The sequence below is a fragment of the Paenibacillus algorifonticola genome, assembly GCF_050481745.1.
GTDB classification, from domain to species: domain Bacteria; phylum Bacillota; class Bacilli; order Paenibacillales; family Paenibacillaceae; genus Pristimantibacillus; species Pristimantibacillus algorifonticola_A.
Genome location: NZ_JBCNGR010000009.1, coordinates 1 through 99,129, shown reverse-complemented (window position 1 = coordinate 99,129; position 99,129 = coordinate 1). Strand labels below are relative to the sequence as shown.

Genomic DNA, 99,129 nt, shown 5'->3' with positions numbered 1-99,129 from the left:
TGGATATTCATAAGGATAACGGAAACAAATATCTGAAATCTGCTCTAGTTGAAGCAGCCCATTAGACTTAGGTGAAGATTACTTTGACAAACAGAAGCAACAATCTATTGTAAAGTATGCCGTTCGACGACTAGAAAACTTAGGTTATTCTGTGACTATTACAGGAGCTTCCTAAATTCTTCAAGATACCCATTTTTTTATTCCAGGCGCTGCACCCTTTTTTAAAAATGAATGAGCCGCGTCTTATTAACTATTGTCTTTTTAAGTTACTTCGGCTTTAATTTTCATGGGAGCTTAATGAAGCATTGTCAGTCTAATCCTTGATTTTCTTCTGACAATGGGCATTTTTTCAAGGCGGAAAGCCCCTTTCTTCTAAGGGTCAAAAAAAATTAATCAAAATGCTTGATAATAATAATCATTATTGGTAAAATACATAAAGAAAGAAGGGACCGCAACATCCCTTCCATCGGATCAGTTATTTAATTTCGAAAGTTCGGCAATCTGTTTCGCTCGCTTCGTGCGCCATATCTGCGCTATTGCTGACGATATAGATTGATGAAGCGCTGCACTTGTTGTCATCTACCCAATGACGGCAAGAGTCGACTTCGCACAATACGTCTTTAGCCATTACTATCACCTCCCATGGTTAGTAGTCGGTGCACAAATATAAAGCTGATTGACCTCTTATTGGCGTAAGAGGTTATTTGTGCTTTGTAGATAGTTACCCGTCCATCTTACCAAATGAAACCATCATTTACAACCTGTCCAATCAAGCAGCAGGCATGTTCTATCAGGTGCTGCATGGCTTGCCCTCTATATAATAAGCATTCTCGCTATAGGTCCGAAATGCGATCTCTGCTTCCCCCGACTCAAGCTTCTCCATATAACGGTGTACAATAGCGGCAAAGCGGTCCCGGACCTCCTGTCCGCGCTCAAACCAGCCAATTTCAATAAAAGGGAACGAACGATCTTGGGCAAGCCCTCCGTAAATAGAAGTGGTTGCAAGGCACTCAATTGTGAAATTGTCTACTCCGCAATCACAGAGGACGGCGAGCTCTTGAACGAGCTCAGGAGCGATGCTGCGCAAGCTTGGTGCAGGCACACCGCGAAATAATAAATGAGGCATATGATAAGTTCTCCTTTCAATAATAAAAGCACGTGCTTTTCATTCTGCTGCACCTTATTTACTAGCCTGCTAATCTGCTAGTTTAACAGTTAAAAGGGCATAACTTGCAGTCTACTACAAAGCAAGCTATCTTTATCTTAACAGAAATTTCTATTTAGCAGGGTTCATTGCACGGAAAGGATGTAAGAGGATGACAACAATAACGATGGCTGAAGTCGTTGCGGGGCAGCGAAAATGGTTTGAAAGCGGCAAGACACGCTCGGTTGATGCGCGTATTCAGAAGCTGGAAAAGCTGCGCGAGGTGATGCAAAAGCATGAGCAGAAGCTGCTGGCAGCTTTAAAGGCGGATTTAAATAAATCAGAGTTTGATGCGTATGCGATGGAGCTTGGTCTCATTTATACGGAATTTAGGCATACAATTAAGCATATAAGGGGCTGGGCGAAGCCGAAACGCATCAAAACAGCGATGACGCATATGGGCAGCACCAGCAAAGTTATTTCTGAGCCCTATGGGGTCGCGGCTGTTATTGCACCGTGGAACTATCCGGTCCAGCTTGCGCTTGTTCCACTAATTGGAGCGATTGCAGCCGGCAATACCGTCATTTTGAAGCCATCGGAGCTTGCACCGAATGTAGCCGCTACGTTGGCGGCGATCGTAGCGGAAGCCTTTGAGCCGGAGTGGGCAACGACGGTATTGGGTGATGCAGCGGTAAGCACGGAGCTGCTGGCTGAGAAGCTCGATTATATCTTTTTTACCGGGAGCGTTGGTGTAGGCAAAATCGTAATGACGGCAGCTGCTCGGCATTTGACGCCGGTTACGCTGGAGCTGGGGGGCAAGAGTCCCTGTATCGTGCATAAGGATGCGAATCTGGCACTCGCAGCGAAGCGAATCGCATTTGGCAAGTTTACAAACGCTGGACAAACCTGCGTTGCACCGGATTATTTATACGTTCACCGTGAAGTGAAGGAGCGATTCGTCAAGCTGCTGAAGGCTGCGATTGAAGAGCTGTATGGCAGCGAGCCGCTCCATAATGACAGCTACACGCATATTATAAGCGATCGGCACTTTGCAAGGCTTGCCGACTTTATGAAAGATGGACGCATTATTATTGGCGGGGAGAAGGATGCTGCGCGCCGGGTTATTGCGCCAACGGTAATGGAGGGCTTGGACTGGCAGGCGCCGGTTATGCAGGAGGAGATTTTTGGCCCGCTGCTTCCACTCCTTGCGTTTGATTCGATTGAGGAGGTCATGTCGGCTGTTGCCGCTCGTTCGCACCCGCTTGCACTGTATTTGTTTACGGAAAGCACAGCTGTTCAGCAACAGGTTACAAGGGGATTGTCCTTTGGAGGCGGCTGCATCAACGACACTTTGATGCATATGGCGTCGCCGCATTTGCCTATTGGCGGAGTAGGGGACAGCGGCATGGGCAGCTATCATGGGGAGAAGACCTTTTACACGTTCTCTCACCAGAAAAGCTTGCTTAAGCAAACAACGCGCTTTGACATGCCATTCCGCTATCCGACGTCCAAGTGGGGCAAGAAGCTGATTCGCAAGCTGCTCCGATAATTACAATCGTAAAACCTCCTGAATTTTAGGAGGTTTTTTTAATACAAAGAAGACTTTACTGCTTAGGCATCCGCTATATGAAATTAATGGAAAACGAGGTAGAATATATGGGCGAACGATAGGATGGAACAGATATTGCATCATGAAGCTAACGCCAGAGCCATTCTAGAGAATCAGCAAGGAGATACGGAAATAGCCGCTATATAACACGAAATAGAAAGGAATGTAGCTCTTGAAGAAGCTAGGGCAGTTGAATACGCTGCGCAATCAGATATTAATTGGATTTATGCTGGTTATGGTTATCGTGCTGGCATCGGCCGGCTACTTTACGTATGACCAGGTATCCGTGCTCTTGCGAAACAGCGCGGAGAAGCATATTCAACAGACGGCCGTTCAGGCTATGGGGAAGCTTGACGTGCTTCTGGGACAAATCGATACGCTTACCGCGCAGGTGGCTACGAATGCGTCTATCCAGCGATTATTGACGCGGGAAATCGCTGGCAAGCCGATCCGCTTTGAGGAGCGTCAGTCGCTGCAGCAGGAAGCCCGAAAATATGAGGCGTATGTCACGGGAATCCGAGCGCTTGAAATGTACAGCAGCGATTATAGAAGGCTGTTTCCGCTAGATGATATTAGTCTGGACAGCCGGGTGCCGAAGGAGTGGATTGAACAAGCAGATAGCGCCAAAGGACGCTTGGTTTGGCTTGGCTTTGATCCACAGGATGCAAACGTTGTCATTGCTATTCGCCATATTCGTTTAGTGGACCGTTCTTTTATTCATGCTGGCTATTTAGTCGTTCATATTGAAAAAAGCTATTTTGAGCTCACAGCTGCCGTTGGAGAAAATGAGAACGAAACGCGGGAGCATATGGCTCTATTTGATGGGGCGGGCCAAGAAATTTTTTCTGATTTAGCTATGGATGTGGGTGAGGGGAATTTTCTTAATCATGGCGGAGAAGCGATTACGGTGGGCAATGAATCGTATATAGCCATTGAGCAGCAATCGAAGGAAACGGGGTGGAAGCTGGCCATATTGACACCTGTCAATTATGCAACGGCAGGTATTTCAGTTCTACGGACTGCTATTCTTGTATCTGGTGCGGTCGGGGGTTTGTTGTTTCTGGTCTTGAGCTTTATTTTGTCAACGATGATTACCCGGCCGATATTAAACTTGATTAAAGCGATGCGCGGTGCCAGATTCGGCACATTGAAAGCGAACCCCAATACCTCCTCAACCATGGAGATCAATGAGCTCAACAATACCTATAACCAAATGGTTGATTCCTTGAATGAACTAATTGAGGTCGTCTACCAGAAGGAAATTATACAGAGTCGAACGGAATTGAAAGCGCTGCAAGCCCAAATTAATCCGCACTTTCTGTTTAACACATTGGAAGCTTTTTATTGGGAGCTTGATGATAAAGGGGAAGAGGACCTTGCCCAAATCGTAGTCGCCATGTCAGGCTTGTTCCGTTATGTGATCAACCGAACGGAGGATGATGAGTGGGTTACGATAGGTGACGAATTGAATCATGCAGAACGTTATTTAAAAATCATGGAGATGCGGATGGTGGACAGACTATCGTGGCGAATAGAGGCTGCAGAGGCGTGCAGGACTGTACCTGTGCCCAAATTATTAATTCAACCACTCGTAGAGAACGCTATACTGCATGGAATTGAACAGCGGCTCGGGCCGGGGACTGTTGTGCTTCGTGCCGAGCCTTCAAGCCGGGAAGGGTTTACGCGAGTGATAATAACGGACGATGGACCCGGCATGGATGCAGCCGCAGTGGAATCTCTCCAAGCATTCATGAAAGAAGGCTATGCGAGCAGCTTCAAAGGTACAGGAGTTGGCGTGTCAAATGTGGAGCGTAGATTGAGGCTTTATTATCATGCAGCTGGAAGCGGGCTGGACATTGAGAGCGAGCCTGGTCGCGGAACTTCCGTTACGTTTGAAATACCTGATAGATTGGAAGGGAATGGAGTAAATGAAGACCATCTTAATCGTCGATGATGAACCTAGAACGAGGCAGGGGATTCGCAAAACGCTGGAAGCGTGGTCCTGCGGCCGGCATCGAATCGAAATGGCATCCAGCGGAGTGGAGGCTTTAGCTTGGCTGCAGCAAAATGAAGCTCATCTGCTCGTGACTGATATTAGAATGCCGGAGGTGGGAGGACTGGAGCTGGTCGAACGATTAAGCGCTATGACACCTCCTCCTGTGGTTATTGTTATTTCCGGGCATCCTGAATTCGATTATGCTCAGAAAGCACTTCAGCTTGGGGTCGTCTCTTATTTGCTAAAGCCATTGGTTAAAGAAAAATTAGTGCAAGCAGTCGAGCTGGCTTTGAAAAGGGAAGAAGAGATAAGCCGGATGGTGAGGATGGAGAAACTTTTTGACCCCAAACTGCTGGGGACGGTGCAAGAGGAGAAGCAGTACAGCATTCAGGTACGTGAAGCGCTCCGCCATATCGATGATCATCTGAGCGAACAGGTTTCTATGCGTGCAGTTGCAGATCATTTGCATATGAATGCCAGCTACTTCAGCGTTCTGTTCAAAGAGCAGACAGGTCTCACCTTTAGCGACTATTTGAGTCGCAGACGAGTGCAGCGGGCCAAGGAGCTGCTGGTCAGCACGAGAGACTCGATAACGGAAATTTCAGAGCAGGTGGGCTACCAAACAGCAAAATATTTTGTCAAAGTGTTTCGTTCCATAGAGGGTACTAGTCCAAGGCAGTATCGTCAAAACGTCGCGCATTCTGAAAAAATGATCCAATAATTATGGTATTACTCCCAATGCTTATGTCCTTACGGCTTGCGAACGATGTTGCTACAATCTAATTAGAGCGGTTTCAATACGCTTACATTAGAATCAAAGGGGATGTAAACGTGTTCAAGAAAAAAGGATTGATGCTCTTATTGGCGTTTAGTCTGGTTCTTGTAGCAGCCGGCTGCGGCACAAACAGTAGTGAAAGCAGCAACAATGGCAGCAAGGAGCCAGCAGGCGAGAGCGGTGAGAAGGTTACGGTTAACTTTATGCATTTATGGCCTGAGGGTGTGTCAGCAGGCCAAAACAAAATCGTGAATCAAATTATAAAGGCTTATCAGGATGAGCATCCGAATGTGACGATCAAGCAAGAGGTGCTGGATAATGAGCAATATAAAAACAAGCTGAAGGTGCTTTCGGCATCCAATAAGCTGCCGGATGTCGGCGTAACGTGGGCGGCCGGGTTCTTGCAGCCGTACGTGGAAGGTAAGCTGTTTACACCTGTAGATGACTTGCTCAGCGGCGAGCTGAACGGCAAGTTCGTATCCGGTACGACAGAGGCCTATGCGATTGACGGTAAAACATATGCGCTTCCACTTGAATTCAACATTGCTCCGGTTTACTATAACAAAGCTCTATTTGAGAAATACAAGCTTGAAATCCCGCAAACCTACGAGCAATTAAAGGCTGTTGCAAAAACACTGTCCGAAAATGGAATCGCGCCGATTGCACTTGGTAACAAGGACCGTTGGACGGGTTCGCTCTGGTATATGTACCTGGCCGACCGAATCGCGGGGCAGCAGACCTTATCCGGTGCTATAAACGGCGAAGGCTCCTTTAAGGACGAAGGATTGCTGAAAGCAGCGACTGAAGTACAGACATTGGTAGACAGCGATGCATTCGTGAAGGGCTTCAACGGTTTGTCCAATGAGGAAGCAAAGTCGGAGTTTCTGAATGGCAAAGCTGCGATGTATATGATGGGCACATGGGAGCTGCCAAACTTTACGACAAATGAAGATATCCCGAAAGACTTCCGCGATAGTGTTGGTTTCTTTAAATTCCCGACCGTTGAGGGCGGAAAAGGCGACATTAACAGCTGGGTAGGCGGTCCGGGTGTCGGGCTATTCGTATCGGAAAATTCTGCGGTAAAAGAGGAAGCGAAAGCATTCGTCGAATATTTTGTAACCCAGTGGGGAGAGCAAGCCGTGACTGGGGCGGGCGTTATTCCTGCGACTAAAGTGGATACATCCAGCATGGAGCTGCCGCAGCTTTATATTGATTTGTTTAATGAAATGAATCAAGCAAGCAGCATTACCTTATTCGCAGATGTTCAAATGCAGGCCAGTGCAGCCGAAACTCACCTGAATATGATTCAAGCTCTGTTTGGAAAGGCAGTGGCACCTGAGAAATTCTCGGAAGAGCATGACAAAGCCATTTCCGAAGGGAAATAATCGCTCTCTGAGCTTGATCGGTGGAAGACATAGCCGCGGGCAAGTCCCGAATATGTCTTCCGCTCATTCATCATGAAGGAAAGGAGTCGGCCCAATTGGACAAAGTGCTTTCGAACAAAAAAATAATTGCCTTATACGTGCTGCCGTCTCTGTTATTAATATTAGCTATTGTATACATTCCGATTGTTCTAACCGCTTATTACGGTCTGAATGAATGGAATGGCATTGGTGCGATGACCTTCGTTGGGTTGGATAATTACCTCGCTTTGTTTAAGGATACAACTTTCTGGAACAGCGCGTGGCATTCTCTGCTGCTTGCTGTTTTCTCGGGAATAAGCCTGCTGCTCTATCTTATTGTAGCCATGGTGTTAGCCGCGCGAATTAAAGGAGCTAATCTGTTTCGCAAAATCTATCTCATTCCTATGCTTCTGTCATCGGTAGCGATTGCGCAGCTTTGGCTCAAAATCTATCATCCAACTAATGGCGTGCTGAACAGCGTGCTGGAATCACTTGGTTTTGCCAACCCTCCCGCATGGCTCGCTGAGTCATCGCTCGTATTGTATGCCTTATTTATTCCGATTTTGTGGCAGTATGCGGGTTTTTATATTTTGATTTATTATGCGGCTCTGAAAAACATCCCGGCGTCTCTTGAAGAAGCTGCCAGAATGGACGGAGCGAATGCCCTGCAAATTGCTTGGAAGATCAAGCTGCCGCTTGTGATGGAAGTGATTAAAGTAACGATTGTACTGGCTGTTGTGGGCTCTTTGAAATATTTTGATTTGATCTTTGTTATGACAGACGGCGGTCCCAACGGGGCAAGCGAAGTGATGGCCTCTTACATGTATCATGAAGCGTTTCGAGCCTACGACTTTGGATATGGCAGCGCAATCGGCTTTTTTCTGCTGGTCATTTGCCTGGCTGTCACTTGGGTCATTCGCAAATTAACGGCCTCAAAGGATACGATTCAATACTCGTAAGGAGGAGGAAAACTTCATGATTACTGGGAATGTGAAAGTTCGGAATGAACGGTTGGAATCAATGCCGGAGATCGGCACAAGGCTGGGGTATAGCATTTTATATGTCGTTTTGACAGTGGTCGCGGCGCTGCAGCTATTTCCTCTGGTATGGCTGCTGTTTTTCTCTCTTAAAAACAATCAGGAGGTATTCAATCTCCCGCCTTTGTCACTGCCGATGAACCCGCGATGGGAAAACTACGAGAAGGCGTGGAGCGCCGGGAACATCGATGTATATTTTTTTAACAGTGTCTGGATCACCGTCTTGGCTACGTTTATAACCGTGATGCTAGGCAGTTTAGTCACTTATGCCGTCACAAGAATGAAATGGAAGGGCAGCTCGCTTGTACTGGGCTTATTCATGGTGGCCATGATGATTCCGGTTCATTCCACGCTAATCCCGCTGTTCAGCCTGTTTAATAAAGTGGGGCTAACAGATCATCCCCTGTCTCTGATTTTATCTTATGTGGCTTTCAACATGCCGATAACGATTATGATTCTGCTCGGGTTCTACTATGCGCTGCCGCGCGAGGTGGAGGAAGCCGCTATCATTGACGGCTGCTCGGTCAACCGGATGTTCTTCCGGATTGTATTCCCGATGACAAGCTCCGTGCTTGCTACAACAGCGATCATCAACATGATTTACAACTGGAATGAATTTATTTTTGTTAACACGTTTATTAGCTCTGATTCTTATAAAACATTGACGGTCGGCGTGCAAAATTTTATCGGTCAATATACGACGGATTGGGGGGCAATCGGAGCCACTCTCATGATTAGCATTCTTCCGATTTTGATTACGTTTCTGTTCCTCAGCAACCGTATTGTTGAAGGGATTGCGGCGGGCTCGGTTAAAGGGTAAACGATTAAATCATTCTAAGACCTAATTTTGATGTAGGTCTTTTTTTGTTTTTAAATTTTGTAAAAGGGGATGTATTATTTTTGGGTTCATCTCCGTTTTGTCCATTGCTTTAAAAATAAGGCTGCGATAAACTGGAAAGGATGATAATTATAATCATTATCAGTATTGGGTGATTTTCCAATAAGGCTTACCATTATGACAGAAGAGGAATGATGACATGCTTCGCCGTTTTTTTGATTATTACCGACCTTATAAAGGGTTGTTCATATTGGACTTCTCCTGCGCGGTGTTTGCAGCTTTGCTGGAGCTGGTGTTCCCGCTTGCCTTGAACCGGGTCGTGGATGATTTGCTGCCTTCGGGCAATTGGAAATGGATTTTATGGTCCTGTGTGGGCCTGATTGGCATTTATGTAGTAAGTGCGTTCCTCCATTATGTGGTGACGTATTGGGGGCACAAGCTCGGCATTCAAATAGAGTCGGATATGCGCAGCAAGCTATTCAACCATATTCAGAAGCTATCGTTCCGTTTCTTCGACAACAATAAGACGGGGCATCTTGTATCGCGGATGACGAATGACCTGATGGATATTGGGGAAATTGCCCACCACGGGCCGGAAGACATGTTTATCGCCGTGATGACGCTGCTGGGTGCATTCGGACTCATGCTGACCATTAACTGGCAGCTGGCGGTGCTGACGTTTATTATTATTCCGCTGATGGTCTACCTGTCGCTGTATTTCAGCCGCAAGATGTCCAAGGCGTTTCGCCGGATGTTTTCCGATATTGCCGACTATAATGCCCGCGTAGAAAATACAGTCAGCGGCATTCGCGTCGTTCAAGCGTTTTCCAACGAGAAGCATGAGGTGGAACAATTTGAAGTGAACAATGGCCGTTTTCTGCAAACGAAGCTGGTCGCTTACCGCGTTATGGCTTGGAACTCATCGATCAGCTACATACTGATGAAATTTGTTTCCTTGTTTGTACTCGCTTGCGGCACTTGGTTTGTCATTCAAGGCCAAATGACGTTCGGCGAATTTATGGCGTTTGTCCTGCTTTCCAATGTGTTTCTCGGTCCAATCGAAAAAATCAACTCGGTTATTGAGACGTATCCGAAGGGAATTGCCGGCTTCAAGCGTTATTTGGAGTTGCTCGAAACCGAGCCGGATATTGAGGATGCACATGATGCGAAGGCGATTAGCCGCCTGGAAGGCGAAATCACGTTCCGTGATGTATCCTTCGGTTATGAGGAGGGCAAATCGATTTTGAATCATATTGATTTAACCGTGAAAACAGGAGAGACGGTAGCTCTTGTTGGACCATCGGGAGCCGGCAAAACCACGATATGCAGCCTGCTGCCGCGCTTCTATGAGGTGACAGGCGGGGCGATCGAGATTGATGGCCTCGACATTCGGAAAATTAAGCTGGATTCACTGCGCGGCCAAATCGGTATTGTGCAGCAGGATGTATTCCTATTTGATGGCACGATTCGTGAAAATATTGCTTATGGCAAGCTGAATGCTACCGAGGAAGAAATTTGGGAGGCAGCTCGCAGAGCACAGCTGGAAGAGCTGATTCTTTCGCAGGGTCAAGGAATGGACACGCTTATCGGCGAACGCGGCGTTAAATTGTCAGGCGGACAGAAGCAGCGCCTTTCCATTGCTCGCATGTTCCTGAAAAATCCGCCAATCCTTATTCTCGATGAAGCGACCTCGGCGCTTGATACGGCCACGGAAGCGGCGATCCAGCAGGCGCTAGCTGAGCTGTCCAAAGGACGCACGACGCTCGTCATTGCGCATCGCCTGGCGACGATCAAGAATGCTGACCGCATCGTGGTCGTTACGGAGGAAGGTATTAAAGAGCAGGGCAGCCATGATGAGCTGCTAGCCATTAAAGGCGTATATAACCGCCTGCATAAAGCGCAGTTCGGTGCCTAGAGAGGCTGCTAGACACTAATTAGGCACCGCTAACTAGACACTAACAGCGTAAGTGGATGGAAAAAAGGCTCAGTATGAGGAAATTAATCTCATGCTGAGCCTTTTGCAATTCATATCAAGGTTGTGAAACCGCAGCTAATGCTTGGGACAAAATCAAGCGCCGCATCCTGTGAATAGGGGATCATCGATTTTTTTAATGCCAAAATAGAAAAGCTCTATTGGCTTTTATTCGTCAAACGATGATAAACTCATTTCAATCAATATTAAATACGACAAAACCACTAGGAATAATAAATTTAACGGTAAGCAACCAACAGGAGGGAACAATCTTGACAACAACTAAAAAGAGACAATTGAAGCTAGGCGCTATTTTGCATGGAGTAGGCGGCAATATTGCTGGATGGAGGCATCCAGACGCACAGCCTGACGCAAGTGTGAATATTGAATTTTACAAGCAGCAGGCGCAGAAGGCGGAAGCGGGCAAGCTGGATTTTGTATTCATTGCCGATGGCTTATATATTAATGAAAAATCAATACCCCATTTTTTAAACCGCTTTGAGCCGTTGACGATTTTATCTGCGCTTGGCGCGGTTACATCGAAGATTGGCCTGGTCGGCACGCTCTCTACCTCCTATAGTGAGCCGTTCACGGTAGCGAGACAATTTGGCTCGCTTGATCATATTAGCGGCGGCCGTGCAGGCTGGAACATCGTAACCTCGCCGCTTGAAGGGTCAGCGAAAAACTTCGGCAAGACGGAGCATCCCGATCACCCGACACGTTACCGGATTGCTAATGAATATTTGGAAGTGACGCGGGGGCTATGGGATTCGTGGGAGGATGACGCTTTTGTGCGCGATAAAGAAAGCGGCCAGTTTTTTGATCCGGCAAAGCTGCACACCTTAAACCATAAAGGCGAGTTTTTCTCGGTGCAGGGACCGCTTAATATTTCCAGATCCAAGCAGGGGCATCCGGTTATTTTTCAAGCAGGCTCGTCGGAGGATGGCAAAAACTTTGCTTCCAAAGTAGCGGATGCGGTATTTGCCCATTTTGAATCCATTGAGCAGGGCAAACAATTTTATGATGATGTGAAAGGCCGTGCAGCTGCGCATGGACGCTCTTCGGAGGAAATCGCGATTTTGCCAGGCATTGCGCCAATCATTGGGGCGACGGATGAAGAAGCAGAACGCAAATATCAGGAGCTGGCGCAGCTTGTAAATATTGAGAAGGCGCTCGATTATTTGGGACGGTATTTCGACCACCATGACTTTTCACAATATCCGCTCGATGAGCCGTTCCCGGAGCTGGGCGAAATTGGACTAAACAGCTTCCGCAGCACGACGGACCGCATTAAACGGCAGGCGAAGGAAGGCGGCTTGACGCTTCGCCAGGTGGCGCTTCAAGAAACGACGCCAAGGCCGACGTTCATCGGCACGCCAGAAAAAGTAGCGGATCAAATTCAGCAATGGTTTGAGCAAGGAGCAGTAGACGGCTTTATTGTAGGATCCTCTATCCCCACGGGACTGACGGAATTTGTTGATCAGGTTGTGCCGATTTTGCAGGAGCGCGGATTGTTCCGTGAGGATTACGAGCATGATACGCTGCGCGGACATCTCGGCGTACCTGTGCCGGAAAACCGCTATGCCAAAACCAAGGTGACGACCGTATAGGAAGGGTGAGGGATATGAGCAAGGCATACAGCAAACCAGCCGTTTGGATGAAAGTGACCAGCCTCGCCCTAGCGGTTACCCTTGTACTTGCAGGATGCAGCGGAGGTGGAGGCAGGAGCAGCGCGAATACGGGCGGGAACAGCTCTGGTGCCGCCCCTGCGTCTTCGGCAGAGCAGAGCAGCGCACCTGCTCAAGGCGGCGAACTAAGCTATGCGCTCGCCACCTCTCCCGATCAGCTTGATCCGCATCGCAGCGGCCTTGCCGTTGCAGTCAGGGTCATCCGTACGCTCTACGACACACTGGTCGTCCAGCTTCCGGGCGGAGAAATTAAGCCTTGGCTGGCAACGGAATGGTCGATTTCGGAGGATGGAAAATCGTATACGTTCAAGCTTCGCCAGGACGTTAAGTTTCACGATGGCACACCTTTCAACGCTGAAGCGGTAAAATATAGCTTTGACCGGATCATCGACCCGGAGACCAAAGCTGCGAATGCTTTAGCGCTCGTTAGGCCTTATGAATCGTCTGAGGTCATTGATGAGTATACGGTCAAATTGAACCTATCTGAGCCGTCGCAGGCGTTCTTGGGGAATGTAAGCCAAGCGCTGCTCAGCATCGTGTCGCCGACGGCGGCGAAGAAGGATGGCGATCAATTCACCAAGCATCCCGTCGGAACAGGGCCATTCAAGTTTGTAAAATGGGATGAAAATGCGGAAATCGTCGTGGAGAAAAACCCCGATTATAACTGGGCGCCAGAAACGGTCAGCCAGCAGGGCGCGCCGAATTTGGATAAAATCATATTCAAAATTGTGCCTGAGGAAGCTACGCGGATCGGAAGCGTCCAAAGCGGGCAGGTGCTTGCCGCTGAGACAGTACCCCCGCAAAATATACTCTCCTTGAAAAACGATCCGAACAGCCAGCTATATCAAGCTAACACCGTTGGCCTGCCGTATACGCTATTCATCAATCATAGCAAAGCACCTTGGAATGAGCTTAAGGCTCGGCAGGCGCTGCAGCTCGGCATCAATGTCGAGGCGATCGTCAAAACGCTGTATCTCGGAACGTATGAGCAGGCATGGTCGCCGCTTTCACCAGGCATTTTCGGCTATGACGCTTCGCTTGAAGGCGGCGTAAAGCCGGATATCGAGAAAGCGAAGCAGCTGCTTGACGAGCTGGGCTGGAAAGCAGGGGCAGATGGCATCAGGGAAAAGGACGGGAAAAAGCTGACGCTCCATTATGTCGATGGCTCGCCGAACCGCGAGAAACGCAATGATATTGCGGCAATCGTGCAGCAGCAGCTTAAGTCGCTGGGCATTCAGGTAGACGTGGAAATTACGAAGGACGTCGCAACCGTCGTTTACGCGAACAATAACTATGATCTGTACGGCAATAGCCAGGTGAACTCTGATCCTAACGCGCTTTATTCTATCTATCACACAACAGCTCCGGGGGCACGCCAAAACCTGCCGAATTTATCCGATCCCGAGCTGGATAAGCTGCTTGAGGATGGGGCGATCCAGCAGGACCAGACGAAGCGTGAAGCGATCTATAAGGAAGCACAGCAGCTCATCATCAATAAGGCTGCCATTATTCCGATTTATGTATTCCCTTATACAGTAGCTGCCTCGAAAAAGGTGCAAGGATTAGCTTTTGACTCGCTGGGCTATCCGATTTTTAATGATGTGTATATAACCGAGTAAGCATATCGTAATTTAAGTATAAAAGCTGGAAAGGAGCGGAGATGCGGTATGTTAAAAGCGGTAAGCGTTCGGCTTTATACGTCCTTGCTGGTGCTTGTCGGCACGATGGTGCTCGTCTTTTGTATCGTCAATGTGCTGCCTGGCGACCCTGCGCTCCTTATTCTTGATCCGTCTTCCGCCACACCGGAGATGATTGCTAATTTGCGGGAGCAGCTGGGGCTGAACCAACCGTTCTATGAGCGGTTCGGAGAATATTTTCTGCATGTGCTGCAGGGCGACTTTGGCAAATCGATCGTTAATTCGGAGCCGGTATTGCCGAAGATCGTCGAGCATTTTCCCGCCACGCTCGCTTTGACGGCGTTAAGCTCGCTCATTGCCGTCGTTATCGGCGTCACGCTAGGCGTGCTGTCGGCGATTCATCGCAATCGCTGGGTTGACATCGTCGCGCGAATGGTTGGTTTGTTCGGCATTTCGATGCCGACATTTTGGTCGGGCATTTTGCTTATTCTTATTTTTTCAGTACAGCTGGGCTGGTTTCCGGCCATGGGCTCGGATGGCTTCAGCACGCTGGTGCTGCCCGCCATGACGCTGGGCTTCGTTGGCTCTGGCTTTATCGTGCGGATGGTTCGCAATAGCATGCTTGAAGTCATTAATGAGCCATTTATCGTCACGCTTCGGGCGAAGGGACTGCCGGGACGGCTCATCATGTATAAGCATGCGCTGCGAAATGCGCTGATTCCGGCATTGACGATGGTCGGCGTTATTATTGGCGATTTGATGGCGGGGACGGTGGTCATTGAGACGGTGTTCTCGCGCCAAGGCATTGGGCGAATTATTGCCGATGCAATTATGGCAAAGGATTTGCCGGTCGTGCAGGGCGTCATTTTTTTCTCGGCGATCGTGTATATTGTTGTGAATTTGCTTGTGGACATTTCCTATACGTTGATCGATCCGCGCGTAAGGCGTACCGGATAGCGAAGGTAGAAAGGGGCAAAAGATTCAAATGAAGCAAGCCGTCATTGGCAAACAGATATGGCAAGGGAGCAGGGCAGAAGGTGCTGCCAAATCTCGCAAAAATAGAAGGCTGGCACCTACGGATCTACTGATTTATACCGCAGCGGTGGTCGTGTTGTTTATTATCAGCTGTGCTTTATTTCCGAGCTTGATTGCTCCCTATTCGCCTACGTTGATGGATACGGAGCAAATTATGCAGCCACCAAGCCTTCAGCATGTGTTCGGAACTGATTATTTTGGACGTGACGTTTTCAGCGTTGTTGTGCATGGCAGCCGGGATTCCTTGCTGATCGGTTTCATATCGGTGCTTGTCGGCTGTGTGACGGGCGGAGCGATTGGAGCGATAGCGGGATACATTGGCGGCGTAGTAGATGCTGTATTTATGCGGCTGATCGACGTGCTGATGACGATTCCCGGCGTGCTGCTCGCGCTTGCGATTGCAGCGGCACTTGGGCCAAGCCTAATGAATGTTGTGCTTGCTGTAGCGGCGGCATCAATACCCGGATACGCGCGGGTAATGCGCGGGCAAATCATGAGCATTAAAGGAAGGCCCTTTATTACTGCATCCTGCTCTATTGGCACATCCAGCCTATCGATCTTTGTACGGCATGTGCTGCCGAATTCTTTATCGCCGATGTTTGTCATGGCGGCAATCGGCATTGGCACGGCGATTTTGACCGGAGCAGGCCTTAACTTTCTAGGACTTGGCACGATAAAAGAAATTCCAGACTGGGGAGCGCTGCTCTCTCAGGGCCGCGGCTATTTGACCGTAGCCTGGTGGATTTGCACCTTCCCAGGCCTTGCGATTACGCTGTTTGTTCTCTCCATCAACCTATTGGGTGACAAGGTTCGCGATCAATTAGATCCAAAGCAAAGCAGAGCATAAGACAATATAAGACAGCATAGACGCCGGGCTTGATAGAAGGAAGGCGGAAGGAGGCAGCGCAAATGAGCCAATTGCTCACGATGGAGCATCTGACGGTTGATTTTAAGACGAAACGGGGCTTGCTTAGAGCTATTACGGACGTTTCGCTCCATATTGCGCCTGGAGAAACGGTATGTCTCGTTGGCGAATCCGGCAGCGGCAAAACGATTACCTCCAAAGCCATTATGCGCCTGATCGACTATGAGAACGGCGTTATTGCCGGAGGCAGCATGCGGCTGGGAGATGCGGATCTCGTCGCGATGCCGGAGAAGGAGCTGCGCGCGCTGCGGGGCAAGCGGATGGCGATGGTTTTTCAAGAGCCGATGGCGGCGTTTGATCCGATTTTTACAATCGGGAGCCAAATTACCGAGGTCATCGAGCGCCATAAGCGCGGCAAAAAGAATGCGGCATGGGAGCGGGCTGTCCATTTGCTGCGCCGCGTCGGCATTCCTGAGCCGGAGGCGCGGATGAAGCAGTATCCTGGCGAGCTGTCGGGAGGCATGTTGCAGCGGGCTATGATCGCAATGGCGCTCGCTTGCGGTCCAGAGCTGCTTATAGCGGATGAGCCAACGACGGCTCTGGATGTGACGATTCAGGCGCAAATTCTCCATTTGCTGCAAGAGCTTAAGGAAGAATTTAATATGGGGATTTTGCTAGTGACCCATGATATGGGCATTGCCGCCGAGATGGCGGATCGCATTATCGTCATGTATGCCGGGCAGGTTGTTGAGCAAGCGACGGCGGCGGAGCTGTTCGGTCAGCCTTATCATCCTTATACGAGAGGACTGCTGCAATCGATTACGACGATGGACAGCGACCGCAGCACCAAGCTTCATTCTATCGAGGGCTCTATCCCGAGCTTATCAGAGCTGCCGTCCGGCTGCCGTTTTCACCCGCGCTGTTCTTATAGGGCGGATAGATGCCGCAGCGAAAGCCCGCCGCTGCTCGCGCTTGGCAAGCGACTGACCGCATGCTGGCATGCCGAGCAGCTCGTTCAATCCGCGGAGTGGGCTGCCGGAACAAGCACTAGCGCAAGCACTAGCACAAGCACAAGCACTAGCGCAGTAAAGCTGACAGATGCCCTTGGAATAGAGTCTCCGCTAGGGTCTCCCCATGAAGCTGGTCAGCAAGGCGGAAATCTGTTCGAGATTAGCGGACTAAGCAAATTTTATCCGATTCAGAGAGGTTTGCTGCATCGTTCGGGCCCGCAGATCAGAGCGGTGGATAATGTTACGTTTTCCATTAAAAAAGGGGAAACCTTTGGCCTCGTTGGGGAGTCTGGAAGCGGCAAATCGACGCTTGGTCGGGTGATTTTGCAATTGGAGCAGGCGACAGCTGGCAGCGTTAAGTTTCAGGGCAGGGAGCTGACCGGGCAAAGCAGCTCGGAGCTGCGACAGGCGCGGCGCAATATGCAAATTGTTTTTCAGGACCCGTATGGCTCGGTTAATCCGCGCTGGCGTATCGGCGACATTATCGGCGAGCCGCTGCGCGTCCATGACAAGTCTGGCAGCAAGGAAAGAAAAGCACGCGTAGAGGAGCTGATGGAGCTAGTCGGACTGAAGGCAGACTGGTACAGCCGTTATCCGCATGAATTTTCCGGCGGGCAGCGCCAGCGTATTGGCATTGCCCGCGCCATCGCGCTTAATCCAAGCTTTATTCTCGCAGATGAAGCGGTATCGGCGCTTGATGTGTCAGTTCAGGCGCAGATCGTCAATCTCATGCAGCATTTGCAGCAAAAAATGAATCTGACCTATTTGTTTATCGCCCATGGGCTGAATATCGTCAGACATATTTCCGACCGGATCGGTGTCATGTATTTGGGCAAGCTGGTCGAAATTGCGCCCAGCGAAGAGCTGTTTCTCCGTCCAGCGCATCCGTATACGCAAGGGTTAATTGCTTCCATTCCCCAGCCCGGCCCCGGGCGAACACGAACATTTCGCGCGATTGAAGGAGAAATCCCTTCTCCGGCCAATCCGCCGTCCGGCTGCCGTTTTCATACGCGCTGCCCGATGGCAACGGAGCGCTGCAGGGAGGCGGAGCCCGAACTGCAGCTCATTGGCAGCGAGCATTATGCCGCTTGCCACTATGTATTAGCTTGATAATAGGTTGATATTTATAAAGGAGGGTATAACCATGTCCGCAGCAAAAAAGGTCATTGTATGGAGTAAAACAGGCTGCCAGTATTGTGGCACAGTTAAACAATTTTTGGAGCAAAACAACCAGCCCTATGAAAATATTGATATTGAAGGCAAAGATTATTTGCGCGACATCCTTGAAGCCAAATACGGCATCCGCCACGTTCCAGTAGTGGAAATCGGCAGCGACGGCGTCTACACCGCCGTTACGGATTGGGATTTGGAAAAGATCAAAGCGCTAATCTCACCTGCTCCAGTAGCAGGCTAAGGGCTTCTAAATCTGTGAAGCCCACTGCTCGTCAACCCGGATGTACCTTGCTGCTCCGGAGTTGACGGTCTAGGGGCAGAGATGGGAAGAAGCGTTGCAAGAGCTGCAAGAGCTGCAAGAGCTGCAAGAGCTGCAAGCTCTGGGGTGTGTATGCAAGCCGGAGCACGCAAATGTCGCTAAGAGCATACCGTTCTTGGCGCTCTCTTTTTTGGAGGACTGAGTTTCCGTTATTTTGGATTTTGAATTGATTTTGGGGCGTAAGCGGACTGGAAAACCGTTATTGTCCTCCTTGAGCCCGTTAAAATGGCTAAAGGAAGCGCATTAGCGGCTTCTGAGTCCGCAGCCTGTGCCAAAACCATTGATTCTGTTGAAATAGCGGCAGCTGTGTCCGCCAAGTTTAACTTTGTGTGGGAGTAAACCACTGAAGTGAAAATCGTGAGACTTCCTTTCGGTACATATGCTCACATTCATGCGGGGGATAGTACCAGGAGGAGAGGGAAAGCATTTGACGCTAAATTCGATCAGGATTTGGCTTGCTTATGTTTGCATACACGCCCTAAAAATCTAAATTAGTAGATTAGTAGATTAGCAGATATGGTAGAGCATAAAGTGAAAAGTAGATAGAGTCTAACAGCGTAACCTTCTGAAGGTTTAAGAGGGAGAGACTGTCCGTCAGTAGGTTTATTTTACTGACGGATGGTTTTTTCTTTTTTCTATATTGTAGTTCAACGGAGAGAGAGGGAAGGTGCAGGGGAGCAGCGGAGAGAAAGGTTGGAGCTGGAGGAGCTAAGCTTTCCGAAGGAAAGCCGCCTCGTAAGCATATGCCCAGCGCCGGCTAAAGCGTTCCGGAGGATAGCATCATCTTAAGCATGGACTATTGTTGTCGGAGTTCCTCCTCAGCGAGGAATAATAGAGAAATCGGAAAACAACAGAGGCCGTAAGCGGGGTCTTTCTCGCAGCAGCGGCCATCGCGCCTGACCCTATCGATGTGCAATCTATCCTAATATCCCTCCGATTTTACCATGATATAAAGACCAATTTTAACCGTTAGTTGTCAGAATTCTCCCTCTTCTAAAGTGGGGGATGAATGGCAACGGTCTGATTTACATTGACCCTTAAAACTTAAAATACTATAATTGCAGTATTCAGTCGTATACCATAAAAGGTTGTGTTATCAATGAAGTTAGACTCCAATAACCATTCAGTGTTTTTGCTCCATTATTACCTGATTCTAGCCATCAAGTATCGTAGGGAAGTCATTAGCGATGAAATATCCGAACGTCTAAAGGAGATATTTGAAAACATTCAGCCTACTTACAAGGTGACTTTGCAGGAATGAAAGCCTGACAAAGATCATGTCCACGTTCTCATGAAGACGCATCCCAATACCGACATTTCCAAATTTCTCAACGCTTATAAGAGTGCATCCTCCAGGCTGATCAAGAAGGAATTTCCTATCCTCCGAGAATCGCTATGGAAAGAGCATTTTTGGTCACGTTCCTATTGCTTGCTTACAACAGGTGGAGCGCCAATAGATGTCATCAACACATACATTGAAAATCAAGGCATGAAGGGATGATCGGAATTGCTGAGAGCCTACAAATACCGTATCTACCCTAATCAAGATCAACAACAATATTTAGCTAAAGTATTCGGCTGTGTCCGCTTTATTTACAACAGAATGCTTGCAGATAAGATTGAACATTACAAGCAAACGGAAACGATACTCAAAAATACACCAGCGCAATACAAAAAGGAATTCGACTGGCTGAAGGAAGTGGACAGCCTAGCACTCGCGAATGCACAAATGAATCTTGAAAAAGCGTATAAGCATTTCTTTCGTGATAAGAAAGTGGGATAATTCAAGAGCAAGAAGGCGAATCACCATAGCTTTACAACCAATAATCAAAAGGGAACCATTTCCATTGAAGAGGGAACCATCAAGCTTCCAAAGCTAAAAACGAAAATCAAAATCAAGCTGCATCGTCCATTCGAGGGGCTTATCAAATCATGCACGATTTCCAAAACACCGACGGGAAAATTTTATGCTTCCGTATTGGTTGAAACGGAGATAGCCCAGTTGCCCAAATTGGAAACGAAGATTGGCATTGATCTTGGACTGAAAGACTTTGCGATTACGTCACAAGGCGAAATCATAGCCAATCCTACATACTTGCGTAAGTCTGAAAAGCGATTAGCTAAGCTGCAAAAGGACTTATCCCGCAAGAAGAAGGGGAGCCACAACCGTCAAAAGGCTAGGCTGAAAGTGGCCAAGATACATGAAAAGATTAGCCATCAGCGTAAAGACTTCTTGCACAAAACGTCTGCCAAAATGATAAACGATAACCAAGTCATCGTGATGGAAGACTTACGTTTGAAGAACATGATGCAGAATCACAAGCTTGCAAAAGCGATAAGTGAAGTATCTTGGAGCCTGTTCCGTTCAATGCTTGCATACAAGTCTACATGGTATGGCAGAGAATTGATCATTGCACCGAAGAACTATGCAAGCAGTCAGTTGTGTTCATGTTGCGGTCACAAACATGCAGAGGTGAAAAATCTTGCCTTGCGTGAATGGACCTGCCCAAACTGTCAAACGCATCATGATAGAGACGTAAACGCTGCTCAAAACCTCTTGAAACTAGCCATGTAAATGGCATCTATTGGGTTAGGAATCTAGCCTGTAAGCTTGGGTAAACTTGGAGCAGTAGCTTCATTGACCAAGAAGCCGCCACCGCTTAGGTGGTTGGTAGTTCACGGGTATAAATACCGGCCCAAAATAGAGTAAAATAGTTTAGATAAAGAAGCGAGCGCATGCAAATTTCGATCCTCACAAATGTTTGCGCTTACAGAAATAGGAACCTTATAATTGAAAGGGTGGAATTTATATTGGTTATACGAAAATTTGGCAGCCTGCTGACAGCAGCGGCATTAACGGCTTCGCTAGTAGGAAGCGCAGCGGCAGCGCAAGCGGAGGACACTAACGGCAGCAAACCAGCTACGCAGCTGCCCGCCTACGATTGGGGCAGAGCGAAGGTCGTGGGCGGCGGCTTTGTTCCCGGCATTGTGTATAATCCTTCCGAGAAGGATTTGATTTACGCGCGGACAGATATTGGCGGAGCTTATCGCTTTGATCCCGCGACGCAAAGCTGGATTCAGCTCTTGGATTTTGTGGGCTTCGAGGAATGGAGCATGCTGGGTGTGGAAAGCATCGCAACGGACCCTATGGATACGAACCGGGTTTATGCGGCGGTAGGCACTTACACGAACGATTGGACAGATACGCCGGGCATGATTTTGCGCTCAACTGACAAAGGAAACAGCTGGCAGCGCACGGTGCTGCCGTTCAAGCTTGGCGGCAATATGCCGGGGCGCTCGATGGGCGAGCGGCTGGTCATTGATCCGAACGACAATCGGATTTTGTATCTCGGAGCGCGCAGCGGCAATGGCTTGTGGCGCAGTACGGATTACGGTGAAACCTGGAGCAAGGTAGACAGCTTTACAGCGAGCGGCAACGTAAAGGATTATTTTGACGATATCGTTGGCGTAGCTTGGATTACGTTCGATCAAGCGACGGGCTCGAAGGGCAAGAAGTCCCAAACGATTTATGTGGGCGTGGCTGACAATGAGCAAAGCATATACCGCAGTACGGACGGCGGGGAAACATGGGAAGCTGTAGCGGGGCAGCCGAAGCAAGGCTTTGTACCGCATCATGGGGTGCTGGACGGCAAGGGCCATCTATACGTTACATACAATGAATTTGTCGGCCCTTATGATGGCGGCAAAGGCGCCGTGTGGAAGCTGGATACGGCAACCGGCGTATGGACCGATATTAGCCCTACCGGAAATACGGACAATCCGTATGGCGGACTGGCTGTAGATGCGCGGCAGCCGAATACGCTAATGGTAGCGACGATGAACAAGTGGTGGCCGGATGATGTCATTTATCGCAGCACAAATGGCGGCGCGACGTGGGAGCCTTTCTGGACGCTCGATTTTTCAAAAAATCCGAATCGGGAAAATCGTTTTACGATTGAATATTCAGATTCTCCTTGGCTGGACTGGGGCGAGAAAAAAGAGCTTCCCGAAATCGCGCCGAAGCTTGGCTGGATGATTGGCGATCTGGAAATTGATCCGTTTAATTCGGACAATATGATGTACGGCACGGGCGCAACGTTATTCGGCGCGAGCAACTTAACGGATTTTGATAAAGACAAAAAGGTCGATATTACCGTCATGGCAGATGGTATTGAAGAAACAGCTGTGCTTGGCCTCATCAGCCCGCCGTCAGGGGCGCCATTGCTGAGCGCGATGGGCGATATTGGCGGCTTCCGCCATGAAAGCCTTGACCAAGCGCCGGAGATGATCACAAGCCCGTATATCGGTACGAGCACGGATATTGATTTTGCCGAGCTGAAGCCAGATATCGTCGTGCGTGTCGGCCATGCAGAAGGGACAGCAGCTAGAATGGGCGTTTCCACAGATAACGGCAAAACGTGGACGCCAGCAGCGAACGCATGGACAGCGGCAGAGGAGGACAAAACAAGCGGCGGCTTTGCTGCTGTAAGCGCAGATGGCGGTGCAATCGTATGGAGCCCGAGCAGCGCAGATGAGCTGGCAGCACGTCCGGTCAGCTTCTCCACCGATTTAGGAAAAACGTGGACGGCGTCCAAGGGCTTGCCGGAGAAGGCACGCGTGTCGGCTGACCGGGTAAATCCGAAGCTTTTCTACGGCTTCGCCGCTGGTGTGTTCTATGTCAGCAAAGATGGCGGAGCGACGTTCACCGCATCGAAGGCGACAGGCTTGCCGCAAGTGATAACGAGCAATTTCAAGGCGATGCCGGGCAAAGAGGGCGACATCTGGATCGCTGGGGCAAAAGATAACAAAAAGGTCGATAGCGCCTACGGCTTATGGCATTCGACCGATGCGGGCAAGACGTTTACGAAGCTTGCAGGCGTAGAGGAAGCGGCAACGATTGGTTTTGGCAGGGCAGCTCCGGGAAAAACGAATATGACGCTTTATTCCTACGCCAAGATCGGCGGCAAATTTGGCATTTTCCGCTCGAAGGATCTCGGAAAAAACTGGGTTCGCATCAACGATGACCAGCATCAATTTGGCTCCGCAAATACGGCGATTACAGGCGATCCAAGAGTGTATGGTCGTGTCTATATGGCGACGAATGGGCTGGGTATTGTCGTTGGCGAATTGAAGGATGACGTTAGCTACGAGTTCACGGATTTGGGCGGCGTGTATGCGGAAGCGCAGCAGGCAATTGCTTTTTTATATGGCAAGGGCGTTGTAACGGGGAAAAATGAGACGCACTTCCAGCCGGGGGCGCAGGTCACTAGAGCGGAGTTCGTCAAGCTGCTCGTTGGCACGCTGGGACTCGCGCCGGAGGGTGAGTCAAGCTTTGCAGATGTGCCCGCAAGCGCCTGGTATGCGCCATATATTGCCGCAGCTGAGAAAGCGGGCATTACAGCGCTTTTGGCGCAAGGAAACGGCGGAGAAGGAAGCCTATTCGAGCCGAACCAGCCGATTACACGGCAGGATATGGCGGTAATGCTTGCCAGCGGCTGGAAAGCAATAGGCCAGACGCTGGCGGAACTGCCTGCTGGCAGTGTGCCTGTGTTCACCGATAGTCAGACCATTGCTGCTTATGCGAAGGACGCTGTAGCGCTTGTGGCACAAGCGGGATTAATGAAAGGCAAGCCGGACGGCAGCTTCGGCGCGATTGATCCTACAAACCGTGCAGATGCGACAGTCGTCATTTATAGGCTCACTACGCTATTCTCGCAAGCTCAGGCTGCAAAAACAGAGTAATAAACGAAGGGCTGGCTCGCAAGCAGATGTATATGCTTGCGGGCCAGCCCTATTTTTCAACAGCCTTCTATTCGTCTGCTTCGTGCCAATGCTCCAGGCAGAAGGCAAGCACAAGCTGCTCTTCCTCGTCTTCCAGCTCAAAATCCAAAATGCGCTCGGTTTCGCGCTCGATAATTTCGTGCTTGGCAAGCTTGGCCTCGTCGCCATCCTTGGCAAATACCGCACGCACATAAAGCCCTTTAGGCGAATAAATATCGTCGTCCTCGGCTGCTTCAATATCGATTATAAACTCGTAGCGTTTTCCGGTTAAAATGCCGAAAGGGTCTTTAATATATTGCACGCTATAGCTGGAAATTTCAATCATCGTATCATCCTTTGATGTGGTTTTCCTTCCATTATAGCAGAGTTGCTTCGCGCAGGCAGGCTTTCCTATGTATGAGCTGGATTTATTAGCCCGATTTATGTGCTTTGTAGGTATTGTCGCCTTTAGGCGGCAGGACGGAAATAGCGATTACAAGTTGTGCCAAATAACGGCGGAGCTTCATCAAATGGACCCCCTCGCATAATCATAATCATATACAAGCTTGTAGCTATTATTAATCGTCTTGTCGAAATTTGAAACAGAAGTATTCCAATTTATTGGAATAACAGTTTGTCATTTGGGTATTCGCGATTGCTGCTTGGCTCGGTTGTTGCTTCCTCTGCCACAAATAGCCTAATATAAACGTAATCACACATGCTGGATTGAGGATGTGGGCAGGAGCGGAGAGACAGGGAGGGACAGCGATGAATGAGTCTATATTAATTGTAGAGGATGAGCAAAAAATCGCCCGAGTGCTGGAGATTGAGCTGGAAGCGGAAGGTTATCGCGTCTCCAAGGCGAATGACGGCTTGCAGGCGCTTGAGCTGTACCGCACGGGCGAATGGGATCTAGTATTGCTTGACGTTATGCTTCCAGGCATTAGCGGCATCGAAATTTTACGGCGAATCCGGGCGGCCGATGCAGCTACGCCGGTTATTTTGCTGACGGCTAAAAGCTCCGTAGAGGACAAGGTGTCTGGGCTTGATCTGGGCGCTAACGATTATATGACGAAGCCTTTTCAAATGGAGGAGCTGCTGGCGAGAATTCGGGCGGCGATTAGACAGCGCTTGATTCCTTCAGAGGCAGGAAGCGCAGAATTAATGGACGGGACATGGCTGCTGGCGGGCGATTTAAAGCTGAATGAGACGACGCGCGAGGTTATTCGTTCGGGCAAAAGCATCGAGCTGACGCCGCGGGAATTTGATTTGCTCAGCTACCTGCTGAAGCATCAGCGCCAAGTGCTGGGACGCGAGCAAATTGTTGAGGCAGTCTGGGGCTACGACTACTACGGCGACACGAACGTCGTTGATGTATATATTCGCTATGTGCGTAAAAAGGTCGATACTGGCTTTGCCAGCGAACTGATCCATACGGTGCGCGGAGTCGGCTACGTGCTCAAGGAAGCGCAATGAAGCTGCGCAGCCGGATTCATCTTTATTCCTCTGCCTTATTCGCTGTTTTGCTCGTAGCTATGAATTTGTCCGTCTATGCGCTGTTCAGCAAATTGACGATTGCGAGTCAAATGGAGCGGGTAGAGGCGGAGGCTATGAAAATTTCCGAAGGCATGCTGAGGTCGGCCGGGACGGTTCCGACCGCAGATTTGCTGCGTGCGTATGTGCCCCTGAACGGCATGCTGCGCATGGTGACAGCCGAAGGAACGGACAAGCTGCTGGTCACGGCGTCAGGCGAGCAGCGGCTTAGCGAGCGGGAAGCCGTTTATACAGAGGAGAAGCGGAGTGAAAGCATTGATTTCAAGGGGAATAGCTATGCGCTAGTATCGATTCCCGTCATTTGGACGGATGGTGCAGTCGTCAATATTCAGGTGACGGAAAGCGTGCAGGACACGGCAGACCAACTGAAGGTGCTGCAAATTGTATTGCTGGCGGTAACGGGCATCGCGATGATTCCTGTTATCGCATCAGGGCGCCTGCTCGGAAGCCTCATCGTGCGTCCCATCGCCCATATGACGCATACGATGCGGGCGATCCAGCGCAGCGGCACGTTTATCAAAATCCAGCCGGAAGGAAAGTCGCAGGATGAGCTTGCAGAAATGGGAGCGACCTTCAATGAAATGATCGCCTTGCTGGAAACGAATTTTGAGAAGCAGGAGCAGTTTGTTTCGAATGCCTCCCATGAGCTAAAAACGCCGCTTACGGTCATTGAAAGCTACGCCAGCTTATTGAAGCGCCGGGGGCTGGATCGTCCCGACCTGTTCGTCGAATCAATCGATGCGATACACTCCGAGGCGGTGCGAATGAAGGAGATGACCGAACAGCTGCTGATGCTGGCCCGCAACAAGGAGCAATGGAACTTAACGATGGAGAGCGTTGATCTGGCACAGCTCGCCAGCGAGTCGTCCAAAGCCTTCCAGAAGGCGTATGGACGGGATATTCAGGTGCGGCTTGCCAGCGATGAAAGCAGCAGAAGCAGCGACAGCAGTGGAGGCAAGCTGGCTGGGGCGGACTTAGAGGCAGCAGAGTATTCGCTGCATTCGGAGATCGGGGTGGAAGGCGGAGGGCCGGGCATTTATGGGTATGCAGATGCGAATAAGCTGCGCCAATAGCTATTTATTATGCTGGATAATGCACGAAAATACAGCAGCGCTGCGATTACGCTGGAAGTTGGCGCGAGCGGCGATTACAGCGAGATCCGGGTCATTGACCGGGGCATCGGCATTCCACAGGCCGCGCTGTCTAAAGTTTTCGACCGCTTTTATCGGGTCGATGAGGCTAGAAGCCGCCACGACGTTGGCGGTGCTGGGCTTGGGCTCGCGTTGGCGAAGGAAATCGCCGCAGCTATTGGCGCTAGTCTAGCGCTTGCAAGCGAGGAAGGCGTCGGAACGACGGCGACGATTAGATTGAAAAGAACGGAAGCAGGATAATAGCAGCTATACGATAATTGAAGCAGCCCGAAGCAGTCCAGAGGGCTGCTTTCTTTTTTTTATATAGGAATGGATAAAAAAATGATTGATATACGTATATGTATGCGATATATTACATACAAGAAAGGAAGATGCATATGCCTATTCCGAGCCATTTTACAACTCCGATTAAAATTTCAGCGAAAGAACGAGCACTTTCTCAAATTCAGCGATGGATAATTGATGGCACGCTGCTTCCCGGCGAGAAGATTGGCGATGCAGAGCTGGCGGAAGCTTTAGGGGTCAGCAGGACGCCTGTCCGTGAAGCCTTGCAAATTCTTGAGGTGCAGAAGCTCGTGGAGGTACATCCGGGCAACTATACGAAGGTCAAGAGCCTGGAGAAATCCGATATTTTGAAAATGTATTCGACGCTGGCCTCCTTGCACGCATTAGCAGCAGAGGCGGCTGCCAGTGTCATTGTACCCGAACAAATTGAACAGCTGAGGCAGCTGAATGCCGAGTTCTCAGCGGCGATTGAACAAGGGCAGCCCTTTCAGGCGATGGAACTCGACGAGCAGTTTCATAATGTGATCGTGGAAGCCGCAGATAATGAATATCTGGCCTCTTACAGCGCTTCGCTCCAAGTACATATTCGCCGCTTTAAATATGTGTTTCTAAAACAGCCTGTTCAGGCGACGCATGTATCAGTCGAGGAACATCAGGCAATTATTGAAGCTATGGAGGCTGGCGACCCTGAACGGGCGGCAGCTATGATGAAGCAAAATTTACTGCGCCCTATGCGTGAGCTTTATGCCATTATTTAACCAACAATGAGGGGATGGATGAACATGTCCGAGAAGGAAGATTTGCGTGGACGCAGCAAGGATATAAGCGAAGGGGTAAACCGGATGCCGAACCGGGCGATGCTGCGGGCGGTAGGGTTTCAGGATGAGGATTTCAAAAAGCCGATGGTTGGCGTGGCCAGCACATGGAGCGAAGTAACGCCGTGCAACATTCATATTGACCAGTTGGCGCGTGAGGCGAAGGCTGGGATCAAGCAGCATGGCGGGGCTCCGCTTATTTTTAACACCATTACGGTGTCTGATGGCATTTCCATGGGGCATGAGGGGATGCTGTTCTCGCTGCCGAGCCGGGAAACGATTGCCGATTCCATTGAACTCGTTGTGAATGCTGAACGTTTTGACGGACTCGTGGCGATTGGCGGCTGTGACAAAAATACCCCGGCTTGCCTCATGGCCATTGGCCGGATGAACCTTCCGTCAGTTTATGTATATGGCGGCACGATCCAGCCAGGGAAGCTGCATGGCAAGGATGTTGATATCGTTACGGCCTTTGAAGCAGTCGGGAAATATCAGGAGGGGCAGCTGACGGATGAGGAGCTGCATGAGGTAGAATGCAGTGTTTGTCCAGGCGCTGGCGCATGCGGCGGAATGTACACGGCGAATACGATGGCTTCGGCGGCAGAAGCAATGGGCATGGCGCTCCCTGGCTCCTCCTCTACGCCAGCCATTGCCCCGAATAAAGCGGTGGAATGTACGGAAGCGGGCAAAGCGGTAATCGAGCTGCTGAGAAAAAATATTCGCCCCCGCGACATTATGACGCTGAAAGCTTTTGAAAATGCGATTACCGTCGTCATGGCGCTCGGCGGTTCAACGAATGCGCTGCTTCACCTGCTGGCGATCGCGCATTCGGCTGGTGTGAAGCTGACGCTGGATGATTTTGAACGGGTGCGCAGCCGTGTTCCCCATTTGGCTGATTTGAAGCCGAGCGGCAAATATGTGATGCAGGATTTGAACAACATCGGCGGTGTGCCGGGCGTGATGAAGCTGCTGCTTGAGAAAGGGCTGCTGCACGGAGACTGCTTGACCGTAACGGGCAAAACGCTTGCGGAAAACTTGGCCGAAGCCGAGCCTCTGGAAAGCGGACAGGATGTCATTCGTTCCTTTGATCAGCCATTAAAGCCAACAGGACCTTTGGTTGTGTTGAAAGGCAATTTGGCACCAGAAGGGGCAGTCGCTAAAATGTCGGGCCTTAAAAAGATGCGTTTTAGCGGCCCTGCGCGAGTATACGACAGCGAGCAGGAGGCTGCCGATGCGATTGCGCGCGATGAGATTAAAAAAGGCGATGTGCTCGTCGTTCGTTATGTCGGGCCGAAGGGCGGACCCGGCATGCCGGAAATGCTGTCTATTACCGCGATGATTAGCGGGAAAGGACTTGGCGGCGAAGTGGCGCTTATGACCGATGGACGCTTCTCGGGCGGCTCGCATGGCTTTGTTGTGGGACACGTCACGCCTGAGGCTCAAGTGGGCGGGCCAATCGGCTTGCTGCAAGAGGGCGATATCATTACAATCGATAGCGAGACGCAGGAAATGAACATGGAAATTTCGGCTGAGGAATTTGAGTCAAGGCTTGCGAAGTGGGTGCAGCCGCCGCTGAAAGTAAGAACAGGCGTGTTAGGCAAATATGCCCGGCTCGTATCCTCCGCTTCGCAAGGCGCGGTGACTGATCTGGATTTGTAATTAGTCTAGACTAGGCTTTGGCAGGGTAGGTTAGAGAGCGCCGACTTGAACCGTCGGCGGTTTTCGTTCTCACCAAATTCTAATCCACAGGTTATATAATAGGTTGTAATACAGCATGCCTTTCAAGCAGCGAGCTTGGAAGGCATGTTTCTGATATAAATGGGGTGTGAGGATGCGGCAAAAGCGAAAGAAACTGATGCTTGGCATAACGATAGCTTGTGTGGTCATTATCTGTATTGCGGGAGGATTATGGTGGCAATCTGCTGCTGACGCCCAGCCTTCCATTACGGAGGAGCAAGCGAGCGAGCAGGTTCTTCAGCAATACGTTGGGAAAATCGTTAGCGCTAAGCTCAGCGACAGCGTCTATGAAGTTAAGCTGCAGGCTGAAAAGGGCATGTATGATGTGGCTGTTGATGCGAAAGGTGGAGGCATCGTTTCCATAAAGCTAATAGATGGCGGGCTGCCTGCTGCTGGGGAAACACCTCCCGTTTCGTCAACAAATCAGCCAACCGATGCCCCAGCTTCAGAGCAAGCAGCAGAGCCGACGCCGGGCCAGAGCCCAGTGGCAACGCCAGCCCCGGAGCCAAGCATAAGTCCAGCGCCAAATCCGAGCCCAGGGCAAAGCACAAGTCCAGCACCAAATTCAAGCCCCAAGGCAAGTCCGAAGCCGAGAGACGGTAACGGTATAGGAGGAAAGCCGCCAGCGGCGTCACCTGCCAAACAGGGCATATCTCCAGACGAAGCCGAAGCGATTGCGCTTAAGGAGGTAAAAGGCAAGGTGGAGGATATCGAGCTGAAAAGCTCCGACCGCAGCCGATATTATTTAGTTGAAATCGATACGCCAGATGATCGTGAGGCAACGGTACAGGTGCATGCTGTAACGGGAGCCATCATGTCGATTACATGGGATGAGGACGATGACGATCAAGAGGACGACTGAGTTTAAATGAGCGCCAGCTCAGCTTTTTATCATCAAATTCTAATGTTGCTGTCATGGTCATCTCATTTGCCGCAGGTAAAGTAAGGATGAGACAAGCGAGAGACATTTGAAAATGGGAGGAACAAGATAATGATGAATAAAAAAATCTGGATTGGCGTTGTATCGGTTACGTTGGCGCTCGGCGCAATGGGCGGTGCGGCAACGGCTGCTTCAAATACAAAAACCTTGATCGGCAAAGCCGAAGCGAAAAAGATCGCCTTGAAGCATGTAGAGGGCCGAATTGACGGTGTAGACCTGGAGCGGAATCAAACAGGCATCTATTACGAGGTGGAGGTCGAGCGCGGAGCCTATAAGGATGAAGTCGATGTGCATATCGATGCATACAGCGGCAAGCTGCTAGGCATTTATGACAGCGATGAGGAAGAGGATGACCGCCGTGGAGCTCAAGTGACGACAGCACCAGCGGGAACAGCGTCAAACGCAGGGACAGTAAATCAGCCAGCTGTGAGTCCATCAACCAGCACGGGAACGACAGCCTTAAAGACGGCTGAACAGGCTGGCGCTATTGCGGTTGCGAAAGTTGGAGGAACAGTAGTCAAGGTTCAGCGTGATCGTGACGATGGCAGAATCATTTACGAGGTTGATCTGCGCATCACTGGCGGTAAAGCCGAAGTGGAGGTTGACGCAGCAACGGGAAAAGTGCTGTCCGTGGATAAAGATTACGACAACGACGATGACGATGATCGTTATGATGAGGATTAAGCAATAGACTGATTTCAAAAACAAAAAACAGAGGCAGCCTTGGACGAGAGAGCTAAGTCCGGGGTTGTTTTTTTGAGTTAGTAAATCCCGTTTAGTTGGCTTTTCCGCAGCATAAATAGGAATAAGCAAATGGCAAAAAGGGAAGGGAGCGTCTGCGGATGCTCTCTTCCCTTTTTCATAGTAGGCACAAAGCTGCTCATGCAGCTTTAGCGCTGTTTTCTTGGTGCTTGGCCAGCCTGCGGGGCTGGAGCAGCATTTTTAAACGGATTAAGAAACAGCTTGGGAATACCCGTATCAAAACGGAGCAGCTTGCCGGTCAGCGGATGCTCGAAAGAAAGCACGCGCGCATGCAGGCCAAGCCTGCCAATAGGCTTGAGCCGTGCTCCATATTTTTTATCCCCGGTAATCGGATGGCCGATGTCCTCCATATGGACGCGGATCTGATTTTTGCGGCCAGTCTCCAGATGCACTTCCAATAAGGAGAAGCTGTCGCTTGCTTGAATCAGCTTGTAGTGGGTTACGGCATGCTGTCCATCATTCGGATGAGAGCTGGAATACATTTTCAGCGTGCTGCTTTCCTTGAGCCACGATTGAATGGTGCCCTCGGGCTTGCGTACTTTGCCTTCTACAAGCGCTACATAGGAGCGCTCCTTGACGGCTTCCTGCCAGTTGTTTTGGAGCGCTTGCTGCACCTTCTCGGTTTTGGCAAACATCATGACACCCGAGGTGTCACGGTCCAGGCGATGCACGACGAAAATCCGATTTTTCGGATCAAAGGTTCGAACATGCGCCGTCAGCTGGCGGTAAGCGGTAACCTCCTGCTCATCCTTGGATGAAGCGATCGACAGCAGTCCCGCATCCTTCTGTACGACGATAATGGCATCGTCCTCATGCAAAATGGTGAGTCCCATAAGCGGCGGCGCTTCTACCGCTTTTTCCGTATTTATGGAAACCGTCTGCCCGACTTCGAGCGGGAAATTATATTTTGTCTGTACGCGCCTATCGACCGATACTTGCCCACGGGCCAAAACCGATTTTACCGAATTGCGCCCCATGCTCGCCAAGTGGATCAATAAAAAAGCCAGCAGCTCCGACGGCTCATTGACCGTGAATTGCTTGGCCTGCGCGGCTTTACGCGGCTTGCCGCCTTCATTTTGTTTCCTAGACATGCTTAAATACCCCCTGCTTGTTCACTGCTGCTATCACTATACCACGGTTGGAAGGGATAATTCTATGCAGGGCGGTTGAAAAATAGCGAGCTGGCCAGCTTAGGCTAGCTTTCTCATGAACTCTTAATTAAACGAACCATGCAAGGATCTATTGGGGGGACACAGCAGCAGCTAATTTAACCGAATCATGGGTTATGGCTCTGCTTGCGGACTCAGAAGCCGCTAATACACTGCCTTTAGCCATTTTGACGGGATGAGGGGGGCGATAACGGATTTCCAGTCCGCTTACGGCCTGAATTCGAGTTAAAAGCGTGAATAGCGGAACCTCTGTCCGGAGAGTAAAGTGAGTGGAGAGCATAATGAAGTATGGAGGGAAAACATCAGGAGAGAAGGCTATTGTTTCATTACATTAGGAGAGGTGAAGGGAAATAGACGGAGCTAATTTGAAACAATTCCTATTGCAAGAGGCCCTATTTGAGAAAGTGGCTGAAGGTTTTTGGTTGTATGCAAATAATTGGAGAGTGGATGAGCCAGAAGAATTAGATGGGGAAGGGATGGATGATTCAATTAGTTTCAAAATATAATATTGATAATATTATCGACAAAAGCGCAGTGTCCCTGTATTGGCAGGACGCTGCGCTTTTTTAGGCTTTGTGAGCAAGTTAGCTGGAGCCGAGCTTAAGACTGCTCCGCAGCAGGCTTAACGAGATTTCCAGCGAGACCCGTGCTTGCAGCAGTAGGAGCAGGCTCGGCTTTCGCGTCTACAGCCGCTTCCGGCGCGCCGCCTGGATGAAATTCATTTTCCATCTTGGCGACGACGACGGTTGCGACGCCGTTGCCGATCAGATTCGTGATGGCTCGCGCTTCAGACATGAAGCGGTCAACGCCGAGCAGCAGCGCCATGCCAGCAACGGGAATGCTTGGGAATGCGGCAAGCGTTGCTGCCAGCGTAATAAATCCGGAGCCCGTGACGCCAGCCGCTCCCTTGGACGTCAGCATCAGTACGCCAAGCAGTGTAATTTGCTGCCAAAGCGACATCTCAACGCCGGATGCCTGAGCGACAAACATCGCAGCCATGGACAAATAAATCGCCGTACCGTCAAGGTTGAACGAGTACCCGGTTGGAACGACGAGTCCAACGACCGGCTTGGAGCAGCCGTATTTTTCAAGCTTATCCATCATGCGCGGCAGCGCCGATTCGGAGGACGAAGTGCCGAGCACAAGGAAAATTTCATCCTTGATGTAACGGATAAAGCTGAAAATGCTAAAGCCATAAAAGCGGGCAATCGAGCCGAGCACAAGGATGATGAACAGCGCCATCGTAATGTAGACGGAGCCCATCAGCTTGCCAAGCGAGGTCAGCGAGCCAATGCCGAACTTGCCGATGGTGTAGGACATCGCTCCGAAAGCAGCAAGCGGGGAAAGCTTCATAATCATATTGACGATGCCGAAAAAGCCATGCGACAGCTTGTCAAACAGCTGGGTAACCGGCTTTGCCGATTCTCCCATCGCCGTAAGCGACAAGCCGAACAAAATCGCGAATAGGAGAATCGGCAGCAAGTCGCTGCCAGCCATGGCCGAAATGACGTTATCCGGAATAATGCCGAGAATAAAATCAACCATGCTGTGGCTGGACTGAGCAGCTGCGTCGGTGTACTTCGTAATGTCGCCGCTCGCCTTGCTGGCATCAATGCCTGCGCCCGGCTTCACGATATTGACGACGAGGAGACCGATCGCAAGCGCCACCGTCGTCACAATTTCAAAATAGAGCAGCGCCTTGCCGCCGATGCGGCCGACTTTTTTCATATCGCCCATATTGGCAATGCCGTTTACGACGGTGAAAAAGACGATGGGCGCAATAACCATTTTGATCAGCTTAATGAAGCCATCAGCAAGCACTTTCATTTTCTCGCCAAACTCCGGGAAGAAATGGCCGAATAAAATACCTACAACAATAGCACACACGACTTGGACGGTTAGGTTTTTCAGGTTGAATTTCAGCTTCATGAGGAGGCCCCCACTTTCTTTTATCAAAATGAAAACGCTTTAATTTCGTTTGCGTCCTCATTGTAAAAGAAGGAGAGCCTCCGTCACAAGCATACGGTCATATTGTTCGTTTTGGTTATTTTGGTCGCGCGATTTCCTTCATCAGCGGTTCCCCGATAATTTCATAGTATTGGTCATAAATCGGCAGAAAAGCCTGCACCCATTGCTCCCGCTCCTGCGGCGTCAGCGTATGGATGTCAATATCCTTCAATAGCTTGAGCTGGCGAAGCTGCTGCTCCTGCATGGCTGCTGTATTTTGCTTCATCCACTCGGTTGTTTCTGCAAGCGCGCTCTGCAGCTCGGCCTGAATGCCCGGGGGGAGCCCGTCCCAGAAGCTTTCGTTGAACATGACACCATAGCCGAGATAGCCATGATTGCTAATCGTCATATAATGCTGTGTCTGGTAAAGCTGCTTCGTAAAAATGTTGGAAATCGTATTTTCCTGTCCATCTACCGTGCCTTTTTTTAAGCTTGCAAATACTTCGTTGAAGGGAATTTTACTAGTAGTGGCACCTAGTGCCTGAAACTGGCTGACCAGCACATCGCTTGGCAATATGCGAAAATTCAGCCCTTTAAAATCCTCGGGTACCCGCAGTGGACGGACGCTGTCGGTCATTTGCTTGAAGCCGTTGCTCCAGAAGGCAACACCTTTTATATGATGCCGCTCCATTGAGGCAAATAATAGCTCGCCTAATGTGCCATCAAGCGCCGAATCGACGGCATGCTGATCAGCGAAAGCAAACGGCAGGTCCATAATGAGCCAAGCGGGGTCAATGACGCTGAGATTGGAGTAGGCCGGCGCGATCATTTGGATATCACCACGTTTGAGTGCCGCGACCTCGGTATCCTCGGTATACAGCATGCCGTTCGGAAATACTTGAATTTCGACGGCGTCATTCGTCTTTTCTTTCACGAGCTTGGCGAAATGGCTTGCCGCCAGTCCTTTCGGTGTATTTTCCGCGACCACATGGCTGAATTTAATGACGATCCGCTCTTTTAGTCCCGTCTGTTCCTCATCAAAGGGCAGGGTACGAGTCGCCTCGGGACGGAAGCCGAACAAAATGGCCGCCAGCAAGCCTACAGCAATAAAGCTGATTATACCGATTGCGGTTTTCATGTTTGACCAATCCCCCCGTTCGCCAGATTAGCAGCATGTGCCGCAGTTGCTATTTTACCCTCATTATTTCACAATAGAGAAAAAACGTAAACGAAGCAAATAGGGAGGGGAAACGATGCTCAGCCGTCTGCGAATTTATTGGAAAATGATATTGCTGTCATTCGGACTCGTTCTCCTCTCGCTGCTTATCGGCGGCATTGTCGTCATTGGAAGCGTCACCCGCATGAAGGAGGACGAGCTTAAACAGCGGCTGCTCATTACAGCCCGCACCGTTGCCGAGCTGCCGACCATTAAAAATCAGATCAATGAACCGAATAGCGCAAGCTGGATTGCGCCTGTCGCGGACAATATTCGCATTATTAATAATGTGGCCTATGTCGTCGTGCTGGATATGAGCCGGACGAGACTATCGCATCCATTGGCGGCGAGGATCGGCGGCAAGTTTGATTCATCGGATGCGGATGCGGCGTTTGCGGAGCACACGTATATGTCCAAGGTGAAGGGAGAGGCGGGCGTTGCGCTGCGGGCTTATGTCCCGATTATGAATGAGACGCATGAGCAGGTAGGTGTCGTCGTAGCGGGCGGGCTGCTGCCTGGGCTGGCGAAGCTTATTGAGGAGCAGAAAAGCTCGATTGCGCTTACGCTGCTGATTGCTTTATTGTTTGGCATATTCGGGTCAGCGCTGCTTGCCCGCCACATTAAACGGCAAATGTACAATTTGGAGCCGCATGAAATTGCGCGTATGTATGGGGAGCGCTCGGCGGCGCGATGGATTATATTATTAAGCCCTTCAAGCTGGAGCGGATTCGCCAGACCTTGGAGCGTTACCGCGACCGTCACGAAAGCTTGCTTGCAGCAGAAAAGGCCGTGACCCAGAATGAGCTGGATCGCATGCTGCTTAGTGGGGAAAACGGATTGCAAGGACAAGTTGAACGAGCAGAACGAGCAGAAGATATAGGGCAATTAAGGTCAGGAGAACAAATAAGATCAGCAAGGCAAGCCTCATTTGCTGGGCCGGATGAGCAGCAAAGCAGCCTGCCGAAAGGGCTGAATGCCGTCACATTGCGGCAAATCGTTGAGGTCATGCATCGCCATGAGGGCGGGGTTTCGGCGGAGGAAGCCGCCGAGGGCATCGGCATTGCCAGAGTAACGGCAAGGCGCTATTTGGATTTTTTGGAGAAGAGCGGTTATGTGTTGCTGGAAATCAACTATGGCGGGGTAGGACGGCCGATCAATCGCTACGTATTGCAGCAAAGACCAAAATGACCAAAATCAACAATATGGCCAAAAGCTTCCCACGTTTTCATGTAACCGTTAACATGAAGGCAAATAGCAAGCGCTCAAGCGTTTGCATAGGAGTGTGGTCAGGATGGCAGTGCCGGCAACGGGAAGCACGAATATCGTATTGCGTTTGGAAATGGACAAGGAAACGTCAACCTTCGGGCGTATTGCTACGGCAATTGGTGAAGCGGGCGGCGACATTGTGGCAGTTGACGTCAGCGGGACAAGCAAAACATCAACGATTCGTGATGTGACGGTCAATATTACGGATACGCAGCGCAAAGAGCTAATTGTAAGCGTATTAAATAAGTCGCCAGGCGTAAAGGTGCTTCAAGTATCGGACCAGACCTTCCTTATGCATCTTGGCGGCAAAATCGAAGTAACGCCAAAAATGACGATTAAAACGCGGGATGATCTGTCGCGGGTATATACGCCGGGCGTAGCCAATATTTGCATGGCGATTCATGAAAACCCGAAGCGGGCCCACTCGCTCACGATAAAAAGAAATACGATTGCCGTCGTATCGGACGGAACCGCTGTATTGGGGCTTGGCAATATCGGGCCGCTCGCGGCGATGCCGGTTATGGAGGGCAAGGCGATGCTGTTCAAGCAGCTCGCAGGAGTCGATGCTTTCCCGATCTGCCTCGATACACAGGATACGGAAGAAATTATTGCGACGATTAAGCGCATTGCCCCTACCTTCGGCGGCATTAATCTCGAAGATATTTCGTCGCCCCGCTGCTTCGAAATTGAAAGGCGGCTCATTGAGGAACTGGACATTCCGGTGTTCCACGATGATCAGCATGGCACAGCGGTGGTGCTGCTTGCAGGCCTTATTAATGCGGTCAAGCTGGCAGGCAAGCAGCTTGCAGATTGCAAGGTTGTGTTATGCGGCGTTGGCGCAGCAGGAATTGCATGCACGAAAATTCTGCTCGCGGCAGGTGTGCGGAACATCATCGGGATTGACCGTGACGGCGCACTCGTCGCTGGCAGCAGCTACGAGCATGAAGCATGGAGATGGTATGCGGAGCATACGAATCCAAGCCGGGAGCAGGGCAAGCTGAGCGAAGTCATTGCGGGCGCAGATATTTTTATCGGTTTATCGGGGCCGGGCGTGCTGAAGGCGGAGGATGTTCGCAAAATGGCGAAGGATGCCATTGTGTTCGCGATGGCGAATCCAACACCGGAAATAACGCCAGAGGAAGTGGAAGGACTTGTGCGCGTCATCGCGACGGGACGGTCGGATTACCCGAACCAGATCAATAATGTATTATGCTTCCCCGGCTTGTTCCGCGGCGTGCTGGACTGCCGTGCCTCGCGGGTGACGGAGGAGATGAAGCTGGCTGCCGCCGAGGCGATTGCTGCGGTGGTTACCGAGGATGAGCTGAATGAATATTACATTATTCCGAGCATTTTCAATCCGCATGTAGCGGAGCGTGTCAAAGAGGCGGTTATTGAAGCGGCGTACGCTTCGGGCGTTGCCCGCAGGCGGGAGCGCAAGCTGTAGCCTGAAATTGGCGAGGGTGCTGGAAAAGGGAATGCTTCGGGGCTATGTACCCGGGGCATTCTTTTTTTGACGTGCAGAGCAAGAGGATTCGCCGCTGAACGCCGCTTTATTTTTGCGGGGAAGGGTAGAAGAAATGTAAGAAAAATCACTTTCAAAAATAAACAAAAGTAATACAATATAAACAAAGATATTAAATGCAAAAAAGGGGGACACGCACATGGAATTCACCTTATTACATCCTTCCGATCAGCTGGTCATGATGATGGAGCGCATTTACGGTTATGGCATGACGACGACTTCAGGCGGCAATTTATCGATTTTGGATGATAATGGCGATCTTTGGATTACGCCTGCGGGCATCGACAAGGGGGAGCTGACGCGGCAGGATATCGTTTGTGTGAAGGCGGATGGTTCCATTGCAGGCAATCACCGGCCGTCGAGCGAATACCCGTTTCATCAGATGATTTATAGCAGAAGGCCGGATATACGGGCGGTTGTTCATGCGCATCCGCCGGCTCTTGTGGCGTTCAGCATGGTGCGTAAAGTGCCAAATGTCCGTCTTCTGCCGAATGACTATTTGATCTGCGGCGAGGTGGGCATGGCGAAATACGGCTTGCCGGGGAGCGCGGAGCTGGGTGAACATATAGCGGATGTATTCAGCGAAGGGCTGAACACGATTATGCTGGAAAATCACGGCGTCGTGGTGGGCGGCAGCGATTTATTCGAAGCCTTTCAAAGATTCGAGACGCTGGAATATTGCGCACGGATGGAGATACAGGCGAATCGGATCGGGACGCCAGTAACGATGGCAGCCGAACAACTGGCGGATACGCGCGAGTTGCTGCTGGAGGAGTTTGTACCAGACTTTTACAGTAGCGAGGAGAAGGAAGCACGGCGGGAAATGTGCAAGCTTATTAAGCGTTCTTACGATCAGCGGCTGTTTACGAGCACGCAGGGCACTTTCTCCCATCGAGTCGGTAAAAATGCCTTCATTATTACGCCGTATGATCAGGACCGTAAATATGTGGAGCCAGCAGATCTCGTACGGATCGACGGCGGGAAGAAGGAGGCGGGCAAGGTGCCTAGCCGCTCGGTGCAGTTTCACCAGCATATTTATGAAACGCAGCCGCATGTGAACTCGGTTATTATTGCCCATCCGCCCAACATTATGGCGTTTGCGGTGACGGAGGAGCTGCTGGACTCGCGGACGATTCCGGAAAGCTATATTTTGCTGCGGAATATTCCTAAGCTCCCGTATGGAGATTTGTATACGAAGCCGCAGGAGGCGGCACAGCTTTTTCAGGAGAACACGCCCATCGTCATTGCCGAAAATGACTGCGTCATCGTCACTGGGCAAAGCCTGCTGAACGCCTTCGACCGCCTAGAGGTCGCCGAATACAGCGCGAAAGCAACCATTTCAGCGAAAAACATTGGCGCTATCGTGCATATGGAGCAGTCGAGGATTGCGGAGCTGGAGCAGGCTTTTGGATTGAAGTAGTAGGCCATATTGCCTAAATTAATCGTAATGTGAGCTTTAAAAAGTGAACTTAAATATGAAATGATAGGTCCAGCCCGTGGATTTGCGGGTTGGGCATTTTTTTGTTGATCATACGACTAATAATTTGCAAGGAGATTAATAGGAAGATTTTTAATAGTTCAAATAGGATTAACTGCCTGTTCTATGATCAAGAATTTACTAAATATAAGGAGTGAACTGCTAATGAGGAATGACATGCCAAATAAAAATATTTATTTTTATGACTTATGTAGTATAAAATTTCAAATATCCAACCGATATACTAAGTACAAAGAACTATTAGGTCAAAAGTAGGTTTAAGAATCAATAAGCCCATTGAAATTGAAAAAGGCAAACCTGATCGAAAGACAGGGACGCAAAGCCGCGGGTCTTCACGGAAAACCATCATGATGGTTGCCGTATGACAGCCGGGCCGCCAAAAGTAAACGGGCTTTTTTTTATGCAAATATAAGCATTTATAGGTTTCACACTTTGGGATGCTGCTAAGAAGATGATAGTTAATCAAGGTGGTTTTTCTGAATCTCCATTTGGTTACTAGGGAGGAATATTCATGGCTCAACTGATAAATACAACGGGAGATATACACTTGAAATTGTCTTTTCATAAAAGGTCTTCTGTAATTATGCAATATGAGGATGATATTAATAACTGGATTCCGATTGATTTTGAAGTATGTGTATTCAATGAATCATACAAAATGCATCCTAAGGTAAATCCAAAATTAAATCTGTTTGAAGTGAACTTAATGTTTTCAAAATTAAGGGCATTGATTGAAGAAAAAAAAGAAAAGAACAAGTTTGAAAGAATAGAAATATCCACATTTGAATTTTTTTATGAGTTGGAATTTTATGAACTAATTGAGGAAAATGAAATACAATGTACTATATGGATATTCGAGGCTTCCCGAACGTATGGGAAGATTCATCACGTCGATAGGGGGTTTAGATTCAGTACAACACTAAACTCCCTTGTTAAATTCACAGACAGTCTTGAACAAGAATTAAAACAGATACTACAATAAATTTAGCAGATTTAAAGACCTTGTGGATGGTTGGTCAAGACCCCATATAGTAGACATTGAAAAAACTAGATAACAAAGGTTGCGGCATTCCACAGGCAAAAATAGACAACTTCATAAATGTAGAGTGAGGTATCACATAGTGGAACGTGAAGAAGCAATTCTCCATATTATCAGAAATACGATTCAAACTATGAACAATACAACGAAATATGAAGTATTGTTGAACTGGTGGGGAATAGATCAAGAAGAAGCTATTTTTAATTACTTACCGGGTTCTCTTAAGCGAGAAATATTGAATTCTGATGAACCACCTGAGTATGTAATGGATGACAAATACAATGTACTCATTATCGAAGCTCTAAAAGTTAAATATATTGGTGTCAGAAATGAATTTTTATCTAAAAGAATATCAGAGCTATTAAATGCTAGTCATTTGGTAGAGGGAGTGCAGGAGGAACTAATAACTTGCCCTTGTTGTGAATATAAGACGCTTCCAAAAAAAGGTGAATATTATATCTGCCGAGTATGTTTTTGGGAAGACGATGGAAACGTAGATCCACAATACTATAGTTCACCGAATGGCATGACCCTTGACCAGGCTCGTGAGAATTTTATTAATTTTGGTGCAGTTGACGAAGCTTCGGTACAATTCCTTGAAGTGGATAGGCTTGAGTTGTATAGCAGAAAAAAGTGAAAAATGGATGGAGTAACTCGTCAAGCGAAATGCGCTAATAAAGGAGTGTTACAATGAAATTAAAAATTGAATTGGAGCATTCAGAGGAAATTCAAAAGTTTTTATGTATATTAAATCTTGGTTTGCTTAATTCCTTGCTAGAAGGGGCATTAACGTTTGAAGATGCATATGCCTATCTTTACCGACCATATGTAGCAGAACTTCTAAAACAAAATGATGGGAATAAGGAGATAATTGAGTTGTTTGAAGAATGCTGTATGTTGGAAGATATACGAGATATAGCTCCCGAAAAGCTGCAAGATGCAATTAGGCTGAAACAGAAAGAAACATTAGATGCACTTAAATCCATGTCTAGTACAGAGAAGCCGATGTATTGGCTCAATAAATTTGACGAATAATTCAAAGTCCCGGAAATTAGATTATTGGGTTCGGAAATATATATAGAAGAGGTATTACAATGTTTAAAAATCTAGGTTTTATTATCTTGATTGTTTGCACAAGTACCCTATTGGCTGGATGTGGTAATAAATTGGAATTATCAAAAAGTGATCAACGAAATGGAACCACATTGGATTCAATAGGAAGTTATGAAATGATCGATAAAGCATTATCTAAATCAAATGTAGTTATTCACTATCCCCAGATAACGGGATTAGGGAACGCTAATAAACAGGATATTATTAATCGTTTGATTCAGGATGATGCATACGGATATATGGGGAAATATTCTGAAGAAGAAACCAGCAATTGGAGTGCAGACATCGACTATAAAACTACGTTTAAAAATAATAAGTATTTGAGTATACAGTATACTGGTTACAGTTACGACAAGGGGCTGCTCATCCCGTAGACATGTATTATACAACCAATATAGATATTCAAGCAGAAACACAGATATCTTTAAAAGATATAGTACAGATAGATGATGGATTTATCTCTGCCTTAAAAGAAGGCAAGCTTCAGTCCCCTATTACTGAAGCCCAAGAGCTCTTGGATAACCTTACAGATGATGAATGGTTACAAATGCTTATAAAAGCAGATTCATCCTCATCCGGTACCTACAGCTATTTAACAAAGGATGCGATAGGAATTATTGTTGAGGTTCCGCATGCAATAGGTGACCACGCCGAATTAGAAGTGAGTTTACAAAATGTTGACAGTAAATTGGAATAAAGATTTTGCAAGCAGAAATATAGGATTATTTATGTAGGGCTAGAGAGGTTCGGAGAATAGTATTAAGGTTGTGCTTGGCTTTTCAAGAGGAACGACGAAATACTTTTTTGCCATACAGAAAGCCATTTTAAGAACCACTGTACTATTCAACAGATGGGGTTTATAAGTCAAGGTTGCGATTTTAAAATAACGAATGGGTGTTTCCCTAGAGTGTCCTACCATCATAGTCCAGAATGGAATGATTTGAGTGGAAATCATTTTTAAGCCGACTTACGGCATAATTAAGCACAATATATCGGATGAGAATATCGCCGAGATGTTACAATTTTTCCTTGAAGACGGAGCAATGTTACTTTTCTCTTTTTATGAAAGAAATCTGGATTTGTAAGATGAAGGTACACAAAAATTTATTTTAGACAGGTGTGTATTCAAAAATTCTGAATGGGTATTGCCGTGGGAGGAGTCTATACCACATTGGGATGAGCCAGATAAAACTCCGCCGATCCTAATATGGTTCTCAGCAACGCAAACAGAGGAAATGCTTAAAGCAATCGAAATTGATCATTTATTTAGATGCGTTGTTGTAAAGCAAGGTGCGGAATTTAAACAATTTTCAAATGTGCTATTTCACCAAGAATATTACTCCTCTGTGGATGAGGAGGACTATGAATATTATTTAGGTTTTACGGACAGGGATTTTTTTCGTGTAACCTTGTTAAATGAGATTAAACGGAGCATTAAGGAGAATGGAAAAATGTATATATGTATAGTTTGCGGGTATGATGGATTGGATTATCCGCAAAGGGATGAACTTGGATATGCAACACAATGTATCTGTCCTTGTTGCGGATTTCAATCAGGTTTTCATGATGATGCTATGAACGAACCAATGACAATTGAAGAATTTAGGGATTTATGGATTAGAGAAGGTGCTGTATGATTTAGTAATAGCAGGAAAAAAACGAAGCACTGGAGTCTAAAGGAACAACTCCAAAGAATAAATATTACGATATAAATAAAGAACTTTGACCTGGGGAAAACCCAAGGTCATTTTTTTGATTCTGTGAAATAGTTTGTGAAAATTCCAAAACCTACTAAAATGTAAGTAATGGAATAGTTAATAACGTAATGGGCTTGAAAGCTCTAGTAATCTCTCCGAAAGCACTTGAGAAGAAATTAACCACAACAGACATATTTCATAAACTATTTTTAGATTAAGGGGAAACTAGAATGGATCATATCATTAAAAATGTTATATCGTCTCAAGATATAGGTCTGCTGAAAAGTCTCATTGGAAATGGAACATACAATATCGTTGTTGATGAGGTTGGCGTAGTTGCTTTAAGTATATTTATCGAAAGCTATCAATCGAAAATAGTCATAAAAAATAATCCCTCTAAGGGGTCGGATAAGGATGATTATCCCAGGTTTGAATTGGCACAAGTTCAAGACGTTTTGCCTAATTGCAAGGAAATCTGTAAAGGAAAAAAGATAATCAATATTTCCATTATCAAGGATAAGGTGATGTGGCGATATCAAGGCCATAAATGGATTGTAGAAATTGATGTGGGTATAAAAATCATCTTTGAAGAAGATGAGCTGTTGCTGGTAGCTCATGATACTTTAGCAGGCCTTATTGGGATGTTTAATTTAGATAAATCCTCCAAAATAAATGAATGCCTAGAAGAATATTGGTCAATGAAAACAGAAGATATGATGTCATTAGATAGAGAAGAAATATGGATTGGCTAGAAGGCGGCTAATCATGTAAAAGAGTGAATATCCGAAATGAGGATCTTATATTGATTCCTAACCAGAAAAATAAAATAGCAGACGTGGAGGGATATCTATGGCTCCAGAGAAGCAGGTGTTAGAACAATTTATACGTCTATGTGAGACCGTAATTTCTGCTGAAGAGTTAGAAGCAATCCATTTAGAGAATGACAATGAAGATGATCAAATAATCGAATCTATTAATATATTACTCGCAAAAATGGATCTAGATGAGCAACTGGAACTTCATGGAATGCCTTCACCTAAAGCCTTAAGTAACATTTACAATGCTAGGGATAAGGTTGAAATGCACCCTCATGTGAAGGAGCATATTGCTTTCGCCTATTTTAGTGGAAAAATAGCGGAGCAGGGGCATATCGATATGACGCTTTTTAATGAAATCCTGCATGAATATAAAGCGAATGGGTTCATTGGCCTAGAGAGTGTTCTTATTACTGAGATGAAAAAAGACAGCTTAAGCCCGGCTCAGGTAATTGAACTAGAGCAATTTTTAAGCGGGAATGCTTATCATAAGGAAGCAGAGGCCTTCAAATGTAGAGAAAAAGTAAGGTCTGGGGAGAAGGTGGACACTGATCAAGTCATGAATCTACTCTATTTACGGGCATACCATGCTTTAGATTTTGCACTGGATCATGGAGCTATAGCTGGAAATGGGCTAAAGGCATTCAAAGAGCCTACGGCATCTGAACGTGACAGAAAAATAAAGCTAGCCCTATTCCAGAAAGCAAGAACAATGATTTAATGGTTTTCTTATATGCAAAAAACTAGTGGCCGATGTGTTGGTGAGACTAGTTTTTTTGAAAGGGATGGGTAGGATGTCCATATACATAACGGGTGATATTCACGGATCAATCAGCGTTGGGAGACGTTTTAACTCTAAAAATTTTCCTATCGGAAAAACGCTGACCAAAAATGATTATGTCATTATAGCTGGCGATTTTGGTTTGCTATGGGTGGGGGATCGGGAAGACAGGTATTGGCTCAATTGGCTAACGAATAAACCTTGGACTACTTTATTTATCGATGGGAACCACGAAAATTTCAATCTTCTTGAAGCCTACCCGGTCGAGGAGTGGAAGGGCGGCAAGGTTCATAAAATTACGCCAAGCATTATCCATTTGATGAGAGGTCAGATCTTTGAGCTCGAAGGGAAAAAGCTTTTTACATTTGGCGGAGCAGCTTCACATGATAAACAATAACGCAAGGTTGACATCTCTTGATGGCCGAGGGAAATGCCATCTTATGCGGAATATGAAGAGGGACTCCAAAATCTGGATCAATGCTCATGGAAGGTGGACTATGTCATTACCCATACATGTTCAGCTGATGCTTTGAAGTGGCTATCCTTGAACTTTGAGGAATTAAATCCTGTAGATAATGATCAGATGCATGACTATTTCAATGAAATCAAAGGTAAGCTTGAGTATGAAAAATGGTTTTTTGGTCATTTTCATCATAATCAAGAGCTGCCAGAGCATCAGCATTTGTTGTATGACGATATAATTAAATTAACGTAGTTTGAAACGATTGATGGATTGAATGAGAAGACGCAAAAGAACAATTTATCAAATACGTATAGAAACTTATTTAAGGAGCTAAGAACATCGTGGAAATCATATCGATAGTAGTAAAAAAGAAAGTCATATTAGCTCTGAGTATTCTCGCCTTATTGTGCTCATGTGCTGGAAAAGATACGGTAAGTATGTTTTCTGATAATGACGTGTAAATTGTCAAATTTCATGATAATTCAAGGGAAAAACAACATACGAATGCATTATATATCCCTAGTACAGCGGAAACGGTTGATCTAGATGTGCAAGAATATTTGGAAAAGGACGGTATCTTATATGTTGTTGGTGAAAACGGCTATACGGTACTGGATTTATCCACGAAAAAATACATACAAAATACAGATATATCTGTGTTTAGTGACTCTGAACAAACAATTATTAAAGATTTAGAGGCAAACTAATATTTGCTGAGTTGCCGAGGTTATCGTGTCTACGAGCAAGATAAAAAGTAAGAGGTGAAACTTGTTGGAGCTTCAAAACTTGCATCCATTTATTACAGAGGCAGAAATAGAAGAGGCAATTCCATTCATAGAGCATATAGGCGCAACAAAAAACAGGGCATATTTGCCCTTATTGTTAAAACAGTTAGAGCAAACAGAGAGCAATAAATTAAGAAATGTCATTGCGATTGCCCTTTCAGATATTGCTGATAATGTGGCTGTTAAACCTCTAATTGAAATGATACAGCATCCTAAAACGATAAAGAGTAGAGGAACACTCCTTTATGCTTTAGAAAACCTTGATTATCGACCATATATTGAAATCATTACAGGGCTCCTAGACAGTCCTGCCATGGAAGTTAGAATGCAATCCTTCATGCTATTAGAAGCTATAGCCGATAGCCTTACCGAAAGCGAGAAAAAGGCATGCAGCAGCATCATAATCCAAAAGCTAGAAGCGAATCAGGACGAAATTCTTATTGAAGCACAGCAGTTGTTCAATATGTAGAGGTGAACCAGTTGGATAGAATTTTTAAAGAAATATATGATTTTTTCCTAAAGGCATCTTCTTTTCAGATGAAAGATATAAAAGTAGCTCTCAATATTTAAAACAGTTAAAAAGAAGAAAGCGATGTAAAGAAAGTTTGGGGTATTTTCAAAACAAAATAAAAGAAGTTTTACCTCAATATCCTGTAATCAATTTCACTAATTTAGATGAATATAACTGTATTCAATTTAAAATATTAATTGCGAAAAATCAAAATATACTTGATGATGATATCATTTTAATAAAATCTTTAAGGGGGATTAAATACCGCCTTCCAATTGAAAAATTACTCTGATTCTCAAATTATTACACTAGGCGAAAAGTATTAAGTGAGTAAAATATTCATGATATTAGACAAAAATATGGTTGGTGAAGTCAACTTAACATACTCTAATAGAGAAAAAGATAAAGGATATGAGGGTTTTAGGAGATGACAGTAAGCTAGATCCTGGAGAACTTGACATAGATAGTTGGACAGTAGATAGTAATTTCGCTATCGATAACGCCTTGAAAGCTGCTAATTCCTAAGACTGGTGAAATTATAGATAACGGTAATAAAAATTGAACTAAGGAATTGCTACATGTGAATGTACACTCCATTAAGTAATCGAAAGGACAAGGTAAGGTGAATGCAGAGGAATATTTTTAGCAAAATTATGTTAGCAGTATTGTTGATTTTTGCATTTTTGAGTATTACCTCATGTTCTGAATATAAGGAACAGCCTCAGGAAAGTACAGAAACGGGGGCTCCCCAATTTAATGATACTGCGTATAAATTATTTTATGGTGAATGGGAAATTAGTAAAGTTGCAGGTACAGATGAAAGATTTCCTCCTGACCTAGATGTGGTACAACAAGAGGTTGGAAAAAAGATAATTTATTCAGAGGATAAAGTAATATTAGATGGTAAGGAAATAATAGAAAACCCTAATTACTCAATAGCCATTATTCCAGTTCGCGATCCTAGGAGGCAATACATCGCATATATGCCACCACTTAACGAAATAGGGATAAACGGTGATTATTTTGTCTTTGTTCATGTTCTAAATAGCGTCGGTAATTATGTTACAGATATTGGAACCATGTTTTATATAAAAGATGATAATACTTTAATCATGTATGATGATGGTGGAACATATTTCGAAATGAAGAGGATAGCCCATATAAAAGATGCTGAGCTGGGTGAAAGGTATTTTTGATATTTAATTGAATTTGTTTCACTATATGCGAGTGTAACAATTTATTTGATAAAAGAGTTTTATTATCCTTAAATTTAGTAGAGCCAAGCACACCTTTGTATTATCTCTAAGGAGGGAATAAATGACAGATCGAATAGTTTTGAGTGTGTTTTTTTTAGTGGTATTTGGTGGGTTTGGTGTACTAAATATACTTTATACTGAGTTTATGATTAGAACAACATCAAGTTTCAAGAATCAAAAGAAAGCAACAAAAGCAATGATAAAGCGATTTAAAATAAGCGGATATATAACAGTGGTATTTTCTGTAATAATGGTAATAATTACGTTGATAGGAGGACTTAAAGGAATCTAAAACATATAATGATACTACTTGTGAGTGTGAAAACTCCAAGTGGTTTCTTTTTGTGTAGAAAGCATTTTCTAAGGATTGGGGATACCATGAGCTTCTAATTGTTGATGAAAAGATAATATCCCATGAAATTTTATTCGCTTCGGGATCAACCATCCCGATTCATTTCTTAGATAGTGGAATTATGATAAGATAACCAGTTTTATTATATTCTCGCATGGAATTACTGGTACAGAACATTAGGCGGTAAATGGGCTGCCTACGCTGAATTTGTTGAATTAGCGAGGATGTCATATGGGTTTTCCAGTACCGGCTCTGCAAGATACCCTGAAGCCGCAAGTGGAGCGACATTGTTGAAGTTTACAAGATAAGGATGATGTAAATGATGCTGAATAAAGTTGGGAGTGTGAAGAGAATAGTAATCTCTTTTTCGTTATTTGTAGTAATAACTCCAATTTTACTGAACTTTATTCCTATAAAATTTTCGGTTAAACTCGTCGAAGCACAACAAAGGCTAAATACTGGGGAATATATTTGTGTAACGGAATCTAAATATGTACTTGATACAGGTTGGATTGCAAAAACAAATATTAATTCACATTTGAAAGAGAACCTTGCTGTGAGAGTGTCTAGGAATAGCCCAAAAAAATTTCTATCCGAAAAGGAGTTTGATTTTATATGGTATGAATTGGATAATAGATTTTTATTAATAGGTAACGTCGAAAGTTTTGAAAAAGATAAGGAAACCAAAGTTCGATATGCCAATCTAAATATGGATGAATGGGAAATCGTATATCCTATAAAAAGAGCATCCTTTAGAAAATACTTTACGCCCAAAAGCTATCTCAATATTTATGATTATGACTTGATAAAAGTAATCACTAGTGTTATATAAATCTTCAAACATGTTTATTTGGGGAATTAAGGAATTTAACTAAGCGTCGTCTATCTACTTTTCTCATTTGCTTTTACGAACAATTAATAGAATTGTTTGAGTCGTAGATGAACTTTCCTATCTGTAGGGGACCGCAAAGTTCTCTAAAGATTCAATATTCGCGTTCAGAGTATGAGTCAAAGGCGCCATAATCCATAAAACCGCAGTCAAAGATGTAGGTAATCCCTTCCTCATGAATGAGCGGATCCATCGGGGTTCGCTCATTTTTCTTGGCTTCTGTAATCGTCGCTCGGATACAAAATCATCATCTTTATTCGTAGAGGCCAGTAGCAAATGAAGCTTAATTCAGAGATTTAAACTAGCTTTCTCTAAGAAGGGAGATACATGAGACAATCAAGCATGAAATGGATGAGAATCTTAGTTTTCTGCGTTGTTATCATTATGATTAGTATAATCTTTCTAATGTACGATAGATTTGAGCGAAATATCAAGAGTTTCAAGATTGCAACTCACTTTGTGGGCAGCTATTTATTATTTTTTGAACTTTTTTTTGCAATGTGGAAAGAGTTAAATCTAATTTAATTAAACTGAGAAAAATATTATTTGTAGGAATTTACGTCTGTGGATTTTGGTTTGGATTACTAACTGCTATACAATTTTATAACCTTTTTGTAGATTCATTTATAATTGGATATCAAAGTAAGGAAGTCATAATTTTAAGTAGTGAAAAAATTTATAATGATAGTGATAGAATACTAGTGGAAATGGATGGAGAAAGAAAAGCATTTTATTTAGCTCCAGGATATGTACCAGTAGAGCACAACTCAAAATATCTCGTCCATGTATTTGTAAAAAGTAAAATAGTTATTCCTATAGAATGACCTGTGAAATAGTTCAGTCTGCTTACCGTACGTTTAGCCCATTTACTTTTTAAAATGTCGTTTCCCTCAAATTTGGATAGGTCAATTCATCTGCTACTAGGTGTCTAAGGCTTTGGTGAAGGAGAGTAGATAAAACTTTGAACAAGTATCATTTTCAGGTCTCAATTAATGCTGAACAGTACTGTGATGAAGTCATTAATGAAATGGTAAAACTATTTAATATTTCAAACAATGAGGCTTTGGGACGGGTAAACAGACATTGGGCCGGGAAGAGTTTCGATGATGAGAGTTTGTTGTTTCATATGCTGCCTGAAGAATGGGCCAATGATATTTATTATGGCTTAAACTCATTTTGGTGGAAAAAAGAGAAGAAGGACTTGATACCGCTACCATCTAATGAAGAGATATAATTTTAAGTTGTTCAATCAACCACATATGGGTTTAGAAACATTAAGGAGGATATATGGGATCAACATTCACTGCGATTTTTCAAAATCAGGGATCTGACTTGGGGCTTGCATGCAAAAAGCTCACTGAGATCATGCTAGATACATCAAATCCTCAAGAAATTTGGAAATGGACCTATAACAAAAAGGATACTCATTCCCCAGAATGTATGAGTATTTCTGGCCAACTTGAATTTCTAAATGTGCATGGATTTGATATTCAACTTGGAGCGCATTTCTTTATTTTTGACATCATAATAGGTTGGTACACCCTCTTAGAAGATGAACGGTTGCAAAATCGACTACGAAGGGATTTAAGCCGTTTTGGAAAAAGATTTGGTCCCGCTATTTATTTGCCATCTGATTGTAAAGTAGATCCTTTATATAATATGAGGATGGAACGATCTTGGGAAGAAACGGTGAATGAATTGAATCAACAATTGGGTAGTCCGAAAAAAACGTTGAAAGAGTTATTAGCATGTATTGAAGGAAGAAGGGAACGCTGCGGTTATTATGTTGAATTATTTTAATATAAAGTTATGGGCCGATTTTAGGAGTAAATCTTTATAAATGAGGGGTTAGCTATGGCTAAAATGGAATCTATATAATGAGAAAAAATATAATTCATTTTTTTGTTTTCTATTGTGTATTGATACTTTTATCAGGTTGTGGAGTGAAAGCAAATTTCGAAGAAAAGGCTTCACCAACGCTAAACTATAACAATAGTACTGAATCACTGGATCATTTATTTTTTGGTGCTTGGATAATCAAAGAGGATTTTAAATTGGGTACAGTAAGTATTTATGATGAAAAAGATATTAAGAGTTTACTGGGTAAAAGAGTGGACTATTCCATTAAATACTCGCAGTTCGATCAGAAAAAACTTGAAAATCCATTTTATAAAAAGACGGTTGTTTCAAATGAAGATTTTTTAATCCATCATAATGTTCTATTGAAAAATTTAGATATAACTCAAGATGATGTGACGATGATTGAAGTTTATACGGATAGTGGGCTTAAAGAATATTGGAACGAAATCGGAGCGACCTTTTATCTCACTAACAGCAATGAAATCATTGTATTCGATAATGGAACTTTTTTTAAGATGGAAAAAGCAAAATGAACGTTCGATAGGTTTATTTTAGGGTCCAAAGAGGAGAAGCATCCATGCTGGAAAAACTAGAACTAAAGAATATATCACTTTCTTGCAAGCCATCCATGCATAATTTCCCTACATGGAAGGAGACTCTATCTGACTTTTCATATACGTTTTCCCCAGGAAAAGTTTATGCCATTATAAGTGAGCCTGGTCGAGGAGGATGGGCAATTTCCTATCTTTTAGCAGGCCGGGTAAGAAGTTACGCTGGAAGCTTGCTAGTTAACCAGAAGTTAGCTAATTCTAGAACACTTAAAACGTATGGATGGTATGTTGGAGAAGCACATGAGCCAAGTGCTATAACCTCATTGTTTCGACAAAAGACTATCCGTCAGCAACTGCAAAGTTACACTTCAAATAACCACATGGTGGATGAACTGATTGATAGGTTTGAGTTGTCTCCCTCCCGTCTGGATAGGCAAATGAAACATATAAGTAATGAGCGCTGGAATGCTTCTGCGGCTATTGGGCTGGGGCAGGAAAAACAAATTTTCTGCTTCCCGTGGATGGATGACATATGGAAAAATGCTATTAGAGCAAGACTGAGGCTTTGTTCAGAAATTTTAAGGCAGCAAAATGGTATGGTTATCATCCCGACATCTAGTCTATTAATAGTCGATGATTTTGTTGATGAAATTATTTATGTTTAATAAGGAGATGAGAGTTATATTTATTGAACATATAGAATTTACTAGTGATGAAATGGATGGAGTTGAGCTTGCAAAAGATTTATGTGATGAGATGCAGGCTGGAGGAGAGAGCATTACCTGCTTCGATGTATTGTCAAAGTTGCTGGGTCAGGGCATTACAATTAAGCAGAACCGAGAAGAGGTGCTGGCAGCATACCTTCAATTGACTCAATATAACAAGTTCTGGTCAGAAGCCGAGTGGTTTAATAACAACCATATGGAAACGTTAGCTACTAAACTACGTAGCTTATTAAAATCAGAAATTAATTAAGGTGGAGCATGATATGAAATTTTATTTGGCTCTGGCACAACCGTTCTTATCCATTTCTTAGAAAACGGAATCTTTGCTAGAAAAAATGCATAATCTATTTAAATCTCCCAAATCCATCAACTCTATCAATCCCCACTCCCATTCCAATAGACAACCAACAACAGAAAATGGTACCATGAGAGTATCTGTTTGGCTAGGTTCCGCCTTTCTTTTGGTGTCTCTATCATTTGCGGACGGGACTCAATCTATCATTAAAAACGCCCCAGGTAATCGACAAAAATTTGGAGGAAATACATACGTGAAAACAAAACTAGCACAAACGCTGCTAGCCCCGTTGCTCGTTACTGGCTTGCTGCTGTCGCCGCTGGCTGGAACGACTTCGACGGCTTCAGCTGCAAGCGCTGTTACGACAGCAGCGTCTACGACGCAGGCTATTAAAGTCTATATTGACGGCAGCAAGCTTTCGCTTCCGGCCGCTCCTTATGTAAAAAACGGCGTGACGTTCGTGCCGATGCGGCAGATTTTTACGGCGCTGGGCGCTTCGATCACTTGGGTGGAGAAGACACAGACGATTATCGTACGCAAAAACACAACGACGGTATCGCTGACCGTAGGCAAGAAAGAAGCGGTTGTCGACGGGAAGACCGTTAAGCTTGATGCAGCACCTGCCGTGAAAAATGGCATCACCTTCGTGCCGACCCGTTTCGTGGCCGAGGCGCTTGGCGCCAAAGTGAAATGGGATAATGCGGCGCAAGCCGTTCGCATCACCTCCATAGAACAACAGTGGGCAGAAGCTTACGAGGAGTACGAGGAAACGCCTGAGGATGACCGCACAAAGCTGACGCCTAAGGAAATTGTGGAGCAAAACGACGAAAGCGTCGTCCTGATCACAACGAATAAAGCGCTTGGCAGCGGCGTCGTTATCGGCGATCGTTGGATTTTGACTAACAATCACGTCATTGAAGATGCAAGCTCGGCAACGATTACGTCGATCTATGGCGATGAATACAAGGTTCAAGGCGTCGTTGTCAACCGCCCAAGCTCAGACCTTGCAATTATTCAGACGGATGAGTCGCTGTATTTGGAGCCGGTGAGCGTAGGCTATACGGTTCCGGAAAAAGGCGATAAAGTTGTAGCCATCGGCAGTCCGCTTGGTATCCAGAACACGGTATCTGACGGTCTGGTAAGTAACATTTCGTACGAGGATGGCCTCACCTATATCCAGACAAGTGCGCCAATCGACCACGGCAGCTCCGGTGGAGCGCTGTTCGATGAATACGGCGATCTGGTTGGGATTACTACCGCAGGCTATACATCGCAGGCCGATCTGAACTTTGCTGTATCGGTTGCCCATGCAAGTCTCTTGATGGGATTGCTGCCGGAAAGCCCGCAGGAGGATGTGTTGTTCCTGCCAGCGATTTTGCCCGATACGCTAAAAGGCGCTTCGATGGAAACGATCACAGCACTGATGAAGAAAGAATTTGGCTCCGTATCGACAGGCGATGGCACAGCAAGCTTCAGCAATTGGGAAGTGAAGCGGGATTCGCAGGGCTGGATCGTGCTGACGGCTGATATTGATCCGCGCTTTTATACGTATTATGGCGGTTCTTCCGCTAACGATATTCGCAGCTGGGCCATTAACCTGGGCCATGAGCTGAACCGCATGCTTCCGGGCGAGACGATTCAAGTCATCATCTCCTTCGATCGTACCTTCGGCTTCCAGCCGCGCGGCTTTGCCGAAAATGAAGTGACAGCGCTTGGCGACAACAAGTGGAAGGTTCGCTTCCCGGTTCTCGATATGCAGCTGAAAGACCAGCTTTATATTAGCATGAAAGACTAGCACTTATTATTTAAATCCTTCATCTTAATCTTCACAGCTAAATGATCGGGCTGTTGGCGGGAGCGTAAGCGACCACCGGCAGCCTTTTCTTTTGTGCGGGAACCCTCATCTGTAGTACAATGATAGACAATAGTGACAAAACAATGAGCGAGGTAACGAGATGAAGGTAGTACTTTCCACATTAAACGCAAAATTTATTCACACATCGCTTGCGCTGCGCTGTCTGAAAGCCTACAGCGGCGAGCAATTCGATATTGATATTGCCGAATACACGATTAAAGATCCCGTTATGAACATTGTATCGGATATCTACTCCCGCCAGCCGGATGTGGTCGGCTTCTCCTGCTACATTTGGAACATTGAAGAGACGATCACGGTCATCAATATGCTGCGCAAGGTCAGTCCACAGGTGAAAATCATACTCGGCGGGCCGGAAGTAAGCTACGATACCGATCATTGGATGGAGCGCATTCCCGAGGTTGATTTTATCGTCGTCGGTGAAGGCGAGGAGACGTTCCATCATCTGCTAACCGAGATCGAGGGCGCGGGCAAGTACCATATGGTATTCGGGCTCGCCTACCGCAAGCAGCGCGAGGGCTATATTGAGGCGCTGGTTAATCCGGGCCGTCCGAAGCTGGATCTTGCAACGCTGCCGTCACCGCATCGGTTTGCCGAGGATGTGCCGCATTTGGCCAGCCGCGTCGTTTATTTTGAGACGAGCCGGGGCTGTCCGTTCAGCTGCCAATTCTGCCTCTCCAGCATCGAGGTGGGCGTGCGTTATTTCGACAAGGAGCGGACGAAGGCGGATATTTTGTATTTGATTGATGCTGGAGCGAAGCTGATTAAATTCGTCGATCGGACGTTTAATATTAAGCGGGATTACGCGCTGGAAATTTTTCAATTTTTGATCGAAAATCATAACGGCTGCGTCTTTCAATTTGAAATCACAGCAGACATTATGCGCCCTGAGGTGCTCGACTATTTGGCTGAGCATGCGCCTCCAGGCGTGTTCCGCTTCGAAATTGGCGTGCAGTCAACGAACGACCCGACGAATGAAGCGGTTCAGCGCAGACAGAACTGGTCCAAGCTCGTGCGGACGGTGACGAAGGTGAAGGAATCGGGCAAAATCGACCAGCATCTCGACTTAATCGCTGGATTGCCACTCGAAAACTACGATACGTTCAAAGGCACCTTTAACGATGTGTTTGCGCTCGGGCCAGAAGAAATGCAGCTCGGCTTTCTGAAAATGCTGCGCGGCACAGGGCTGCGCAATGACGCCGACAAATGGGGCTACATCTACATGGACCGTGCGCCTTACGAAATGCTCGGCAATGACCTGATGCCTTTCGGCGATATAGTTCGTATGAAGCGGGTCGAGGATGTGCTGGAGAAATATTGGAATGCGCACCGGATGGACCGCACGCTCATGTATTTGGTGGAGCAGGTTTTCCCGTCGCCGTTCGATTTCTTCCAGGACTTTGGCGACTATTGGGAGGAGCGGGGCTGGCAGAAAATCGGGCATCAGCTGGAGGATTTATTTTCCCGGCTGTGGTCGTTCCTGAATAGCTACCAGCTTGAGCAGCAAGCGGCTGGCGAAGCTGGTCCGGATATGGACGTCATTATGGGACTGATGAAATACGATTATTTCCTTAACCATAAATATAAGCCGCGTAAAACATGGTGGGAGTTCACGATGGACAAAGCGGTATGGGGAAGCCATATGCGCAGTCTCGTCGAACGCCCGGAGAAGGTGTCGGACTCCTTTGCGGCGCTCGGCATGTCGGAGAAGGAGCTGCATAAGCATGCCGTCATCGAGCGGCTGCCTTTTGATCTGGAAGCGTATTTTGCGAACGGCTCAATCCAGAAAAATATGCATACGCTGCTCGTTGTCCTCTATGCCTTGGAGGCTGGCAGCAGCAAGCCGACGCCAAAGCCGTACATGCTAAAGCTGCATAATGATGCGGTGACCGCGTAAACATGCAGTTCATGTCATGTAAAGTGACGTGGACTGCTTTTTTTATTGACAAACAAAATATTGCCACCTATATTAATCGTAAAGCGATGATTGTATGTTAGGTTTTGACGAAAAAGCAGTCAGACTGTTAAATGAGGGATACGATTGGTTCAATCTATTGATCGCGCGATGCAAATTATTCAGCTTCTCATGTCTGATCACAGCCGCACTGGGTGGGCAATATCAGATATTTCGGAACGGGTGGACTTGCCGCTAAGTACGACGCACAGACTAATTAGTACGCTGGTGAAGCATGAGCTGATTGTTCAGCTTCCCGAGACGAAGCGCTATCGGCTGGGGCCAAAGTGGATGGAGGTGGGCTTGCAGCAGCTGGAGCAGCTTGATTTGCGCACGGCCGCACGGCCGATCATGGAACGTCTGGCGGATGAAGTGAAGGAGACGGTGTTCTTGACGATCCCTTACGGCTTGTTTTCAATGGGGGTCGATAAAGTAGACAGTTCAGTGAAGCCGCGCGTTGTAGAAGGCTTGGGTGAGCGGATCGCCATGCATATCGGCGCGTCGAATAAAGTGATTTTGGCCAATATGAAAAGGAATGAAGCGGAAGCGTTATTGGTTCGGCTGGTTGATGATCAAGAGAAGCGCATGCAGCTGCTTTCGGCTTTGCCGGGCATCAAGAAGGCGGGATATGCGGTCAGCTATGCTGAGATGACGGAAGGTACGGCAGCGATTTCTTCACCCATTATCGGTTTTGGGAGGAGAGTAGTTGGCGCGCTAGGGATTGGCGTCTCGGCAGACCGGCTGACAGACGAGCGTCTGGATGATCTCAGCAAGCAGGTTATACAGGGTGCTCATGAAATTACGACAACGCTTGGCGGTTAAGTACGCTAAACCGTTATTTTAGGGGGGCAAAAAACGCCGGTGACCTTAAGCAGGTGACCGGCGTTTTCCAATTAGCGTTTCGGCAGTTTGCTTTCATCCATGTACAGCAGGTTCCAGCGGTGACCGTCCAGGTCGGCAAATGCTGCGCCGTACATCCAGCTGTCATTTTCACTCGGCTTGCTAAAGATGCTTCCTCCAGCAAGCTCTACTTTTTGAATAAAGGCATCTACTTCTTCCCTGCTTTCAGCGCCAATGGAAAATATGACTTCTGCGCTTTGGGAAGTATCTGCTTTTTTTGAACCTGTAAATTTCTCAAACGTAGCATCCGGGAACAGCAAAATCGTTGTTTGGCCTATGGCAAGCTTGGCTCTCTCGTTACCAACGCTCTCCGCATGGAATCCAATCTCATTGAAAAAGGTAGTTGACCTCTCAACATCTTTGACCGGCAGGTTAATCCAAATCTCCTGTGACATGAGTGTAGCCTCCTGTAATATTTTTCAAACTACTCCTACTATACTCTACCTCTGGCAGCAGAAGCGAATCAAGGCTACCGCTGTTTCTATTTTCAATTCATACAACATTTTCAATACACACCAATAAGCTTCGTTATGCTCGGCACAGCTCCGAAACAAGCGACAAGAAATAATTGGTAAAACGCTGCCCTGCTAAAACGCCCAATATACGTTGTCCTGCCTCATAAGCGAGCGGGCTGTATGGCTCATAAGTGGCCGGAGTGGCCGGTCGTTCATCAAGCTTTTGTTGTAATGATGGATTTATTGCCTGTCGGCATTCATACCTTATTTCATAAGCGCAATTCGGCTATGCCACAGTCGGAGCCTGCTGCCATTCAAGAATGAAGCGGCAGGACATCGCCTAGAAGGAGGGGAATGCATGGCGGTTATGCGTGATATGCTGTTGTATTTGTCCAAAAATCGAATAGCTAACCGGATGGCGCAGCGCTTTGGGCTTCGCCTTGGCGCAGAACGTTTTGTAGCGGGAGAGACGCTTGCGGCTGCAATGAAAAAGGTAGCCGCCCTTAACGAAAGCGGCCTCGTTGTGACGCTTGACCATCTTGGCGAATTTACTCGAAGCGAGCAGGAGGCGAAGGGAGCCGCCGAAGAGGTTGTGAAAGGGCTGCAAGCCATTGCGAGCGCGGGAGCCGCCGCCAACGTTTCCGTGAAGCTGACGCAGCTCGGGCTGGATATTTCCTATCCCCAATGCCTTAGCCATATGCGAATGATCGTATCGGAGGCGAAACGGCTGGATAGCTTCGTGCGCATCGATATGGAGGATTACGCCCGCAATGAGCCGTCGATCCAAATGTTTGAGCAGCTTCGCGCAGAGTTCGGCGATCATATCGGCATTGTCCTGCAGGCTTATTTATTCAAAACCGAAGCGGATATGGAGCGGCTGCGTGTGCTGAAGCCGAACTACCGCTTGGTAAAAGGAGCTTACAAGGAGCCGCCAGAGGTCGCTTTCCCTGATAAGGCGGATGTGGATCGCAATTTTATTCATCTCATTAGAAAGCAGCTGGAAAATGGCCATTATGCTGCTGTCGCAACCCATGATGTTGCGATTATTGAATGGGTAAAGGGCTATGTCAAGGAGCAGGCAATACCGATGGCGCGGTTTGAATTTCAAATGCTGTACGGCATTCGCACAGCGCTCCAGCAGCAGCTCGCCAAGGAGGGCTACAAGGTGCGGATCTATGTGCCGTACGGAACAGATTGGTATGGCTACTTTATGCGGCGGCTGGCCGAACGGCCGGAAAATGTCTCTTTTGTGCTCAAATCCATGTTCAAACGATAGGCTGAGCTGAAAAAGAATTAGCCATCAGGCTGGAAAGAGGGATGGTCATGAAGGAGCAGGCTAATACGATTGAGCAGACCGAGCGGCTTGGCGCGCATAACTATCACCCGCTGCCGATTGTAATTGTCAAGGCGGAAGGCGTGTGGGTCGAGGACCCGGATGGAAAGCGCTACATGGATATGCTCAGCGGGTATTCGGCGCTCAATCAAGGGCATCGGCATCCGCGGATTATTGAAGCTTTGAAGAAGCAAGCGGACCTGGTCACGCTGACGTCGCGAGCCTTTTATAATGAGCCGTTTGGGGAATTGCTTGCGCTGCTGACCGATTTAACGGGCAAAAATATGCTGCTGCCGATGAATACCGGTGTGGAAGCGGTGGAGACGGCGGTGAAGGCGGCCCGCAGATATGGCTACCGGGTAAAAGGCATTCCGGCGGGCCAAGCGGATATTATTGTGTGCGCTGGCAATTTTCACGGTCGGACGCTGACCGTTACGTCTTTTTCCTCCGAGCCTTCGTATCGGGAAGATTTTGGCCCGTTTACACCAGGCTTCACCATTATTCCCTATGGCGATATTGCGGCGCTGGAAGCGGCCATTACCCCGAATACGGCTGCGTTTCTCGTCGAGCCGATTCAAGGGGAAGCTGGAATCGTTATCCCGCCTGAAGGTTATTTGCGCCAGGCTGCCGCTTTGTGCAAGCAGCATCAGGTGCTGCTGATGGCCGATGAGATTCAGACGGGCTTTGGCCGTACGGGCAAGCGCTTTGCCTGTGATTGGGAAGCGGTCACGCCGGATGTTTACATTATGGGCAAAGCGCTTGGCGGCGGTGTCCTGCCTGTGTCAGCGGTTGCGGCGGACAGCAGCATTTTGGGCGTGTTTGAGCCGGGCTCGCATGGCTCGACATTTGGCGGCAATCCGCTGGCGAGCGCCGTAGCAGTCGCATCGCTCCGTGTAACCGAGGATGAGCGGCTCGCGGAAAGATCGCGGACACTGGGCGGGCGGCTGCTCACCAAGCTGCGCGAAATCAAGCATCACGGCATTGTGGAGGTGCGCGGCAGGGGGCTGTTTATTGCGATCGAGCTGAAAGAAGCTGCGCGGCCCTACTGTGAGAAGCTGAAGGAAGCTGGCCTGCTATGCAAGGAAACGCATGAAAAAGTAATCCGGCTTGCGCCGCCGCTGATCATTTCCGAAGACGAGCTGGCATGGGCAGCTCAGCGTATAGCGGATGTTTTTCAAGTGATGTGACCCGACTTATTCAGATCATCTATTTTAAGAGGAGAAGGGTGGAGCTTACCTATGATTACTTATGTACCGGAGCCATTTACCGATTTTACGATCAAGGCGAACAGCGAGGCGCTTGCAGCAGCCATTAGCCAAGTGCAGCAGCAGCTGGGTCATGTTTATCCGCTGATTATCGGCGGCAGCAGGGTCATGACAGAGGAAATGCAAAGCTCCATCAATCCTTCCAGCACGAGCGAGGTCGTGGGACGGGTATCGAAGGCAAATGCAGAGCAAGCAGAGCAGGCGATCGCAAGCGCCTATGAGACGTTTAAGTCGTGGTCCAAGGTGCCTGTGGCGCATCGGGCGAGATTGCTGTTTAAGGCAGCAGCGATTTTGCGCCGCCGCAAGCATGAGTTTAATGCGTGGCTTATGATTGAGGCGGGCAAGACGCGCGGGGAAGCGGACGCCGATACGGCGGAAGCGATTGATTTTCTCGAATATTATGCCCGGCAAATGCTGGAGATGAGTGAAACGGCAGCGAAAAAGCTGATCGTTCGGCGCGGCGAAGATAATGATCTGCAATATATTCCGCTAGGCGTCGGTGTCGTTATTCCGCCGTGGAACTTTCCGCTGGCGATTATGGCTGGCATGACGACGGCGGCGGTAGTGGCGGGAAACACGGTAGTGCTGAAACCGGCAAGCACGACGCCTGTCATCGCGTACAAGTTCGTCGAGGTGCTGGAGCAGGCGGGGATGCCGGCTGGTGTCGTCCAGTTTTTGCCGGGAAGCGGCGCGGAAATTGGCGATTTGCTCGTGACGCATCCGCTGACGCGCTTCATTTCCTTCACGGGTTCGCGAGAGGTCGGACTGCGAATATTCGAGCTGTCTGCCCAAACATCGCCGGGCCAAATTTGGCTTAAACGGTTTGTCGGCGAGCTGGGCGGCAAAGATGCCATCGTTGTTGATCGCGAAGCGGATCTGGAAGCAGCGGCGCAGGCGATTGTCGCTTCGGCTTTCAGCTTTTCCGGGCAAAAATGCTCCGCCTGCTCCCGGGCCATCGTTCACGAGGCTGTCTACGAAGCGGTATTAAAACGCTGCACCGAGCTGACGGAGGCGCTGACTGTCGGCAATACGGTAGACTTTAGCAACTATACAGGGCCAGTCATTGATTTGAATGCTTACCGCAAAATTTTCGAATACATCGAAACGGGCAGCAAGGAAGGGCGGCTTGTAACCGGAGGGCAAAAGGCGGAAGGCGCTGGCTATTTCATCCAGCCTACGATTATTGCTGATCTTAAGCCTGATGCTGTACTGATGCAGGAGGAGGTTTTTGGCCCGGTGCTCGGCTTCTGCAAAGCTTCATCTTATGAAGAGGCGCTTGAGATTGCCAACAACACGGAATATGGACTCACTGGTGCGGTATTTTCGACGAACCGCGTTAAGCTGGAGCTGGCACGCGAGCAATTCCATGTCGGCAATCTTTATTTCAATCGAAAATGTACAGGAGCCATCGTCGGTGTCCATCCTTTCGGCGGCTTCAATATGTCGGGAACGGATTCCAAAGCCGGGGGACCGGATTATTTACTGCAATTTACACAGCTTAAGCTGATTTCAGAGCAGCTGTAAAAAGCTGAAGCGTGTGCGAGTCAAGCCCAGCAGGTAAAGGAGGATGGCTTATGCTGCCTGTTAGCCAAACGGATATTTCAATTATCGGCGTCCCGATTGATCTGGGGGCAGACCGCCGCGGCGTCGATATGGGTCCAAGCGCCATTCGCTGCGCGGGTATTGAACAGAAGCTGGAGCAGCTCGGCTATATCGTGCATGATTTGGGCGATCTGGCTGTGCGCCGCCCAGCATCCCGTCCTGAGCCGGGCGAGAAGCTGAAATACGTGGATGAGCTCGTAAGGGTCAATGGCAAGCTGGCGGACAAAACGGCCGAGGAGCTGGGAAAAGGGAGGTTTCCGCTTATTTTGGGCGGCGACCACAGTATAGCCATCGGCACGATAAAAGGAGTGCAGCGCCATATTCCGCGCCTTGGCGTGTTATGGTTCGATGCGCATTGTGATGCCAACACAGCGGATACTACGCCGTCGGGTAATATTCACGGCATGTCGCTGGCGGTTAGTCTCGGCTATGGCAGCCGGCGCCTGCTTGGAGTAGGAGGCGGCGGTGGCAGACGCGAGCCGATCCGCCCGGAGGATGTGGTCATTATCGGGGCCCGCTCGATTGATCCGGGCGAGAAGGCTTTGCTGCGCAAGCTTGGCGTCCGCGTCTATACGATGCATGATATTGATCGGCGAGGCATGGACCAGGTAATGGAGGAAGCGCTTGAGCGGCTCGCGGCAGCAGATGGCGTCCATTTGAGCTTCGATTTGGACGGTCTTGACCCGAATGATGCCCCGGGTGTTGGTACGCCCATTATCGGCGGAGTCAGCTACCGGGAAAGCCATCTTGCGATGGAGATGCTGGCCGAATCGAAGCGGCTTGTATCCGCGGAGTTTGTTGAGGTGAATCCGGTACTCGATTACCGCAACAAAACAGCTCATACAGCAGTCGAGCTGATCGGTTCTGTTTTTGGTGAGCAAATTATGTAGCTCGGCAGCTAAGCCGGCATAAACAGCAGGAACACAAGGAACACAAGGAACACAAGGAGGCCGCTTCCGTGAGCAGTAGCCATCTGGCAGCGGAAGCCGCCTCCTTGTGATGAATATCGTTATTCATATAGACATTAAGTGTAGTGTCATACAATCATGTAGGCGCATCCGAGGTATATTGATAAAGTGCAATTAATGAGCTGAATACCTCTTCCGCAGTGCTTGCTGCTGCGTATCCCGAGCTGGTGGAGCTAAGCATCGTCGTCCATTTCGTTAATGGAATAAGCCGATTGGAGTTTTGGCACTTGCGTATTTTTGCTGGAAATTATGTGCTGAACCGTCCATAATAGAAGGACTGGATTATGCATTTTATATGATAAACCGATAGATATTGCTGGGTACAGGTGGAATGATGCCTGGTATAAGAGGCTGTTTAAGGCAGAAAATTATATTCGCCATTACTGGATGGTCAAATGGGCGAGCTGCTTGCTTATTTGCAATGCGAAAGGCGGCCGATTCACGAATTGTGTGCCTTATAGCTTGGCTCGGCATTAATGGGGATGGAGCATCTCGAGCATCTCCTAGCAACGGCGTCCAATCAGCAGACAGGAGGGAAGCATAAGTGGTAGCGGGTTCAATTAAATCGATCAATATTGGGATGCCTCAGCAGGTGCCTTATTTGAAGAAAGAGGTTTTAACGGGTATTCATAAGCATCCTGTCCAGGATGCTGTTAAGCTTACTGCCGTCTGTTTCGAGGGAGATGGCCAAGCAGATTTGGTCCATCATGGCGGGGAAGATAAGGCGGTGTGCGTGTATCCTTTTGAGCATTATGCTTATTGGGAAGCGCGGGGGCTGTCGATGAGCTTCGGCGCCTTTGGCGAAAATCTTACGACACAGGGCATCGTTGAGGAGGATATCCACATTGGCGATACGTTCCAGCTTGGGACGGCGATTGTGCAGGTAAGCCAGCCTCGTCAGCCCTGCTTCAAGCTGTCCGTAAAATACGGTTTGCCCGAGCTCCCGCTTCAGGTACAACAGACCGGCTATACCGGGTATTATTTTCGCGTGCTCAAGGAAGGTGTCGTTTCGCCTTCGGACTCTTTAATTTGCATGAGCAAGCATCCGGCAGCGTTGTCGATTTCTTACGCGAATCAAATTATGCATGTGGAGAAAACGAATCAGGAGGGCATGGAGCGGCTGCTTGCCGCGCCAGAGCTGTCCAGCAGCTGGAGAGCGACTTTCACAAAACGTCTGGCCGGGCTTGAGACGGATACAACGGAGCGCCTAACGGGCCAAGCGGCGAATAAGTAAGCTGATTAAGTTGAACGATTGACTAGGGTATGCATGCTATATAGCAAAGCTATCAAAAACGAGGAGGTAGACCTGCATGACCCATCTATTGTGGCAGGAAGATAAAGTGACGACCGCGGAAGAGCTGAGAAGCATGATGACCGAGCCTTCCGAAGCCGTCGTGAAAAAAACGATTTCCATTATCGATCCGCATGCCGCCAATTACTTGTCGATGTCGCCGCTCTTTTTTCTAGCGACCTCGAATGCGGCTGGTATAGGCGATGTTTCCCCGCGCGGGGATGAGGCTGGCTTTGTTAAGGTGCTTAATGAGAAGCAAATCGCATTCCCGGATCGTCCGGGCAATAGAAGAATTGACTCCTTGCTGAATGTGATTGAAAATCCGCAAATCGGCATGATTTTTATTATTCCGGGGCTTGATGAAGTGATGCGGGTGAATGGACGTGCGAGCATTACGCGTAATGCTGCGTTTATCAGCAGCATGGAGTGGAACGGCAAGACGAGCGGCCTTGCCGTTGTCGTTGAAGTCGAGGAATGCTTCATCCACTGCCCACGGGCGTTTAAGCAGGCCGGATTATGGGGGCATGAGCAGTGGCCTTCCAAGGAGCAGCTGCCATCCGTTCAAGATTTGTTCAAAGCCCATCTTGAAATCAACGGCTTCCCAGTTAAAAAATAATTTTAGACAACAAAGGCAGGTACAGTCATGCAATTATCAGAAATGCAAAAGCATGTGAAGGAATTCAGCACTGCTCATGGGTTTGACGAATCAACGATTGAGCAAAGGGCGCTTTATTTAGTTACAGAGGTGGGGGAGACGGTTAAAGAACTGCTGCATCTTTCCTACCACCCCGACCATGAGAAGAAGGAAGAAATCAAAGACCGTTTGGGCCTGGAAATGTACGATATCGTGTGGAATATTTGTGACCTTGCAAACAAGCTGGATATAGACTTGGAGCAGGCTTTTTCGAAAAAGATCGAAATCAACAAAACTCGCACCTGGTAATGGTGATTTGCTATTTCTAAGAATTTGGATACGTCTCTTTAAGAAACTGGATGGACTGTTGGATTAATGCCTTTAAGACGTCCGTATCTATGTCGGCAACTTTATTGATGTAGACACATGCCTTGCCCGCTGTATGTTTTCCGAGCTGCTGCAGCAGCACCTCTCGCTGCGCGTCACCTGTGGCAAAATACAGGCTGATCTTGGCTTTTCTTGGGGAAAAGCCAACTAGAGGTGCATCCCCGGCATGCCCTGATTCATATTTGTAGTGATACGACCCGAAGCCGATAATGCTGGGCCCCCACATTTTTGCGGGAAGCCCTGTAGTTTCGGTGAAAAGGTCGAGCAGCTTATAGGCGTCTTCCCGTTTATTAATATTTTCGACTTCTTCAATAAATGCGATGACGCTGTTGTCGGTTTCCTTCGTTTTTAGCTCGTACATGTTAAATGCCTCCGATCGCTCATCTAGTGGTTGTAAATTCGTCTATAGGACTCGCGGAAGGGGGTTCCGTCCCCTTCAATCACGCTAATCAAGTAGTCGTCAAATTCCTCCTGATACTGAAAATGCAAATTAGCTCCCGTATTTAAAAAGGCAATGATCATATCGTGGTCCTTGCAAATTTCAATGATCTGCAGGTCATTTTGCGGGGCATAAAGCTTAAAGCTTTCCCAAAAATGAATCTCATATTCCTTTATTATTTCCTCTTTGCTGCTGTGTGAGCTGCGGTTTATAAATTTAAGATTTTCCCCGATCAATGCCAGACTGTCATCATAAAAAATTTCCAAAAGCCAGTTTTTAAACTCAAAACCTAAAATGGTGCCGGTTATGGCGCTGTGGCTTTCCTTGCTGCTGCATTTCATCAATAAATCATCGAAGCCGCTGTTTTTATGGGCGGGAAGGTTGAAAAAACCTTTGTGCCTCAAATACTCATGGATCGAAAAATCGATACTCTCCATCTCCATATAAGAGGAGGGCGAGAGCGTAGAATTAATCATTCGTTTGTTCCCAAACCGGCTTGTTATTTCGCTTATGAGAAAATCATCATGGACTTTGGAATAATGAAAAATGAGGCGCAAGCCGTTGTCGAGTATGGCTTTTCTGCTTTTTTTGGTTTGCGTGCATGTGCGGATAGTTAGACGATGCTGGGCCGCATAACGCTCAAAATCATGCCAAAAATGAATGTCGCCTAGTTTTGCTATTTTATGAGAGTTCTTGATTCGGGCCAGCCTCTTAAAGTCGATAAGCGAGCCATAATATTGGTCATGAACATAGATTAGGGATAAGTCGAAGTGGCGAAATTCAAAATCCAATACCGTACTTTGCCCGTTTCTTGCACTTGCCTGGCAGGCAATTAGCAGCTCATGAAAGGTTAAATGTCCGTTTTCGGGTATTTCGATAAATCCGCCATGTTTGATAAAGGCATGCAGCTCAGCGTACTTATGATTATTTTCTCCTAAGTGAATAGGTAACACCTCTCTTATATGTAAAGCGGGTTTCCCTATAAATTATACATGATCAAGGAATGTGAATGCATGCTCCGATATGCCCTATACAAATAAAACAGGGATGCGATTTGCTCGCATCCCTGTTGTCTATTCCTTTATATCCTTTTCCTTGAAAAAATTCTTACGCAGGCACAACACTGCGAATGACGGTCAGGCTGCCGTCCAGCTCATAGCCGCCAAGGCTCGCTGGAAGCAAGTAAGCTTGGCCTGCAGCGAGTGCGAGCTCGCCATCTGCCCATTTCAGCTTGCCGCTGCCTTCGGCAACGATCAGGATGACGAAGCTAGTAGCAGGCGTTTCATAAGCTGCTGCGGAGCGGATGATTCCTTTTTCCACAATAAAATAAGGAGATGAGGCAATGGTCAGCCACTGGCCATCAGCAACGCCTTCGGTTGTCATGCGGCTTGCGCCAGCGCCGTCATAAGCAATGACGTTCAGCGAGTCCTCGATATGCAGATCGCGCAGCTCGCCATCAAGACCAAGACGGTCATAATCATACAGGCGGTAAGTCGTATCGGAGTTTTGCTGAATTTCGGCAACGACTACGCCAGCACACAGCGCATGGACGGTTCCTGCCGGTATGTAAAAGGCATCGCCTGCCTGGACGGGAACCTCTTGCAGCGTATCCATAATGCGTCCTTCAGCAATTGCAGCTTCCATAGCGCCGCGGTCTACGCCGTCCTTCAAGCCGTAAATAATCGTTGCGCCTGGCTTGGCATCAAGGATGTACCACATTTCGGTTTTGCCAAGCTCGCCTTCAGGCAATCCCTCGTACGTGTCGGTCGGGTGAACCTGAATCGACAGGTCATCATTGCAATCGAGCAGCTTGATGAGCAGCGGGAAGCGGCCATTTTTCTCGGAAAAGCCTTTTGTGCCGAACCACTCGCGGCCATAAGCTTCGCGAATTTCGTCTAGGCCTTTGCCAGCAAGCTCGCCATTAATAACCTTCGTCGTGCCATTCGGATGGTCGCCGATCATCCAGCCTTCGCCAATCGAGCCTTCCGGCAGCGTAAGCCCAAACTGCTCAAGCGCACGGCCTCCCCAAATACGTTCCTTCATCTCTGGTTGAAATTGCAGTGGATATGGTTTAGTCATTACAGTATCTCTCCCTAAGTTAAGTAGTTTAAGCTTTTCATTTGCCTTTTTTCTCTACGCCAAGCAAATACGGTGCAGCTTTCTTATGCAGCTGACGGTACAGCATAGTGGAGGCAGCCTCATCAGGCAGTGCCTCAACCCATTGCTGCACGGCAGCCGCTTCCTCTGCGCCGCCCGGATGACCGGGATAGACGACGCATGTAATGATGCCGCCCGGACGAAGCAGGGCAAGCGCTGCTTCCAGCGCGGCAATTGTAGTCGATGGCTGCGTAATAAGCGACTCATCGCCTCCAGGCAAAAAGCCGAGATTAAACATCACTCCGGCAATTTTGCCATGCAGCGCGGTTGGCAGGCCATCCGCCATATGCTCGTGGCTTTGGAGCAGAAGCTGCGTCTCCGCTAGCTTCTCCTTGCCGCTTGCGCGTATTGCATCCAGCCGCTCCCGCGTCCGGTCGAGCGCCGCCTGCTGGATGTCGAAGGCGAATACGCTGCCGCGTTCGCCGACTAGACGGGCGAGGGCTAGTGTGTCAACGCCGCCGCCTGACGTGGCATCGATGACGGCATCACCGGGCTGTGCCCGTTCGGCCATCCAGCGATGCGCCATGCTGAGAACCGATAAAAATCCCATGCTAGCCGTTCACCCACAGCTTTCCTTGCCAAGTGCCACGCTTACGCAGCTCATCATCAATTGCATTAAGCACTTCCCATTTCTTGAGGCTCCACATCGGGCCGATGAGCAGGTCACGCGGCGCATCGCCAGTGAGGCGGTGGACGATCATCTCTGGCGGCAAAAACTCCAGCGTGTCGCCAATGAGCTTGACGTATTCATCCATCTCCAGAAAGCGCAGCAGTCCGGCCTCATATTGGCGAACCATTGGCGTCTTGCGCATGAGATGGAGCAGATGGATTTTGATGCCCTGCACATCCATGGCGGCAACGGCGCGTCCAGTGTCGAGCATCATTTCATGCGTTTCCTGCGGCAGCCCGTAAATAATATGGGCGCAGACGCGGATGCCGCGTGCACGCAGTCGCTTTACAGCATCAACATAGCAGGCGGTATCATGCGCCCGGTTAATCAGCTCCGAGGTCGATTCATGCACCGTCTGGAGCCCCATTTCGACCCATAGGTAGGTGCGCTCATTGAGCTCGGCCAAATAATCGACGACATCATCCGGCAGACAGTCGGGGCGTGTGGCAATCGACAGGCCGACAACGCCGGGCTGCTGTAAAATCACTTCGTAATATTCGCGAAGCTCCTCTACGGGTGCGTATGTGTTCGTATAGGCCTGAAAGTAGCCGATATACTGGGCATCGGGCCATTTTTGATGCTGGCGGTCGCGAATATTGTTGAATTGGGTAACGAGATCGTCCCGACGGCTCCCGGCAAAGTCGCCTGACCCGCGCGCGCTGCAGAAGGTGCAGCCGCCCTTGGCAATCGATCCGTCGCGGTTCGGGCAAGTAAATCCGGCATCGAGCATGACCTTGAACACTTTGCCGCCGAATTGCTCGCGCATCTCGTAGTTCCATGTATGAAATCTTTTATCGCCCCATAGCTGGGGTTCATTGGCCGATTCTAATGCTGTTGCTTTTAGTGAATTCATTCCGTTCTCCTTCTCTTATAAAAAGGGTGGTGAAAAAATCGGAGCTGTGTGAAAGCCAAGCCTTTCACACAGCGCAAATTGTTTTTAACCGCCATTTATTCGCTCCCTCTATTTTAACGAAAAAACAGGCGGAAAGCCACGCCGGATTATGGGTTGTTTGTAAACGTTTCCACTATGCGGAAAACTGGAAATTATTTTTGAGAAAACAGAAATTAGGCTTGCTATACCTTACATGATCTGTTATATTAAAAGTGTGAAATGGCAGCAAAAAAACCTAACATAGCTAATTCGTAGCGATTGTCATACAATGTCGTTTGTCTGGAAATAATGAGTTATATTAAACGATGAGGTGATGTCTAATGAGCCAGCAAACTAGAATTCCACATGGCGATGAGAAAGTAACGGTAGAATTAACAGTTAAAGAGCTGATGGCGCTGAGCGGTGTCAGATTCCACAATAATCATCATGTTGAAGTATCTGCGCGCAAGAAGTTGAATGAAGCGCTGGAAGAAACTTATGAAATTGATAAGTCGAGTGCTCCGATTGATTATCGCTTGCTGATCTGAGCTGCTCTATAATTAGTAGAAGAACCGCGGGGGCGACCACCCTGCGGTTCTTTTTTTTGGCTATCGGCTTTACAAGAAGGGCGTTCTTAGGCACAATAAGGACTAGCTTATATGCGGGAGTTGCCCACAATCCGGGTGCGCCCGCAATTAAATGGAGGATTCAAATACAATGCGATTAAGAGGAAGAAAAGGAATTCGTGAAAGCCTGGAGGCACAGCCTGAGCTTGTTGTTTTGGATGCTGCCCCGCTTAAAGGGAAATGGCGCGATTTTTTCGGCAATGATAACCCGATTTATGTGGAGCTTGGCATGGGCAAGGGCCGTTTCATCAGCCATATGAGTGCGCGCAATCCGCATATTAATTTTATTGGCGTAGATATGTATGATGAGCTGATTCGCCGTGCAGGCGAGAAGGCACATGCGATTTGGGCAGAGCAGGGAGTTAGCCAGCCGCCTAATTTGGCGCTGCTGCGCGCGAATATCGAGCAAATCGAGACGATGTTTGAGCCGGGCGAGCTTGAGCGCATTCATCTGAATTTCAGCGATCCTTGGCCAAAAGCGAAGCATGCCCGCCGCAGGCTGACGCATCCGCGTTTTCTGGCGAAGTATGGTCAATTGCTGAACGAGCGCGGAGAAATTCATTTTAAGACCGATTCGATGTCGCTGTTTGAGTTTTCATTGAATAGCTTTACGGAGATGGAGCTTCAGCTTCGGAACATTTCCTTGCATTTGCATAAGGATGAGCCGCGCGAGGAGCTTGTATTTACTGAATATGAGATGAAATTTATGGACAAGGGCCAGCCGATCTACCGTCTGGAAGCTGTAATCGGCTCAGCAGCACTGGCGAAATTCCGCGAGAACAAGCTGGCGAATGCCCAGCGTGAAGCGGAGCAAAGCGATCAGGATGAAGAAACAGAAGACTAGTCCTTCAAACCATTAATCAACGATCCCCGCAGAAAAAAACGGGCAAAAGCCAAATACAGCTAGGTTACATGGTAGTAACCCAGCTGTATTGTACGGCGAATGCCGTGACCGTTCCTATAAGTGCGCCGACAATAACGTCGGAAGGATAATGCAGCCCCAAGTACATCCTCGACCAGCCTACCGAAACGCCTATAACCGCAGCAATGGGGACGGTAATAACCAGCAGGACGCCGCTTGTAAGCACAATTGGGATGAGCCAGGCGAATATCGCTGTCGTATGTCCAGATGGGAATGACGAATCGACAAGCGGTTTGTGGCTCGTGGTCAACCCCTTCAGCGCTTGATACGGACGCAGCCTTTTGAACCAGCGTTTGACCACAAAAACGGGAAAATGGCTAATGACGACGGTTATGAAGCATTGCCAGCCTGTTGCGTTCCATGGTGATGGAGCGATCAAAGCAAATAGCAGAGAACTGGACAGGGTAAACGTCGCACCACCCATATGTGTAATGACGCTGAGCCATTTTCCAAGCCAGCGGTGCAGGCGCTTATGTCCACGCCGGCTGTTCGCCCAGACAATGAGCTGCTGCTCGCGCACTCTCAGCCATCCTAACAATTGTTTCATTTAAATCCTCCTGTATAAGTGTGGCGGTTTTCCACTCTAAAGATAGTACCATGTTTTGAGCCCCTGTACGCATACATTTTGTAAAAATCCAGATTAATGTTCCGTTCATACTGTGTTGATGCTCAGGTAACACACCTTCCTTACAATAATAGCCGATAGCATTCAAGAGTAAAGGCGAAGGAGGCGTATGAATGAGACTCGCGCTTTTTACCGATACCTATGAGCCTGAACGAAATGGCGTTGCCCGTTCGCTTGGCCGCTGGAAGGCCTATTTGCAGCGCAGGGGGGTGGAGTGTCTGGTGCTGGCGCCGGAGCGCTCGATATTTGACTCTAAGGCTGCTATGCAGGCAAGCTCTGTAGAACGATTTGCCAGTCTGCCTTTTTTTCTATACCCCGAGTGCCGTCTGGCGCTGCCGAATCCGCTGCATCTCCGCCATGCCCTGCATGAATTTAATCCCACTCTCATCCATGTAGCAACCCCATTCAACCTTGGCTTATGTGGCATTCATTATGCCCGTAAGCATCAAATTCCGCTGATCGCATCGTATCACACCAATTTTGATCAATATTTGCCGTTTTATAATTTGCAATGGATGGTAAAGATGTTAAGTAGGTATATGGAATGGTTTCATCACGACTGTAAAAAGATATTTGTGCCTTCCACATCTACGCTGCAGGATTTGACCAGGAAAGGATGGGGTGCGGAGCGGCTTTCGGTGTGGAGCCGGGGTATAGACACGAGCTTGTTTCATCCCGGGGTTAACCGGGAGCAATTGTTGGCGCAGCATGGCATAAAACATGAATGTTTTGTCGTTTTTTATGCAGGAAGGCTGGCTCCAGAGAAAGATGTCGAAACAGCAATTGAGGCTTTCTCCTTATTCCAAAAACAAACAAATGCACAAGTTAAGCTGGTGCTGGCTGGTGACGGTCCTTCGTCAGAGGCGCTGCAGCAGCAATGCGCAAGAAGCGGCGTAGCTGCAACCTTCCTTGGCTTTCAAACGTCAGAGGAGCTGCAGAGGTGGTACGCTGCTGCTGATCTTTTCCTGTTTCCGTCGGCGACGGAAACGTTTGGCAATGTTGTGCTTGAGGCGATGGCATGCGGCACACCTGTCCTTTGTGCGAACAAGGGCGGTGTACTTGATTCCGTCTCCCACGGACTAAATGGAATGCTATGCGAGGCGGGAAGCCCGGCAAGCTTTGCCGCTGCACTTGCGCTTCTGCACGAGGATGAGGAACGCAGAAGAAGTTTGGGCATTAGCGCAAGATTGTTCAGTCTTCGCAAGTCTTGGGATACGATTTTTGATGGGCTTCTTGTGGAATGCGAGCGGCAGTCTGCACAGGGGCGTTCACCAGTCAATCACATTATGAGATAAATTTAAGGAAACATTTCAGCGTTTTTTATCGTAAGTAAGGACAGAAGTGCTAAAAATTCAGCAAATGGATGAAAATAAGGGTGACGCGCCGCAAAAGGAGGTAATGCAGTCATTGGTTAACCATGGTAGCGCTTTTCCGGCTGGAAAACGCTCAATTGAGCTTTTGACAAAACCAAGCAATGTGTGGAGAATCAAGTAAGGTCAGGGACGCTTTCAGAAAAGCGCCCGTAAACAAGAGAGATATAAAATAACCGCCTGAACGATGAACGCATGCTTGGTCGGCTGCGCCATTCAAAACGGCAAATCAAAAAAAGGGGTCTCAAGGGGGCAATACCTAAATGTTCAATTCGATTATGTTTGTTGTGCAAATTTTATTTGCAGTGCTTGGCCTGTATCAATTGTATCTGACGTTTTTTGGATGGCATCGCAAAAAAGAGGATTTGTCGCATAAGCCGCAAAAGTCCTTCGCGTTGCTAATCGCCGCTCATAACGAAGAGCAAGTAGTTGGAGCTTTAATCGAGAATTTGCAAAAAATGAAATACCCGCGCGAGCTGTACGATATCTTCGTCATCTGCGACAACTGCACCGACGGAACAGTCGATGTTGTGAAAAGCTACGATGGCGTATACGCCTGCGTTAGAGAAAATCCGAACCAACGCGGCAAAGGCTTCGCGGTGGAATGGATGCTTAAAGAGCTGTGGCAAATGCCGCGCAGCTATGATGGCGTTGCGATTTTTGATGCTGACAATCTCGTGGCAACGGACTTCCTGCAGTATATGAACAATGATCTGTGCAACGGCTTCCAGGTTGTACAAGGTTATCTGGATACGAAAAACCCGAATGACTCTTGGGTCAGCTCGGCTAACGCAATCAACTATTGGTTCTGTAACCGCCTATGGCAGCTGCCTCGTACGAACCTTGGGCTTGCAAACTTCCTCGGCGGTACGGGCATGGTGTTCGATTCCAAGCTGCTGCAGGAAATGGGCTGGGGAGCTACGAGCCTTGTCGAGGATTTGGAATTTACAGTCCGCTGCATTAAGCGGGGCATTTACCCGAAATTCAACTTTGAAGCTAAAGTATTCGACGAAAAACCGATTACGTTCCAAGCTTCTGCCCGCCAGCGCCTGCGCTGGATGCAAGGCCATTTTGATGTAACGCGCAAGCATATGCTGCCGCTGCTGTGGCAGGGCATCAAGGATCGCAGCTGGACGAAGATTGACGCTGCATTGTATGTTTTTAATGCTTACAATTATCTCGCGGGCTTCTGTATAGCCGCAATCGTCTGGGGCGACATCTTCCTGTCGGGAGGAGAGCGGGTAACGTCCGTTTACAATATGCTGCCGATCTGGGTATCCATCCCGTATATGCTTTACATTTTCATTCAAATTCCGTTGTCTATGTACTTGGCCAAAGTAAACTGGAAGCTGTACCTGCGCATTCCGACGTTTTTGCTTTTCACCCTGTCATGGTGGCCGATTACGGTTCATGCCTTCTTTACGCAAAACAACAAGAAGTGGAGCCATACGCAGCATACTCGCGTGATCCGCTTGGAGGAAGTACAGAGCAAGCAGCTTTAACAAGGGCTTTGTGAATAAGCTGCCGCGGCACCGACGGATCATTGTTCCAGCCTGTATGGTTCTTGAACAATGATTTCGTCTGCTTCGCTCGGTTATCCACATTTTGATTTAAAAAGTGTTGACACTGCTCTTTCGGCTGTGATATAGTAAGTCGGTAGTGTTTACGAAACAATTTATGAAATACTGTAACGCACAAGCAGAAGCACCCGCTTCTCACCTTTCGGCTCGCGCTGACCGGTTTGCGATAATCGACTAAGCTTATCTTTTGTGTCTCCTTGTGAGATGTAGGGAATAGCAGCAAACAACGGTTATGGGATGCGGGTTCAATTGAGCCTGTATCCCTTTTATTATGCAAGTATACTCTTTTGGAGGTGGCACGTTATTAGCAGAGAACATCAAATCAATGATGAAATCCGGGCCAGAGAAGTACGTTTAGTTGGTGCGGAAGGCGAGCAAATCGGTATTAAGCCCATTCGCGATGCCTTGCAAATGGCCATAGACTTAAACCTGGATCTGGTGAACGTAGCACCGACGGCTAAACCGCCGGTATGCCGGATTATGGATTACGGAAAATTCCGCTATGAGCAGCAAAAGAAAGAAAAAGAAGCTCGTAAAAACCAAAAGATCGTTGATCTTAAGGAAGTTTGGTTCCGTGCAAACATTGATGAGCACGATTATCAAACAAAATACCGCAATGTTGTGAAATTTTTGGGTGAAGGCGATAAAGTTAAAGCTTCTGTCCGGTTCCGCGGTCGTGAAATTGCGCACGCGTCGCTTGGTCAAAAGATCTTGGATCGTCTCGCTCAAGAGGTTGCCGAAATATGCAGCGTAGAACGCGCTCCTAAGCTGGAAGGCCGGAGCATGATTATGATTTTGGCACCAAAAAGCAACACTTAATTTAAGGGAGGATAATTGACATGCCTAAAATGAAAACACACAGCAGTCTGAAAGACCGTTTCAAAATTACGGGTACTGGTAAAGTAAAGCGTTATAAAGCTTACAAAAACCACTTGCTTTCCCACAAATCCGGACGCCAGAAGCGCGTTCTTGCTGGTCAACCACTGATGGCTGCTGGCGACGTTAAACGCCTGCAACAAGGTCTTAACAATCTTAAATAAGCACGTTTTGCAATAAATACTAATTAGAAACTTTCAGGAGGTCAATACTCATGGCAAGAGTTAAAGGCGGATTTGTCCGCACTCGTCGTCGCAAAAGAATTTTGAAACTGGCAAAAGGTTATTTCGGTTCGAAGCATCGCCTGTTTAAAACAGCGAAGGAGCAAGTAGGCAAGTCCTTGATGTATGCTTACCGCGACCGTCGCAACAAAAAACGTGACATCCGTAGACTGTGGATCGTTCGTATCAATGCAGCAGCTCGTATCAACGGACTGTCGTACAGCAAATTCATGTACGGTTTGAAGCTTGCTGGCGTTGAAGTAAACCGCAAAATCCTTGCTGACCTGGCTGTTAACGATATTGCTTCGTTCAACTCCCTTGCTGGCGTGGCTAAACAAAAAATCAACGCTTAGTAACTAAAGGCGTTATAGATGAGGCTGTCCCTTAGGGGGCAGCCTCATTATGATTTATAAAGCTTATTCGTTCCTTGCTTCGATTGAAGGAGTTTACAATAAAGCGTCCAATTCCGGCGGGAGAGGACAAACAAACAGGCGGCTGCTTCTTTCCTGAATACACTAAAGAACAACGGGAAAGGAGGGATTTTGCATGGGTAACATTACCAAAGAGCAGGCGCGTAAGCTCGCGGGCAAATCCATCTATGCAGTGCGCAAGGACGGCTCTGTCGTCACGGGCAAGCTCGTTCGCATCCAGGGCAACAAGCTGACGCTTGCGCCAATTGGCAAAGACAAGGGCAAGTCGGTTAAAACAAAGGCACTGCTGCCTCTAGTTTTGTTTGATTTGCTGGCAATCGGCACACTTCCATTCTTCGGAGCAGGCTTTGGCGGCGGCTACGGTGGAGGATATGGCGGTGGTTACGGAGGCGGCTATGGTGGAGGCTACGGCGGCGGCCAATGCTGTCCGAACCAAGGCTACAACTATGGCGGCTACTACTAAGTATTTAGTGGAAGAGGGCTGCTGGTTTCAGAATTAAGCATTAAGCAAGCCCTTTGATCATTTCGTAGCAGCGAAGCTCGGGATAATATCGAATGGTCTGATATCCGAGCTTCGTATAAAAATGGCGGGCCTTGTCGTTGATTTGATCGACGAACAGACGGCCCATCGTACAGGAAGCTGCCAAGCCATGAGCTTCGGCTGCTGCCATCAGCTTTGTGCCGCAATGGCGGTTGCGGTGCTGGGGGTGTACGGCAAGCATGGAAAACATCAGAATGTCGCCTATCGTTTCAAAATGGATAAAGCCATAAGGCGTCGTTGTTTTGCCTGCTGCCGCAACATAGGTTACGCCGCGGCGAAGGCGCTGGGGCAGCTCGCGTATGACAGTGGCATCATGTTGATGAGTCGTCCATGATAGTGGCATAAGCTCTGACTTGATGAGCCTGATGATTTCATCATCGTCGGTGCGGGCGTTGCGCTCTCGTATCATTAGGATCATTCCTGACTGCATGAGTTTGCCGAATACTGGCTATTCTAATATATGAAGCGGGGCTTTGCCACGCGCCCTATTTTTGCTAAAATGCTGTTACGGTTTCTTCTTGAAATATAAGAATTTATAAGTTTTCCCCTTATAAATAGGCTTATATTTCTCCGACAAAGCTCTCCGGTCGTCCCAGATGGACGACGAAGTCGTTTTTGCTTGACTAACGAATGATGTCAGCTTATAATAAAGAAAGTCTTATTCAAACATATGTCATCAGCAATGATGAGGACGAAGTGTTAAGGGCTCTTTTGTTCAGAGAGCGGATGGATCAGCTGCAACCATCGCCAAAACCCCTTTTCTACGAGCTCACCTCGGAGCTGTTTTCCTGAAAAGCACGTCAAGTGGTTATTAGGGAAAATCGCAGGGCACGCGTTACAGTGCTAAAGGTATGGACGGTCAGTGCGCACACGTTCTTACCTGTGGAGGTTATACATCGCAAGATGTGTAACGAATTTGGGTGGTACCACGGAAGTTAAACCTTTCGTCCCTCGATGCTTCTTCTAGAAGCAGGAGGAGCGAAAGGTTTTTTTGTTGTTTTCGAGAGGAGGATGACCGATGGTCACGCAAAATGCAACACTGAAGTCAAAAGAAGAATTAATGGAGAAGCTGAGGCAGCCAGAAGTAATTACGGGTTCCGAAATTTTACTTCGCAGCTTGGTGCTGGAAGGCGTCGATTGCGTATTCGGGTATCCGGGTGGCGCAGTGTTGTACATTTACGATGCGATGCACGGTTTCTCTGATTTCAACCACGTGCTTACCCGCCATGAGCAAGGCGCAATTCACGCAGCCGATGGTTATGCTCGCGCAAGCGGCAAAGTAGGGGTTTGTATTGCAACCTCCGGCCCTGGTGCGACCAACCTGGTAACGGGTATTGCTACCGCTTATATGGATTCGGTTCCGCTCGTTGTCATCACCGGTAATGTCATCTCGAGCCTGATTGGAACCGATGCGTTCCAGGAAGCTGATATTACAGGCATTACAATGCCAATTACGAAGCACAGCTATCTGGTACGGGATGTCAATGATTTGGCGCGTACGATTCATGAAGCTTTCCATATTGCTAATACAGGACGCAAAGGACCTGTTCTAATTGATATACCGAAAGACATTTCCGCTAACAAGGCGCTGTTCAAGCCGGTAACGGAAGTCAGCATTCGCGGTTATAGCCCAACTGTATCGCCGAATAAGCTGCAGGTGGACAAAATGCTTAAAGCGATCACGGAAGCGGAGCGTCCGCTTATCCTTGCAGGAGGCGGCGTTATTTACTCCGGCGCGCATGAAGAGCTGCATGAATTCGTGAAGAAAACCGATATTCCGATTACGACAACGCTTCTCGGTCTTGGGGCATTCCCAAGCGGAGAAGACTTGTTCCTCGGCATGCCGGGTATGCATGGCACGTATACAGCGAACAAATCGATTCAGAAGGCAGATTTGCTGATCAATATCGGCGCGCGTTTTGATGACCGAGTAACGGGCAAGCTGTCTGGCTTTGCACCGCATGCGAAAATCATTCATATCGATATCGACCCTGCCGAAATCGGCAAAAACGTGCCAACTGACATTCCGATTGTAGGCGATGTGAAGACGGTGCTGCAAATTGCGAATTTGCAAGCCAAGCGTGCAGATAAAGCAGATGCATGGCGTGCGGAGCTGCTGGCTTCGAAAGCGCAATATCCTTTCAGATACAAGGATTCGGAAGATGAGCTGAAGCCGCAATGGGTCGTGGAAATGCTGCATGAGACGACGAATGGCGATGCTATTGTAACGACGGACGTTGGCCAGCATCAAATGTGGGCAGCGCAGTTCTACAAGTTCAACAAGCCGCGCTCATGGGTAACCTCTGGCGGCCTTGGAACGATGGGCTTTGGTTTCCCATCAGCAATCGGCGCTCAAATGGCGAACCCTGACCGCCTTGTTATTTCAATCAACGGCGATGGCGGCATGCAGATGTGTGCGCAGGAGTTGGCGATTTGTGCAATCAACAACATTCCGGTCAAGGTTGTTATTTTGAACAATCAGGTACTGGGAATGGTGCGTCAGTGGCAGGAGCTGATTTACGATAATCGCTACAGCCACATTGACCTTTCGGGCAGCCCGGACTTTGTGAAGCTGGCGGAAGCATATGGTGTGAAAGGCTTCCGCGCGACGAACAAGGAAGAAGCAAAAGCAGTATGGGAAGAGGCGCTGCTTCACCCTGGTCCTGCAGTTGTGGAGTTTGTCGTTCGCAAAGAAGAAAATGTATACCCGATGGTCGCACAAGGTAGCACGATCGACGAAATGATCATGGGGGATGCGGAATGAAGAAACATACAATCGCAGTAATCGTTAACGACCAGCCTGGCGTTTTGCAGCGTGTGTCCGGTTTGTTCGGCCGCCGCGGCTTCAATATTGAGAGCATCACAGTGGGAACGAGCGAAGAGGTTGGCCTGTCCCGCATGGTCATCGTTACAACGGGCGATGAGCAGACGCTTGAGCAAATTACGAAGCAGCTTTATAAGCTTATTGATGTAATCAAAGTCATTCATCTTAGCTCGAACCCTATTGTTGCCCGCGAGCTGGCGCTTATTAAAGTAAGCGCCGAGCCAGCGGTTCGTCCGGAAATTTTCGGCGTAGTCGAAACTTTCCGCGCCGCAGTGGTGGACATCGGCACTCATTCCGTTATGGTACAGGTTGTTGGCGATACCGAGAAAATCGACGCAATGGTTGAATTGCTGACGCCCTACGGTATTCGCGAGCTGTCCCGTACCGGTGTAACGGCACTGAACCGCGGCAACAGCCGCTGACGTTCGATCGCAAGCTTTTTTTGAATTCTAAGAAAGTATAAGTTTCATCCTTATATCCGCTTAGAATTCTAGGGCAAAGCTCTTCGCACGTTCCAGAAGGACGACGAAGTCGTTTTTGCTTGAAATATAGGAAAGGATATGATTTCGTCATACTTTCTCTATATTTCTCGGACTGAAACGCGCCGCGCCGCCAAAGGACGGCGACAGCCGTCTCACCTTGAAAATATGGATTTACCCCGCTTTGAGCGGGAGTTTAAGCGGAGAACCGCGGCTATTCGCGTCATTCTCTACTTAAACACCCGTTCAAAAGGGTCAAAATAAAGGAGGCAATTATTCACATGGCAGTTACATTGTATTATGAAAAAGACGCTGATCAAAGCGTACTTCAAGGTAAAACGATCGCAGTAATCGGTTACGGAAGCCAAGGTCACGCACAAGCGCAAAACCTTCGCGACAGCGGACTTAAAGTTATCATCGGTCTTCGCCCTGGTAAATCCGCAGACGCAGCAAAAAAAGACGGCTTCGAAGTATTGACCGTTGCTGAAGCAACTAAAGTAGCAGACGTTGTTCAAATCCTGCTGCCTGACGAAACACAAGCACAAGTATACAACGAGGAAATCGCACCGAACCTGAAAAAAGGCGCGGCGCTGATGTTCTCCCACGGCTTCAACATTCACTTTGGCCAAATCAAGCCAAGCAAAGATACAGACGTATTCCTGGTTGCTCCTAAATCGCCAGGCCACATGGTTCGCCGTACGTATGAAGAGGGCTTTGGCGTACCGGGCTTGATCGCAATCGAGCAGGATGCTTCCGGCAACGCAAAAGCAATCGGTCTTGCTTATGCTAAAGGCATCGGCTGTACTCGTGCAGGTGTTATCGAAACCACTTTCAAAGAAGAAACAGAAACCGATCTTTTCGGTGAGCAAGCTGTTCTTTGCGGCGGCGCTTCCGCGCTTGTACAAGCTGGTTTTGAAACGCTTGTTGAAGCTGGCTACGCTCCAGAAATGGCTTACTTCGAGTGCTTACACGAGCTGAAGCTGATCGTTGACATGATGTACGAAGGCGGCATCTCCTCGATGCGCGATTCTATCTCCAACACAGCTGAATACGGTGACTATGTAACAGGTCCTCGCATTGTAACAGCTGAAACGAAAAAAGAAATGAAACGCGTATTGGAAGATATCCAATCCGGCCGTTTTGCTCGCGATTTCATCCTGGAAAACAAATCAGGACAAGCAATGATGAACGCTACTCGCCGCAACGAGGCAGCTCATCCAATCGAGCAAACAGGCAAACAGCTTCGTGAGCTTATGCACTGGATCAAGAAGTAATATTTTTTAAAATATAAGCATTTATAAGTTTCACCCTTATCCTCAGGCTTATATTTCTCGGACTGAAACGCGCCACACCGCCAAAGGACGGCGAAAGCCGTTTCACCTTGACTCGGGCGTATCTTCAAATAGGCGTTTAACCTTGCGGAGATGCGCCCCCATAGCATGAAGCGATGAAGAAATAATCCCGGTTCACCGGCGGAGGAGCTGCGCGCAGGCGCAGTTTCAAGCTGTCCGTGCGTACCGGGATCATTCTGTTCCCGGAGGTGCAAGGAAATGCGTAAAATTTATATTTTTGACACAACATTGCGTGATGGGGAGCAGTCTCCAGGCGTCAACCTGAACACGAAGGAAAAGGTGGAAATTGCGCTCCAACTGGAGAAGCTGGGTGTTGATCGGATTGAAGCTGGTTTTCCTGCAGCATCTCCCGGCGATTTGGCAGCAGTTAATGCGGTAGCGACAGCTATCAAAAATGCAACGATTATCGGCCTGTCGCGCTCGCGCGAGCAGGATATTGACGCGGTGCGTGAAGCGCTTAAAGGCGCGCAGGACCCGTGCATCCATCTATTCCTGGCGACAAGCCCGATTCACCGCAAGCACAAGCTGCGGATGGAGAAGGAGCAAGTGCTGGAAACAGCAGAGCGCGCTATTCGTTATGCGAAGAAATATTTTGATAAAGTCGAATTCTCGCCTGAAGATGCTGGGCGCACAGAGCTTGATTTCCTTTGCGAAGTAACGGATATGGCGATTCGCGCGGGAGCGACAGTCGTTAATATTCCGGATACCGTCGGTTATTTGAATCCGCAGGAATTCGGCAACATCTTCAAAACGCTGAAGCAAAACGTTCCGAATATCGAGACGATCCAGCTCAGCGCGCATTGCCATGATGATTTGGGCATGGCAACAGCCAATGCGCTGTCTGCTATACTTAATGGCGCCGATCAAGTAGAGGGTACGATTAATGGTATCGGCGAACGCGCCGGAAATACCGCAATTGAGGAAATTGCCCTCGCGCTTGCAACGCGTGCCGATTATTTTGGCGCGACGACGACGCTGAACCTGAAAGAAATTGCCAAGACGAGCCGCTTGGTGAGCAAGCTTACGGGCATGGTTGTACCAGGCAACAAAGCGATTGTAGGCGCGAATGCCTTCGCGCATGAGTCCGGCATTCATCAGGACGGCATGCTCAAGGAAAAAACGACGTATGAAATCATTTCGCCGGATACAATCGGTCTAAGAGAGTCTTCGCTCGTACTTGGCAAGCACTCCGGCCGTCACGCATTCCGCGAGAAGCTGATCGATATGGGCTATGAGCTGGAAGAAGAAGCGGTTAACGTGGCCTTCGCCAAGTTCAAGAACCTGGCTGACCGCAAAAAGAATGTCACCGACGAAGATATTCGTGCCTTTCTGGAAGAAAAGCTCGTGGACACGCCGGAAGTATTTACACTTGAGACGATTCAAGTGAGCTACGGCAATCAATCGACGCCTAGCGCTTCGGTTATTATCCGCCAAGCGGATGGAAGCGTTAGCGAGGGAACAGCGGAGGGCAATGGCTCGGTTGACGCGATTTACAATGCGATCGATAAAGTGACTGCTGAAGCTGTAGAGCTTGAGGATTATTCGATCAAATCGGTATCCCAAGGCAAGGATGCGCTTGGCGAGGTGCATGTTGTACTGAACCAAAATGAAGTATCTGCGCAGGGCCGCGGCCTGAGCACGGATATTTTGGAAGCGAGTGCACGTGCCTACATCGACGCGCTCAACCGCCTCATTGAGAAACGCAAATCGCCTGGCCGTCGCGATAAAATGAGCTTGATTTAGTTAGCTTAGGGGGAGCGAAAGCTCCTCCTTTATTTAAAAATATAGGTTTTTGCAATGCGCCATATGCGTGTCCAATAGCCTTTATAAGCATTGCCTATAAAGACCATAGATTTTATATCTTTGTTTTCAGCTCTGAAATATGGTACAAATGATAACAGAATGAGAATAGCTCTTTCGAGCTCAAAATAAGGAGTGTTACACAACAATGTCAGAAGTTAAAAAAATTGCTGTAGTTGCTGGCGACGGTATTGGTCCAGAGGTCGTAGGCGAAGCGCTTAAAGTATTGAAAAAAGTAGAAGAGCTTTATGGCTATCAGTTCGAAACCGAGCACGGCCTGTTCGGCGGTATTGCGATTGATCAAAAAGGAACGCCATTGCCGCAAGAGACGCTTGATCTTTGTAAAAATGCTGACGCTGTATTGCTCGGCGCTGTTGGCGGCCCGAAATGGGACAACAACTCGAAGGAGCTTCGTCCTGAGACTGGCCTTCTTGGTATTCGCAAAGCGCTGGGCCTGTTCTCCAACATTCGTCCGGCAACTGTATTTGACTGCTTGAAGGAAGCTTCTACGCTAAAACCAGAAGTATTGGAAGGCACTGATCTGATCGTAGTGCGCGAGCTGACAGGCGGCATCTACTTTGGCGAGAAATTCCGTCGTGAAGGTGCTGGCGGCGAAGAAGCGGTTGATACTTGCGTATACAATGTACAAGAAATCGAGCGTATCGTTCGCCAAGCGTTTGATATTGCGATGACTCGCAGCAAGCGTCTGGCTTCCGTTGATAAAGCAAACGTGCTGGAAACTTCCCGTCTGTGGCGCGAAGTCGTTAACCGGATTGCTCCTGAATACCCAGAGGTTGAGCTGGAGCATGTGCTTGTAGACAACTGCGCGATGCAATTGCTGCGCCGTCCATCGAGCTTTGACGTTATCGTGACGGAAAATATGTTTGGCGATATTTTGAGTGATGAAGCAGCGATGCTAACGGGCTCCATCGGCATGCTTTCCTCCGCTTCGCTGGGCGAAGGCAGCTTCGGCCTTTACGAGCCGGTACACGGTTCCGCACCTGACATTGCTGGACAAGGCATCTCGAACCCGATCGCAACGATTCTTTCGGTTGCCTTGATGTTCCGTCTGACTTTCGGCTATCACGATGCAGCGCAAGCGATCGAGGATGCTGTTAAAGAAGTGCTGGATGCAGGACACCGTACAGGCGATATCGCGGTCGACAAGAGCAAAGCTATCGGCACATCGGCCATGGGCGATTTGATCATTGCAGCGCTGAAAAAAGCTTAATTGTAATAATTATAAAAAAATATTGAATACAATCTTGACTTCAATATAATCTAGTGATAATATTTATCAATAGATAGCGCTAGTCACCGATGTTCACGCATCGATACATGCTCATCATTAAAACTCAAGGAGGATTTCAAATTATGGCAGAACGTTTGGTAGGTTACCCCGCTCCAGATTTCACAGCAGAAACAGCAATCGGTGATGGTTCCGGTTTCGGTAAAGCATCCCTTGCAGACTACAAAGGCAAATGGTTGGTATTGTTCTTCTACCCACTTGACTTCACTTTTGTTTGCCCAACTGAAATTACAGCTTTGAGCCTTGCTGCTGATGAGTTCAAGAAGCTTAACACTGAAATTCTTGGTGTGAGCGTAGACAGCCAGCACAGTCACAAAGCATGGATTAATACATCCGTTAACGATAATGGTCTTGGCAAGCTTGAGTTCCCACTTGCTGCTGATATTACGAAGAAAATCGCTAAAGATTATGGCGTTCTGATTGAAGAAGAAGGTATCGCGCTTCGCGGTTTGTTCATCATCGATCCAGAAGGCGAAGTGAAATACCAAGTCGTTAACCATAACGATGTTGGCCGCAGCGTAGACGAAACGCTTCGCGTATTGCAAGCTTTGCAATCCGGCGGACTTTGCCCAATGAACTGGAAGCCAGGTCAGCAAACGCTGTCTGTTTAATCCAAATTTGCTTCTCTTTAGCAGAAGCTATGACAAAAAGCCCATGCCAAATATTGGCATGGGCCTTTCTGTTTCGTAAAAAGCAGGAATTGTACGTGTGTAAAGCGAATAAGTTTATGTCAAACGAAACGTGCTTGCTGCGAACTGGCAACAGCTAAGGAGGTCGTCGTCGATGAGTTTTTGTTGTGGAGCTAGTATGATTGGTACCAAAGGGACATTAAAGCATTTTCGGACACATATCCATAACGTGCCTATTCTGTTCTGCCCGGTATGCAACCGTGTGGAGATTCACCACTTGGTAGAAAATGAGTATGAAATATTGGCTGAATACGCACATGGAGACGGCGCCGCTGAGGTTGATTTTCAGGAGTATGTGGAGCAAGAAGGCAAGGAACTGCGGGAAAATTGCGTAAATCATGAAAGTGAAGATCCGATGGATGTCGTACTGAGTCAAATTGACATATCACTTGATTTGCTCAGCTTTGCGAACCAAATTGACGACATCGCATGGCAAGGTGAATTAAAGAAGCGTCTGGTTATTTTAAGCAGCCGGCGCAATAAGCTTAAAGAGCGGCGAACATCTGTCTAAAATGAATCATTTTATGAAATGTGGCCTCCGTTCGGGGGCCTTTTCATTTTTCTCATAAATTTCGGGGCCTACCCCCTCAAGCGAGACAGATTGACCGAAACCTATGAATGAGAGGTGGAACGGTTGCTACTTGTATTATTCAAGCGTTTCTTGCGGAAAACCGTGCCCACCGACACCGTAGAAACGAACGCGAAGGAATCATTATTAAAAAATAAGAAATCAATGCAATCCCTGACGCCGGAGCAGACGGTTCAGCAAATTCAGCAAGGAGACGAGCTGCTGCGGGAGCGGTTCATTGCAAGCTATAAGCCATACATTGCAAAAGTGACAAGCCGCTTCTGTAAACGTTATGTCAATGCGGGCAGGGATGATGAATATAGCGTGGCCTTAATCGCCTTTAACGAGGCCATTAGCCAATTTTCGCCGGAATCCGGGAGATCGTTTCTTGGTTTTGCCGAGACGGTCATCAGACGCCGTCTAATTGACTATGTGCGCCGTGAGCAGCGTCATCTATCCTCGGTTCCTTATAGTACGTTCGAGCGTTTAGACGATGAGGAGCAGCTTTACAATCCTGTTGAGATGAAGCAGGCGCTGGCTGCATATGAATTGAACAGTACGGCGGATGATCGCCGGCTGGAGATGGGCGAATTTAATCAGGAGCTGCTGAAATATGGCATATCGTTCGCTGAGCTAGTCGATGCGTCACCTAAGCATGCGGATTCACGCCGAATGCTGATGCGAACAGCAGCGATATTAGCGGAGGATGCGGCGATGTTTGGTCAATTAAAGCTGACAGGCAAGCTGCCAGTCAAAGCATTGACGGAGGCGAGCGGCTTGTCCCGCAAGACGATTGAACGCAATCGTAAATATATGATTGCTATTGCATGTATTTTACGGGGCACGTACCCGTTTTTGAAAGATTACCTGGACCTGGATGATTGGCAGCGAGAAGCGAGCAAGGAGGCAGAATGATGAACCGTGGCGTCGTAATGCAGATACAAAAAAATAGGGCAATTGTGCTGACGGCGGATGGCAGATTCATCAATTCCGTGCTTCCTCGCAACGTTAAAGTTGGCGATGAAATTGTGATTCAGCAGGAGGAGAGAGCTAGGCGCAGGAGGCCAAAAGCGCTGCTGTGGAGAACAGGAGTGGCTGCGGCTATCGTACTGCTTATTTTACCTGTGCTGCTGTATGTTCAGAGCGGCAAGCATCCAGTAGTCGCTTATTTCAGCATGGACATCAATCCAAGCATTGAAATCGGCATTGACAGCCGTGAGCAGGTGCAGGAGCTGCATGCGTTCAATGAGGCGGGCAAGCAGGTCATCGCTGGAGTGTCCTACAAAAATAAATCGCTTGCGCTGGTCACATCGGCTATTATGCAAAAAATTGCGGGCATGCACTATTTTGACGATAAGGTGCAGGATATTGTGGTGACGAGCGTAGTTGTTGGCGGTGATGACCCGCAGATGGACGTATTATTTTCGACTAAGCTTAATAAGGCTTTGACAGATATGGTAGCGGATGGGCATATGCAGGCGGCTGTAGAAATTATGACGCTGTCTGCGCCGATAGAACTGCGGGATGCGGCGGAGGCGTACGGCCTGTCCTCGGGCAAGATGGCGGTTTATTTGATGGCTAAGGATGAAGGTTACGAACTTGAGCTGGAAAACTTCCAGCAGCATTCCATCAGCATGATAACCGAGCCGCTTGGCGGAGTGAAAACGATTATGAAGCATGCCGATCAAACGACCAAAGAAAGCCTGAGAAGCTTGCTTGAGGCGGAAACAAAGCAAGAAGCTGTGCAATCCTCCGCGCTGGTTGTGGACAATACGCCTGTTAAGCCCGCAGCATCTCCGACTCCTGCGCCTGTTCTTATAAGCACAGTGACGAATGGTGCGGCTTCTTCGAAGCCTGATGAGACGGTATCGACGAAGCCTAAATCAACTACTGAGGCGACTGTCCAAGAGACGCCAGCCAAACAGGAGGATAACGGAAAGAGCGGGCATCACGGCAAGGACAAAGATAAAGACAAAGATAAAGACAAAGACAAGAACAAGGATAAGAACAAAGACAAGAACAAAGACAAGAACAAAGACAAGAACAAGCATAAAAACGGACATGAAAATAACGGTAAGCAAGCAAATAACCAGGGAAACAAAGACAAAAATAAAGACGGAAACAGTGATAATAATAAAAAAGATGGCAGAAACAATAGCCATAAAGATGGTAAAGAAAAGGATTCGGGCAAAAATAAAGATAAAAGTAACGGGGGGAAGGCTGGCGCTAAAAATAAATGGAAGAACAATTGGGACGGTCAGCTCCATTTTAACTATCGAACAAACGTGGAAAATACATACAGCTGGCAGCGGTCAGCTTAGATTCGCCCAATTCGTTGTAAAAATACCATTTTTCGACAAATATTCTCATTGACATGAAGGACATCCAAAATCTATGATGAGTATAGCTTGAATTAGCGTTGTCCATTGATGCTGCCGGGGGGGAGTAGAGGATGCAGATGATGCGAAAGCGTTATTTCCCGGCACTTGCCGAATACATACGAAGTGATAAGGAAAGTTCTCTTTATCAAGCAGCAGAGCTAGGCAAAGAATTAACGGGAATCCAACTTGATGATGTCATTGCGATCCATGAGGATTGCATGCAAACATTAGTATCGAATGTGGACTCGGAAGAGGCAGTCAAATTGTACAATCGTTCGTTCATTTTTTTAATCGAATTTATGGTGGCTTATCGTTTTCATTTGCTGGCGAATCAAACCAATGATCAGAAGTTTACGGAAATGAGGGAAATGCTGCTCCGTTCCAATCGTTCATTTGAAATGGTCAAAAATAAGTATGAAAATGTGCTGCAGCATATGGACAGCGGCATCGCATTGTTTGACAGTGAAGGCATTTTGTCATTCATTAATTTGCAAATGGCGAAGCACCTAGACATTCCCCGCAAAACGCTGGTAGGCTGCAATTTGCCTGAAATTTTGCGGCATCCGCAGCTAAGCCGGTATACCCGGAAAATGATTTTAAGGCTGTACAAGGAAATGCTGCTTCGGCGCATGCGGAATTATGAGTTTCAGGATAGGGATGGCAATCATTTACTCGTAACGGTCACCTACGGCGATCAGCTTGAAGGTGATTTTCTATTCAGCGTCAAAGATGTGTCGGAGTATAAGCAGATTGAACAAACGGCTTTACAAAATGACAAGCTAGCCATGCTTGGCCGAATTGCGGCTGCCATCGCACATGAAATTCGCAATCCGCTGACGTCGATACGCGGTTTTATCCAGCTGCTGCGCCCGTATTTGCTGCAAATGGGCAAGGAGGAATATGCCCGAATCATTTTAGCCGAAATTGATCGTGCTAATGATATTATTTACGAGTTTCTGAATTCGTCCAAGCCGTCAGCTCCATTAAAGAAAGCGTTTTCCATAAATTTACTACTTAAAGAAGTTGCGCTGCTTACAGAGAGCGAGGCGCTTATGCGCAATTGCCAGATCGAGCTGCAGCTCGAAGGGGATGAATATGCACTCATCGCTTCGATCGACATGAAGCAGATTAAGCAGGTCATTCTCAACATTGTGAAAAATTCACTCGATGCAGTAGCGGAGCGGGAAAGTGATGATATCGGCATTATTGAGCTGTCAACGAGAGCTGATGGCTCTTATGTGGAGATTACAATGAAGGATAATGGGAAGGGAATGGATAAGGCGACATTAGCTCGATTATTTGATCCTTTTTTTACGACAAAGGAAGAAGGGACAGGCCTTGGCTTATCCGTCAGTTATCGGATCATCCGCAATCATGGCGGCTCTATTCGCGTCGAAAGCGTCGTAGGAAGCGGCACCTCATTCATTATTTATTTGCCATTAGCGGAATAAATGATTAAAATCGGGGGATAGGCCCCCCGATTTTTTTTCATCTTTAGGGCGGGAGGTGCCAAAAGGAGAGGAATGATTGACCATGAGTACATTATTTACATATGGAACGCCAGGTGCTGAACCAATAGATGCAGTCGTTCGTTTCATTAGCCCGCGTGAGCTTAGCGAAGCTTCAGCCGAATGGCTGCTGCCGCAAATTGACCAGGCTATTCGCAGTCTGTTTCTCAAAGGGCTGTTCAAGGGAGAGGCGGAGCAGGCTCACGTCATTCAGACGCTCGGCTTGTATCCTGCTGCCGAGCACGTCATAGTGGTTGGCTATGAGGAGCAATCCGGCGCAGATGGCTTGCGTCTAGCGGCTGCAACAGCGGCCAAAGCCTTGAAGCGCATAAAGGCGCAGTCCGTGCATGTTGTGCTGCCGCTATCTGCGGTGGAGGCAGAAGGGCTTTCCCAGAAGCAAGCGGCTCAGGCGCTTACTGAAGGGCTGAAGCTGGCGGTGCATGACCGCCTGCCAGAGAAACGCGAAGCGAAGACGCGCTATGCGATCGGTAAAGTGTATTTCTCCATCGCAGGGACTCAAGCGCAAGGTGCTGCTCCTGATTCCAGCGAGCAATGGATTGCTGGAATTACACGCGGCGTTGCCTGTGCCGATGGCGTAATCAGCGCCCGTGATTTGACGAATATAGCGGGCAATAAGCTTGTGCCAGAAGGTCTGGCTACGTATGCCGAGGAGCTTGCCCGCCAGTATGATTTTGATATTGAAATTATTGATGAGTGGACAGCAGCCGAGCAGGGCATGGGCGGCTTGCTTGGTGTCGGTCAAGGCAGCATCAACCCGCCGCGTATGATTGTGCTGCATTATAAGGGTGCGCCAGGCGATCAAGCGGTTTGGGGCTTAATTGGCAAAGGCATCACCTTTGATACAGGCGGCATTTCGCTCAAGCGGGCGCCTGGCATGGAGGAGATGATAGCCGATATGGGCGGCGCAGCGGCAGTGCTTGGCGCAATGCAGGCGATTGGCGAGCTTAAGCCGGCGGTGAACATTATTGCGGTCATTCCATCGGCGGAAAATATGCCGTCGGATCGCGCACTGAAGCCGGGCGATGTCATTACGATGATGAACGGCCTGACGGTGGAAGTGGTGAATACGGATGCCGAAGGCAGGCTGGTGCTTGGCGACGGACTCACGACAGCCATTCGCCGCGGAGCAACGAAGCTGATTGATGTCGCGACGCTGACAGGAGCGGTGTCGGTAGCGCTCGGCTCGCAAGCGACGGGAGCGGTGACGAATCATGATGGACTCATGCAGCAGGTGCGTGAGGCATCTGAGCGTGCTGGAGAGCGAGTATGGCAGCTTCCGGCTTATCCGGAATACAAGAAGCAAATTCGGAGTGAAGCGGCAGATTTGAAAAACAGCGGCGGCCGGGAAGCGGGCACCATCACGGGCGGCTTGTTCATCGGCGCATTCGCTGAGGATCTGCCTTGGGTTCATCTCGATATTGCGGGCGTGTCGTTCCGCGAGTCGGCGAAGATGCTGGAGCCGAAAGGCGGCACAGGCGTTATGGTGCGTACACTTGTCGAGCTCATGTACGCAAAGGCGTAAAAACTAGGCTAGGCGGGTACCGACTGATAGATGGATAAGAAACGGGCTTAAACAAAGCAACGACCGCAGCAGAGGGCTATCCTCGGCTGCGGTCGTTGCTTCTCTTTTTCCATCTTTCTACATTCGAAAAAAATAAATAGCATAACCTACTACGTAAATGTTACTATATATAAAAAATAAAGCAGTGGATGAGGAGTTTTGAAGCAGCATGAATAACGGAGAAGCGGGCCTGAAAAAAGAAGGCCTGGTCATTTTAATACTTAGCTTTGCTTTAACGCTGGTCGTTATGAATACAATGATGTTTAATCTGGCGCTGCCGGATGTGGAGAAGCAATTTTCCCTCACAGCGATTGCGACCTCATGGATCGTAACCGGTTATTCCATTATGTTCGCGATTGCTTCGATTACGTACAGCAGGCTTTCCGATTTTATACCGATGAAGCTATTGTTTCTCATTGCCCTCTCTTCCCTTGGCGTGGCGTCGATTTTAGGATTTTTCAGCAATAGCTTTATACTGCTAATGGCTGCGCGTCTTATTCAAGCAACGGGAGCAGGAGCGATTGCCGCGCTTGGCATCGTGCTCGTTACACGGTTTATTCCCGCTGATCGCCGCGGCCGGGCGATGGCGCTTATTATGTCCGCAACCTCGTTAGGGCTCGGACTTGGTCCAGTTATCGGCGGTGTGATCGTTGAATATTTGGGCTGGCATTATTTATTTGCGGTTACGGCCATTATGATTTTGCTCATTCCTATGTTCTATAAAATGATTCCGGCCGAAAGCCGCAAAAGCGGCTCATTCGACGTAGCGGGCGCGCTGCTCATTGGCATCGGGACGACAGGCCTGCTGCTCGCTTTGACGAGCAGAAGCCTGATCGCCTTAATCGTTGGCGTGATTGCGGTGGCATTATTCTGGTGGAGAATTCACAAGGCGAAGGATCCATTCGTCCAGCCGGATTTGTTCCGCAATAAGCCTTACATGCTGCTCGGCATGCTGGGCGTTACTTCGTACATGAACAACTTTGCCGCGTTATTTCTCGTTCCACAGGTGCTCGCAGGCGTATATCATTTAACGCCTGCCCAGTCTGGCTTAATCGTATTTCCCGGTTCGCTGGCAACGATGGTTGCCTCAAGATATATTGGCAGTACCATTGACCGGCTTGGCAATCGATTCTTTATCCGTCTGGCTCCGGTTGGCCTATTAGCCGGATCGCTTGCGCTTGCTTTCAGCGCCGTACATTCGTATTGGGCAATTCTCATTATCTATATGCTGCTTAGTGTTAGTTTCTCTGCCTTAACGAGCAGCGTGTCTAATGAAATGTCAAGGCTGCTGCCGCAAAAGGAAATTGGAGCGGGAATGGGATTATTCCAGCTTGCGCAGTTTTTCAGTGGCGCATTGACTGCCGCCTTGATAGGCACCGCCATCGTATGGCAGGCACAGCTGGCAAAGTCAGAGGCGTTCAATCATATTTTATGGGGCATGTCCGTTATTGTGCTGGGCACGGTCGTCAGTTCGCTGCTATATACACGCAGCGTTACTCGCCAAGCTTCCCGCCAAGCAGCCTAATACATGTCGTAAAACCTGTCGTGGACTTCTAATTTTTTCATAAAATATCCATCGTATTACAGGGATGAATATATTTATTTTCCAATAAATCTGGATGCGCTAGCAGGGAAGTTAACAACCCATGTTGAATTTACAACTCATGAGGACGGAATAGGGCTGGAAGTGGAGGGTTCGGATGAGCGACTATGTAAGTGCGGACTTGTATCATACCTATATGAACTCCATTTGGGAAGAGACAACAGATGGTATTGTTATTGTCGATTTGCAGCGTATCGTGCTGGATGTCAATCCAGCTTTTGAGCAGATGTACGGCTGGACGAAGGAGGAGCTGGTAGGCAGGAAGCTCCCCGTCGGTCCCGCCCATCTGTATAAGGAGTTTGCTAGGCTATACGACCAGGTGATTGAGGGCAAGAAGGTAGCCGCAGCGGAATACCCAAAGCTGTGCAAGAACGGCAAGCATCTGCATGTGAGCATTACCTTATCCGCCGTTCGCGACAGCAGCGGCAAGACGACCGGAATCGTTGCCATTGAGCGGGATATTACAAAACGCAAGCAGACCGAGAAGGCACTTCGGGAGACGGAGCAGCTATACAGCCACCTGACTCAAAATGTGCTAGCCGGCGTTTTTGTGAGGCAGGATCGTAAAATCGTTTATATTAATTCGTATATGTCCTCTATGCTCGGCTACACGAGGGAGGAATTTGTTACGCTGCGCACCGCCGACTACATTGATGCGATTGAGCTGTTCACCATTAAGCGGCAGGTGGCGGAAATTTTGATCAAAAAGCGTGAGCCCCGCTATACCGTTACCGTTCGCGGCAAGAAGAAGGATGGCGGCTTCGTTTATTTGGAAGTCAATCTCTCGCTCATTATGTACAAAGGCAGAACGGCGATGCTAGGATCGGCCAAGGATGTGACCTCATCGGTTTCGCTTGAGCGTTCCTTGCGGGAAAGCGCCGAGACGTACCAGCGTGTCATGAAGCTGCTGCCCGAGCCGATTGTGCTAAGCGACCAAGGGAAAATTATTTACGCTAACAATTCGGCAATCAGGCTCGTTCGGGCCGATGACAAAAACGAAGTGATTGGGCATTCGGTATTTGAATATATTCATTCTGACTATCATGAGGATTCGCTTAGAAAAATGGAACTTATTATGTTCGAGGAGGAGCCGAGCCAGTTTGAGGAGCGGCAAATGATATGCAGGGATGGGCAGACGATAGATGTTGAAATGTCGAGCATCCGCATTAACAACTATATGGGCAAACGGGTTATTTTAACGGTAATCCGGGATTTGACCGATCGCAAGCGATCCGAGGATATGCTGGTGCGATCCGAGAAGCTGTCGGTTATTGGCCAGCTTGCGGCGGGCGTTGCCCATGAAATTCGCAATCCGCTAACGGCGCTCAAGGGTTTTACGCAATTGCTCAAAACCAAAAACGAAGGTTATGGCTCATATCTCGATATTATGTCCAACGAGCTGGATCGAATTAATTTAATCGTTAATGAATTTATGACTTTGGCGAAGCCGCATTTTACCAGATTCAACGATGAGAATTTGGTACATATTTTGCGCGGCGTTATTTCGGTGCTGGAAACACAGGCGATAATGACGAACGTGGATATTGAAACGCAGGTGGAAGACTGCTTAATGATCATTCATGCAGATGCCAATCAGCTCAAGCAGGTATTCATTAATGTCATCAAAAATGCGATCGAGGCAATGCCTGACGGCGGCCGCGTTACGATTGCGATTCGCTCAAACTTTCCTGATAGCGTTTGCTTGACGATTCGCGATGAGGGGATAGGAATGACCGATTCCATCATCAGGAAAATCGGGCAGCCCTTTATTACGACAAAAGAGAAAGGCACGGGCCTTGGGCTGATGATCAGCTCCAGAATTATCGAGGCCCATCATGGTACTCTACATATCGTTAGTCGGCATGGCGAAGGCACGGAAGTGCAAATTACGCTGCCGCTGGCTAAGCCTTTAATGACAGAAATAAATTAATTTTGCCCTGTTCCCTCATTCAACCTTCATCCCAGCAGCTTATCTATTTTAGAGTGAAAAGCCTTCAGTTTCGCGCCTACCGCGAAGTGCTGAAGGTTTTTATCTATATGTGAGCGAAATGGGCAAATTAGACTAATCAGACTTAAATGTTGTTAAATGTATTTAAGATAATAGGATAATAGGTAAGCAGCAAAAGGAGTGCCACATAGATGAAGCCTCATTTCGCAGACCGCATTAAAATCCCGCCTGGATTTTGGGAAGGATTGCGTCAACTAGGGATCGCCGCCCACGACGTAGCTCGCAAAGCACGATTGCCGCTCACCATTATTACTGAGCCAGTAGTCACGACCACCCAATATTTCGCGATTTGGCAGGCTTATTCCGATCTTATAGGTGAAACCGCCATAGGGATTATCAAGCTTGCGACCGTCTTTGACACAGCAAAGTATCCGCCGACTGTGTTAGCCACCTATCACGCTCGTGATTACCGTGACGCTCTGAACCGCATGGTCCGCTACAAACAGCTATGTCCCCCCGAAAGCTTACATATTACGGAGGAGGGCGAGCACTGTACAATCGAACTAGGATGGCTGAATACCGAACAACCTGGGCCTTCGATGCTGGTTGGTATTACGCTGGCCTTTCTTCTGGAGCTTGGGCGCCGGGGCACGGGCCAGCCTTTGACGGCGAAGTTCGTCGAATTTTCACAACCAATGGGCGATGTGCAAGCCCTTGAAGCTTATTTCGGATGCCCGATCCAGATGGGGGCAAAGGGCAACCGATTGACGCTGTATCAAAGAAATCTGGACCTCTCTTTTGTCTCATACAACGAAGAGCTGCTGGAAATTCTGACTCCTGCTTTGGACCGATCGCTCAATGACCAGCAGCGCAGCCGTTCAATGGCCGATACGGTCAAATGGATCATAAAACGCAGCCTCACAGGAGGGCGTATCGACATTCAGACAGTGGCGAAGGAACTAAGCATGAGCGATCGTACGCTGCAGCGACGGCTTACTGAAGAAAACACGAGCTTCAAGCATTTATTGGCACAAGCTAGACATGAGCAGGCACGAAAGTACTTGGCAAACCCCTTGCTCGATATTAAAGAAGTGGCTTTCTTGATTGGCTATGAGGACCAGAACTCGTTCTACCGCGCCTTTCGCCATTGGGAAGGAGATACGCCCTCCAATTGGCGCAAGAAACAGTTAGGTGCAAACTCGCTATAAGATGGACGGCAACGATGTACTGCGTTTTATGATTTGGCGTATGAAGCAAGACCTTTGGCGCAACAGGCTAGTTACTGAGCAAGCCGGACAAGGTAATATAATTACTATTCCGAGCAATAGACTGTTGTAAAAATGACGGCTAATAATTTTGCCAATACGTTAAGTAAATGAAACGGAGAAATGAATGATGGATATGGGATTAACCAATAAAACAGCTTTAGTTACAGGATCAACGAAAGGCATAGGCAAAGCCATTGCCAGGGAGCTTGCCCAAGAAGGCGTTCATGTCCTTATTAATGGACGAAATCATGATGAGGTAGAACGAACAGTACGCGAAATAAAGTCGGATTTTCCCGTTACCTCTCCTCAAAATGCTGCAGCTGATATTGTGGATAGTGGGCAAAGGGAAGCTTTATTTGAAAAATACCCCGAGGTTGATATTCTGGTTAATAATACGGGCATTTATGAAATCATGAAATATGAGGAGGTTGACGATGACGTATGGGAAAAATATTTCCGTACGAATGTTCTTGCCGCCAACAGCTTAACAAAATTTTATTTGCCTAAAATGTTGAAAAAGAATGATGGCCGCATTATTTTTATTGCGAGTGAAGAAGCCATGATGCCATCCGGACTAATGCCTCAGTATGGAATGACCAAATCCATGCTGTTATCCTTGGCAAAAAGCTTATCTAAATTAACGACAGGAACAGAGGTTACAGTCAATACAATCATGCCCGGGCCGACACTTTCTGAAAAAGTGCATCAAATCATCGAGGGTATATACCCTGATGAAGCTTTGACTTTTTCAGAAAAAGAGCAAAAATTTATGGCTGCAAACCTGCCTCAATCGGAAATACAGCGATTTATCAAGCCTGTTGAAATAGGCAGACTAGCTGCATTTGTTTGCAGTCCTTATGCATCCGCATTTAAAGGCTCTCCCATCCGTATGGATGGAGGTATGGTGCCGACTATTTTTTAATTTTGTTTGTTCTTTGTATTTAGCGCTCACTGCTAGCATTTGGGGCGGGATGTATTCGAGATGAATGAGCATTGAAAAAAAGTTGGTCGGCGTCATTTGCCGTTCAGCTTTTTTTATACATGTCATTTGATCGCTTGACTTGGAGTTAACTCCAGAGGGTAAACTACATTCGAAGGCAATCGTATTTAACTGAAAGCGAGGAACGAGCTAATGGAATATGTGAAACTTGGTAATACGGGCTTGGATGTATCTCGGCTTTGTCTTGGCTGTATGAGCTTTGGTGTAGCAGAACGGTGGGTTCATCCATGGGTGCTTGATGAAGAGCGCAGTCGTCCTATAATAAAAAAAGCGCTGGAGCTGGGAATTAATTTTTTTGATACAGCAAATGTGTATGCAGACGGAACAAGCGAGGAAATTGTTGGACGTGCTCTAAAGGATTATGCGAATCGTGATGAAATTGTGCTCGCAACAAAGGTGCATTTCCGCATGCATGAAGGGCCGAATGGTGCGGGGCTTTCCCGGAAAGCCATCATGAGTGAAATCGACAAGAGTCTTAAGCGATTGGGAACGGATTATGTAGATCTTTATCAAATTCATCGCTGGGATTATAATACCCCTATTGAAGAAACGATGGAAGCTTTGCATGATGTCGTGAAGGCCGGCAAAGCAAGATACATTGGCGCTTCCGCTATGTATGCATGGCAGTTCCAGAAGGCGCTGTATACAGCTGAGAAAAATGGATGGACCAAATTTGTGTCGATGCAAAATCATATGAATCTTATCTACCGTGAAGAGGAGCGAGAGATGCTGCCGCTTTGCAAGGAAGAAAAAATCGGTGTCATTCCTTACAGTCCGCTGGCATCAGGAAGATTGACGCGTGATTGGTCTGAAACGACGCACCGCTCCGAAACGGATCAAGTGCAGAAATCGAAATACGATGCGACTGCGGATACGGATCGAGTGATTGTAGAGCGCGTTGCAGCAATCGCTGAAAAACGTGGCGTTCCCCGCGCTCAAATCGCACTTGCCTGGGTAGCGCAGAAGGAAACGGTAACAGGCCCGATTGTCGGCGCTTCGAAAATATCCCATCTTGAGGATGCGGCAGCTGCGCTCTCCATTAAGCTAACATCTGAAGAAGTTGCGTCTCTGGAGGAGCCGTATGTACCTCATCCGGTAATTGGCGCCGTATAATAGGAAGATAGGACAAGAACGCCCTGACCATTTCCTTGGGCATTCTTTATTTTAAATGTGGTGGTGACACGAGCATGTTTATAGCAGAAGTAAGTGAAAAATATGATTTGTCACAGGATACGCTTCGCTACTATGAACGAATTGGGCTTATTCCGCGAGTGAACCGCAATAAAAGCGGGCTCAGAGACTACACGGAAGAAGATTGCCGGTGGGTTGAATTTGTTAAGTGTATGCGAGGCGTCGGTCTTCCCGTTGAGGTATTGATTGAGTACCTGGGGCTGTTTCAACAGGGTGATGAGACACAAGAGGCCAGAAAAGAGCTCCTTATCGAGCAGCGCAAGCTCCTTAGAGCAAGAATGGAAGATATGCATAAGGTGCTTGAACGCATGGATGATAAGATCGAAAGATACGAGCAGACCATTGTGAAAAAAGAAAAAACACTAGGGCGTGTCTGAGAAC

The 99,129-nt window shown here is 47.8% G+C and carries 92 protein-coding genes, 3 pseudogenes and 1 riboswitch; of the genes and pseudogenes, 81 read left to right on the top strand and 14 right to left on the bottom strand.

The features are described 5' to 3' along the window. Positions 1–475 precede the first annotated feature (475 nt). Together ABEW34_RS12145 and ABEW34_RS12140 are read right to left on the bottom strand one after the other, a co-directional pair. Positions 476–628, bottom strand: coding sequence for a DUF1540 domain-containing protein (locus ABEW34_RS12145; protein ID WP_341279028.1), 153 nt, complete (start codon positions 626–628; stop codon positions 476–478). A gap of 162 nt (positions 629–790) precedes the next feature. Beyond that, complete coding sequence (locus ABEW34_RS12140) at positions 791–1,126, bottom strand: DUF1904 family protein (protein WP_430158818.1); 336 nt, start codon at positions 1,124–1,126, stop codon at positions 791–793. A 190-nt stretch (positions 1,127–1,316) separates the two neighbouring features. Here ABEW34_RS12140 and ABEW34_RS12135 point away from each other — a divergent pair, with 190 nt between their 5' ends. The 16 genes and pseudogenes from ABEW34_RS12135 (at position 1,317) to ABEW34_RS12060 (ending at position 24,243) form a co-directional block, all read left to right on the top strand. Further along, positions 1,317–2,693, top strand: coding sequence for an aldehyde dehydrogenase (locus ABEW34_RS12135; RefSeq protein ID WP_430158816.1), 1,377 nt, complete (start codon positions 1,317–1,319; stop codon positions 2,691–2,693). Positions 2,694–2,925: 232 nt separating this feature from the next. Beyond that, positions 2,926–4,707, top strand: a complete 1,782-nt coding sequence (locus ABEW34_RS12130; RefSeq protein WP_430158814.1) for a sensor histidine kinase — start codon at positions 2,926–2,928, stop codon at positions 4,705–4,707. Continuing rightward, on the top strand, positions 4,682–5,470 hold the full coding sequence (locus tag ABEW34_RS12125; RefSeq protein WP_430158812.1) for a response regulator transcription factor: 789 nt from the start codon (positions 4,682–4,684) through the stop codon (positions 5,468–5,470). The genes ABEW34_RS12130 and ABEW34_RS12125 overlap by 26 nt, the downstream gene beginning before the upstream one ends. Before the next feature lie 110 nt (positions 5,471–5,580). After that, a complete protein-coding gene (locus tag ABEW34_RS12120; RefSeq protein ID WP_430158809.1) occupies positions 5,581–6,909 on the top strand; it encodes an ABC transporter substrate-binding protein in 1,329 nt (442 codons plus the stop codon). 95 nt (positions 6,910–7,004) lie between these two features. Next, positions 7,005–7,886, top strand: coding sequence for a carbohydrate ABC transporter permease (locus tag ABEW34_RS12115; RefSeq protein ID WP_430158807.1), 882 nt, complete (start codon positions 7,005–7,007; stop codon positions 7,884–7,886). A gap of 61 nt (positions 7,887–7,947) precedes the next feature. Then, a complete protein-coding gene (locus tag ABEW34_RS12110; protein ID WP_430158829.1) occupies positions 7,948–8,784 on the top strand; it encodes a carbohydrate ABC transporter permease in 837 nt (278 codons plus the stop codon). A gap of 217 nt (positions 8,785–9,001) precedes the next feature. Further along, complete coding sequence (locus ABEW34_RS12105) at positions 9,002–10,717, top strand: ABC transporter ATP-binding protein (RefSeq protein ID WP_430158805.1); 1,716 nt, start codon at positions 9,002–9,004, stop codon at positions 10,715–10,717. Positions 10,718–11,046: 329 nt separating this feature from the next. Next, a complete protein-coding gene (locus ABEW34_RS12100; protein WP_430158803.1) occupies positions 11,047–12,384 on the top strand; it encodes an LLM class flavin-dependent oxidoreductase in 1,338 nt (445 codons plus the stop codon). Positions 12,385–12,398: 14 nt separating this feature from the next. Continuing rightward, positions 12,399–14,081 carry an ABC transporter substrate-binding protein gene (locus ABEW34_RS12095; RefSeq protein WP_430158800.1) on the top strand — a complete coding sequence of 561 codons (1,683 nt, stop codon included), beginning with the start codon at positions 12,399–12,401 and terminating at the stop codon, positions 14,079–14,081. 48 nt (positions 14,082–14,129) lie between these two features. Continuing rightward, entirely contained in the window at positions 14,130–15,056 is a 927-nt protein-coding gene (locus tag ABEW34_RS12090) for an ABC transporter permease (RefSeq protein WP_430158797.1), read from the top strand. 28 nt (positions 15,057–15,084) lie between these two features. Next, positions 15,085–15,981, top strand: coding sequence for an ABC transporter permease (locus ABEW34_RS12085; RefSeq protein ID WP_430158794.1), 897 nt, complete (start codon positions 15,085–15,087; stop codon positions 15,979–15,981). A gap of 29 nt (positions 15,982–16,010) precedes the next feature. Next, the gene (locus tag ABEW34_RS12080; protein WP_430158791.1) at positions 16,011–18,119 is read left to right on the top strand and encodes a dipeptide ABC transporter ATP-binding protein; all 2,109 of its coding nucleotides are present in this window, start codon (positions 16,011–16,013) and stop codon (positions 18,117–18,119) included. A 34-nt stretch (positions 18,120–18,153) separates the two neighbouring features. Next, entirely contained in the window at positions 18,154–18,423 is a 270-nt protein-coding gene (locus ABEW34_RS12075; protein WP_046229811.1) for a glutaredoxin family protein, read from the top strand. Positions 18,424–19,600: 1,177 nt separating this feature from the next. After that, a pseudogene (gene tnpA / locus ABEW34_RS12070) lies at positions 19,601–20,002 on the top strand (IS200/IS605 family transposase). A 6-nt stretch (positions 20,003–20,008) separates the two neighbouring features. Then, positions 20,009–21,076 (top strand): annotated as a pseudogene (gene tnpB, locus ABEW34_RS12065) (IS200/IS605 family element RNA-guided endonuclease TnpB). A 236-nt stretch (positions 21,077–21,312) separates the two neighbouring features. Beyond that, complete coding sequence (locus tag ABEW34_RS12060; protein WP_430158787.1) at positions 21,313–24,243, top strand: S-layer homology domain-containing protein; 2,931 nt, start codon at positions 21,313–21,315, stop codon at positions 24,241–24,243. 67 nt (positions 24,244–24,310) lie between these two features. On the opposite strand, the gene ABEW34_RS12055 is transcribed toward ABEW34_RS12060, so the two are convergent. After that, entirely contained in the window at positions 24,311–24,607 is a 297-nt protein-coding gene (locus ABEW34_RS12055) for a DUF6509 family protein (protein WP_430158784.1), read from the bottom strand. Positions 24,608–25,029: 422 nt separating this feature from the next. Here ABEW34_RS12055 and ABEW34_RS12050 point away from each other — a divergent pair, with 422 nt between their 5' ends. The 6 genes and pseudogenes from ABEW34_RS12050 (at position 25,030) to ABEW34_RS12025 (ending at position 31,427) form a co-directional block, all read left to right on the top strand. Beyond that, a complete protein-coding gene (locus tag ABEW34_RS12050) occupies positions 25,030–25,737 on the top strand; it encodes a response regulator transcription factor (protein ID WP_430158782.1) in 708 nt (235 codons plus the stop codon). Then, positions 25,734–27,206, top strand: a pseudogene (locus ABEW34_RS12045) (sensor histidine kinase). Before ABEW34_RS12050 ends, ABEW34_RS12045 begins: the two are co-directional and overlap by 4 nt. A 137-nt stretch (positions 27,207–27,343) precedes the next feature. Then, positions 27,344–28,009: a GntR family transcriptional regulator gene (locus tag ABEW34_RS12040; RefSeq protein ID WP_430158779.1), complete on the top strand. Its 666-nt coding sequence runs from the start codon at positions 27,344–27,346 to the stop codon at positions 28,007–28,009. A 24-nt stretch (positions 28,010–28,033) separates the two neighbouring features. Next, complete coding sequence (gene ilvD, locus ABEW34_RS12035) at positions 28,034–29,725, top strand: dihydroxy-acid dehydratase (protein ID WP_430158776.1); 1,692 nt, start codon at positions 28,034–28,036, stop codon at positions 29,723–29,725. Between the two features lie 172 nt (positions 29,726–29,897). Then, positions 29,898–30,665, top strand: a complete 768-nt coding sequence (locus tag ABEW34_RS12030) for a PepSY domain-containing protein (protein ID WP_430158773.1) — start codon at positions 29,898–29,900, stop codon at positions 30,663–30,665. A 129-nt stretch (positions 30,666–30,794) separates the two neighbouring features. Beyond that, positions 30,795–31,427: a PepSY domain-containing protein gene (locus ABEW34_RS12025; RefSeq protein ID WP_430158770.1), complete on the top strand. Its 633-nt coding sequence runs from the start codon at positions 30,795–30,797 to the stop codon at positions 31,425–31,427. Between the two features lie 206 nt (positions 31,428–31,633). Here ABEW34_RS12025 and ABEW34_RS12020 read toward each other — a convergent pair whose 3' ends face one another. From ABEW34_RS12020 to ABEW34_RS12010, 3 genes are all read right to left on the bottom strand, one after another. Next, positions 31,634–32,596: an RluA family pseudouridine synthase gene (locus tag ABEW34_RS12020; protein WP_430158767.1), complete on the bottom strand. Its 963-nt coding sequence runs from the start codon at positions 32,594–32,596 to the stop codon at positions 31,634–31,636. Between the two features lie 678 nt (positions 32,597–33,274). Next, positions 33,275–34,603 (bottom strand): dicarboxylate/amino acid:cation symporter, encoded by a 1,329-nt coding sequence (locus tag ABEW34_RS12015; RefSeq protein ID WP_430158764.1) that lies wholly within the window; start codon positions 34,601–34,603, stop codon positions 33,275–33,277. A 115-nt stretch (positions 34,604–34,718) separates the two neighbouring features. After that, a complete protein-coding gene (locus ABEW34_RS12010) occupies positions 34,719–35,759 on the bottom strand; it encodes a DctP family TRAP transporter solute-binding subunit (protein WP_430158762.1) in 1,041 nt (346 codons plus the stop codon). 115 nt (positions 35,760–35,874) lie between these two features. Here ABEW34_RS12010 and ABEW34_RS12005 point away from each other — a divergent pair, with 115 nt between their 5' ends. The 26 genes from ABEW34_RS12005 (at position 35,875) to ABEW34_RS11880 (ending at position 57,904) form a co-directional block, all read left to right on the top strand. Beyond that, complete coding sequence (locus ABEW34_RS12005; RefSeq protein ID WP_430158761.1) at positions 35,875–36,630, top strand: hypothetical protein; 756 nt, start codon at positions 35,875–35,877, stop codon at positions 36,628–36,630. Continuing rightward, on the top strand, positions 36,627–37,025 hold the full coding sequence (locus tag ABEW34_RS12000) for a DeoR family transcriptional regulator (protein WP_430158757.1): 399 nt from the start codon (positions 36,627–36,629) through the stop codon (positions 37,023–37,025). Before ABEW34_RS12005 ends, ABEW34_RS12000 begins: the two co-directional genes overlap by 4 nt. A 103-nt stretch (positions 37,026–37,128) precedes the next feature. Further along, entirely contained in the window at positions 37,129–38,547 is a 1,419-nt protein-coding gene (locus tag ABEW34_RS11995; RefSeq protein ID WP_430158754.1) for an NAD-dependent malic enzyme, read from the top strand. Between the two features lie 217 nt (positions 38,548–38,764). Then, complete coding sequence (locus tag ABEW34_RS11990; protein ID WP_430158752.1) at positions 38,765–40,045, top strand: class II aldolase/adducin family protein; 1,281 nt, start codon at positions 38,765–38,767, stop codon at positions 40,043–40,045. A 358-nt stretch (positions 40,046–40,403) separates the two neighbouring features. After that, positions 40,404–40,504, top strand: a riboswitch (cyclic di-GMP riboswitch). Between the two features lie 130 nt (positions 40,505–40,634). Next, entirely contained in the window at positions 40,635–41,105 is a 471-nt protein-coding gene (locus tag ABEW34_RS11985) for a WapI family immunity protein (RefSeq protein ID WP_430158749.1), read from the top strand. Positions 41,106–41,244: 139 nt separating this feature from the next. Further along, on the top strand, positions 41,245–41,799 hold the full coding sequence (locus tag ABEW34_RS11980; RefSeq protein ID WP_430158747.1) for a CPCC family cysteine-rich protein: 555 nt from the start codon (positions 41,245–41,247) through the stop codon (positions 41,797–41,799). Between the two features lie 53 nt (positions 41,800–41,852). Beyond that, positions 41,853–42,197 (top strand): DUF3969 family protein, encoded by a 345-nt coding sequence (locus ABEW34_RS11975; RefSeq protein ID WP_430158744.1) that lies wholly within the window; start codon positions 41,853–41,855, stop codon positions 42,195–42,197. Positions 42,198–42,256: 59 nt separating this feature from the next. After that, on the top strand, positions 42,257–42,649 hold the full coding sequence (locus ABEW34_RS11970) for a PdaC/SigV domain-containing protein (RefSeq protein WP_430158742.1): 393 nt from the start codon (positions 42,257–42,259) through the stop codon (positions 42,647–42,649). A 2-nt stretch (positions 42,650–42,651) separates the two neighbouring features. After that, the gene (locus ABEW34_RS11965; protein ID WP_430158739.1) at positions 42,652–42,972 is read left to right on the top strand and encodes a hypothetical protein; all 321 of its coding nucleotides are present in this window, start codon (positions 42,652–42,654) and stop codon (positions 42,970–42,972) included. A gap of 538 nt (positions 42,973–43,510) precedes the next feature. Further along, complete coding sequence (locus tag ABEW34_RS11960; RefSeq protein ID WP_430158736.1) at positions 43,511–43,912, top strand: hypothetical protein; 402 nt, start codon at positions 43,511–43,513, stop codon at positions 43,910–43,912. Between the two features lie 290 nt (positions 43,913–44,202). Further along, positions 44,203–44,724: a hypothetical protein gene (locus ABEW34_RS11955; RefSeq protein WP_430158733.1), complete on the top strand. Its 522-nt coding sequence runs from the start codon at positions 44,203–44,205 to the stop codon at positions 44,722–44,724. A gap of 97 nt (positions 44,725–44,821) precedes the next feature. Further along, positions 44,822–45,508: a hypothetical protein gene (locus ABEW34_RS11950; RefSeq protein WP_430158730.1), complete on the top strand. Its 687-nt coding sequence runs from the start codon at positions 44,822–44,824 to the stop codon at positions 45,506–45,508. Positions 45,509–45,572: 64 nt separating this feature from the next. After that, positions 45,573–45,965: a metallophosphoesterase gene (locus tag ABEW34_RS11945; RefSeq protein WP_430158827.1), complete on the top strand. Its 393-nt coding sequence runs from the start codon at positions 45,573–45,575 to the stop codon at positions 45,963–45,965. Positions 45,966–45,998: 33 nt separating this feature from the next. Beyond that, positions 45,999–46,283: a hypothetical protein gene (locus tag ABEW34_RS11940; RefSeq protein ID WP_430158729.1), complete on the top strand. Its 285-nt coding sequence runs from the start codon at positions 45,999–46,001 to the stop codon at positions 46,281–46,283. 519 nt (positions 46,284–46,802) lie between these two features. Further along, positions 46,803–47,285 (top strand): HEAT repeat domain-containing protein, encoded by a 483-nt coding sequence (locus tag ABEW34_RS11935; protein WP_430158726.1) that lies wholly within the window; start codon positions 46,803–46,805, stop codon positions 47,283–47,285. A gap of 668 nt (positions 47,286–47,953) precedes the next feature. After that, entirely contained in the window at positions 47,954–48,523 is a 570-nt protein-coding gene (locus ABEW34_RS11930) for a hypothetical protein (protein WP_430158723.1), read from the top strand. A gap of 121 nt (positions 48,524–48,644) precedes the next feature. Continuing rightward, on the top strand, positions 48,645–48,875 hold the full coding sequence (locus tag ABEW34_RS11925) for a hypothetical protein (protein ID WP_430158721.1): 231 nt from the start codon (positions 48,645–48,647) through the stop codon (positions 48,873–48,875). A 379-nt stretch (positions 48,876–49,254) separates the two neighbouring features. Further along, positions 49,255–49,767, top strand: a complete 513-nt coding sequence (locus ABEW34_RS11920; protein WP_430158719.1) for a hypothetical protein — start codon at positions 49,255–49,257, stop codon at positions 49,765–49,767. Between the two features lie 1,018 nt (positions 49,768–50,785). Next, the gene (locus ABEW34_RS11915; protein ID WP_430158717.1) at positions 50,786–51,058 is read left to right on the top strand and encodes a hypothetical protein; all 273 of its coding nucleotides are present in this window, start codon (positions 50,786–50,788) and stop codon (positions 51,056–51,058) included. 53 nt (positions 51,059–51,111) lie between these two features. Beyond that, the gene (locus tag ABEW34_RS11910; RefSeq protein WP_430158714.1) at positions 51,112–51,624 is read left to right on the top strand and encodes a hypothetical protein; all 513 of its coding nucleotides are present in this window, start codon (positions 51,112–51,114) and stop codon (positions 51,622–51,624) included. A gap of 77 nt (positions 51,625–51,701) precedes the next feature. Beyond that, positions 51,702–52,217, top strand: coding sequence for a hypothetical protein (locus tag ABEW34_RS11905; RefSeq protein ID WP_430158712.1), 516 nt, complete (start codon positions 51,702–51,704; stop codon positions 52,215–52,217). A 44-nt stretch (positions 52,218–52,261) separates the two neighbouring features. Next, positions 52,262–52,900, top strand: a complete 639-nt coding sequence (locus tag ABEW34_RS11900; RefSeq protein WP_430158709.1) for a hypothetical protein — start codon at positions 52,262–52,264, stop codon at positions 52,898–52,900. After that, positions 52,893–53,210, top strand: a complete 318-nt coding sequence (locus ABEW34_RS11895) for a hypothetical protein (RefSeq protein ID WP_430158706.1) — start codon at positions 52,893–52,895, stop codon at positions 53,208–53,210. The genes ABEW34_RS11900 and ABEW34_RS11895 overlap by 8 nt, the downstream gene beginning before the upstream one ends. Positions 53,211–53,508: 298 nt before the next feature. Then, positions 53,509–55,050: a stalk domain-containing protein gene (locus ABEW34_RS11890; RefSeq protein ID WP_430158703.1), complete on the top strand. Its 1,542-nt coding sequence runs from the start codon at positions 53,509–53,511 to the stop codon at positions 55,048–55,050. Positions 55,051–55,210: 160 nt separating this feature from the next. After that, positions 55,211–57,025: a B12-binding domain-containing radical SAM protein gene (locus tag ABEW34_RS11885; protein WP_430158700.1), complete on the top strand. Its 1,815-nt coding sequence runs from the start codon at positions 55,211–55,213 to the stop codon at positions 57,023–57,025. Between the two features lie 144 nt (positions 57,026–57,169). After that, positions 57,170–57,904 carry an IclR family transcriptional regulator gene (locus ABEW34_RS11880; protein ID WP_430158698.1) on the top strand — a complete coding sequence of 245 codons (735 nt, stop codon included), beginning with the start codon at positions 57,170–57,172 and terminating at the stop codon, positions 57,902–57,904. Positions 57,905–57,975: 71 nt separating this feature from the next. Here ABEW34_RS11880 and ABEW34_RS11875 read toward each other — a convergent pair whose 3' ends face one another. Further along, entirely contained in the window at positions 57,976–58,377 is a 402-nt protein-coding gene (locus tag ABEW34_RS11875) for a VOC family protein (RefSeq protein ID WP_430158695.1), read from the bottom strand. 240 nt (positions 58,378–58,617) lie between these two features. On the opposite strand from ABEW34_RS11875, the gene ABEW34_RS11870 reads away from it, so the two are divergent. The 8 genes from ABEW34_RS11870 to ABEW34_RS11835 all read left to right on the top strand — a co-directional run bounded on the left by ABEW34_RS11870 (position 58,618) and on the right by ABEW34_RS11835 (position 65,839). After that, on the top strand, positions 58,618–58,761 hold the full coding sequence (locus tag ABEW34_RS11870) for a hypothetical protein (RefSeq protein ID WP_430158693.1): 144 nt from the start codon (positions 58,618–58,620) through the stop codon (positions 58,759–58,761). A 34-nt stretch (positions 58,762–58,795) separates the two neighbouring features. After that, positions 58,796–59,713 carry a proline dehydrogenase family protein gene (locus tag ABEW34_RS11865; RefSeq protein WP_430158690.1) on the top strand — a complete coding sequence of 306 codons (918 nt, stop codon included), beginning with the start codon at positions 58,796–58,798 and terminating at the stop codon, positions 59,711–59,713. 47 nt (positions 59,714–59,760) lie between these two features. After that, a complete protein-coding gene (locus tag ABEW34_RS11860) occupies positions 59,761–60,957 on the top strand; it encodes an ornithine--oxo-acid transaminase (RefSeq protein ID WP_430158688.1) in 1,197 nt (398 codons plus the stop codon). Positions 60,958–61,008: 51 nt separating this feature from the next. After that, on the top strand, positions 61,009–62,559 hold the full coding sequence (gene pruA / locus ABEW34_RS11855; RefSeq protein WP_430158686.1) for an L-glutamate gamma-semialdehyde dehydrogenase: 1,551 nt from the start codon (positions 61,009–61,011) through the stop codon (positions 62,557–62,559). Positions 62,560–62,609: 50 nt separating this feature from the next. After that, positions 62,610–63,527, top strand: a complete 918-nt coding sequence (gene rocF, locus ABEW34_RS11850; RefSeq protein WP_430158683.1) for an arginase — start codon at positions 62,610–62,612, stop codon at positions 63,525–63,527. Between the two features lie 622 nt (positions 63,528–64,149). Further along, the gene (locus ABEW34_RS11845; protein WP_430158680.1) at positions 64,150–64,839 is read left to right on the top strand and encodes an MOSC domain-containing protein; all 690 of its coding nucleotides are present in this window, start codon (positions 64,150–64,152) and stop codon (positions 64,837–64,839) included. 76 nt (positions 64,840–64,915) lie between these two features. Beyond that, a complete protein-coding gene (locus tag ABEW34_RS11840) occupies positions 64,916–65,512 on the top strand; it encodes an MSMEG_1061 family FMN-dependent PPOX-type flavoprotein (RefSeq protein WP_430158678.1) in 597 nt (198 codons plus the stop codon). A 27-nt stretch (positions 65,513–65,539) separates the two neighbouring features. After that, a complete protein-coding gene (locus tag ABEW34_RS11835; RefSeq protein WP_430158676.1) occupies positions 65,540–65,839 on the top strand; it encodes a MazG nucleotide pyrophosphohydrolase domain-containing protein in 300 nt (99 codons plus the stop codon). 16 nt (positions 65,840–65,855) lie between these two features. On the opposite strand, the gene ABEW34_RS11830 is transcribed toward ABEW34_RS11835, so the two are convergent. The 5 genes from ABEW34_RS11830 to ABEW34_RS11810 all read right to left on the bottom strand — a co-directional run bounded on the left by ABEW34_RS11830 (position 65,856) and on the right by ABEW34_RS11810 (position 70,036). After that, positions 65,856–66,278, bottom strand: coding sequence for a DUF1801 domain-containing protein (locus ABEW34_RS11830; RefSeq protein ID WP_430158673.1), 423 nt, complete (start codon positions 66,276–66,278; stop codon positions 65,856–65,858). 23 nt (positions 66,279–66,301) lie between these two features. Next, complete coding sequence (locus ABEW34_RS11825; RefSeq protein WP_430158670.1) at positions 66,302–67,309, bottom strand: hypothetical protein; 1,008 nt, start codon at positions 67,307–67,309, stop codon at positions 66,302–66,304. Positions 67,310–67,463: 154 nt separating this feature from the next. Beyond that, positions 67,464–68,435, bottom strand: a complete 972-nt coding sequence (locus ABEW34_RS11820) for a type I phosphomannose isomerase catalytic subunit (RefSeq protein WP_430158667.1) — start codon at positions 68,433–68,435, stop codon at positions 67,464–67,466. Between the two features lie 37 nt (positions 68,436–68,472). Continuing rightward, a complete protein-coding gene (locus ABEW34_RS11815; protein WP_430158664.1) occupies positions 68,473–69,063 on the bottom strand; it encodes a class I SAM-dependent methyltransferase in 591 nt (196 codons plus the stop codon). A 1-nt stretch (position 69,064) separates the two neighbouring features. Then, positions 69,065–70,036, bottom strand: coding sequence for a TIGR01212 family radical SAM protein (locus ABEW34_RS11810; protein ID WP_430158661.1), 972 nt, complete (start codon positions 70,034–70,036; stop codon positions 69,065–69,067). A 359-nt stretch (positions 70,037–70,395) separates the two neighbouring features. On the opposite strand from ABEW34_RS11810, the gene ABEW34_RS11805 reads away from it, so the two are divergent. Continuing rightward, positions 70,396–70,602, top strand: coding sequence for a hypothetical protein (locus ABEW34_RS11805; RefSeq protein ID WP_056043134.1), 207 nt, complete (start codon positions 70,396–70,398; stop codon positions 70,600–70,602). Between the two features lie 169 nt (positions 70,603–70,771). Next, positions 70,772–71,524 (top strand): tRNA (guanosine(46)-N7)-methyltransferase TrmB, encoded by a 753-nt coding sequence (trmB, locus tag ABEW34_RS11800; RefSeq protein ID WP_430158658.1) that lies wholly within the window; start codon positions 70,772–70,774, stop codon positions 71,522–71,524. Between the two features lie 64 nt (positions 71,525–71,588). On the opposite strand, the gene ABEW34_RS11795 is transcribed toward trmB, so the two are convergent. Then, positions 71,589–72,149 carry a phosphatase PAP2 family protein gene (locus ABEW34_RS11795; protein ID WP_430158655.1) on the bottom strand — a complete coding sequence of 187 codons (561 nt, stop codon included), beginning with the start codon at positions 72,147–72,149 and terminating at the stop codon, positions 71,589–71,591. Between the two features lie 191 nt (positions 72,150–72,340). Here ABEW34_RS11795 and ABEW34_RS11790 point away from each other — a divergent pair, with 191 nt between their 5' ends. The 6 genes from ABEW34_RS11790 to ABEW34_RS11765 all read left to right on the top strand — a co-directional run bounded on the left by ABEW34_RS11790 (position 72,341) and on the right by ABEW34_RS11765 (position 77,168). Then, the gene (locus ABEW34_RS11790) at positions 72,341–73,522 is read left to right on the top strand and encodes a glycosyltransferase family 4 protein (protein WP_430158652.1); all 1,182 of its coding nucleotides are present in this window, start codon (positions 72,341–72,343) and stop codon (positions 73,520–73,522) included. A gap of 338 nt (positions 73,523–73,860) precedes the next feature. Next, positions 73,861–75,099, top strand: a complete 1,239-nt coding sequence (locus tag ABEW34_RS11785; protein WP_430158648.1) for a glycosyltransferase family 2 protein — start codon at positions 73,861–73,863, stop codon at positions 75,097–75,099. Between the two features lie 381 nt (positions 75,100–75,480). Beyond that, positions 75,481–75,996 carry a translation initiation factor IF-3 gene (gene infC, locus ABEW34_RS11780; protein ID WP_074904914.1) on the top strand — a complete coding sequence of 172 codons (516 nt, stop codon included), beginning with the start codon at positions 75,481–75,483 and terminating at the stop codon, positions 75,994–75,996. Between the two features lie 20 nt (positions 75,997–76,016). Next, the gene (rpmI, locus tag ABEW34_RS11775) at positions 76,017–76,217 is read left to right on the top strand and encodes a 50S ribosomal protein L35 (protein WP_046232963.1); all 201 of its coding nucleotides are present in this window, start codon (positions 76,017–76,019) and stop codon (positions 76,215–76,217) included. A gap of 50 nt (positions 76,218–76,267) precedes the next feature. Beyond that, positions 76,268–76,627, top strand: a complete 360-nt coding sequence (gene rplT, locus ABEW34_RS11770; RefSeq protein ID WP_046232964.1) for a 50S ribosomal protein L20 — start codon at positions 76,268–76,270, stop codon at positions 76,625–76,627. Between the two features lie 193 nt (positions 76,628–76,820). Continuing rightward, positions 76,821–77,168 carry a hypothetical protein gene (locus ABEW34_RS11765; protein WP_341278938.1) on the top strand — a complete coding sequence of 116 codons (348 nt, stop codon included), beginning with the start codon at positions 76,821–76,823 and terminating at the stop codon, positions 77,166–77,168. Between the two features lie 40 nt (positions 77,169–77,208). Here the strand turns inward: ABEW34_RS11765 and ABEW34_RS11760 are convergent, their stop codons facing one another. Next, positions 77,209–77,655, bottom strand: a complete 447-nt coding sequence (locus ABEW34_RS11760; protein ID WP_430158644.1) for a GNAT family N-acetyltransferase — start codon at positions 77,653–77,655, stop codon at positions 77,209–77,211. A gap of 609 nt (positions 77,656–78,264) precedes the next feature. Here ABEW34_RS11760 and ilvB point away from each other — a divergent pair. The 17 genes from ilvB (at position 78,265) to ABEW34_RS11675 (ending at position 99,125) form a co-directional block, all read left to right on the top strand. Then, on the top strand, positions 78,265–80,010 hold the full coding sequence (ilvB, locus tag ABEW34_RS11755) for a biosynthetic-type acetolactate synthase large subunit (RefSeq protein WP_430158642.1): 1,746 nt from the start codon (positions 78,265–78,267) through the stop codon (positions 80,008–80,010). Continuing rightward, positions 80,007–80,492 (top strand): acetolactate synthase small subunit, encoded by a 486-nt coding sequence (gene ilvN, locus ABEW34_RS11750; protein ID WP_056043157.1) that lies wholly within the window; start codon positions 80,007–80,009, stop codon positions 80,490–80,492. Before ilvB ends, ilvN begins: the two co-directional genes overlap by 4 nt. 338 nt (positions 80,493–80,830) lie before the next feature. Further along, entirely contained in the window at positions 80,831–81,823 is a 993-nt protein-coding gene (gene ilvC / locus ABEW34_RS11745) for a ketol-acid reductoisomerase (RefSeq protein ID WP_099519227.1), read from the top strand. Positions 81,824–82,099: 276 nt separating this feature from the next. After that, positions 82,100–83,644, top strand: coding sequence for a 2-isopropylmalate synthase (locus ABEW34_RS11740; RefSeq protein WP_430158638.1), 1,545 nt, complete (start codon positions 82,100–82,102; stop codon positions 83,642–83,644). Positions 83,645–83,849: 205 nt separating this feature from the next. Next, complete coding sequence (gene leuB, locus ABEW34_RS11735) at positions 83,850–84,932, top strand: 3-isopropylmalate dehydrogenase (RefSeq protein ID WP_056043166.1); 1,083 nt, start codon at positions 83,850–83,852, stop codon at positions 84,930–84,932. A gap of 143 nt (positions 84,933–85,075) precedes the next feature. After that, positions 85,076–85,621, top strand: a complete 546-nt coding sequence (locus ABEW34_RS11730; RefSeq protein ID WP_056043169.1) for a peroxiredoxin — start codon at positions 85,076–85,078, stop codon at positions 85,619–85,621. A gap of 172 nt (positions 85,622–85,793) precedes the next feature. Next, a complete protein-coding gene (locus tag ABEW34_RS11725) occupies positions 85,794–86,210 on the top strand; it encodes a hypothetical protein (RefSeq protein ID WP_430158635.1) in 417 nt (138 codons plus the stop codon). A gap of 123 nt (positions 86,211–86,333) precedes the next feature. Beyond that, entirely contained in the window at positions 86,334–87,182 is an 849-nt protein-coding gene (gene sigI / locus ABEW34_RS11720) for an RNA polymerase sigma factor SigI (RefSeq protein ID WP_430158632.1), read from the top strand. Further along, a complete protein-coding gene (locus ABEW34_RS11715; protein WP_430158630.1) occupies positions 87,179–88,588 on the top strand; it encodes an anti-sigma factor domain-containing protein in 1,410 nt (469 codons plus the stop codon). Before sigI ends, ABEW34_RS11715 begins: the two co-directional genes overlap by 4 nt. Before the next feature lie 131 nt (positions 88,589–88,719). Continuing rightward, positions 88,720–90,099 (top strand): ATP-binding protein, encoded by a 1,380-nt coding sequence (locus ABEW34_RS11710; protein ID WP_430158629.1) that lies wholly within the window; start codon positions 88,720–88,722, stop codon positions 90,097–90,099. An 82-nt stretch (positions 90,100–90,181) separates the two neighbouring features. Continuing rightward, a complete protein-coding gene (locus tag ABEW34_RS11705) occupies positions 90,182–91,699 on the top strand; it encodes a leucyl aminopeptidase (RefSeq protein ID WP_430158824.1) in 1,518 nt (505 codons plus the stop codon). A gap of 208 nt (positions 91,700–91,907) precedes the next feature. After that, positions 91,908–93,263 (top strand): MFS transporter, encoded by a 1,356-nt coding sequence (locus ABEW34_RS11700; protein ID WP_430158627.1) that lies wholly within the window; start codon positions 91,908–91,910, stop codon positions 93,261–93,263. Positions 93,264–93,438: 175 nt separating this feature from the next. Continuing rightward, positions 93,439–95,271 carry a PAS domain S-box protein gene (locus tag ABEW34_RS11695; protein ID WP_430158625.1) on the top strand — a complete coding sequence of 611 codons (1,833 nt, stop codon included), beginning with the start codon at positions 93,439–93,441 and terminating at the stop codon, positions 95,269–95,271. 209 nt (positions 95,272–95,480) lie between these two features. Continuing rightward, positions 95,481–96,497, top strand: coding sequence for a helix-turn-helix domain-containing protein (locus ABEW34_RS11690; protein WP_430158622.1), 1,017 nt, complete (start codon positions 95,481–95,483; stop codon positions 96,495–96,497). Between the two features lie 187 nt (positions 96,498–96,684). Further along, positions 96,685–97,479, top strand: a complete 795-nt coding sequence (locus ABEW34_RS11685) for an SDR family NAD(P)-dependent oxidoreductase (RefSeq protein ID WP_430158821.1) — start codon at positions 96,685–96,687, stop codon at positions 97,477–97,479. A gap of 210 nt (positions 97,480–97,689) precedes the next feature. Then, positions 97,690–98,670 (top strand): aldo/keto reductase, encoded by a 981-nt coding sequence (locus ABEW34_RS11680; protein WP_430158619.1) that lies wholly within the window; start codon positions 97,690–97,692, stop codon positions 98,668–98,670. Positions 98,671–98,744: 74 nt separating this feature from the next. Beyond that, complete coding sequence (locus ABEW34_RS11675; protein WP_430158616.1) at positions 98,745–99,125, top strand: MerR family transcriptional regulator; 381 nt, start codon at positions 98,745–98,747, stop codon at positions 99,123–99,125. The last annotated feature ends 4 nt before the right edge of the window (positions 99,126–99,129 follow it).

What these genes read in the sequence shown, in the direction of transcription:
- ABEW34_RS12090 (WP_430158797.1), top strand. Translation starts at nt 14,130, where the DNA reads ATGTTAAAAGCGGTAAGCGTTCGGCTTTATACGTCCTTGCTGGTGCTT.
- rocF (WP_430158683.1), top strand. Translation starts at nt 62,610, where the DNA reads ATGCTGCCTGTTAGCCAAACGGATATTTCAATTATCGGCGTCCCGATT.
- ABEW34_RS11875 (WP_430158695.1), bottom strand. Translation starts at nt 58,377, where the DNA reads ATGTCACAGGAGATTTGGATTAACCTGCCGGTCAAAGATGTTGAGAGG.
- ABEW34_RS11700 (WP_430158627.1), top strand. Translation starts at nt 91,908, where the DNA reads ATGAATAACGGAGAAGCGGGCCTGAAAAAAGAAGGCCTGGTCATTTTA.
- ABEW34_RS11675 (WP_430158616.1), top strand. Translation starts at nt 98,745, where the DNA reads ATGTTTATAGCAGAAGTAAGTGAAAAATATGATTTGTCACAGGATACG.
- ABEW34_RS11995 (WP_430158754.1), top strand. Translation starts at nt 37,129, where the DNA reads ATGGCAGTGCCGGCAACGGGAAGCACGAATATCGTATTGCGTTTGGAA.
- ABEW34_RS11905 (WP_430158712.1), top strand. Translation starts at nt 51,702, where the DNA reads ATGAGAAAAAATATAATTCATTTTTTTGTTTTCTATTGTGTATTGATA.
- ilvD (WP_430158776.1), top strand. Translation starts at nt 28,034, where the DNA reads ATGTCCGAGAAGGAAGATTTGCGTGGACGCAGCAAGGATATAAGCGAA.
- ABEW34_RS11815 (WP_430158664.1), bottom strand. Translation starts at nt 69,063, where the DNA reads ATGGGATTTTTATCGGTTCTCAGCATGGCGCATCGCTGGATGGCCGAA.
- ABEW34_RS11690 (WP_430158622.1), top strand. Translation starts at nt 95,481, where the DNA reads ATGAAGCCTCATTTCGCAGACCGCATTAAAATCCCGCCTGGATTTTGG.
- ABEW34_RS11925 (WP_430158721.1), top strand. Translation starts at nt 48,645, where the DNA reads ATGACAGATCGAATAGTTTTGAGTGTGTTTTTTTTAGTGGTATTTGGT.
- ABEW34_RS12145 (WP_341279028.1), bottom strand. Translation starts at nt 628, where the DNA reads ATGGCTAAAGACGTATTGTGCGAAGTCGACTCTTGCCGTCATTGGGTA.
- ABEW34_RS11975 (WP_430158744.1), top strand. Translation starts at nt 41,853, where the DNA reads ATGAAATTAAAAATTGAATTGGAGCATTCAGAGGAAATTCAAAAGTTT.
- ABEW34_RS11950 (WP_430158730.1), top strand. Translation starts at nt 44,822, where the DNA reads ATGGCTCCAGAGAAGCAGGTGTTAGAACAATTTATACGTCTATGTGAG.
- ABEW34_RS12050 (WP_430158782.1), top strand. Translation starts at nt 25,030, where the DNA reads ATGAATGAGTCTATATTAATTGTAGAGGATGAGCAAAAAATCGCCCGA.
- rplT (WP_046232964.1), top strand. Translation starts at nt 76,268, where the DNA reads ATGGCAAGAGTTAAAGGCGGATTTGTCCGCACTCGTCGTCGCAAAAGA.
- ABEW34_RS11865 (WP_430158690.1), top strand. Translation starts at nt 58,796, where the DNA reads ATGGCGGTTATGCGTGATATGCTGTTGTATTTGTCCAAAAATCGAATA.
- ABEW34_RS12010 (WP_430158762.1), bottom strand. Translation starts at nt 35,759, where the DNA reads ATGAAAACCGCAATCGGTATAATCAGCTTTATTGCTGTAGGCTTGCTG.
- ABEW34_RS11710 (WP_430158629.1), top strand. Translation starts at nt 88,720, where the DNA reads ATGCAGATGATGCGAAAGCGTTATTTCCCGGCACTTGCCGAATACATA.
- ABEW34_RS11940 (WP_430158729.1), top strand. Translation starts at nt 45,999, where the DNA reads ATGCCATCTTATGCGGAATATGAAGAGGGACTCCAAAATCTGGATCAA.
- ABEW34_RS11805 (WP_056043134.1), top strand. Translation starts at nt 70,396, where the DNA reads ATGAGCCAGCAAACTAGAATTCCACATGGCGATGAGAAAGTAACGGTA.
- ABEW34_RS11955 (WP_430158733.1), top strand. Translation starts at nt 44,203, where the DNA reads ATGGATCATATCATTAAAAATGTTATATCGTCTCAAGATATAGGTCTG.
- ABEW34_RS11695 (WP_430158625.1), top strand. Translation starts at nt 93,439, where the DNA reads ATGAGCGACTATGTAAGTGCGGACTTGTATCATACCTATATGAACTCC.
- ABEW34_RS12015 (WP_430158764.1), bottom strand. Translation starts at nt 34,603, where the DNA reads ATGAAGCTGAAATTCAACCTGAAAAACCTAACCGTCCAAGTCGTGTGT.
- ABEW34_RS12110 (WP_430158829.1), top strand. Translation starts at nt 7,948, where the DNA reads ATGCCGGAGATCGGCACAAGGCTGGGGTATAGCATTTTATATGTCGTT.
- ABEW34_RS12125 (WP_430158812.1), top strand. Translation starts at nt 4,682, where the DNA reads ATGAAGACCATCTTAATCGTCGATGATGAACCTAGAACGAGGCAGGGG.
- leuB (WP_056043166.1), top strand. Translation starts at nt 83,850, where the DNA reads ATGTCAGAAGTTAAAAAAATTGCTGTAGTTGCTGGCGACGGTATTGGT.
- ABEW34_RS11795 (WP_430158655.1), bottom strand. Translation starts at nt 72,149, where the DNA reads ATGAAACAATTGTTAGGATGGCTGAGAGTGCGCGAGCAGCAGCTCATT.
- ABEW34_RS11790 (WP_430158652.1), top strand. Translation starts at nt 72,341, where the DNA reads ATGAGACTCGCGCTTTTTACCGATACCTATGAGCCTGAACGAAATGGC.
- ABEW34_RS11820 (WP_430158667.1), bottom strand. Translation starts at nt 68,435, where the DNA reads ATGACTAAACCATATCCACTGCAATTTCAACCAGAGATGAAGGAACGT.
- ABEW34_RS11785 (WP_430158648.1), top strand. Translation starts at nt 73,861, where the DNA reads ATGTTCAATTCGATTATGTTTGTTGTGCAAATTTTATTTGCAGTGCTT.
- ABEW34_RS11740 (WP_430158638.1), top strand. Translation starts at nt 82,100, where the DNA reads ATGCGTAAAATTTATATTTTTGACACAACATTGCGTGATGGGGAGCAG.
- ABEW34_RS11895 (WP_430158706.1), top strand. Translation starts at nt 52,893, where the DNA reads ATGTTTAATAAGGAGATGAGAGTTATATTTATTGAACATATAGAATTT.
- ABEW34_RS12040 (WP_430158779.1), top strand. Translation starts at nt 27,344, where the DNA reads ATGCCTATTCCGAGCCATTTTACAACTCCGATTAAAATTTCAGCGAAA.
- rpmI (WP_046232963.1), top strand. Translation starts at nt 76,017, where the DNA reads ATGCCTAAAATGAAAACACACAGCAGTCTGAAAGACCGTTTCAAAATT.
- ABEW34_RS12020 (WP_430158767.1), bottom strand. Translation starts at nt 32,596, where the DNA reads ATGTCTAGGAAACAAAATGAAGGCGGCAAGCCGCGTAAAGCCGCGCAG.
- pruA (WP_430158686.1), top strand. Translation starts at nt 61,009, where the DNA reads ATGATTACTTATGTACCGGAGCCATTTACCGATTTTACGATCAAGGCG.
- ABEW34_RS12075 (WP_046229811.1), top strand. Translation starts at nt 18,154, where the DNA reads ATGTCCGCAGCAAAAAAGGTCATTGTATGGAGTAAAACAGGCTGCCAG.
- ABEW34_RS11835 (WP_430158676.1), top strand. Translation starts at nt 65,540, where the DNA reads ATGCAATTATCAGAAATGCAAAAGCATGTGAAGGAATTCAGCACTGCT.
- ABEW34_RS12105 (WP_430158805.1), top strand. Translation starts at nt 9,002, where the DNA reads ATGCTTCGCCGTTTTTTTGATTATTACCGACCTTATAAAGGGTTGTTC.
- ABEW34_RS12005 (WP_430158761.1), top strand. Translation starts at nt 35,875, where the DNA reads ATGCTCAGCCGTCTGCGAATTTATTGGAAAATGATATTGCTGTCATTC.
- ABEW34_RS12025 (WP_430158770.1), top strand. Translation starts at nt 30,795, where the DNA reads ATGATGAATAAAAAAATCTGGATTGGCGTTGTATCGGTTACGTTGGCG.
- ABEW34_RS11920 (WP_430158719.1), top strand. Translation starts at nt 49,255, where the DNA reads ATGATGCTGAATAAAGTTGGGAGTGTGAAGAGAATAGTAATCTCTTTT.
- ABEW34_RS11810 (WP_430158661.1), bottom strand. Translation starts at nt 70,036, where the DNA reads ATGAATTCACTAAAAGCAACAGCATTAGAATCGGCCAATGAACCCCAG.
- ABEW34_RS11715 (WP_430158630.1), top strand. Translation starts at nt 87,179, where the DNA reads ATGATGAACCGTGGCGTCGTAATGCAGATACAAAAAAATAGGGCAATT.
- ABEW34_RS11970 (WP_430158742.1), top strand. Translation starts at nt 42,257, where the DNA reads ATGTTTAAAAATCTAGGTTTTATTATCTTGATTGTTTGCACAAGTACC.
- ABEW34_RS12030 (WP_430158773.1), top strand. Translation starts at nt 29,898, where the DNA reads ATGCGGCAAAAGCGAAAGAAACTGATGCTTGGCATAACGATAGCTTGT.
- ABEW34_RS11960 (WP_430158736.1), top strand. Translation starts at nt 43,511, where the DNA reads ATGCTTAAAGCAATCGAAATTGATCATTTATTTAGATGCGTTGTTGTA.
- ABEW34_RS11870 (WP_430158693.1), top strand. Translation starts at nt 58,618, where the DNA reads ATGGCTCATAAGTGGCCGGAGTGGCCGGTCGTTCATCAAGCTTTTGTT.
- ABEW34_RS11730 (WP_056043169.1), top strand. Translation starts at nt 85,076, where the DNA reads ATGGCAGAACGTTTGGTAGGTTACCCCGCTCCAGATTTCACAGCAGAA.
- ABEW34_RS12055 (WP_430158784.1), bottom strand. Translation starts at nt 24,607, where the DNA reads ATGATTGAAATTTCCAGCTATAGCGTGCAATATATTAAAGACCCTTTC.
- ABEW34_RS12135 (WP_430158816.1), top strand. Translation starts at nt 1,317, where the DNA reads ATGACAACAATAACGATGGCTGAAGTCGTTGCGGGGCAGCGAAAATGG.
- ABEW34_RS11765 (WP_341278938.1), top strand. Translation starts at nt 76,821, where the DNA reads ATGGGTAACATTACCAAAGAGCAGGCGCGTAAGCTCGCGGGCAAATCC.
- ABEW34_RS11965 (WP_430158739.1), top strand. Translation starts at nt 42,652, where the DNA reads ATGTATTATACAACCAATATAGATATTCAAGCAGAAACACAGATATCT.
- ABEW34_RS11760 (WP_430158644.1), bottom strand. Translation starts at nt 77,655, where the DNA reads ATGATACGAGAGCGCAACGCCCGCACCGACGATGATGAAATCATCAGG.
- ilvN (WP_056043157.1), top strand. Translation starts at nt 80,007, where the DNA reads ATGAAGAAACATACAATCGCAGTAATCGTTAACGACCAGCCTGGCGTT.
- ABEW34_RS11860 (WP_430158688.1), top strand. Translation starts at nt 59,761, where the DNA reads ATGAAGGAGCAGGCTAATACGATTGAGCAGACCGAGCGGCTTGGCGCG.
- ABEW34_RS11945 (WP_430158827.1), top strand. Translation starts at nt 45,573, where the DNA reads ATGGGTAGGATGTCCATATACATAACGGGTGATATTCACGGATCAATC.
- ABEW34_RS11685 (WP_430158821.1), top strand. Translation starts at nt 96,685, where the DNA reads ATGGATATGGGATTAACCAATAAAACAGCTTTAGTTACAGGATCAACG.
- ABEW34_RS12095 (WP_430158800.1), top strand. Translation starts at nt 12,399, where the DNA reads ATGAGCAAGGCATACAGCAAACCAGCCGTTTGGATGAAAGTGACCAGC.
- ABEW34_RS11990 (WP_430158752.1), top strand. Translation starts at nt 38,765, where the DNA reads ATGGAATTCACCTTATTACATCCTTCCGATCAGCTGGTCATGATGATG.
- ABEW34_RS11900 (WP_430158709.1), top strand. Translation starts at nt 52,262, where the DNA reads ATGCTGGAAAAACTAGAACTAAAGAATATATCACTTTCTTGCAAGCCA.
- ABEW34_RS11910 (WP_430158714.1), top strand. Translation starts at nt 51,112, where the DNA reads ATGGGATCAACATTCACTGCGATTTTTCAAAATCAGGGATCTGACTTG.
- ABEW34_RS11930 (WP_430158723.1), top strand. Translation starts at nt 47,954, where the DNA reads ATGCAGAGGAATATTTTTAGCAAAATTATGTTAGCAGTATTGTTGATT.
- ilvC (WP_099519227.1), top strand. Translation starts at nt 80,831, where the DNA reads ATGGCAGTTACATTGTATTATGAAAAAGACGCTGATCAAAGCGTACTT.
- ilvB (WP_430158642.1), top strand. Translation starts at nt 78,265, where the DNA reads ATGGTCACGCAAAATGCAACACTGAAGTCAAAAGAAGAATTAATGGAG.
- ABEW34_RS11985 (WP_430158749.1), top strand. Translation starts at nt 40,635, where the DNA reads ATGGCTCAACTGATAAATACAACGGGAGATATACACTTGAAATTGTCT.
- ABEW34_RS11725 (WP_430158635.1), top strand. Translation starts at nt 85,794, where the DNA reads ATGAGTTTTTGTTGTGGAGCTAGTATGATTGGTACCAAAGGGACATTA.
- ABEW34_RS11885 (WP_430158700.1), top strand. Translation starts at nt 55,211, where the DNA reads ATGAAGGTAGTACTTTCCACATTAAACGCAAAATTTATTCACACATCG.
- ABEW34_RS11680 (WP_430158619.1), top strand. Translation starts at nt 97,690, where the DNA reads ATGGAATATGTGAAACTTGGTAATACGGGCTTGGATGTATCTCGGCTT.
- ABEW34_RS11705 (WP_430158824.1), top strand. Translation starts at nt 90,182, where the DNA reads ATGAGTACATTATTTACATATGGAACGCCAGGTGCTGAACCAATAGAT.
- trmB (WP_430158658.1), top strand. Translation starts at nt 70,772, where the DNA reads ATGCGATTAAGAGGAAGAAAAGGAATTCGTGAAAGCCTGGAGGCACAG.
- ABEW34_RS12140 (WP_430158818.1), bottom strand. Translation starts at nt 1,126, where the DNA reads ATGCCTCATTTATTATTTCGCGGTGTGCCTGCACCAAGCTTGCGCAGC.
- ABEW34_RS11840 (WP_430158678.1), top strand. Translation starts at nt 64,916, where the DNA reads ATGACCCATCTATTGTGGCAGGAAGATAAAGTGACGACCGCGGAAGAG.
- ABEW34_RS11830 (WP_430158673.1), bottom strand. Translation starts at nt 66,278, where the DNA reads ATGTACGAGCTAAAAACGAAGGAAACCGACAACAGCGTCATCGCATTT.
- ABEW34_RS12085 (WP_430158794.1), top strand. Translation starts at nt 15,085, where the DNA reads ATGAAGCAAGCCGTCATTGGCAAACAGATATGGCAAGGGAGCAGGGCA.